The organism is Streptomyces sp. NPDC008238 (genome assembly GCF_042956445.1).
In the GTDB taxonomy this organism is placed as follows: Bacteria; Actinomycetota; Actinomycetes; order Streptomycetales; family Streptomycetaceae; genus Actinacidiphila.
This window is the reverse complement of the sequence record NZ_JBIBGK010000004.1, coordinates 133,901-248,485: the sequence shown is the minus strand read 5'-3', so window position 1 is coordinate 248,485 and position 114,585 is coordinate 133,901. Positions and strand designations below refer to the sequence as shown.

Below are 114,585 nucleotides of genomic sequence, written 5' to 3'. Positions count from 1 at the left end.
CACGCCCCTCGCCGAGATCGCCCACGACGACGTCCGCGCCACCGTCCTGGACCACTCCGACGGGGCGGAGAACGCCTGGACCGAGGTCGAGACCGAACTCCTAGACGGCGACACCGCCCTCCTCGACGCCGTCGAGAAGCGGCTCCGCGCCGCCGGGCTACGGCGCTCGAAGTCCCCCTCCAAGCTCGCCCACGCCCTCGGCGACCGCCTGACCGCCGCCCCCCGGCCGCCGCAGCCGCCCTCCCGGCCCCGCACCGCCGGGGACGTCGCCCTCGCCTACGTCCACGAGCAGATCACCGCCATCACCGGCTGGGACCCCGAGGTCCGCCGCGACGAGCCGGACTCCGTCCACCAGATGCGGGTCTCCACCCGCCGGCTGCGCAGCGCCTTCAAGTCCTTCCGCCGCGAACTCAACCGCGAGGTGACCGACCCCGTCGGCGACGAGCTGAAGTGGCTCGCCGGGGTCCTGGGCCTCGAACGCGACCGCGAGGTCCTCGCCGAACGCCTCGGCGACCGCCTCGCGGAGCTCCCCGAGGAACTCGTCACCGAGACCCTCAGCGCGCGCATCGGCGGCGACGCCCCCGTCCACGAGGGCGCCCGCAAGGAACTCCTGCGCGAACTCGGCAGCGGACGCTACTTCCGCCTCCTGGACACCCTGGAGTCCCTGCTCACCGACCCACCCCTGCTCAAGGGAGCCAAGGCCCCCGCCACCGCCGTCGCCAAGGCCGTCAGCCGCGACCACCGGCGGCTGCGCCGGCGCGTCGAGCCCGCCCTGGAGCGGGAACCCGGCCACGAACGCGACCTCGCCCTCCACGACGCCCGCAAGGCCGCCAAACGGGCCCGCTACAGCAGCGAGGCCGCCCGGGTCGTCCCCGCCCTGCGCAAGCCCGCCAAGAAGCACACCAAGCGCATGAAGGCCGTCCAGCAACTGCTCGGCGAGCACCAGGACAGCGTCATCTGCCGCGACGCCGTCCTGCGCCTCACCTCCGACGCCCGCGAGGCGGGCGAGGACACCTTCGCGTACGGCGTGCTCTACCAGCTGGAACGCGACCTCGCCGCCACGGCCGAACGGCAGCTGCCCGAGGAATGGCCCAAGGCGGACCGCGGCAAGCTGTCCGGCTGAACCGGCCCCCGGCGACCGTCACCAGGCGCCCCGCGCCGCGCCGAGCGCGGCCGGGGAGCCCTCTGTGACGCGTTACGCTGAATGGTCACCCTTGCCAGCTCACGAAAGACACCTCTGATGCCTGTCGAGTCGGTCTTCCCCCAGCTCGAGGCCCTGCTGCCGCACGTGCAGAAGCCGATCCAGTACGTCGGCGGGGAACTGAACTCCACCGTCAAGCCGTGGGACGAGTGCGACGTCCGCTGGGCCCTGATGTACCCGGACGCCTACGAGGTCGGACTGCCCAACCAGGGCGTCATGATCCTCTACGAGGTGCTCAACGAGCGCGAGGGGGTCCTCGCCGAGCGCACGTACAGCGTGTGGCCGGACCTCGAGGCCCTGATGCGCGAGCACGACGTGCCGCAGTTCACCGTGGACGCCCACCGGCCGGTCAAGGCCTTCGACGTCTTCGGCCTCAGCTTCTCCACGGAGCTCGGCTACACGAACATGCTCACGGCCCTGGACCTCGCGGGCATCCCGCTGGAGGCCCGGGACCGCACCGAGGACCACCCGGTCGTGCTCGCCGGAGGCCACGCGGCCTTCAACCCCGAGCCCATCGCGGACTTCCTCGACGCCGCGGTGATCGGCGACGGCGAACAGGCCGTCCTGGAGATCACCGACGTGATCCGCGCCTGGAAGGCCGAGGGCCGCCCCGGCGGCCGCGACGAGCTGCTGTTCCGGCTGGCCCGCACCGGCGGGGTGTACGTGCCCAAGTTCTACGACGTGGAGTACCTGGCCGACGGCCGGATCGCCCGCGTCGTCCCCAACCGCTCCGGCGTGCCGTGGCGGGTGTCCAAGCACACCGTCATGGACCTCGACGAGTGGCCCTACCCCAAGCAGCCGCTGGTCCCGCTCGCGGAGACCGTCCACGAGCGGATGTCCGTGGAGATCTTCCGCGGCTGCACCCGCGGCTGCCGCTTCTGTCAGGCCGGCATGATCACCCGCCCGGTGCGCGAACGCAGCATCACCGGCATCGGCGAGATGGTCGACAAGGGCCTGAAGGCCACCGGGTTCGAGGAGGTCGGCCTGCTGTCGCTGTCCTCCGCCGACCACTCCGAGATCGCCGACGTCGCCAAGGGCCTCGCCGACCGGTACACGGAGGACAAGATCGGCCTGTCCCTGCCCTCCACCCGCGTCGACGCCTTCAACATCGACCTGGCCAACGAGCTGACCCGCAACGGCCGCCGCTCGGGTCTGACCTTCGCCCCGGAGGGCGGCTCCGAGCGCATCCGCAAGGTCATCAACAAGATGGTCTCGGAGGAGGACCTGATCCGCACCGTCGCCACCGCCTACGGCAACGGCTGGCGCCAGGTGAAGCTGTATTTCATGTGCGGTCTGCCCACCGAGACCGACGAGGACGTGCTGCAGATCGCCGACATGGCGAAGAACGTCATCCAGAAGGGCCGCGAGGTCACCGGCCAGAACGACATCCGCGCCACGGTGTCGATCGGCGGGTTCGTGCCCAAGCCGCACACCCCGTTCCAGTGGGCCCCGCAGCTCGGCGTCGAGGAGACCGACGCCCGCCTGGAGAAGCTGCGCGACGCCATCCGCGGCGACCGGAAGTACGGCCGCAACATCGGCTTCCGCTACCACGACGGCAAGCCCGGCATCATCGAGGGCCTGCTCTCCCGCGGCGACCGCCGCGTGGGCGCCGTCATTCGCGCCGTCTACGAGGACGGCGGCCGCTTCGACGGCTGGCGCGAGCACTTCTCGTACGACCGCTGGCTCCGCATGTGCGAGAAGGCGCTCCCGGAGCAGGGCGTCGACCTCGCCTGGTACACCACGCGGGAGCGTACGTACGAGGAGGTCCTGCCCTGGGACCACCTGGACTCGGGCCTCGACAAGGACTGGCTCTGGGAGGACTGGCAGGACGCCCTCGACGAGACCGAGGTCGAGGACTGCCGCTGGACGCCCTGCTTCGATTGTGGGGTGTGTCCTCAGATGGACACCCACATCCAGATCGGCCCCACCGGCAAGAAGCTGCTGCCGCTGACCGTGGTGAAGTAGTGCTGAAGTAGCGGTTCGCCGAGCACTCGAAGGCCCCCGCCGGCACGGCGGGGGCCTTCGTGCGTCCGGGGCGGGACGACGCGTCAGGCCGGCTCCGCGGCACGGCCGTTGACCCGGGAGGTCCGTGCCGGGAGGGGGGAGGTGAACGCGGGGTTCCGGGCGTACCGTTCGGGGATGGAGGAGCGGGGGAGCGCCGGCGGGTACGGCGGGAGCGGGGACGGGGACGGGTGCCTGACGGTGGCGGTCAGGATGCCGGCGCGGATCGTGGCGCTGGTGGTCGTGCTGCCGCTGCGCATCGCGTGGGACGCCCTGGCGGCGTCGGGGCGGGCGTCGGGGCGGTTGGGGCGGTGGCTGGTCGGGGTGTGCGTGGTCGCCCCCGCGGCGGCGCTGTGGCGGTACGTGCTGGCTCCGGTGGGACGGGCCGCGGAGGCGGCCGTGGTCTGGGTGGTCCGGCTGCTGGTCGTGGTGCCGGTGGTGGGGCTGTGGCGGTACGTGCTGGTGCCGGTGGGCGTGGCGGTGGTGTGGGCGGTCCGGACGTTGGTGGTGGTGCCCTTGGCGGCGCTGTACGGGCGCGTGCTGGTGCCGCTGGCCACCGGGGCGGTCCGGCTGCTGGTCGTGCTGCCCTCGGTGGGGCTGTGGCGGTACGTGCTGGTGCCGGTGGGCGTGGCGGTGGTGTGGGCGGTCCGGACGTTGGTGGTGGTGCCCCTGGCGGCGCTGTACGGGCGCGTGCTGGTGCCGTTGGCCGCCGGGGCGGTGTGGCTGCTCCGGTGGGCGGTACGGCTGCTGGTCGTGCTGCCGGCGGTGGGGCTGTGGCGGTACGTGCTCGTGCCGGTGGGCGTGGGGGTGGTGTGGGCGGTCCGGACGTTGGTGGTGGTGCCCCTGGCGGCGCTGTACGGGCGTGTGCTGGTGCCGTTGGCCGCCGGGGCCGTGTGGCTGCTCCGGTGGGCGGTACGGCTGCTGGTCGTGCTGCCGGCGGTGGGGCTGTGGCGGTACGTGCTCGTGCCGGTGGGCGCGGCCGTGGCGTGGCTGGCGCGGTGGGCGGTCGTGGTTCCGCTGCTGTTCCTGTGGCGGCGGGTGCTCGTGCCGGTCGCCAGGGAGGTCCGGGACGCCCTTCTGGTGGCCTGGCGGGTGGCGGGGTACGTCTCGCGTGCCCTGGGCCGGGCCCTGAAGTGGCTGGTCACCGTGGTCGTGGTGGTCCCGGTGGCCTGGGTGTGGCACGCCGTCGTGCTGCCCGTGTGGCGGCCGGTGCGGCGGGCGGCGGCCGAGGCCCGGCGGGTGGTGCGCGACGCGCTGGCCGCGGTGCGGGAGACCGTGCGCGGGGTGCGGGCCGATCTGCGCGGTGCGCTGACGGGCGCGCCGCGACGGGTGGAGCGCGCTGCGGGCGCCGTGGGGAACCGGAAGGCCGGAACCCCCAGTAATCTGGAAGACGACAAGCAACCCCGTCCGGGGTGACCAGACGCACGAGGGACTGAACGACACTGGGCAAGCGACAGCCCGAAGGCCCGCCGCCCGCACCCGCGGTGCAGCGCATCCGACTGCGCTACACCAAGCGCGGCCGCCTCCGGTTCACCAGCCACCGCGACTTCCAGCGCGCATTCGAGCGGGCGCTGCGGCGCGCCGAGGTGCCCATGGCGTACTCGGCGGGTTTCACCCCGCACCCCAAGGTGTCGTACGCCAACGCCGCACCCACCGGCGTCGCGAGCGAGGCCGAGTACCTGGAGATCGCGCTCAGCGAGGCCCGTGAGCCGGAGAAGCTGCGCCTGCTGCTGGACGAGTCGCTGCCGGCCGGACTCGACGTGGTCGACGCCGTCGAGGCCCGTACCTCGGGGCTCGCCGAGCGGCTGGCGGCGTCGGTGTGGCAGCTGCGGCTGGACGGTGTCGAGCGGGACGAGGCCGAGCGGGCCGTGGCGGCGTTCCTCGCCGCCGGGACCGTCGAGGTCCAGCGCATGACGAAGAACGGCGTGCGGACTTTCGACGCGCGCGAGGCCGTCACCCGGCTCGAAGCGGTGGATCCGCAGGTGGCCGGGGCCCAGGACGGTGTTTTCGAACAGGGTGCCGATAGGCCGACGCCAGGAGCTTGTGCGATACTGCGGCTGGTTGTTCGGCATGTGACACCTGCCGTACGACCCGACGACGTCCTGTCCGGCCTCCGTGCGGTGGCCGACCTCGCGCCGCCGGTCCCCGCAGCGGTGACCAGGCTGGCGCAGGGGCCGCTCGACGAGGAGACCGGTACGGTGACCGATCCGCTCGCGCCCGACCGCGATGCCGCGACGGTGCCGGAGGGTTCCGCCTAGGACCGTCGTCGTTGTGCGGCCGATGCATCTGGGGAAACCCGGGTCCGGCAGCACGCATCAGACGAGACTTTCGTCGGCCCGTCACTGCGGTGCCGACGAGCTATACGACAGCTCCCGTGTGGCGCCCGCGCCCCCCGGGCGGCGGAACGCGATGACGCGGACCGCCGCGAACCGGACCAGGACGCGGCGCCCGGGAGCGTGACGGGAGATATGCCCGCATGCTCGAGCACAACGAGCCGAACGAGGCGCCCGAGAACGGCGCCACCGAAGCCGCCTCCGGCGGCACCGACACCGAGGCGACGGCCGCACCGCGCCGTCGACGCCGGGCGGCGAGCCGCCCCGCAGGACCGCCCGCGGCCGGCGAGGCCGCGCAGGACGTGACCCCGGGGGCAGCGGCCGCCGGGTCGCCGGCCATACCGGCCGAAGCTGCTTCCGCGGAGCCGGAGGCCGAGGCCGCGCCGGCGCGTACCCGCCGCCGGGCGACCCGCAAGGCCTCCGCCCCGGAGCCGCAGGCGGCCGGGTCGGGCGAGGAGACGGCCGAGGCCGCTCCCGCCCCTACCCGCCGCCGTGCGACACGGAAGGCCACCGCCGCGGCCCCGGCCCCCGAGGCCGTCGTGGCGGAGACGCCTGCCGAGCCGGCCCCTGCCCCCGAGACGACCTCCGAGACCTCTGGGGCGGAGCAGGCCGGGCAGCCGGCGGCTCCGGCCCGTTCGCGGCGCCGTGCCACGCGCAAGGTGACCAGCCCCGAGGCGGCCCCGGCCGCCGAGGAGACGAGCGGCCCCGCGGCCGCCGCCGACACGCAGGCCAAGGAGCTCCAGGCCGGCCTGCCGCTGCACGCCGAGACCGCCCCCGCGGCGGAGCAGGCCGAGCAGCCGGCGGCCCCGGCCCGTACCCGGCGCCGTGCCACGCGCAAGGTGGCCACCCCCGAGGCGGCTCCCGCCGAGGACGTCGCCGTGGCCGCCGCGGACGCGCCGGCTAAGGCGCTGCAGGAGGAGCCCGCGGAGCCGCCCGCCACGCAGCCGCGGCGCGGCAGGGCCGAGAAGCCCCAGGCCGAGAAGTCCCGGGCGGCCCGTTCGCGTCGGCGTACCGCCCCGGCGGCTTCCTTCCTCGCCGCCGACGACGGCTCGCGCCGTCTGAAGCCGGGTGCGCTCGCGCCTCGTGAGGAGGCGGCGGCGGAGGCCGCCGCCGAGACCGTCGTGGCCGCCGCCCCGGAGCGGCGCACCTACACCGCCAAGGCCGTCCCGGACGGTTCCGGCTGGGCCGTCGAGGTCGAGGACGCGTACGAGATCCGCGGCTACGGCGACACGGTCGACGAGGCGCACGCCGCGGCGGTCGTGGCGGTCGCGGAGGCGTTCGGTGTCCCCGCGGACACGATCGTCATCCAGGTCCACGAGGCGCAGGGCGCCGAGGCCGAGCCCGCGGCGGAGCCCGAGGCCGAGCCCGAGCCCGAGGCGGCTCCCGCGCGGGGACGGCGCCGGGTCGTGCGCCCGCCGGTGGCGGTCTTCCAGGCACCGGTGTTCCAGGCTCCCGCCCCGGCGCAGGCCGGGCAGGCCGCGCCGGCCGCGGAGCAGGAGGACCACGAGGAGCCCGAGGCCGAGGCGGAGGCCGAGGAGTACGCCGGCGGACGCCGCCGTCGCCGTCGTCGTCGCGGTGAGCCCGCGGAGGCCGTGGAGACCGCGCAGAGCGCCGTGGCCGAGCACGCCGACGAGGAGCCCGAGGCCGTCCACGAGGACGAGGCTGAGGCCGAGGCCGACGAGCACGAGGGCGACGAGCACGAGGGCGAGGGCGGCGAGCGCATCTCCCGCCGTCGCCGTCGCGGTGGCCGCCGCCGTCGTCGTGGTGAGGCCGCCGACGGCGAGGAGGCCGCCGGCGAGGACGAGGAGACCGAGGGCGAGGGCGCCGCGGACGAGTCCGATGAGGACGACGAGCAGGACGGCGAGAGCAGCAGCACCAGCCGTCGCCGTCGCCGTCGTCGCCGCCGTGGCGGCGAGGGCCCGGCCGAGGAGAGCCTGGGCGAGGACGCCCCGGAGCGCACGGTCGTCAAGATCCGCGAGCCGCGCAAGCCGTCCGAGCCGGCCGACGAGGTGCAGTCCATCAAGGGCTCCACCCGTCTGGAGGCCAAGAAGCAGCGCCGCCGCGAGGGCCGTGAGCAGGGCCGCCGGCGTGTGCCGATCATCACCGAGGCCGAGTTCCTGGCCCGCCGTGAGGCGGTCGAGCGCGTCATGGTCGTCCGTGAGAACGGCGACCGCACGCAGATCGGTGTGCTGGAGGACGACGTCCTCGTCGAGCACTACGTCAACAAGGAGCAGGCCACCTCCTACGTCGGCAACGTCTACCTGGGCAAGGTCCAGAACGTGCTGCCGTCCATGGAGGCCGCGTTCGTCGACATCGGCAAGGGCCGCAACGCCGTCCTGTACGCCGGTGAGGTCAACTTCGAGGCGCTGGGCATGGGCAACGGCCCGCGGCGCATCGAGGCGGCCCTGAGGTCCGGCCAGTCGGTGCTGGTCCAGGTCACCAAGGACCCGATCGGCCACAAGGGCGCCCGCCTGACCAGTCAGGTGTCGCTGCCCGGCCGCTACCTGGTCTACGTGCCCGAGGGCTCGATGACCGGCATCAGCCGCAAGCTGCCCGACACCGAGCGCGCCCGGCTGAAGCAGATCCTCAAGAAGATCGTCCCCGAGGACGCGGGCGTCATCGTGCGCACCGCGGCCGAGGGCGCGAGCGAGGACGAGCTGCGCCGCGACGTCGAGCGGCTGCAGTCGCAGTGGGAGGAGATCCAGAAGAAGGCCAAGAGCGGCAACGCCCCGTCGCTGCTCTACGGCGAGCCGGACATGACCGTCCGCGTCGTCCGCGACATCTTCAACGAGGACTTCAGCAAGGTCATCGTCAGCGGCGACACCGCCTGGGAGACCATCCACGGCTACGTCTCGCACGTCGCGCCGGACCTGGCCGAGCGGCTGAGCCGCTGGACCTCCGAGGTCGACGTCTTCGCCACCTACCGGATCGACGAGCAGCTGCTGAAGGCGCTGGACCGCAAGGTCTGGCTGCCGAGCGGCGGTTCGCTGGTGATCGACCGGACCGAGGCGATGGTCGTCATCGACGTCAACACCGGCAAGTTCACCGGCCAGGGCGGCAACCTGGAGGAGACGGTCACCAGGAACAACCTGGAGGCGGCCGAGGAGATCGTGCGCCAGCTGCGGCTGCGCGACCTGGGCGGCATCATCGTGATCGACTTCATCGACATGGTGCTGGAGTCCAACCGCGACCTCGTGATGCGCCGTCTGCTGGAGTGCCTGGGCCGTGACCGGACCAAGCACCAGGTGGCCGAGGTCACCTCGCTGGGGCTGGTGCAGATGACCCGCAAGCGGGTCGGCCAGGGTCTGCTGGAGTCCTTCTCCGAGACCTGCGTGCACTGCAACGGCCGCGGCGTCATCGTCCACATGGACCAGCCCACGACGGCCGGTGGCGGCGGCAAGCGCAAGCGCCGTCGTGGCGGTGCGGCGGAGGAGCCGGCGGTCGCCGGGACCGCCGTCGCCGAGGCCGAGGAGGCCGTGGAGGAGGCGTTCGAGCTGGAGCCGGTCGCCGTGGCGGAGGCCGAGCTGGTCCCCGCCGTCGGCGGGGACGAGGAGTGGTTCAGCAGCCCGGCGGAGGCCGAGGCCGCGGCCGGCCGCCGTTCCCGGCGGCGTGCCTCGCGGCGGGTCACCGCTCCGGTGGGCTCGCCGGACGCGACGGCCGAGATCGTCACCGTCGTCCCGTCGGTCGCCCCGGTCACCGAGCCCCAGGCGGCGGAGGCCGCGACGGCCACCGCCACCCAGGCGCCCGCGGTCGTGGACACTGCCGAGGTCGTGGAGGAGCCCGTCGCCCCGGTCCGCGGCCGGCGCCGGGCGACCCGCAAGGCCACCGCGCCGAGCGCCCCCGCGGGTGAGGCGGCCACGGTGGTCGTCCCCGCGGCGGAGACGGCCGTCCCGGCCCCGGCTCCCGAGCCGGAGCCCGTGGCGGAGGTCCAGGAGCCGGCCGCGCCGGTCCGTCGCCGGGCCACGCGCCGGGCGTCCGCCCCCGCGGGCGCGCCGTCCTCGGGCGAGGAGGCCGCGGTCGTGGTCGTCCCCGGCACCGAGGCGCAGCCGCAGAGCGACGCCGCCGAGACCGACACCGCCGAGGCGGAGCCGAAGAAGCGGGCCGCGCGCAAGACGGCCGCGAAGAAGGCGCCGGCGAAGAAGGCCGCCGCCAAGAAGACGGCCGCCAAGAAGACCGTGGCGAAGAAGACCACCGCGAAGAAGACGACGGCGAAGAAGGCCGCGAAGGCCACGGCCGAGGCGCCCACCGAGGCGTCCTGACCCGGGGTCACCGTCCGAGGGCCGTCCCCCACCGGGGGGACGGCCCTCGGCGTGTCCGGCCGGGGAGGCGCCGGTTTGACCCGGTCGAGGGTGCCCCGTAACCTTAACCTTCGGCGTTTTGACGTTTGACGCCCATTCCTGAGCACCTTCCTACCGGCCCCGGCCGGCAGAGGCCCCCCACGCACCGCAGGGACGGCTGGCGTCAGGAGTGACGATCCGAGCGAGAGAGTGAGTTCCGCGTGTACGCAATCGTGCGCAGCGGTGGCCGCCAGCACAAGGTGGCCGTCGGCGACATCGTCGAGGTTGACAAGATTTCCACTGGCAAGGTTGGCGACGCGGTCGAGCTCTCGACGCTGCTCGTCGTGGACGGCGACGCCGTCACCAGCGACCCGTGGGTGCTGGCCGGGATCAAGGTCGAGGCCGAGATCGTGGACCACCACAAGGGCCAGAAGATCGACATCCTGCGGTACAAGAACAAGACCGGCTACCGCCGTCGTCAGGGTCACCGCCAGCAGTACACGGCGCTGAAGATCACCGGCATCCCCGCCGCTGCGAAGTAAGGGACTGAACAGAGATGGCACACAAGAAGGGCGCATCGTCCACCCGGAACGGTCGCGACTCCAACGCCCAGCGGCTCGGCGTCAAGCGCTTCGGCGGCCAGGTCGTGAACGCCGGTGAGATCATCGTCCGCCAGCGCGGCACCCACTTCCACCCCGGCGCGGGCGTCGGCCGTGGCAAGGACGACACGCTGTTCGCCCTCGCCGCCGGTGCGGTCGAGTTCGGCAGCAGCCGTGGTCGCAAGGTCGTGAACATCGTCCCGGTCGCCTGATCGGCCGCGATACGACTTCACCGAGGGCGGACGCTGCTTCCCGGGCGGGAAGCAGGTCCGCCCTCGGTGCGTTGAACAACAAGACATCCCGTACGTACCAGGAGGAACATCCGCATGACCACCTTCGTGGACCGCGTCGAGCTGCACGTCGCCGCGGGTAACGGAGGCCATGGCTGCGCCTCCGTGCACCGGGAGAAGTTCAAGCCGCTGGGCGGCCCGGACGGCGGCAACGGCGGCCGTGGCGGTGACGTGACGCTGGTCGTCGACCAGTCGGTCACCACGCTCATCGACTACCACCACCACCCGCACCGCAAGGCCACCAACGGCAAGCCCGGCGAGGGCGGCAACCGTTCCGGCAAGGAGGGCACGGACCTGGTCCTGCTCGTGCCGGACGGCACCGTGGTCATGGACGAGCGCGGCAACGTGCTCGCGGACCTCGTCGGCCACGGCACCACCTTCGTCGCCGGCCAGGGCGGCCGCGGCGGCCTCGGCAACGCGGCGCTGGCCTCCGCGCGCCGCAAGGCGCCGGGCTTCGCGCTGCTGGGCGAGCCGGGCCAGAGCCGGGACCTCGTCCTGGAGCTGAAGACGGTCGCCGACGTGGCGCTGGTCGGCTACCCGAGCGCGGGCAAGTCCTCGCTCATCTCCGTGCTCTCGGCCGCCAAGCCGAAGATCGCGGACTACCCCTTCACCACCCTCGTCCCCAACCTCGGTGTGGTGACGGCCGGTTCGACGGTCTTCACCGTCGCCGACGTCCCCGGGCTGATCCCGGGCGCCAGTGAGGGACGGGGCCTGGGACTGGAGTTCCTGCGGCACGTGGAGCGCTGCAGCGTCCTGGTGCACGTCCTGGACACCGCCACCCTGGAGTCCGAGCGCGACCCGCTGAGCGACCTGGACGTCATCGAGGCGGAACTGCGGGCGTACGGGGGCCTTGAAGGCCGTCCGCGGGTGGTCGTCCTCAACAAGGTCGACATCCCCGACGGCCAGGACCTCGCCGACATGGTCCGCCCCGACCTGGAGGCGCGCGGCTACCGGGTCTTCGAGGTGTCCGCGGTGGCCCACAAGGGCCTCAACGAGCTGGCGTACGCCCTGGCCGGCATCGTGGCCGAGGCCCGCGCCGCCCAGCCGGTCCAGGAGGCCACCCGCATCGTCATCCGGCCCAAGGCCGTGGACGACTCCGGCTTCACCGTCACCGCCGAGGACGGCTTCTACCGCGTCCGCGGTGAGAAGCCCGAACGCTGGGTGCGCCAGACCGACTTCGCCAACGACGAGGCCGTCGGCTACCTCGCCGACCGGCTCGCCCGCCTCGGTGTCGAGGAGCAACTGGTCAAGGCCGGCGCCCGCGAGGGCGACGAGGTCGTCATCGGTGACGAGGACGACGCCGTGGTCTTCGACTGGGAGCCGACGGTGGCGGCCGGCGCGGAGATGCTGGGACGCCGCGGTGAGGACCACCGCTTCGACGCGCCCCGCCCCGCCGCCCAGCGCCGCAAGGACCGCGACGCCGAGCGGGACGACGCACAGGAGCAGTTCGAGGGCTTCGACCCCTTCGAGTCCTGAGCCGCGGCCGGATGTGACGAGGGCCGGTTCCCCCGCGGTCAGCGGGGGAACCGGCCCTCGTCGTCGTGCCGTTCGTTCAGCTCACGGACGCGCGGAGCGCCGGGTCCTGGGTGTCCTCGGTGTCCTCGGCCTGCTCCTGCTCCTGGACCTCCGCCTGGAGCTGCGCCATGACGCCCTCGAAGTCGCGGGTGGAGAGCAGCAGCTTGTAGATGATGGCGAGTTCGAAGGTCAGCAGCAGCACGGCCGCGCCGATCGTGACACCGACGATGGCACCGGTGAGCGGGGCGATGATGAAGACCGCCATCTGGAACTCGATGCCGCTGATCAGGTGCGGCCGTACGCGGTGCTTGACCAGGAAGTCACGGAACTTCTCGTAGGGGCCGAAGCGCTTCTTGAAGGTCTGCTGGAGGTCGATGACCCGCTGCGGGCCGTCCTCCTCCTCGGACGCCGGGGCGTCCTCGGCCGCGTCGGTCCCGTCGTCCGTCGTGGCCGTCACGTCCGCCGCGGAGGCGCCGGGGCCGTTCCACTGCGCGGGGACGGACCGCGGGCCGGGCTCGACGGAGCCGAGCACCTTGGCCGCGGCCTGGGCGTCCGCGTCGGCCTGCGTCTCGTCGTCCTCGGCCCGCTCGCGCAGCAGGTCCTCCATGAAGGCGGTCGGCTTGGCCGCCTCGACCTGCTGCAGGCGCTTGCGGATCTTCTTGCGCATCCCGGCCCGCACCTTGAAGATCTGCAGCGCGTCGAGGTAGCGCAGGGCGTCGAGGAAGATCACCGCGAGGGCGAGCCACATGTAGACCGGCTTGTCGGTGCGGTAGAACTGGCCGCCCATCAGGGCCGCGGCGCAGCACACCACGCGGATGCGGTCGAAGATGTAGTCGAGCCAGCCGCCGAACTCCGATCCCTGGCCGGTGAGCCGGGCCAGCTTCCCGTCCATGCAGTCGAGGATGAAGCTGAAGTGGTACAGCACGGCGCCGACGATCAGCCACTTCCAGTCGGCCATCGCGAAGCACGCTGCCGCGCCGAGGCCGAGGAACAGCGCGCCCCAGGTGATCTGGTTGGGGGTGACGCGGGTCCACCTGGCCGTCCAGCGCACCAGCGGGGTCGCCACCGGATCGACGAGGAAGACGGTCCACCAGGCGTCCCGCTTCTTCTCGGTGAGGCGCCGTACTTCCGCGAGCGGCGGTATTTCCATGGACCAGGAACCTTTCGGGGCGAGAAGGGACGCAGGACCGGCTTCCGGTCCGGCGTGGGCGGGAGGGTGGCGCGGCCGTCACGGACGGCTCCCGCATCCACCGCACGTACGACACCCGGCGACTGCCAATGGTTGCACGGGTTAAGGGCGAGTAAACAAAAAGTTGTCGAATGGTGTCTCGGGGCCCGGTGGCGTGATCCGGGTCACCCGGCGCGCGGGCACACAAAAGGAGGAGGCCTCCGGCGGGAACGTTCCGTTCCCGCCGGAGGCCTCCTCCGTCGTCCTGTGTGCCGGTGTCAGACGGCTCCGGCGCGCTGCCGGGGGAGCGCCTGGGGGGCGGCTCCCGCCGCCTTGGCCCGCCGTTCGTCGACGCGGGCCGCGAGGGCGTGCACGGCCTCCTGGAAGCGTTCCGCGGAGGTCGGCTCGGCCGGGCCCAGCAGGTGCACCCGCAGTTCCTCGCGGGCCGTCGCCAGGGTGTCGTCCTGACTGCCGCGGGCGACGCCCAGCAGTTCGTCGAGGCCCTTGGCCGTCGGGGTCAGCACGGTCCCGGCGCGGACGGTGGGGAACGTCTCGCGGAAGGCCCCCTCGGCCAGGTCCGTGGTGTTGGTGACCGCGTAGGGCTTGCCGCTCACGATGAACTCGGAGATGACGCTGGAGACGTCCGTGATCAGCACGTCCGAGTGGTTGAAGCAGGAGTAGAGGCCGGGCCTCTCCCCGGTGAGCACCTGGTGCTCGGTGGCGGGCAGCGCCGTCCAGTAGACGGCCTCCCACTCCTCGGCCGCGCGCCGCGTCGCCTCGGCGACGGTGACGTCCCCGGACACGCCCTTGTCGGCCATCCGCTCCAGGTCGTCCGCGGACATCAGCGTCCAGGCGGCGGTGAGCCGGTCCAGCTCGCGCTCGGTCCGCTCCAGCACCTCGCGCTGCGCGGGCGTCGCGACGGACTGCCGGCCGGCGGCGCGGGCCTCCTCGATGAGCTGGATGATGCGGTGGTTGGCCGCACCGGCACGGGGGTCGACGGAGCCGGTCAGCGGGTGCGGGCGGTAGAGCAGCCGCACCCCGGGGTCGGCGAGCAGCCGGCGGACGATCGTCTCGCCCGCCAGGACGATGGAGGTGTTGCCCGGGTCGTCGGTCCACCCTTCCCAGGTGGGCGCGTACAGCACGGTGACCGGGGACCCGGCCGGAACCGGACCGGAGCCGCGCTCGACGCCGGCCAGCTGGGGGCGGCCGACCTCCACGACGTCGTCGTCGGCCACGCCGACCGAGGCGAGGGCGTAGCGCTCGCGGGCGGCGGGGCCCGCCACCCAGACCTCGTCGTAGGCCTTCGCGTACGGGTTGCAGCTGGACAGCTTGTCGCTCTCGCCGTGGTTGACGAAGGTGTGCATGATCGACGGGATGCGCAGCACCTGGGAGGTCTTCGGCGCGTTGGCCGGGTGCAGCAGCACCTTGAGGCTGGAGTCGCCGAGGCGCATGAGGTCGGCGACCCTCGGCAGGCACACGATGGGCAGGTCGGTGGCGCCGATGCGCGGCACCATCGCCCGCTCGCGCAGCACGATCACGGGCCGGCCCTCGAGCTTCTCCAGCGCGGACAGCCACATGTTCGCCTGGTACGCGGAGCTGCGGCCGCCGGAGAAGTACATGCCGACGGTCGGCCGGTAGTCGCGCAGCCACGCGTCGAACCACTCCATGACCTCCTCCTGCCGCGGGGCGCGGCGCCCGGGCAGGAAGGCCAGCGCGAGCACCGCGAGGGCGGCGAGCGACAGGACGGCGGCCAGGCCGACCCCGGCGAGGGCCCAGCCGGTGGGCCCGCCCGCCGCGGTGAGCGAGAGCCCCGCGACGGCGGGGAGCTCGGCCAGCAGCAGCCGCAGCCCCGGGCGGCGGGTGATCACGGCCGGGGGAGCGGAGGGAAGCCTGAGGCCGGAGGTGTCGATGTTCCGGGTGACGACCGGCAGCTTGCGCGCGCGCTGCACCAGGATCGTGCCGGCCTGCAGGGCGACGTGCCCGCCGTGCACGACGAGCAGACCGCCGAGGCAGACCAGCCAGAACCCGGTCGACGGCCCGACCTCCAGGCGGAGCAGGCCGGTCACCAGCAGCAGGTCGCGCAGCGCCTGCCGGGTGACCGCTTCCGCGTGGAGCTGGCCGAGGATCCTGGGCGGGGGCGTCCTGCCGGCGTGCATGACGAGATCGGCCGCGTAGCCGAGCGCCGCCGCACCGACGAGGAGTGCCATGCCGGGGAGCGCCACCCCCACGATCTGGGCGATCAACGCGCAGGCCTGCAGCAGCAGCAACGCGAAGTGGAATGTCTCCGGCCTGGTTCCAATGGTGCGTTTCACAGCGGGCAACCTACCATCCAAAACCGTGGGGGCACTTGACTCGAACGGGCGTCCAAACTCCCTGCACAGCAAGCCCGGTGGTCAGGAAGCGGAAGGCCGAGCGCCGGCTCTCCCGTGTGAGATGTCACAGGCGGATCTTCCTCTGGGCTGCTCGGGCGGCGCACGCGCGGCCCGACGGCTTCGAACGCAAGGTCCCATGGTACGCGCGTTCCCGGTGCGGGCCTGCGGGTCCTTGGTCCCGTCGCCGCGGTCCCTCCGGCCCGTCCGCTGGGTGGAAGCCGGCGGCACCGGACCGCCCCTCTGCCGTAGATTGCGAAGCCGGGAGAGGAAAGGGACGGACGTGGCGAGCGCGAGGCAGGACGTGGCGGAGGCCCGGCGGGTCGTGGTCAAGGTCGGGTCGAGTTCGCTGACGACCGCGGCCGGCGGCCTGGACGCGGACCGGGTGGACGCCCTCGTGGACGTGCTGGCCAAGGCGTGCGGCAGCCAGGACGGCCCGGCGCAGGAGGGCACGGCCGCCAGGGAGGTCGTCCTGGTCTCCTCCGGTGCCATCGCCGCGGGCCTGGCGCCGCTCGGGCTCACCCGGCGGCCTCGGGACCTGGCCCGGCAGCAGGCCGCCGCCAGCGTCGGCCAGGGCCTGCTCGTCGCCCGCTACACGGCCTCCTTCGCCCGGTACGGCGTACGGGTCGGCCAGGTGCTGCTCACCTCCGACGACATGAGCCGCCGGGCGCACTACCGCAACGCCTACCGGACGCTGGACCAGCTGCTCGCCATGGGCGCCCTGCCGGTCGTCAACGAGAACGACACGGTGGCCACCGACGAGATCCGCTTCGGCGACAACGACCGCCTCGCCGCCCTCGTCGCCCACCTCGTCCGGGCCGACCTGCTCGTCCTGCTCTCCGACGTCGACGGCCTCTACGACGGCGACCCCGCGCTCCCGGGCACCTCGCGCATCGAGGAGGTCCACGGGCCGCAGGACCTGGAGGGCGTCTCCATCGGCAGCGCGGGCAAGGCCGGCGTCGGCACCGGGGGCATGGTCACCAAGGTCGAGGCCGCCCGGATCGCCGCCGGCGCCGGCGTCCCGGTCGTGCTGACCTCCGCCTCGCAGGCCGCGGACGCCCTGGCCGGACGGCGTACGGGCACCCTCTTCCACGCCACGGGAAAGCGCTCCGCCGACCGGCTGCTGTGGCTGGCCCACGCCTCCACCCCGCTCGGCGCGCTCGTCCTGGACGACGGCGCCGTGCAGGCGGTCGTCAAGCGCCGCACCTCGCTGCTGCCGGCCGGCATCGCGGCGGTCGAGGGCGACTTCACCGCCGGCGACCCGGTCGAACTGCGCGACACCTCCGGCCACGCCGTCGCACGCGGCCTGGTGAACTTCGACGCCAGGGAACTGCCGCGGCTGCTCGGGCGCTCGACCCGTGAACTGGCACGGGAACTGGGCCCCGCCTACGAGCGCGAGGTCGTGCACCGGGACGACCTCGTACTGCTGCACCACTGAGGCGGACCTCCTTCGTGGTTACTTCGTGAAAACCGCCCCGCGGCCGCTTCCGGGCTGCTGGACTTTGTGGGCGGAGCACGGAATCCGGCCAGGGACGCGACGACAGGGACGACAGGGAGGCGACCGGTGAGACGAGGGCGCCCGGGGGCATCGTCGTCCCGAGGGACGGCGGAGCGGACACTGGTGAGCGTGACGAGCGACGACACCGCCCCGCCCGTGACCCGGGAGCGCCCCGTGTCCCGGCTCTGGCACGTGACGCTCAGCGTCTCCGGGCCCGAGGCCCCGCTCGCCGAGGTGCGGCGCGCGCTGGAACAGCTCGCGAACGACCACCCCTTCCTGCTCACCAGCAGGTACGCGGCCGACCACGCCGAGATCCGGTACTGGGAGGAGGCCCGCGACCTGCACGACGCCGCCGCCATCGCGCTGCGCCTGTGGGGCGAGCACCGCTCCTCCGCCAACCTGCCGCCGTGGGAGACCGTGGGCCTGGAGGTCATCGACCGCGACACCTACCACCAGCGCCTCGCGGAGGGCTACGGGCCGCCGCCGGCGGCGCCCGTCGGGGTGCACCCCTACTGACCCGCGCCGGCCCTGCGGCCGTGCTCCGCACGGGTCTCACCGGCTGGAAAGCCGCCCCGTCACGAGGCGCCCACGCCGTACCCTGGCCGCTATGAGCAGCCGCAGCCACAGCAACGACGACCTCGCCGCCTCCCTGCCCTCGCCGTGGCCGAAGAGCCCGGTGCTGCAGGCCGCCTACCGCGCCCGTGCGGCCGCCGACGACCTCGCCCCGCTGCCGCGCTCGGTGAAGGACGACGCGCTGCTCGCGGTCGCCGACGCCCTGGTCGTCCGCACCCGGGAGATCGTCGAGGCCAACGCCGAGGACGTCGCCCGTGCCCGCGAGGCCGGGACCGGCGAGGCGATCGTGGACCGGCTGACCCTGACCCCCGAGCGAGTCCGGGCCATCGCCTCCGACGTGCGGGACGTGGCCGGACTGCCCGACCCGGTCGGCGAGGTGGTGCGCGGCTCGACGCTGCCCAACGGGCTGGACCTGCGTCAGATCCGGGTGCCGCTGGGCGTGGTCGGCATCATCTACGAGGCCCGGCCCAACGTCACCGTGGACGCGGCCTCGCTGTGCCTGAAGTCCGGCAACGCGGTGCTGCTGCGCGGCTCCTCCTCCGCCCAGCACTCCAACTCCGCCCTGGTGACGGTGGTGCGCGACGCGGTCGGCGGAGCCGGACTGCCCGCCGACGCCGTGCAGTTGGTGCCGGGGGAGAGCCGCGAGTCGGTGCGCGAGCTGATGCGCGCCCGCGGCATGGTCGACGTGCTCATCCCGCGCGGCGGCGCCTCCCTCATCAAGACGGTGGTCGAGGAGTCGATCGTCCCGGTGATCGAGACCGGCACCGGCAACTGCCACGTGTACGTGGACGCGCAGGCCGACCTCGACGTCGCCGTCGCGGTCCTGCTCAACTCCAAGGCGCAGCGCCCGAGCGTGTGCAACGCCGCCGAGACCCTGCTGGTGCACCGGGACATCGCCGCCGACTTCCTGCCGCGGGCCCTGGACGCGCTGGCGGAGGCCGGGGTCACCGTGCACGCCGACGAACGGGTGCGGGAACTGGCCGCGAAGAGCGGCACCACGGCCACCGTCGTCCCGGCCACCGCGGAGGACTGGGAGACCGAGTACCTCAGCCACGACATCGCCGCCGCCGTGGTGGACTCGCTGGACGCGGCCGTGCAGCACATCCGGCTGTGGTCCTCCGGGCACACCGAGGCCATCGTCACCACCTCGCAGCCCGCGGCCCGGCGGTTCACCCAGTTGGTGGATTCCGCCGCGGTCGCCGTCAACGCCTCGACCCGGTTCACCGACGGCGGCCAGTTCGGCTTCGGCGCGGAGATCGGCATCTCCACCCAGAAGCTGCACGCCCGCGGCCCGATGGGCCTGCCGGAGCTGACCTCCACCAAGTACGTCTTCACCGGGGACGGGCACGTGCGCGGCTGAAACGCCGCGCGCCTGACGGACGGACTTCACGAGCGGCCTGCCCAATCCGCGTCATCGGCCCTATTCTGGACGGGTGCCGGACGAACTGGGGGGCAAGCCGTTCCCGGACGGCGAGGACCACGGTGGCGCGGATGACGAATTCGCGTCCGTGGTGCTCGACGAGGCCTTCATACGGGCGGCCGCCTTCCACGAACCCAGCGCCCACGAGCGCATGCTCGCCGCCGCCACGGCCCAGGCCGAGGCCGAGGCGTCCCGCCCGCGCGTCCTGGGCGGCGAGGACGGCTCCGCTCCGTACGAGGAGAAGGACGCCGCGCGCTCCGACGAGGACGAGGAGTACGAGGACCTCTACTCCCAGCGCAGCCCCTACCGGGGGCACGGGCGCTGGCACCGGACCGTGGCGTGGGTGCTCGCCGTGGTGATGGGCATCGGCGTGGTGGCACTGACGTTCGCGGCGGTCTACCGGGGCGCCGGGGGCGCCCGCCAGCCCTCCGTCCCGCCCTCCCCGACCGGCAGGATCGGAGCCCCCTCGCTCCCCCCGGTGGCGGTCAGCCACAGCCCCTGAGCACCGCCCGAACTTGTCTCGTACCAGGACGTTTTAAAGGGCCCTGACAGACCTACGCTTGTTGTATGAGAGGGCCTGGTGACCCACCGGAGGGGAACCCCGAGGGCTCCCCCGGCGGAGGCGAGGACGAGTACCGATCCGTCGTCTTCGACGAATCCTTCGTGCGTGCTGCCCGGATACAGGAGTTCTCCGCGCGCGAGCGGCTGGACGGCTCGGCCCGTTCGGTGCGCACCCGCCGCCCCTGGGTCCGCGGCGGCGCCCCGCGGCAGGCCCTGGTCCTCGTCCTGCTGATCGCGGTGGCCTTCGGCACCGCCGTCTACCTGGGCATACGCAACCCCTACGACGCACCCGCCCCTCCCGTGGCGGAGCCGCTGCGGATCACCCTGCTGCCGCTCGTCCCCACGGCCGCGGTGGCCGCCGTGGACCGCTCCCGGCCCTTCGCCGGGCAGCGCGCCGAGCACTACCGGGCCGGCGGCAAGGGGTACGCGCTGCCGCCGGCGCGCCGTACCGCGCACTTCAGCGAGAGCCAGGTGATGCAGGCCCTGGTCTCCGCGAAGGAGTACCTGGTCGCCTCCTCCGCCGACCCCGGCGCCCTGACCGGCGGGGACGTCCGTACGGTGCGCCTCATGCTCGACCCCGGCCAGCTCGACCAGTTCGACCGCAGCCTGGAACGTCCGGCGGACGACGGGCGCCACGCGGCGACCGGCTGGCTGGTGCGCTTCGACCCGACGCGCGTCGCGCTCGCCGACGACGAGGTCAAGGTGCGCGGCACCATGAGCGTGGCCGAGGCGGGGGAGGAAACCCTGGAGGTCGTCACCGACCACACCCTGGTCTACGCCGTGCGGGCCGCCACCGGGGGCAGCGGCCAGGCCTCGCTGTTCACCGTGCGGCGCGAGCTGCGGCTGCGCTTCGACCGCGCGGACCTGCGCGACCGGCACGTGGAACTGCTGCAGGCCGCCGTCGAGGCCGGGCCGCTGTCCTGCGCGGGCGCCCCGGTGGCGCACTTCCTGCCGCTGCTGGCCGGGCAGCGGCCGCCGGCGCAGCCCGGCGTGGACCCCCACGACCGGCGCCACGCGATCAGCTCGGTGTGCGGGGTGCTCGCCCCGGCCCCGGCGGCCGGACCGGGGATCAGCCCTCCGACGGCGGGTCCTGCGCGTCCTTCGGCGGGCGGCCCGACGGGCCGGAGTCCGGGCCCGGCGTCCCGGTGAAGCGGTCGCGCAGCCGGCCGCCGATGTCGCCGGCGCCCGAGCCGAGGTCGGACAGCAGCTTCATCAGCGGGTCCTTGCTCGTCCTCACCGTGTCGGCGTAGTGGCTCGCGGATTCCCTGAACGAGTCGTAGACCGAGGTGTCCTTGTCCTCGCTGCGCCGCGGGTAGTGGCCGTCCATGATGCGCTGGTAGTCGCGGCTCGCGGCCCACTTCTTCAGCTCCGCGGCCCGCACCGTCGTGAACGGGTGGCTGCGCGGCAGGACGTTGAGGATCTTCAGGACGGAGTCGCGCAGGTCGCCGGACTCCTCGTACTCCTCGGCCTGCTTCAGGAACGCGTCCACGTTCATCTCGTGCAGGTGGTTGCCCCCGGCGATCTTCATCAGACCCCGCATCGAGGCCTGCAGATCCTGGCCGACCAGGAGCCCGGCCCGGTCGGCGGACAGCTCCGACTTGCGGAACCACTCGCGCAGCGCGGTGACGATCGCCATGATCGCGAGGTTGCCCAGCGGTATCCACGCGACCCGCAGCGCCAGGTTGGTCAGGAAGAGCAGGATCGTGCGGTAGACGGAGTGGCCCGACAGCGCGTGGCCGACCTCGTGGCCCACGACGGCCCGCATCTCCTCCTCGTCCAGCAGTTCCACCAGCCCGGTGGTGACGACGATGATCGGCTCGTCCAGGCCGATGCACATCGCGTTGGGCTGCGGATCCTGGGTGACGTACATCGGCGGGACCTTGGGCAGGTCGAGGATGTAGCAGGCGTCCCGCAGCATGTCGTTGAGATGCGCGAACTGCTGGTCGCCGACGCGTACCGAGTCCGAGAGGAACAGCAGCCGCAGGGAGCGCTCCGGCAGCAGCCCGCTGAGCGCCTTGAAGACGGTGTCGAAGCCGCTCAGCTTGCGCAGCGCGACCAGGGCCGAGCGGTCGGCCGGGTGTTCGTAGGCGCGCGAGGAGATGCCCTCGAAGCGCCGCCGGTTGCGTCCGGGCAGCTTCCCTCCGCCGCTCGCGCCGCCGTTCGCACCGCTCGAATCGTTCGGACCGGACATATGTCCTCGCCCCCCTGCTCGCCCGTCGGGTACGTAGTGAGGACGCGTGGAGCCACCGCGAAGTTCCACCCGCACCGCCCGTACGATGTTGCCGAGCCTTCCGCCCGTCGACAGACCCGAAGCCACCAGGGGAACGCCGAGATGACCTCCTACGCGACCGCCGCCGTCCTGACCACGCTCGCCGAGGGCGAGGGCGGCGGCAACCACGAGAGCCTGAGCCCCTACCTCACCGGCGGCGGCGCGCTGTTCGCGCTGCTGCTCCTGCTCTTCATCACCACGCGCTTCAACCGCGACCGCTGAGCCCGACGAGGTGATGCGGGTAGGGTCTATCCGCATGAAGAAGCGAATCGGTGTGATGGGTGGGACGTTCGATCCCGTCCACCACGGCCACCTCGTGGCGGCCAGCGAGGTGGCGCACCTTTTCCAGCTGGACGAGGTCGTCTTCGTGCCCACCGGCCAGCCCTGGCAGAAGAGCGACCAGAAGGTGTCCGCGGCCGAGGACCGCTACCTGATGACGGTGATCGCCACCGCGTCGAACCCGCAGTTCTCGGTCAGCCGCAGCGACATCGAACGCGGTGGTCGCACGTACACCATCGACACGCTCCGCGACCTGCGGGCCGAGCACCCCGAGGCGGAGCTGTTCTTCATCACCGGGGCGGACGCGCTGGCCCAGATCTTCTCCTGGCGCAAGGCCGAGGAGCTGTTCTCGCTGGCGCACTTCATCGGTGTCACCCGCCCCGGGCACACGCTGTCCGACCCCGGCTTCCCGGCCGGCGGGGTCTCCCTCGTGGAGGTGCCCGCCCTGGCGATCTCCTCCACCGACTGCCGGCAGCGGGTGGCCAAGGGGGAGCCGGTCTGGTACCTCGTGCCCGACGGCGTCGTGCGCTACATCGACAAACGCAGGCTGTACCGGTAAGTGATCAGCGGCTGATCGGCAACTGGAGGGGTCCCCAGTGAACGACTACCCCCGATGGCAATACGCCGAGGGAACACCCGAGCAGGGCGGTCAGGACCCTTACGGAGAGGACCCCTACGCACAGCAGCGGGCCGACTACGCAAACGGTTACGGCGAGGAGTACGGGAGTTACGACCCGTACGCCCAGCAGACCGGCCAGCAGCAGGCCTACCAGGGCCAGCAGGGACAGCAGGGACAGCAGGGCTACTCCGGGCAGCAGCCGTACTACCCGCAGGAGCAGCAGCAGTACGGGCAGCAGCCGCAGCACCCCCAGCAGTCCCAACAGCAGCCGCAGCACCCCCAGCAGACGCAGCAGTACCAGGGGTGGATCCCGCAGCAGCCGCAGTACCAGGAGCCGTACTACCCGCAGGAGCAGCAGCAGTACGGGCAGCAGCCCCCGGCGCCGGTGGCCCCGCAGACGCCCCCGCAGGCCCCTCCCGCCCAGCGGCAGCCCGGGTACGAGGAGCAGCAGCCTGCGGCCCGGCCCGCCGCGGGCCGCGACCCCTCCGGCGAAGCCGACTTCCACACCGGCCAGTTCTCCTTCGTCGACGAGGAGACCGAGGAGTCGGAAGAGGTCATCGACTGGCTGAAGTTCACCGAGTCCCGCACCGAGCGCCGCGAGGAGGCCAGGCGCCGCGGCCGCAACCGCGTGGTCGCCGCCGTCGTGGTCCTGGCGCTGGCCGCCGTCGGCGGCGTCGGCTACCTGTGGAAGGCCGGCAAGATCCCCGGCCTCGGCGGGGACACGGGGACCGCGCAGCAGGCCGCGGGCGGCCAGAAGCGCGACGTGATCGTGCTGCACCTGCGCCCGGTCGGCAGCGAGGAGACCTCCACCGCGCTGCTGGTCAGCAACTCGACCACCAAGAAGGGCACCACCGTCCTGCTGCCGAACTCGCTCGCCGTCGGCAGCGACGACGGGGGCAGCACCACGCTCGGCAAGTCCGTCGTGGAGGGCGGTTCCGCCCCCACGCGGGAGGCGCTGGAGGGCCTGCTCGGCACGAAGATCAGCGGCACCTGGCGGCTGGACACCCCGTACCTGGACAACCTCGTCGAGTCCCTCGGCGGCATCCTGGTCGACACCGACGTCACGGTGAAGGCCGGAAAGAAGAAGGGCGACAAGACCCTCGTCAAGCCCGGCAAGCAGCAGGAGCTGGGCGGCCAGGCCGCGGTCGCGTACGCCGTCCACCGGGAACCGGGCGAGGGGCCCGACAAGCAGCTAGCCCGCTTCGGCCAGGTCGTGCAGGCCATGCTGAAGAAGATGTACAGCGACCCGGACCTGGCGACCAAGACCGTCGAGGGGCTCAACCAGGTCATCGAGCCCCCGCTGACCGAGAAGGACCTCGGCAGCAGCCTCGCGGCGCTGTCGGAGGAGGCCAAGGGCGGCGACTACACCACCGAGACGCTGCCCGTGGAGCCGGACGGCACGCTGAGCGAGAAGTCCACCGAGGACGTCGTCAAGAAGGTGCTCGGCGGCACGGTCACCAACACCGACTCCGACGGCATCCCCCGGGTCACCCTGCGCAACGCCACCGGCGTGGCCACCAACACCGGCGAGGCCCAGGTCCAGATCGTCGGCGGCGGCTACACCTTCGTCTCGGGTGCCTCCGCGGGCACCCAGGCGACCTCGCAGGTCCTGTACGCCGATGCCGCCAAGAAGGCGGACGCGGAGGAGCTGGCCAAGACGCTGGGCCTGCCCGCCAAGGCCGCCAAGAAGGGTGAGGTGGCCTCCAACGCCGACATCACGGTCGTCCTGGGGCAGGACTACAGCCCGCCGGAGAAGAGCTGACCGGGGCGGCGCATAACCGGTCGGGGACCGAGGACGGTCCGTGAGACCCTGGACGTACGACGTCCCCGACCGGAAAGCCGCACCTGTGACCGCCACGGACCGCTCCATCGAGCTCATCAAGACCGCCGCCCAGGCGGCCGCCGACAAGCTCGCGCACGACATCATCGCCTACGACGTCAGCGACGTCCTCTCCATCACCGACGCGTTCCTCTTGGCCTCCGCGCCCAACGACCGCCAGGTGAAGGCCATCGTCGACGAGGTCGAGGAGCGGCTGCAGGCGGAGCTCGGCGTCAAGCCGGTGCGCCGTGAGGGCGAGCGAGACGGCCGCTGGGTCCTGCTCGACTACATCGACATCGTGGTGCACGTCCAGCACTCGGAGGAGCGGGTCTTCTACGCGCTGGAGCGGCTGTGGAAGGACTGCCCCGAGCTCGAGCTGCCCAAGGACGCCGTCGCCACCCGCGGCAAGGCCGAGGAGCACGCCCGTGCCGGCGCGGCAGCCGACGAGGACGGAGACCTGATCTGAACGGGCACGCGCGGGGCCGCGGCCGCCGTGTCGTCTTCTGGCGGCACGGTCAGACCTCGTGGAACGTCGAGGGCCGCTTCCAGGGCTCCACGGACATCCCGCTGACCTCCACCGGCGTCGCCCAGGCCAAGCGGGCCGCACGGCTGCTGGCCGCACTGCAGCCGGACGCGATCGTCTCCTCCGACCTGCAGCGCGCCGCCGACACGGCCACCGAGCTGGCCGCCGTCACGGGCCTGGACATCTCGTACGACGAGGGGCTGCGGGAGACCTATGCGGGCGTCTGGCAGGGCCTGACGCACGAGGAGATCACCGAGCGCCACGGCGACGAGTACGCCGCCTGGAAGCGCGGCGAGCCCGTGCGGCGCGGCGGCGGCGAGCTGGAGACCGAGGTGGCGGAACGGGCCGCCCCGGTGGTGCTCGCGGCGGCCGACAAGCTGCCCGACGGCGGTGTGCTGGTGGTCGTCAGCCACGGCGGCGCCATCCGCACCACCATCGGCCGGCTGCTCGGGCTGGACCCGCGCAGCTGGGAGGCGCTCGGCGGGCTGTCCAACACCTGCTGGTCGGTCCTCGGCGAGGGCGCCCGCGGCTGGCGGCTGCTGGAGCACAATGCCGGGACGCTGCCCGAGCCGGTGCTCGGCGACGACGACTGACGGGCGCGGCCGACGGGTCCGTCGGCGGGGGTGGGGCCGGGCCGGAGCCGATTTCAGGAATCCGGCCCCGACCGGCTAAGCTTCTTCTCGTTCGCCGGGCCGAAAGCCCGAGGACAGCGGGGCTATAGCTCAGTTGGTAGAGCGCTTGCATGGCATGCAAGAGGTCCGGGGTTCGAATCCCCGTAGCTCCACAGCGGCACCGGATCCCGTCTCCCCTCAGGGGAGGCGGGATCCTCGCGTTTCACCCGGTCCGTCCGGGCGCCGGTTCGCGGCGAGCGCCGTCGGGCGACGCCGCGGTCCCGGCCCGCCGCCGTGCGGCGGACGGGTACGAAACGGCCCTCCCGGCCGCGCTGTTCGGTGGCGGCTCAGCCCGGCCCGGCCGCGGGGACGCCGCGCCGGGCCCGCAGGGCGACGGCGGCCGACAGGCACAGGAAGGCGGCACCGACGGCCGGGTAGACCGCGGAGAGGGCCATCTGCCCGGCGGACTGGTGGAGTTCGGGCCGCGAGACGCCGTCGCCGTGCGGGGTGAGCCAGAGCGCGTACGAGCAGAAGACCAGGGCGGACACGGCGGCGCAGGCCCACCGGCGTGCGGGGCGGCTCCGCCGTGCGGCCTCGGCGGCCAGGAGGACGACCAGGGGGACCGCCCACACCCAGTGGTGCGACCAGGAGACGGGACTGACCAGCAGTGCCGTGACGGCGCACGACAGGACCGCCCAGGCGGTCTCCCCGGCCGCCAGGTGGGCTGCGGCGACGGCCAGGCCCGCGGCGGCCACCAGGACGGCCACGAGCAGCCACCAGGCGCCGGGGTCGCCGGTGTGCAGCGCACGGGCCAGGACGCCGCGCAGCGACTGGTTGGCGGTGTCCTCGCCGTGGCCGGCGCGGTCGGCGGAGACCACGACCTCCGTCCAGAAGCGCCGGGAGTCCCGCGGCAGGACGAGCGCGGAGAGCCCCGCGGTCGCGGCGAAGGTGACGGACGCCACGACCGCCGCCCGCAGCCACGCGTTCCAGCGCTCGCGCCGGCGCCGGGCGAGCACCGCCCCGCCGACCGCGAGGAAGGCCACGAACAGCAGAGGCGTCAGCTTGATCCCGGCCGCGATGCCGATGCCGATGCCGGCGACGATGCCCGCCCCCGCTCCTGCGCTTCGGGCCCGGCCCGCGTCCCGGATCCTCGTGAGGTCCCCCAGGACGAGCACCGCGAGCAGCAGGTTGATCTGCCCGTACCTCGACGTCGTCCAGACCGGCTCGCACCACACCGCGCCCGCCGCGACGCCCAGCGCGGCCGCCGCCGGGGGCAGCCGCCGCGGCAACCCGGCCAGCCGGAGCGACAGGTGGCACAGGACGACCAGCAGGCCCAGGTTGGCCGCGGTCGCCGCGATCCGCGCGGCACCCGGCCCGAGCAGCGTCAGGGAGGTGAAGAGCAGGGCCGCGAAGGGCGGATAGGTGTTGGGCAGCTGCGCGTGGGTGACCCGCATCGCGTACAGGTCGTCCCCGTTGCGCACCGACCAGCCCTCGGCCCGGTAGACGGTGAGGTCGATCATCGAGACGTGGGCGGCGCGTTGGGCCGCCCAGAACGCCGCGAAGGACACCAGGCACACCAGCGCCGCGACCAGGGTGGCCCGCGGGACCAGGGGGCCGGGCGCCACGGTGTCGGCGATCGGCTGCGTCGCGGTCACTGCGGCCTTCTCCAGGTTCGTCCGGGGAGCGGGTCAGCCGACAGTACCGGGTGCCCTGCCCAGGGGCCAGGAATGGATTTGGCGAACCGGCCCCGGGGCCGTGTAATGTATCCCAGGTCGCCGGGGGAACCCGGAGGAACGGCACCGCGGGGCTATAGCTCAGTTGGTAGAGCGCTTGCATGGCATGCAAGAGGTCCGGGGTTCGAATCCCCGTAGCTCCACTTCCGCAGTGCGATGAGAGCCCGTCCGATCGGACGGGCTCTTCGCGTTGGCCGTCCGTGCGCGGCGGCTCCCCACCGCCGTCGGTGCACGCCGCGTGGCCCGGACGTGACAGGGGCCCGGCACCGAAGCGGTGCCGGGCCCCTGCGCCGTGCGGCCGCGGTCAGCGGCGGCCGCCCTCGTCCATGCGCAGCGCCAGCGCGGGGCAGCGGGCCACCGCGCGCTGCGCCGCCGCGTCCAGGTGCGGCGGTACGGGCGTGCCCGCGATGTCGGGGTAGCCGTCCCGGTCCAGCCGTACGATCTCGGGCAGCACGCCGGCGCACAGGCCGTGGCCCTTGCACAGCGTCCAGTCGACGTTCAGCCGCTTGTTGCTGGTCGCCGCGGCCGCCGATCCGGCGGAGCCGCCGCGCGGCGCGGGCGGGTCGGACTTCAGCAGCGGCAGCACACCCACCGTGGGGCGGCCGCAGCCGCCGCCGAGGACGTGGGCGGCCAGGTCGTCGGTGAAGGCGTTGATGGTGGACATCACGAAGCGCATCGAGCCGTCGGGGTGCTTGCACACCCCGCGTCCCTTCACCGCGACCGCGGTCTGCCGCAGTTGCTCCAGCGCGGCCTGCCCGCCGCCGTTGAGCACGTCCTGCAGCAGCCCGGCCATCCGGGGCAGCCCGAGGCGGCACGGCCCGCACTGCCCGGCCGTCTCCGCGGCCAGCCACTGCGCGACCCGCAGCGACTCGCCCAGCGGGCACAGGCCGGGGTCGAGGGGGAGCAGGGCACCCGCGCCGAGGGTGGCCTTGTGGGCCTCCAGGCTCTCGCGGGCGATGGTCACCATCGAGGCGACGCTGGGGTCGATCCAGTTGCCGTGGTAGCCGCCGACGAGCACGCCCTGCCCGGGGTTCCCGCCGCACATCTGCAGGATGTACGACATCGGCACGCCCGTCGGGGTCTCCACGACGGTCTGCCGGGGCACCGAGCCGGAGACGGTCAGCATGGCGGTGCCGGGCTCGCCCGGGGCACCCGCGGAGCCGAAGCGGATCGCTCCCATGCGGGCGCCGATGGCCAGTTGGGTGAAGGTCTCGGTGTTCGAGAAGAGCGTCGGCATCCCGCCGAGGCCGGACTCGCTCGCGCTCACCTTCTTGCCGGGCGGCAGGGGCAGCCCGCCGTTGGCCGCCGAGATGATGCCCGAGGACTCGCCCGACACGAAGCGCTCCGGCATCCGCACGATCCGGGCCCTGAGCTGGCGGCCGCGCTTGCTGCCGAGGCCGCGCTCGGCCAGGGCGTCGCGCACGGACTGCTCGTTGGTGTCGCGGGTGACGCTGATGACCAGTTCGCGGGCGCCGAGGACCTCGGCGCACAGCAGGGCGCCGTCCAGCATCAGGTGCGGGGCGCGGCGCAGGATGACCGCGTCCTTGCGGCAGGCCGGTTCGCCCTCGCAGCCGTTGACCATCACGGCGGTCGGGGTGCCGCGGCGGCGCGCCGCCTCACCGACGGCCTTGAGCTTCTTGTAGAAGGGGAAGCCCGCGCCGCCCCGGCCGCGCAGGCCCATCAGCTCGGCGAGGTCGAGCAGTTCGCCCTCGGTCATGGTCGGCATGGAGCCGTGCACGTTCAGGTGGGTCACCCGGTCCAGGCGCTCCACCTCGTCGAAACCCGCGGTGATCCGGGGCAGCCCGACGGTCCGTACGTCGGGCAGCACATCACCCGCCCCCGAGCGAGGGGCGGGTGACCGGTCCGGTATGGCGGGAACGCTCATCGTTGTCCTTCATAGGGTCCGGGCGTGGACTGCTGCCAGGCGATCGGCTGGAGCCGGTCGGCCCCGAGCGGGTCCGCGTCCTGTGCGCCGCCCGGCATCGGCGTGCCCCATGCGGGGGTGCCGTCCCAGCCGGTCTGCTGGGGTTGCTGCTGGTACGGCACCTGGGGTTGCTGCCGGTACGTCGCCTGGGGTTGGGCGGGTACCTGCGGCATCTGCATCGTGGCGGCCGCGGGATCCATGCCGAGGGTACGGTCCGGGGCCTGGGGAGGGACAGCCGTGTACTGCTGGGCGGTGGGGAAGTTGGGCAGCGGCGGCAGCGGTTCGCTGTAGGCGCTCGCCAGGCTGGGCCCGGTCTCCTCGCGCGGCACGGCACGCCGGCGGCCGCCCGAGCCGCCCCGGGACGCGGCCCGTTCGCCGCCGAGCTTGCGGAAGGAGGCGGAGCGCTCACGGGTCTCGGGGAAGAGCGCCTCGCCGCGCGTCCTGCGGAGCCGGTAGACGAGGCCGATGGCGACGCCCACCAGGCAGATCCCGTAGGCCACGACGATCCACGACTTGGCGGAACGGCCGGACTGCAGGCCGTGGATGAGCGCCATGCACCACGAGGCGTACGCGGTGCTGTGCAGGATGCGCCACCGCACCGGGTGCCGGTTGGCGGCGAAGACGCTGCGCATGGCGCCCGTGGCGGCGGCGAGGATCATCAGGTAGGCGGCGAGCACGCCGAGGGCGATCAGCCCGTCCCGGCCGGTCACGCCGAGGGGGAGGAAGGCGCCGGCGGTGGTGACCCGTACCTCGACGACCTTCGTCGTCACGTGCAGGATCAGGAACCCGATCGCGGCGACGCCGAGACCGCGGTGGATGCCCTGGGTGAGCAGGCGTTCGCGGGGCCCGAGGAAGAAGGTGTCGGTGGACACCAGGCCCCAGATGACGGTGCAGCTCAGGGAGACGAGGGTGAGGACGCCGGCGCCGAAGTCCAGGAACGCCCGCAGGTACGGACCCGCGGTGACGGCGAGGACGAGCAGGGCGGCGGCGGTGCCGGCGATCGCCCAGGCGCGGGGCGACCGTGCGGCGCGAAGGGCCCCGGACAGGATGTCGCTCGCCGGTATCGGGGGGGTCCGGCGACCGTCCGGGGACTGTCGGTTGGTGCGCATGCGGCAGACGCTAACCCGTACGGGTGGCCGGAACGATCGTCTTTCGACAACCCGGGATGAGGATCATTACGAACTGCTAACGTTGGTTTGTTCGGGCTCCGTTCGGCAAGGATGATCGGTCCTTCATCGGAGTGTCCGGTCCGCGGCGCCGAATGTCCGGATTCCGGAGCGATTTTCCGTCCCAATTGCCCTTTCGTGGGCCTTCCTTGAGATCTTCTTGGCGAACACATGTCCCTGGCATGAGCTGTTCACGTGAAGAGTGGCGTGGCGGTCCACGCGCGTCACGGTTCCGGCGCGCCGCCGTTCCGCGAGAACTTCACACAGCAGGGGGTTACATGAGTTCCACCCGCTCGAGAAGGCGGGCCGGCCTGGCCCTGGCGGCGACACTGCCGCTGGTCGCCGGTGCGCTGGCGATGGGCATACCCAGCGCCCAGGCCGACGCCCCGCACGGACGGCACGGCCTCGCCGGCAGCAAGCCGGCCTGGGCCACCGCCAAGGCCGACAAGGGCGCCACGGCAGACTCGGCCTCGGTCACCCTCCGGGTGTACCTCGCCGGCCGCGACGCCCAGGGCCTGGCGGCCTACGCCAAGGCGGTGTCCGACCCCGGTTCCGCCTCGTACGGCAAGTACCTCTCGGCGCAGCAGGCCAAGGCCCGTTTCGGCGCCACCGCGCAGCAGGTCGCCCAGACCCGGCAGTGGCTCGAGCCCTCCGGCCTGAAGGTCACCGGTGCGAACGACCACTACCTGACCGTCACCGGTGACGTCGCCGACGCGGAGAGGGCGTTCGGCACCCAGCTCCACAACTACGCCAAGGGCGCCCGGACTTACCACGCCCCGACCGGGACCGCCTCCGTCCCCGCCGCCCTGGGCGGCGCGGTCCTCACCGTCACCGGCCTGGACAACTCCCCGCGGCGCGCGCGGCACCAGGACACGCTGCCGCCGCCCGGCGCCGTCTTCAAGAACGCCGGCCCCTTCTCCACGTACTACGGGTCGAACACCGACAAGAAGCTGCCGGTCGCCTACGGCACGCACGCCCCGTACGCCGTCAAGGGCTACACGGGCAAGCAGCTGCGCGCCGCCTACGGCGCGGGCTCGTACAACGGCAAGGGCGTCACCGTCGCCATCACCGACGCCTTCGCCTCCCCGACGATCGTCGCCGACGCCAAGAAGTACGCGGCCCGCAACGGCGACGCGGCGTACAAGCGCGGCCAGCTCTCCCAGGTGCTGCCGCGCGACTACCGCTACACCAGCCCCGAGGAGTGCGACGCCTCCGGCTGGTACGGCGAGGAGACCCTCGACGTCGAGGCGGTGCACGCGGTCGCCCCGGCCGCCGACATCACCTACGTCGGCGCCTCCTCCTGCACGGACGACGACCTGCTCGACGCCCTCGCCAAGATCGTCGACCACCGGCTCGCCGACATCGTCTCCAACTCGTGGGGCGACCTCGAGTCCAACGAGACGCCGGACATCGCCGCCGCCTACGACCAGATCTTCCAGACCGGCGCGGTCGAGGGCATCGGCTTCTACTTCTCCTCCGGCGACGCGGGCGACAACGTCGCGAACCCGCTGGGCACCGGTGCCAAGCAGGTCGACACCCCGGCGAACTCCCCCTGGGTCACCTCTGTCGGCGGCACCTCGCTCGCCGTCGGCAAGGGCGACAAGTACCAGTGGGAGACCGGCTGGGGCACGCTGAAGGCCTCCCTCTCCGCGGACGGCTCCGCCTGGACGGCCTTCCCCGGCGCCTACACCTCCGGCGCGGGCGGCGGCACCAGCAAGCTCTACGCGCAGCCCTTCTACCAGCGCGGCGTCGTCCCCAACGCGCTCGCCCTGGCCAACGGCGGCACGGTCAAGCAGCGCGTCGAGCCGGACATCTCGGCCGTCGCCGACCCGAACACCGGGTTCCTGGTCGGCCAGACCCAGGCCTTCCCGGACGGGTCCTTCCAGTACAGCGAGTACCGGATCGGCGGCACCTCGCTCGCCGCTCCGGTCATCGCGGGCGTCCAGGCGCTGGCGCAGCAGGCCCGGCACGGCGTGCCGATCGGCTTCGCCAACCCGCTGATCTACGACCGCTACGGCACCGGCGCGTACCACGACGTGACCGACCACCCGCTGGGCCGCGGCAAGGACCTCGCGGTGGTCCGCGTGGACTACGCCAACGGCTTCGACGCGGCGGACGGCCTGCTCACCTCCCTCCGCAGCCTCGGCAAGGACAGCTCGCTGTCCGCGGTCGTCGGCTACGACGACGTGACCGGCGTCGGCACCCCGGCGCGCGGCTACCTCGACTCGTACAAGCCGCACCACCGCTGAGCACGGCCAGGAACGGCACGGAAGGGCCCGCACCGGGGGGAACCTCGGTGCGGGCCCTTCCCGCTCTGGGGTACCCTGACCGCATGCGTGCCGTACGCCTTCTGCTTAGTAAGCCGTGCTGACCAGGTTCGATGTCAGCGCGGCGCCCCTCCTGTGCGAGGGGCTTTTTCGTTTCCGCAGTTCCGCGGTTCCGCAGGCAGATGTCCGTACGGCGGCCGGGCCGCAGGCCGTCATGACAGCGATGGAGTACCAAGGACGATGAGCGAGACCACCCCCGCCGCGGAGGCGGCTGCGCCCCACCGCTACACGGCCGCCCTGGCCGCCGACATCGAGGGCCGCTGGCAGGACTTCTGGGACGAGCACCAGACCTTCGCGGCCCCGAACCCCACCGGTGACCTGGCCGGGGACGGCGAGCTGGCCAAGCCCAAGAAGTTCATCATGGACATGTTCCCGTACCCCTCGGGCGCGGGGCTGCACGTCGGCCACCCCCTGGGCTACATCGCCACCGACGTCTTCGCCCGCTTCCAGCGGATGACCGGCCACAACGTGCTGCACACCCTGGGCTTCGACGCCTTCGGCCTGCCCGCCGAGCAGCACGCCGTGCAGACCGGCGAGCACCCCCGGGTCACCACCGAGGCGGCCATGAACAACATGAAGTCCCAGCTGCGCCGGCTGGGCCTGGGCCACGACAAGCGCCGGTCGTTCGCCACGATCGACCCGGACTACTACAAGTGGACCCAGTGGATCTTCCTGCAGATCTTCAACTCCTGGTACGACCCCCAGGCCGACCGCGCCCGCCCGATCGCGGAGCTGGTCGAGCAGTTCGAGAAGGGCGAGCGCGCCACGCCCGACGGCCGCGCCTGGACGGAGCTGACCCCCGCCGAGCGCGACACCGTCCTGGGTGAGTACCGGCTGGCCTACGCCTCGGAGTCCCCGGTCAACTGGTGCCCCGGCCTGGGCACCGTGCTGGCCAACGAGGAGGTCACCGCCGACGGCCGCTCCGAGCGCGGGAACTTCCCCGTCTTCAAGGCCAAGCTGCGCCAGTGGATGATGCGCATCACCTCCTACGCGGACCGCCTGCTGTCCGACCTGGACGCGCTGGACTGGCCCGAGGCGATCAAGCTGCAGCAGCGCAACTGGATCGGCCGCTCCGAGGGCGCCAAGGTCGACTTCGCGGTGGAGGGCCACAGCGAGACCCCGGTCACCGTCTTCACCACCCGCCCGGACACCCTGTTCGGCGCCACCTACATGGTGCTGGCCCCCGAGCACCCGCTGGTCGACACGGTGGTGCCGGCCGCCTGGCCGGAGGGCACCAAGGACGCCTGGACCGGCGGCGCGGCCACCCCGGCCGAGGCCGTCGCGGAGTACCGCAGGCAGGCCCAGGCCAAGTCGGACGTCGAGCGGCAGACCGAGGGCAAGAACAAGACCGGCGTCTTCAGCGGCGCCTACGCCGTGAACCCGCTGACTGGCGCCCGCATCCCCGTCTTCGTCGCCGACTACGTCCTGATGGGCTACGGCACCGGCGCGATCATGGCCGTCCCCGGTCAGGACGAGCGCGACTGGGAGTTCGCCACCGTCTTCGACCTGCCGATCGTCCGCACCGTCCGGCCGCCGGAGGGCTGGGAGGGCGAGGCGTACACCGGCCAGGGCCCGGCGATCAACTCCGCCAACGACGAGATCGACCTGAACGGCTTGGAGGTCGCCGACGCCAAGCGCAAGGTCATCGCGTACCTGGAGCAGCGCGGTATCGGCGAGGGCACCATCAACTTCCGCCTGCGCGACTGGCTGTTCAGCCGCCAGCGGTACTGGGGCGAGCCCTTCCCGATCGTCTACGACGAGGACGGGGTCGCCCACGCGCTGCCCGAGTCGATGCTGCCGCTGGAGCTGCCCGAGGTCGAGGACTACTCGCCGCGCACCTTCGAACCGGACGACGCGGACACCGAGCCCGAGACCCCGCTGTCCCGCAACGCGGAGTGGGTTCACGTCGAGCTGGACCTGGGCGACGGCCGCGGCGTGCGCCCGTACCGCCGCGAGACCAACACCATGCCCAACTGGGCCGGTTCCTGCTGGTACGAGCTGCGCTACCTGGACCCGCACAACGACCGCGCGCTGGTCGACCCCGAGATCGAGCGGTACTGGATGGGCCCGCGCGAGGGGCAGCCGCACGGCGGCGTCGACCTGTACGTCGGCGGCGCCGAGCACGCGGTGCTGCACCTGCTGTACGCGCGCTTCTGGTCCAAGGTGCTGTTCGACCTGGGCCACGTGTCGTCGGTGGAGCCGTTCCACAAGCTGTTCAACCAGGGCATGATCCAGGCCTACGTCTACCGCGACGGCCGCGGCTTCCCCGTCCCGGCGGCCGAGGTCGAGGAGCGCGACGGCGGCTGGTGGTACGGCGGCGAGCAGGTCAAGCGCGAGCTGGGCAAGATGGGCAAGTCCCTGAAGAACGCCGTCACCCCGGACGAGATCGCCGCCGAGTACGGCGCGGACACCCTGCGCCTGTACGAGATGGCGATGGGCCCGCTGGACGTCTCCCGCCCCTGGGACACCCGCGCCGTCGTCGGCCAGTACCGGCTGCTGCAGCGGCTGTGGCGCAACGTCGTGGACGAGGCGACCGGCGAGGTGACGGTCACGGACGCCGAGCCGGACGAGGACACCCTGCGCGCCCTGCACAAGGCGATCGACGGCGTCCGCCAGGACCTGGAGGGCCTGCGCTTCAACACCGCCATCGCCAAGATCACCGAGCTGAACAACCACCTGACCAAGGCGGGCGGCCCCGTGCCGCGCTCGGTGGCCGAGCCCCTGGTGCTGCTGATCGCGCCGCTGGCCCCGCACATCGCCGAGGAGCTGTGGCGGCGGCTGGGGCACGACGGGTCCCTGGCGCACGAGGACCTGCCCGTGGCCGACCCGGCGTACGTGGTGGACGAGTCCGTCACCTGCGTCGTCCAGATCAAGGGCAAGATCAAGGCCCGTCTGGAGGTGCCGCCGACGATCTCCGACGCGGACCTGGAGACCCAGGCCCTGGCCGACCCCGCGGTCGTCGCCGCGCTGGACGGCGCGGGGGTCCGCAAGGTGATCGTGCGGGCGCCGAAGCTGGTGAACATCGTTCCGGCGTGACGCGTGACGGTGTGACGGCTGGGGTCGTCGGCGTGATGCCGGGCTGATCGTTCAGCCGGTTGGCCGGTCGGCCGGTCGGCTGATAGGCCCAGGTCGGTGTAAGGGGCGGGTAAGGGTTCTCCCGGAACCCTCGCCCGCCCCCGTCCGTTTACGGTGGACGAACAGCCGACCGAGCAGACCGGGCCGGTCAGACGACCGGGCCGACCGGGCAGAGGAGCCGCCGTGGATGTCGCCATCGCCCTGATCCTGCTGCTCTTCGCCTCCTTCGTGGTGCTCGGCGTCGTCGCCACGGTCAAGACCGCGCGGGCGGTCAAGCGCGGGGTGGAGCGCACCGGCATCGAGGCCCGCCGGGTGGTCGAGGAGACCGGCCTGAAGGCCCGCCGCTACAGCCGGCCCGGGCCCGCCGGGAAACTCGCCGAGCTGCGCCTGGCGCTGCGCACGTCCGTCACGAGCACGGGGGAGGCCCTGGAGGGACAGGCCGCCGCCGACCCGTCGCTGAGCGAGGCCGTCGCCCTGCTCGGCCGGCTGCGCTCCCACGCCCAGGAGCTCGACGCGGAGCTGAGGCTGCTGGAGCGCGAACCCGACCGCTCCCGCATCGCCGCCCGGATCGGCGAGCTCGAGGAGCGCACGCGGCGCATCACCCACTCCGCGGACTCGCTGCGCTGGGCCGCCCAGGACCGCGCCCGGCGCTTCGCCGACGACGACCTCGCGGCGCTGGGCCGCGACATCGACCTGGAGGCCGGGGCGTTGCGCCACTGGGCGCCCGCGGCGCTCCCGGAGCCGGAGCCGGAGCCGGCACCGGGGTCGGAATCGCACATTCAGCCGGGGACGCGGCGCGAGCGGGCGTCCGAACCCGGCGCCGGGCAGCCGCCCAAGGCACTGTGACGGGTCCGGCGCGGCCGGGACGGGAACCGGGGACGTTCACCCGGGTTCACCTCGGCGGAGCCGTACTGTCGCCGGGCCTTCCGCGCGGGTAACCTCCCGCACATGTCGTCCCATGTCGCTATCGTCACCGATTCCACGGCCTACCTGCCGCAGGAGGCCCTGACCCGGCACCGGATCACCGTGGTGCCGCTGGCGGTGGTGATCGGCGACGAAGCGCTGGAAGAGGGCACCGAGGTGTCGGCGCCCGCGGTCGCCCGCGCACTGCAGCGGCGCAAGCCCGTCACCACGTCGCGGCCGAGCCCGGAGGAATTCGCCGCCGCCTACCGCGCGGTGGCGGAGTCGGGCGCGACCGAGATCGTCTCCCTGCACCTGTCGGCCGAGTTCTCCGGCACCTACGACGCGGCGCTGCTCGCGGGGGCGCAGGCGCCGGTGCCGGTGCGCGTGGTGGACACCGCCATGGTCGCGATGGCCCTGGGGTTCCCGGTGCTGAGCGCCGCCGAGGCGGCGGAGGCGGGGGGTTCCGCCGACGAGATCGTGGCGGCCGCGGAGAAGCGGGCCTCGGACACTTCGGCGTACTTCTACGTGGACACCCTGGACTACCTGCGCCGGGGCGGCCGCATCGGCGCGGCGCAGGCGCTGCTCGGGTCGGCGCTCGCCGTGAAGCCGCTCCTGCAACTGGACGAGGGCCGTATCCAGCTACTGGAGAAGGTCCGTACGGCCTCCAAGGCCCTCGCGCGGCTCGAGGAGATCGTGGTGGAGCGGGCGGGCACCCGGCAGGTGGACATCGCCGTCCAGCACCTGGCCGCCGCGGACCGCGCGTCCGCCCTGGCGGAGCGGCTGCGGGCGCGGGTCCCCGGGCTCAACAGCCTCGTCCTCAGCGAGGTCGGCGCGGTGATCGGCGCCCACACGGGACCCGGGCTGCTGGGGGCGGTCGTCTCCCCGCTGTGACGTCTTTCGGGTGACGGGGTTATCCACAACTTGTGGATTGTCCACAGGATTTGAGCAAGATCATCTTGTGGGCGGTGTTCCGCCTACCGTCCCTGACATGGGATCGACCACCGCAACTCCTCGCCATCGCAGGCATCCGTCCGCATCCGCGGTCACCGCGGCGTCCGCGGCGCCCCCGCATCGGGCCGCGACCGCAGCCGCCCCCACCGCGGTCCTGGAACGGGCCGCCGCGCTCTTCGAGCGTTCTCCCGCACCTGCCGCGCGGCGGGGTGTGCCGGAGCCGCGGGAGCGACCGGACCCACCGGAACGGCCTGAGCCGCGGGAGCGATCGGGGCCACGAGAACGACCGGGGCCGCCAGGGCGTGGGGCCGTGCCGGACCCACCGGGGCGCCGGGTCGGGGGTGCCTGGCGCCTGGCCCTCACCGAACGCCTCCCCACCTGGTTCTCCGTCCGCTGCGGCATCGAGGCCAGGACCGCGGCCGCTCTCGCCGTCGTGCTCCTGGTCGCCCTGGCCTTCGCGGTGCACCACTTCTGGACCGGCCGGCCGCGTACCGTTGCGGTGCCCCCCGTCGCGTTGGCGCTGCCCGCCGCCGAGGCCCCCGTCGCCGCCCGCCCGTCCGCCGCGGCCGGGCCACGGGCACCGGACCCCACGCCGGGGGCGAAACCGGTGCTGGTCGTGGACGTCGCCGGCAAGGTCAGGGCGCCGGGGCTGCGGCGGCTGCCCGCGGGTTCCCGTGTGGCGGACGCCGTGGCGGCCGCCGGGGGAGCGCTGCGCGGCACGGACACCAGCGCCCTGAACCTGGCCCGCCTGCTGGCCGACGGGGAGCAGATCGTCGTCGGCCGCCCCGCCCCGCCGCCGGGCGCCGCCGCTCCCGGGGTGGCCGTCGCGAGCGGTCCCGTCAGCCTCAACACCGCCACCGCCGAGCAGTTGGACGCCCTGCCGGGAGTGGGCCCCGTGCTCGCCCGGCACATCATCGACTACCGCGGTCAGCACGGCGGTTTCACCTCCGTCGAGCAACTGCGCGACGTCAACGGCATCGGCGACCGCCGGTTCTCCGACCTCAAGCCGCTGGTCACCCCATGAGCGCGCCCGCGTCCCGCCCTGCGGTGCACGCGGCGGCCGCCTCACCGCGCGGCGCGTCGAACCCGCGTCAGGAGGGCCCGGCGGACCTGCGTCTGGTGGTGCCGGCCCTCGCCGCCTGGCTTGCCGCGGGCCTCGCCCTCGCCGTTCCGGGGCGAGCCGTGGTGGGGGCGTGCGCGATGGCCGTCCTGGCGGCGTCGGCGTCCCTCGTCCGCCGGTGGACGACGGCGGCCACCGTGGTGCTCTGCGCGGCGGTGTCCGCGGCCGTGGCGGGGCTGCACGCCGCGGACCTGCACCGCGGCCCGCTGCCCGCCCTGGCGGCCGAACACGCGCACGCCAGGGTCGAGTTACGGCTGACCTCGGATCCCCGGCTGATCCGCCCGCAGGTGCGCGGGGCCGTCCGGGCCCCGGACGCGGTGGTGGTGGAGGCCGAGGCCGTGCGTGTGGTGGCCCGGGGCGCGACGACGGCCGTCCGCACACCGGTCCTGCTGATCGCCCGGCAACCGGCCCGCACATGGCTGACGTTGCTGCCGGGGACGCGCGTCGACGCGCAGGCCCGGCTCGCCCCGGCGGCCGGCCCGGGCGACCGGGTCGCCGCGGTGCTGTCGGTCCGCGGGCCGCCCCGTGTCGTCGCGCCGCCGGGCCGTGCGCAACGGGTGGCCGGCGGACTCCGGGCGGGGCTGCGCGAGGCCACCGAGTCGCTGCCGCCCGACGCGCGGGCCCTGCTTCCCGGGCTGGTCGTCGGGGACACGTCCCGAATCCCGGTGGAACTGCACGAGGCGTTCGAGGACACCGACCTGACCCATCTGACCGCGGTCAGCGGTTCCAACCTCTCCCTGGTGCTGATCCTGCTGATCGGTCCGCCCGGCCTCGCCCTGCGCGCCGAGCGCGGCGGCCTGGCGCCCCGGCTGGCCCTCCCGCTCCGCGTGACGGCCGTGCTCGGGGGCGCCCTCACCGCGGCCTTCGTCGTCGTGTGCCGGCCGGACCCGAGCGTGCTGCGCGCCGCCGCCTGCGGACTGATCACACTGCTGGCCATCGGCACGGGCCGTCGCCGCAGCCTGCTGCCCGCGTTGTGCGGAGCCGCCCTGCTCCTGCTCCTCCTCGACCCCTGGCTCGCCCGCTCCTACGGCTTCGCGCTGTCCGTGCTGGCCACCGGTGCGCTCCTGCTCCTCGCGCCGCGCTGGAGCGCCGCCCTGCGGAGGAGGCGGGTGCCGCCGCGCCTCGCGGAGGTCCTGGCCGCTTCAGCGGCGGCGCAGGCGGTGTGCGCGCCGGTGGTGGCGGTGCTGGCCGCCCACGTCAGCCTGGTCGCCGTGCCGTGCAACCTGCTGGCCGAACTCGCGGTGGGCCCGGCCACCGTCCTCGGTTTCGCCGCCCTGGCGTCGGCGCCGTTCGCCATGCCCGTCGCCAAGGCCCTCGCCTGGGTCGCCGGCTGGCCGGCCGGCTGGATCGCGGCGGTGGCCCGGCGCGGTGCCGCGCTGCCCGGGGCGACGGTCGACTGGCCCGGGACCTGGGCGGGCGCCCTGCTGCTGGCCGCCGTCACCGTGGTGGTGGTGGCGGCCGGGCGCCGGCTCCTGCGCCGCCCCTGGCTGTGCACCGCCGCCGCGCTGCTGCTCGTGGCCGCCCTCGTGCGCCCGGTGCCGCTGCCCCGCTCGGTGACGGGCTGGCCGCCGCCGGCCTGGCGGCTGGTGGCCTGCGACGTCGGACAGGGCGACGCGCTGGTGCTCTCGGCGGGGGACGGCACCGCCGTCGTGGTCGACACCGGCCCGGAGCCCCGGCTCGTCGACCGCTGTCTGCGCTCCCTCGGGGTCACCGCCGTCCCGCTGCTCGTCCTCACCCACTTCCACGCCGACCACGTCGCCGGCCTGCCCGGGGTCCTGCGGGGTCGCTCCGTGGGCGCCATCGAGACCACCACCCTCGACGAACCGGCCGACCAGGCCGCCTTCGTCCGCCGCCAGGCGGCCGCCGCCCGGGTCCCCGTGCTGCGCGCGGCGCCAGGGGAGCGCCGCCGCCTGGGCCCCCTGGACTGGCGTGTGCTGTGGCCGGCCGCGCCCACCCTCCCCGCGGCCGCCGACGGTACCGCCGACGACGCCAACCCCAACGACGCCAGCGTCACCCTGCTGGTCCGCACGGCGGGGCTCAGCGTGCTCCTCCTCGGCGACCTGGAACCCGCCGCCCAGCGCGCGCTCCTGAGTGCCGTCCCCGACCTCCCGCCCGTCGACGTCCTCAAGGTCGCCCACCACGGCTCCGCCTACCAGGACCCGGCGCTCCTGGCCCGGCTCCGGCCCCGTCTGGCCCTGGTGAGCTGCGGCGCCGGCAACCCGTACGGGCATCCGTCGCCCCGCACCCTCGCCGCGCTGCGCGCCCAGGGCACCACCGTCCTGCGCACCGACCGGGACGGCCCGGTCGCCGTCCTGGGCGACCGGGAGGACCTGCGGGCGGCCGCGGGCGGTCCGTCGCCCGCCGCAGAGCGGGCCGTCCGGGGACGGCGAAGGGCCCGCACCGGTGCGCGACCGGTACGGGCCCCAGGGGTGCCGGGGACGGGCGGCGGCTCAGACGCTCCCGAGGCCCATCTCCTCCTCGGGCACGGAGATCACCCACCGGGTGCTCTGCCGCGGTCGGAGGTAGCAGAGCCAGTAGGCGAGGGAGGCGGCGACGATCACCCCGGTGATCACCAGGTCCTTGGTGGTCTGCTGGGTCAGCACGTACGCCAGCACGACGACCAGCAGCAGCGGCACCGCGGGCCACAGGGGCATGCGCCAGGCCGCGCGCTTCCCGTGCCCGCCGCGGCGCGAACCGAGGGCCGCGAGGGCGACGACGACGTACATCGCGGCGACCGCGACACCGGTGACGCCGCTCAGCGTCTCCACCGGCACGAAGCACAGCACCGCACCGGGCACGCCCACCGCGAGCGTCGCGATCCACGGGGCGCCGAACCGCTTGCTCAGCGTGCCGAAGGCCCTGTTGACCGGGGCCGGCCAGGCGCGGTCCCGCGCGGAGGCGTAGAGCACCCGGGAGTTCTGGATGACCATCACGATGCCCGCGTTGACGATGGCCAGCGCGATGCAGAGGCTGATGAAGGTGCCGACCGCCGAGTTGCTCCAGCCCTGCACGAGGGCGGAAAGGTCCCCGGCCGTCAGGGAGTTCATGTCGGGCGCGCCCAACGTGATCGCGATGGTCGGCACGATCACCACCAGCGCGCCGATGCCGAGCGTCCACAGCACCGTCCGCGAGACCGTGCGCCGCGGGTTCTCCATCTCCTCGGACAGGTACACGGCGGTGCTGAAGCCCTGCAGCACGAAGAGCGCGATCGCCAGCCCCGCGATGATCGTGCCCGCCGTGACGGCCGTGCCCACCCCGTGCCCGGCCTCCGTCACCGGGTGGACCAGCACCGAGGCCGGCCGGGAGGTGTGGGAGAAGCCGAGGAAGGCCACGACCCCCGCCGCGACGACCTCCAGCACCAGGAAGATGCCCGTGATCCAGGCGTTGGCCCGCAGGTCCAGCAGGCCCATGACGGTGGCGAGCAGCATGACGGCGGCGCCCGCGATCTTCGGGTCGATCTGCATGATCGGCGCGAGGTACTCGCCCGTGCCGAGCGCGATGATCGGCGGCACGATCATCACGACGATCAGGGAGAGCACGAACACGATCCATCCGGCCAGCCGGCCGATGAGCGTGCCGACCATCGCGTACTCGCCGCCCGCGCTCGGTATCAGCGTGCCGAGTTCCGAATAGCAGAAGGCCACCGCGATGCAGAGGACGGCCGCGACCACGATCGTCAGCGCCGTCCCGGTTCCCAGGTCGGCGAAGAGCGGGGGCACGATGACGAACAGCGAGGAGGCCGGGGTCAGGCACGACAGCGTCAGAAGCGTTCCGCCGACCACGCCGATCGACCGCTTGAGCGACTTCGGGGCCTCGATGGGCGGAGCGAGCGGCGAGTGCGGGGCCGTCGGCGGGTGGAGCGTGTCGGTCATGCGCGCATCCGATCGGGTCGGGCTTGAGGGGGCTACCGCCTCCGGTCCAGGGAACACGAAGCGGAATGTTCATTTCCGCTTCCGAGGATGAAACCGCGCCCGTCAAGCCCGCGTCAAGAGTCTCCGGACAACGAAATCCGAAGATCAACTGCCCCATGTCCGACGTAAAACCGGCAACTTCAGATCCAGTGCTGTGGATATCGACGCTCGCAGATCAGAATAGCCACACCCCTTCCTTCATCAGGTCCCGGTCCCGCATCTCGGTCGCCGTCCCCCAGGCCTGCACCCATTGCGGCCGGATCGCGTAGAACGCGTACGAAGGCCCGTCACCACGGGGATCCCAGGCGGCCTTCGCCGCGAAGGCGTCGCCGACGCCCTCCGGCAGCCCCGCGAACTCCACGACCCGTGCCGTGCCGTCGACGAGCACCAGATCCCGGGTCTGTCCCAGGCTCAGCCGCACCCGCCCGGAGGCCGCCAGGTTCCGCCCGGTGGGATTCGTCCTCCGGGTGGCGAGCCACAGCTCCGTCCCGTCCCACCAGAAGGACAGCGGCACCAGGCACGGCACCCCCTGCCCGTCCGCCGTCGCCACCCATACGTCCTCGTCGTCCCTGAGCCGGGCCATCGCCCCGGCGTGCCGCTCGCGCAGTGTTCGAGTCATGCGGGCGAAGCTATCCGGGTCTGGCGCGGCCGTCGCGGATTCCCCAAGACTGCCGCCATGGACGCTTCCCAGGCCGACGCCTACCTCCGTCGCATCGGCGCCGCGCGCCCCCGGCGCCCCGACGCGGCGGCCCTCCACGAGCTGCAGGTGCGCCATCTCGTCGCCGTCCCCTTCGAGAACCTCTCCGTCCATCGGGGCGAGGGCGTCTCCCTGGACCCCAAGGCCCTCTACGACAAGCTCGTGACCGCCCGCCGGGGCGGCTTCTGCTACGAGGTCAACGGCGCCTTCGGCGCCCTCCTCACCGCCCTCGGCTACGAGGTCACGCCCTACGCCGCCCGCACCTTCGACGGCCGGCGCCTCGGCATCCCCTTCGACCACATGGCGCTGCACGTCCGCACCTGCGACGGCGCCACCCTCCTCGCGGACGTCGGCTTCGGCCGCCACGCCCACCACCCGCTCACCCTCACCCCCGACGTCGAACAGACCGACCCCGGCGGCGTCTTCCGCTTCACCGCCGCCGCCCACGGCGACCTCGACCTGCACCACGACGGCGAACCGGTCTTCCGCCTCGAGACCCGGCCGCGCGAGATCGCCGACTTCGAGGTCGGCTCCTGGTACCAGCAGACCTCCCCGCACTCCCACTTCACACGGTCCCTGACCTGCTCCCGCCTCACCGAGGACGGCGGCCGGCTGACCCTCTCCGGCCGTACGCTCATCACCACGGCCCCCGACGGCACCCGCCGGGAGGAGGCCCTCGGCACCGACGCCGCCGTCCTCGCCGCCTACCGTGACCGCTTCGGCCTCGCCCTGGACGAGGTCCCCGAGGTCCGCGCCCGGCCCGCGTGAACCGCCTGCCTCGGTTCAGGGGACCACCGCCGTGGCGGTGACCTCCACCAACTGGCCGGTGTACCCGAGGCAGCCGACCCCGAGCAGCGTCGACGTGTGGGGCCCCTCGCTCAGCCCCGAGTCCCGCACGACCTCCCAGACCCGCGACAGTTCGGCGGGGTCGGTGCCCACCACGTACACCGTGCTGGCGACGACGTGTCGCAGGGCGCTCCCCACGGCGCGCAGGGCCTCGTCGAGGTTGGCGACGACCTGACGCGCCTGGGCGACCGGATCGCCCGGGCCCACCAGGGCGCCCTGCGCGTCGAGCGGTACGGAACCGGCCATGAAGGCGAGCCGCTGTCCGGCCTCGACGACCGCGGCGTGCGCGTACCCGGGCGGCGGGAACAGGGTCGGGACGATCGTGCGCTGCACCACGGGGGCCTCCTGGCTCGTACCGGCTGACCCCGCGATCCTGCAGAGCCGCCGGCGCGGACGCCACCGGGTTTCCGCCGCCCGCGCCCCGCGCCCCGCGCCGCCCGCTGCCTGGGGGCCGGGAGCCCGCCGTGAAGTGCAACCACCGTGTCACGGCTTGTCCATGGCTCCGTCTCGGCACGCATGAAGGGCCGGGGGCCGTGGCAGGTTGACGGCATGACCATCATCGGCTGGATCGTACTGGGCCTGATCGCGGGCGCCATCGCGAAGATACTGCTCCCCGGGAAGGACCCGGGCGGCGTGGTCGGGACGACGCTGATCGGCATCGCGGGCGCGGTGGTCGGTGGCTGGCTCTCGGCGAAGTTCCTCGACCACCCCATCACCAAGGACTTCTACGACCTGCCCACGTGGGGCGCGGCCATAGGGGGCGCGCTCGTCCTCCTGATCATCTACCGCATCCTGTTCGGCGACTCCCGCCGCTGACCGCGGACGCGGCCGGCGCGGGCAGCAGTTGCACGTCCTCCCGGCGCACGGACAGGGCCTGCGAGCGGCGCGGGTCCCACAGCCAGATCCAGTCCCCGGAGGCACCGAAGGACAGCACGGGGTGGTCGGCCGGCACCGGGCCGTTCTCCACCGGGAGGGGACCGTCACCGACGGGCACCACGCACATCAGGGTGCCGCGCACCCCGAAGTACGCCACCGGTGCGTGCCCCCGCCGCGCGGCGGACGCCGCCTCCCCGGCGGCGCGGTCCGCGTCGCGGGCCCCGGCGAGGAGCGCGACGGCCGCGAAGGACGCCGAGAGCAGCACCGTGACGGCGACCAGGGCGAGGCGGTTGTCGCCCTTGGCGATGTGCACGTGCCGGAGCCAGCCCGCGACCGTCGTGAAGACCAGCACGAACCCCAGCGCCAGGCCCAGCGGTTCCGCGGCGGCCGCGTACGGCCACAGGTCCCCGGCGGAGCGCACGGAACCCGAGGGGACGCCGAACCGGTCGAGGTAGGACGCCTGCATCAGCCGGCCGAGCCAGGTCGCCATCGACCACCCCACGGGCAGGGCGAGCGGCACCAGCCAGACCGCGTTGCGCGAGAACCACGAGTCGCGCAGGGCGAAGTACACCCCCGGCGCGCAGAAGGGGGCCACCACCGCGGGCCACCACAGCGGTCCCGCACCCGCCTCGGCGGCCGCCCAGCCCAGCAGCGCCGCCGCCGCGACGGCGACGGCCGCACGAGGCACCGCCCGTGACGCGCCACGGCCCGCCCGCGCGGCCGCACCGGCCGCCGCCCTGGCCGCCGCCTCCTCCGTCTCGGGCGGCGCCGGCCGCAGTTCGAAGGCCTCGGTGGTGAAGGCGGCGCCGCCCAGGGGCCGTTCGGCGACCTCCCGCTCGACCGCCTCGCGGGTCAGCCCGGCCGGCAGCCGCAGCAGCCGGTGCGCGCCGCGCCCGCCGAGGGCGGCCCGCCACCGGCCGAGCCGGTCACGCGGTCCGGTGCCCGTCCCGGGACGGCGGACGACGTGGTACTCGGTCCGCGGGTCGTCGGGCCGGAGCAGCAACGCCACGTCCCGGACCCACAGTCCGAGCTGATGGGTCCTCGCCAGCCGCTCCACGGCCCCGCACGCGGCCCTCTCGGCCCGCCAGCGGGAGCCGCCCAGCCGTACCTCGACGACGAGCGCGACCCGGCCGCCGCCCGCCGTGGCCGGGGCGTCCTCACGGGCGGCCCGGCGTACCGTCCAGCCCCGCGCCTCCATCAGCCCCTGCGCGAGGGCGAGCTCGTCGGGATGGTCGACGGCCTCGACCAGGAGGCGTACGCGCTGGTTGAACGGGACGGCCGGGAGCGGCCCGGCCGTCCCCGGGGGCTCCGCCCCCGGCTCCTGTGAGCGGCGGCGCTGGGCGGGGACGCGCAGCGGCACGGCCTAGTCCTCCTCCTCGAGCCAGCCCTCGAACTCCTCCGCCAGGTCGTTCAGGGCGGCGGGGTCCAGTTCCTCGTCCTCGTCGTTGATGACGACGAGCCACTGGGCGTCCTCGGCGTCGTCCTCGCCGGCGAGCGCGTCGCGGACGAGTTGGGGACGGTGGGGCAGGTCGAAGCGCTCGCTGGCTTCGTCGGCGGCCTCCTCCGCGGCATCGCGGTCGGGGAGGACGAGCACATGTCTGACGTCGGTCACCGGGACATTGTGTCGGACCCGCGTGGGATGCTGGACCGCGATGGCCAGGAACAGTACGACAGACAGCCCGCTCGCCCCCGTGACGCTCGCGGTGGGGCAGGAGGACCTGCTCCTCGACCGCGCCGTACGGGAGGTCGTGCAGGCGGCGCGGGCCGCCGACGCCGACACCGATGTGCGCGACCTCACCCCGGAGGCGCTCCAGCCGGGCACCCTGGCGGAGCTCACCAGCCCCTCGCTCTTCTCCGAGCGCAAGGTCGTGGTCGTACGGAACGCGCAGGACCTGTCCGCGGACACCGTCAAGGACGTCAAGGCCTACCTGGAGGCCCCGGCCGAGGAGATCACCCTCGTCCTGCTGCACGCGGGCGGCGCCAAGGGCAAGGCCCTGCTGGACGCGGCGCGCAAGGCCGGTGCGCGCGAGGTGGCCTGCCCGAAGATGACCAAGCCGGCCGACCGGCTGGCCTTCGCCCGGCAGGAGTTCCGCACCCTGGGCCGGTCCGCGACCCCCGAGGCGTGCCAGTCCCTGGTGGACGCCATCGGCAGCGACCTGCGGGAGCTGGCGAGCGCCTGCGCCCAGCTCGCCGCCGACGTGGAGGGCGCGATCGACGCGGCGGTGGTCGCCCGTTACTACACCGGCCGGGCCGAGGCGACCGGCTTCGAGGTCGCCGACCTCGCGGTGACCGGCCGTACCGCCGAGGCGCTGGAGCGGCTGCGGTGGGCGATCGCGGTCGGGCAGCCGCTGCCCGGCATCACCTTCGCGCTGGCGTCGGGCGTCCGGGCCATCGGCAAGCTGGCCTCGGCCCCGCGCGGCGCCCGTCCCGGGGACCTGGCCCGCGAGCTGGGGATGCCGCCGTGGAAGATCGACCGGGTCCGCCAGCAGATGCGCGGCTGGTCCGGTGACGGCGTCTCCGCGGCCCTGCGCGCGGTCGCCGAGGCCGACGCCGCGGTCAAGGGCGGCGGCGCGGACCCGGCCTACGCCCTGGAGAAGGCGGTCGTCGCCGTCGCGCGGGCCGCACGGTCGCGCTGAGCTCCGCCCGGCCACGCACGCCCATGCCGAAGGGCCCCGTACCGGGGAGGTACGGGGCCCTTCGGAGGCCGCACCCGCGTGGCGAACGCAGGCCGCGTGCGGCCGGTGGATCGGGGGTGCCGGTGCAGGAGCGGGTGAGAGGGACCGCTGTGTCCTCGCCGGCGGGTACCGCTACGGGAAGGTTCAGCCCTGGAGGGCCGCCACCTTGAGGGCCAGCGCCGACTTCTTGTTGGCGGCCTGGTTCTTGTGGATGACGCCCTTGCTCACAGCCTTGTCGAGCTTCTTGGAGGCGAGGCGCGCGGCCTCGGTCGCCTTCTCGACGTCGCCGGTGGCCACGGCCTCACGGGTGCGACGGATGGCGGTCTTGAGCTCGGACTTGACGGCCTTGTTGCGCAGGCGCGCCTTCTCGTTGGTCTTGTTGCGCTTGATCTGGGACTTGATGTTCGCCACGAAAGAGCCTTCTCAGGTGTGATCTGATGGGGTTCGCGCCTCGGGTAGAGGGCACGAGACGCGACTGCCCAGGTTAGCAGTCGGCCGCCGCGCCGCCCAAACCGGTGGCCGGCGGCGGGTCCCGCGGCCCTTCCCGCACTGCCCGGCACGGCCGTGGGCCCCGGCCATGGGACTATGGGAGCCATACGTATCGATCCGACCAGAGGCGACAGGCGCCTCAAGAGACAGGACCCTGCGTGCCCGCGACCCCTTCGAACGTGCCGGAGCCGAGCCGTACCGACCCGGCGCTGATCCGCAATTTCTGCATCATCGCGCACATCGACCACGGCAAGTCGACCCTTGCCGACCGGATGCTCCAGCTGACCGGTGTGGTGGATCAGCGGCAGATGCGCGCCCAATACCTCGACCGGATGGACATCGAGCGCGAGCGCGGCATCACGATCAAGTCCCAGGCGGTCCGTCTGCCCTGGGCGCCCACCGAGGGCGCCGGTCAGGGGAGGACGCACATCCTGAACATGATCGACACCCCGGGGCACGTGGACTTCACCTACGAGGTCTCCCGGTCGCTCGCGGCCTGTGAGGGCACGGTCCTGCTGGTCGACGCCGCCCAGGGCATCGAGGCGCAGACGCTGGCCAACCTCTACCTGGCGATGGAGAACGACCTCACCATCGTCCCGGTGCTGAACAAGATCGATCTGCCGGCCGCGCAGCCCGAGAAGTTCTCCGAGGAACTGGCCAACCTCATCGGCTGCGACCCCTCCGACGTGCTGAAGGTCTCGGCCAAGACCGGCCTCGGCGTCGAGGCGTTGCTGGACCGCGTGGTGGAGACCGTTCCGGCCCCGGTCGGCGTCGCCGACGCGCCCGCCCGCGCGATGATCTTCGACTCGGTCTACGACTCCTACCGCGGTGTCGTCACCTATGTCCGGGTCGTCGACGGCCAGCTCAGCAAGCGCGAGCGCATCAGGATGATGTCGACCGGCGCCACCCACGAGCTGCTGGAGATCGGCACCAACTCGCCCGAGATGCTGTCGGCCGACGGCCTCGGCGTCGGCGAGGTGGGCTACCTGATCACCGGCGTGAAGGACGTCCGCCAGTCCAAGGTGGGTGACACGATCACCCAGCAGAACAAGGGCGCCACCGAGGCCCTGGGCGGCTACAAGGACCCCAAGCCGATGGTGTTCTCGGGCCTCTACCCGCTGGACGGCTCCGACTACCCGGAGCTGCGCGACGCGCTGGACAAGTTGCAGCTCAACGACGCCGCGCTGGTCTACGAGCCGGAGACCTCCGCCGCCCTCGGCTTCGGGTTCCGCGTCGGCTTCCTCGGCCTGCTGCACCTGGACGTGATCCGCGAGCGGCTGGAGCGCGAGTTCGGGCTGGACCTGATCGCGACCGCCCCCAACGTGGTCTACCGCGTGGTGATGGAGGACGGCGCCGAGCACGTCGTCACCAACCCCAGCGAGTTTCCCGAGGGCAAGATCTCCGAGGTGTACGAGCCGGTGGTGCGGGCCACGATCCTGGCGCCCACCGAGTTCATCGGCGCGATCATGGAGCTCTGCCAGACCCGGCGCGGCTCGCTGCTCGGCATGGACTACCTCTCCGAGGACCGGGTGGAGATCCGCTACACCCTGCCGCTCGCCGAGATCGTCTTCGACTTCTTCGACCAGCTGAAGTCCAAGACCCGCGGGTACGCCTCCCTGGACTACGAGCCCACCGGCGAGCAGACCTCCAGCCTGGTCAAGGTCGACATCCTGCTGCACGGCGACAAGGTGGACGCCTTCTCGGCGATCACGCACAAGGACGCGGCGTACGCCTACGGCGTGCGGCTCGTCGCAAAGCTGCGCGAGCTGATCCCGCGGCAGGCCTTCGAGGTGCCCATCCAGGCGGCCATCGGCTCCCGGGTCATCGCTCGCGAGACCATCCGCGCCATCCGCAAGGACGTCCTCGCCAAGTGCTACGGCGGTGACATCTCCCGCAAGCGGAAGCTGCTGGAGAAGCAGAAGGAGGGCAAGAAGCGGATGAAGATGGTCGGTTCCGTGGAGGTGCCGCAGGAGGCCTTCATCGCGGTGCTCTCCAGCGACGAGAGCGCGGCCAAGAAGAAGTAGCCGGCGTGGGCCGGCCGACGCGGCCCAACCGGGCGCACAGGAAGGGCGCTTGTCCGATTACCGGGCAGGCGCCCTTTCGTATGAGCGGTCCGGCATTCGGGTGATTGGCAAAAACCCCGGCCCGCGCGGTTTCTGCCGGGAGTCCCCGACGTTACTCATCGTGACAGCGGCGAAAGGCGTCGCTGTGGAAGGGGAATGTGAAGTGAAGTACTCGAAGGCCGCGGCCGTCGTCGCCGGTTCCGTGATCGCGCTGGGCGCCGCCGGTGCCGCCGCGTCCCCCGCCTTCGCCGGGGAGGCCCTCCCGCTCGGCAACGGGCCGATGAAGATCCTGGACGCCAAGGACGAGGTCGCCAAGACCGGTCTGAAGGCGGTCACCGGCAAGACGGGCGAGCTGCTCGGCGGCGCGGGCAAGACCGGGGGCACCAAGGGCATGATCGGCGGTCTGCCGATCGGCGGCTGAGCGCTGCGTTCCCCGCGGTGCCGCCGGTGGGTGGCCGGAGCGGTGGCCGGAAGGCGGGCTCCCCGGATTCCGGGAGGGCCCGCCGTTATGTGTAGGTGCCATCCACTGGTCGTCACGGTTGCATCGCGGTGGCCGCGGCCTCTTACCAAGCGGGCGCCGATTCCCTACTCTGATCACCACTCGGTAGTTACTCACGAGTCACCCAGCTAAGAGGCGGGCCCCCGGAGGTTGTCGTGACCGACACGCAGACTTTGATCGAGAACCGGCCGCCCTCCGTGGCGAACCTGTTCCTGGAGCGCGTCGAGGCGACGCCGGACGCCGAGGCCTACCGCTTCCCGGTGGCGTCGGACGGCGGTGCCGAGTCCTGGAGGTCGCTCACCTGGAAGCAGGCCGCGGACCGCGTCCACGCCGTCGCCGCGGGTTTGATGGACCTGGGTGTCCGCCCCGAGGAGCGGGTGGCCATCGCCTCCGCCACCCGGGTCGAGTGGATCCTGGCCGACCTCGGCGTGCTCTGCGCCGGCGCGGCGACCACCACCGTCTACCCGACCACCAACGCCGACGAGACGGCCTTCATCCTGGCCGACTCCGGCAGCCGGGTGCTGATCGCCGAGAACGCCGTGCAGCTGGCCAAGGCCGTCGAGCGCCGCGCCGAGCTACCCGAGCTGGCGCACGTCGTGGTCGTCGACGCCGAGGGCGCCGACCTCGGGGACGACGGATGGGCGCTGTCGCTGACGGAGCTGGAGCAGCGCGGCAAGGTCTACCTGGAGAAGAACCCCGAGGCCGTCCGCAAGACCGTGGGCGAGATCACCAAGGACCAGCTGGCCACCCTCATCTACACCTCCGGCACGACCGGCCGCCCCAAGGGCGTACGGCTGCCGCACGACTGCTGGGCGTACATGGCCCGCGCGATCCAGGCGAACGGGCTGCTGGAGGCGGACGACGTCCAGTACCTCTGGCTGCCGCTGGCGCACGTCTTCGGCAAGGTGCTCACCGCCGGGCACATCACCATCGGCCACGTGACCGCCGTCGACGGCCGGGTCGACAAGATCATCGAGAACCTGCCGGTGGTGCAGCCCACCTACATGGCGGCCGTCCCGCGCATCTTCGAGAAGGTCTACAACGGCGTCGCCGCCAAGGCCCGGGCCGGCGGCGCGGCCAAGTACCGGATCTTCAAGTGGGCCGCCGAGGTCGCCCGCGAGTACGCCAAGGCCACCCAGGACAACCGCCGCCGCACCGGCAACGCGAGCGCGCCCTTCGGCCTCGCCGCCAAGCACGCCGTCGCCGACCGCCTGGTGTACGCCAAGCTCCGCGACGCCTTCGGCGGCAAGCTGCGCGCCTGCGTCTCCGGCTCCGCCGCCCTCTCCCCGGAGATCGGCTACTTCTTCTCCGGCGCCGGCATCCACATCCTGGAGGGCTACGGCCTGACCGAGTCCAGCGCCGCCAGCTTCGTCAACCCCGGCGAGGCCTACCGGACCGGCACGGTCGGCAAGCCGCTGCCCGGCACCGAGGTCCGCATCGCCGAGGACGGCGAGATCCTGCTGCGCGGCCCCGGCATCATGCAGGGCTACCACGGGCTGGCCGAGAAGACGGCCGAAGTGCTGGAGTCGGACGGCTGGTTCCACACCGGTGACATCGGGGAGCTCTCCGCGGACGGGTACCTCACCATCACCGACCGCAAGAAGGACATCATCAAGAACTCGAACGGCAAGTACATCGCGCCGGCCGCGGTGGAGGGCCAGTTCAAGGCGGCCTGCCCGTTCATCAGCAACATCCTGGTGATCGGCGCCGACCGCAACTTCTGCACCGCCCTGTTCGCCCTGGACGAGCCCACCATCCTCGGCTGGGCGAAGGAGAACGGGCTGGAGGGCAGGGGCTACGCGGAGGTCGTCGGCTCCGAGCAGGTGCGGGCCCTGATGGACGGCTACGTGCGGCGGGTCAACGAGGAGCTGCAGCGCTGGCAGCAGATCAAGACCTTCCGCATCCTGCCGCGCGACCTGGACGTCGAGCACGGCGACCTCACGCCCAGCCTGAAGCTCAAGCGGCCCGTCGTGGAGCGGGAGTTCAAGGACCTGATCGACGACATGTACGCCGGCACGCGGGAGGACTGAGCGGGCCGACCGGCGGGCGGCAGGACCCGGGCGGCCCCGGCCCCCTCAGTCGCCCGTCCGGGGGCCCGGCAGGTCCACGCCGTGCAGCGCGCGTTCCAGCCGGGCCACGCGCCGGGCCAGCGCGGCGACGTCCGGGCGGCCGTCGGCGGCGAGTTGCCGTTCGACGGCCGCGAGGCGCTGCTCGATCGCCTCCAGCCGGTCCCGGTCGCGCGCCAGCAGCGCCCGCAACTGGCGGGTCTTGTGGTGCAGTTCGAGGAAGACGGTCACCTTCGCCCGCAGCACCCACGGGTCGAAGGGCTTGGTCAGGTAGTCCGCCGCGCCGGTGGCGTAGCCGCGGAAGGCGAAGGTGGTGTCCAGGTCGTTCCCGGTCAGGAAGATGATCGGGATGTCCTTGGTCTGGTCGAGGCGCTTGATGTTCGCCGCGGTCTCGAAGCCGTCCATGCCGGGCATCAGGACGTCCAGCAGCACCACCGCGAACTCCTGGCGCAGCAGCGCCTTCATCGCCTCCTCCCCGGAACGGGCCCGGACCAGGGGCTGGTCGAGGATGCCGAGGACGGCCTCCAGAGCGACCAGGTTGTCCTCCATGTCGTCGACGAGGAGGATGCCCGCCTTCCCCGTGACCGTGCCGGTGCGGCCCGTCGTCACCACGCGGGCCTCGCGGGGTCGTCGGAGCCGCCCGGGCCGCCGGGACCGGGGCGGGCCCGTCCGTCGTCCCGTCCCGCCCCGGGGTCGAGCAGCAGGTGCGCCACGTGCAGCAGCCGGTCCACGTCCACCGGTTTGGGTACGTAGTCGCCGGCGCCGCAGGCGATGGAGCGTTCGCGGTCGCCCGGCATCGCCTTCGCCGTCAGGGCGATGATCGGCAGCGCGGCGAAGCGCGGGGTGCGCTTGAGCTCCAGGATCTCGCCCTTGGCCTCCACGGTGATGGTCTTGCCGAGGTCGCCCTGGGCGACGGCGGTGGCGGCCTGGGCGATGTTGCGGACCTGGGAGGTCAGGTTGTCGGCCATGAAGTTGACGTTGTCGGTGAGGTCCTTCCGGACCCCGGAGACGCCGCGGACCTGGGTGCGGCCGCCCAGTTGGCCCTCGGTGCCGACCTCGCGGGCGACCCGGGTCACCTCGTCCGCGAAGGCCGAGAGCTGGTCCACCATGGTGTTCACGGTGAGCTTGAGCTCCAGCAGCTCACCGGTCGCCTCGACCGTCACCTGGCGGGTCAGGTCGCCCCGCGCCACCGCCGTCGTCACCAGCGCGATGTCGCGCACCTGGGCGGTCAGCCGGGCGGCCATCGTGTTGACCGCCTCGGTCACGTCCCGCCAACTGCCGGACGGTCCCCGCACCTTGGCCTGGCCGCCGAGCCGGCCGTCGGTGCCGACCTCGCGGGCCACCCGGGTCACCTCGCCGGTGAACAGTGACAGCTGGTCCACCATGCGGTTGACCGCCCGGCCGAGCCTGCGCACGTCCCCGCGCAGCGGCCGGTTGCCGTCGTGCAGGTCCACCCGCTGGGTCAAGTCGCCGCCCGCCACGGCGTCCAGCACACGGGTGGCGTTCGCCGCCGGGATGACCAGCGCGTCGATCAGGGAGTTCGCCGCCTGCACGCTCACCGCCCAGGAGCCCTGCCCCGGGCTCTCCGCGAGCCGCTCGTCCAGCCGGCCCCGGCGTACGACCTCCCGCTTGACCCGGGCGACGATCCGGTTGAACGTTCCGGCGAGTTCCGCCAGCACCCCTTCCGTCCCGTCGGCCAGCCGCACCCGGAAGTCGCCGTCGCACAGCGAGCGCATCGCCGTGAGCAGCGGCCGCAGTTCCGCCGCGCGTATCCACTCACCGTCCGGCGGCGGGTCGACGACACGCGGACGCGCGGGAGCCGTGGTTTTCGGGGCGGGAACAGCCGATTTAAGAGCCATGACGGCCTTCTTCGGTGACTCGGCGCTTATGAGCGCGCTCAGTCTGTCACGCTGTCCGTGCCGTTAAGGGCGCAATGCCGGATCTGCTCGGGAGCCGCACAGTGGGGCCAGAGTCCATGCCACGGGAGTTCGTCTCCCGTACCAGCCTGCCCGGCAACCAGCTGGCGGCCTCCGCGGCACGGAGGTTCGTCCGCGCCGCGCTGGCCGAGTGGACCGCGGAGGAACCCTGGCCGGCCGAGAGCGTCGGGGACCACCTCGTGGACGACGCGGTGCTGCTCGTGAGCGAGCTCGTCACGAACGCGGTCATCCACGCCGGCACCACCGTCGAGCTGCTCTGCCGGCTGGAGGGCGCGGCGTCCGGCGGCCGCGAGGAGGACGGCCTCGTCGTCGAGGTCTCCGACCACCACCCCGCCCGGGTCGTCCGCGACCGCGCGGAACTCGCCCGCGAGGGCCGCGACGGCGGGCGCGGGCTGCAGCTCGTCTCCGCGCTCTCCGAGGAGTGGGGCATCACCTACCGGCGCGACCTCAAGACCATCTGGTGCCGCCTGGCCACCGACCGCGCACCCGGGCAGACGCCCCCGCCGGCGCCCGAGGCCGACCGCGCCCTGCTGTGCGGGCTGCGCGCCACCGAGATCCTCGCGCCGACGGCCTCCCGCCTGCCGCGGCGGCACGAGAGCGAGTGGATCAACCGCGGCTCGCTCTCCTTCCTCGCCGAGGCCTCCGACCTGCTCGCCGGGCAGCTCGACGAGGACATGGTCGCCTCCCTCGCCGGGCAGCTGCTCGTGCCCCGGCTCGCCGACTGGTGCGCCGTCTGGCTCTCGGGGGACGGGCCCGAGGGCGCCGAGCCGCGTCTGGCGCGCGTCTGGCACGCGGCGGAGAGCCGCATCGACGGGCTGCGCATGGTGCTGGAGAAGGAACCCCCGCCGCCCGGCGGCCGCGCCGGCGCCGTGCCCTGGCCGTGGCCCGCCACGGGCCAGGGCACGGACGCGTTCGGCGCGGCGCTGGCGTGCCCCCTGGTCACCGGCGGCCGCAGCCACGGCACGCTGCTGCTCGGGCGCACCGGGCTGACGCGCTTCCCCGACGAGGTCGTCGGCCTCGTCGAGGACTTCGCGCGCCGCGTCGCGCTCGCGGTGGGCACCGCCCGCCAGTACGCGCGGCAGGCCATGATCAGCCGGGTCCTGCAGCGCGGCCTGCTGCCCGCGGGGCTGGGCGCGGTGCCGGGCATCGACACGGCCGTCGTCTACGAGCCCACGCGTGCGGACGTCGTCGGCGGCGACTTCTACGACCTCTTCCCGGCGGGCGGCGGCCGCTGGTGCTTCGCCCTCGGCGACGTCCAAGGGAACGGCCCCGAGGCGGCAGCGGTCACCGGGCTCGCCCGGCCCGTCATGCGGCTCCTCGCGCGCGAGGGCTACGGCGTCGCGGAGGTCCTCGACCGGCTCAACCGGGCCCTCGCGGACGAGGCCGCGGCGGTCACGCTCGGCGACGCGCTCGGGCCGGGGTGGGACGTGGGGCCGCGCTTCCTGTCCCTGCTGTACGGGGAGATCGTGCCGGAAGGGGCCGGACCGGGGGTGGGCGGCCCGGGTGGCCCGGGTGGTGCCCTGTGCACGCTGGCCAGCGCCGGGCACCCCCTTCCGCTGCTCCTCACCGGCGGCGGCGCGGTACGGCCCGCGGCGGTGCCGCAGATACTGCTGGGGATCACGGACGACGCGCGGTACCGCAGCGAATCGTTCCGGCTGGCTCCCGGGGACACGCTGCTGTGCGTCACGGACGGGGTGACCGAGCGGCGCAACGGGAGCCGGCAGTTCGACGACGACGACGGGCTCGCGGCCGTGCTCGCGGCTTGCGCCGGGCTGGGGGCGGCGGGGGTGGCGGAGCGGATCCGGCGGGCGGTGCACGAATACGATGTGGCGCCGCCGGACGACGATCTTGCGGTGCTCGTGCTTCAGGCCCAGTGAGGGGCGCTACGCGGTGCCGGGTCGTTGGTTGCGGCCTGTTGTCGTGTGCGGCGCCGTTGTGGTTTCTGTTGGGGGTTCGCCCGCCCTCCCTCCCGATTGCCCGGCGCGGTTGGTGCGGGCGTGCGCTCTGTGGGTTGGTGGGCCGGGGGCGGGGCCTCCGGGGTGGGCATTCTGTACCGCATATTTATGTGCATGGCGGGCAGCACTCGTCGGTGCCGTCGCTGCTGCACATCAAATACACGTCAGCGTCCAGAACGCCCACCCCTACGACCCCTCCCCCTCCGTATCCGTCGCGGCCAACGGCCGGTGGGTGGTCAGAAGGCGGTCCGGGGGCACCGCACCTGTCCGGCGCACCCCCAACGGGACACCCTGCCCCCGCGCAACAGGGAGGGGGTGTGGCGGGGTGCTCCCCCTGGCCGAAGGCCCGCTGGAAACGAGCGGCGGACCCGGTGCCGAATGGTGCGGGGCTGGAACCGCGGGGCCGTGGGGCAAGTGAGCGGTCCGGGGCACCCCCGGACCGCCTCCTCACCCCCGACCGGCCGTTGTGCGCCATACGACGGGAGGGGGTGTGTCGGGGTGCGCCCGGAAACGACGAGCGGCGGACGCGGTGCCGAATGATGTTGGGGTAAACCGCGAGCGTTGAGGACGTGCGCCGGCGCGGCGCCGACCCCAGACGAACTTGCGCAGGCTCGCACCAATCGCGCCGGGTAATCGGGCGGGAGGGCGGGAGACAGCCCGCCGCAGGCGCACACAACGTGCACGCAAACAGCCAGGTGGCCCGGCGCAGCCGCCCGCAGGCGCACACAGCGTGCACGCGAACAACCAGGTGGCCCGGCGCAGCCGCCCGCAGCCGCCCCCGGAACCGCACCCGGAGGGGATGGCGGACAATGGGGGCATGCCATCCGTACTGCCCGACGGGGAGCCGATGCCCGAGGACGGCGCGCTCCCGCCGACCGCCCTGCGCGACGCGCAGTCCCGCCCGCTGGGGTTCTACCTCCACGTCCCGTACTGCGCCACCCGCTGCGGCTACTGCGACTTCAACACGTACACCGCCGCCGAGCTGCGCGGCACCGGCGGCGTGCTCGCCTCCCGGGAGAACTACGCCGACACCCTGGTCGACGAGATCCGGCTGGCCCGCAAGGTGCTGGGCGACGACCCCCGGCGCGTGGAGACCGTGTTCGTCGGCGGCGGGACGCCGACGCTCCTGCCGGCGGCGGACCTGACGCGGATGCTGGGGGCGATCCGGGACGAGTTCGGCCTGGCGGAGGGCGCGGAGGTCACGACGGAGGCGAACCCGGAGTCCGTGGACCCGGCGTACCTGGAGGAGCTGCGGGCCGGGGGGTACACGCGGGTCTCGTTCGGGATGCAGAGCGCCCGGCCGCACGTGCTGCAGGTGCTGGACCGGCGGCACACGCCCGGGCGCCCGGAGGAGTGCGTGGCGGAGGCGCGGGCGGCGGGGTTCGAGCACGTCAACCTGGACCTGATCTACGGCACGCCCGGGGAGTCGGACGACGACTGGCGGGCGTCGCTGGACGCCGCGATCGCCGCGGGCCCGGACCATGTGTCGGCGTACGCGCTGATCGTGGAGGAGGGCACGCAGCTGGCGCGCAGGATCCGGCGCGGCGAGGTGCCGATGACGGACGACGACGTGCACGCGGACCGCTACCTGATCGCGGAGGAGCGCCTGGCGGCGGCCGGGTACGGCTGGTACGAGGTGTCGAACTGGGCGACCTCGCCGGAGGCCCGGTGCCGTCACAACGAGCTGTACTGGACCGGCGCGGACTGGTGGGGCGCCGGGCCGGGGGCGCACAGCCACGTGGGCGGGGTGCGCTGGTGGAACGTGAAGCACCCGGCGGCGTACGCGGCGGCGCTCGCCGAGGGGCGCAGTCCCGGGGCGGGCCGTGAGGTGCTGGCGGCGGAGGACCGCCGGGTGGAGCGGATCCTGCTGGAGCTGAGGCTGTCCGACGGCTGCCCCCTCGACGTGCTGGCCCCGGCGGGGGCCGGGGCCGCGGAGCGCGCCGTAAGGGACGGTCTCCTGGAGACCGGTCCTTACCGCGAGGGCCGCGCCGTCCTCACGCTGCGCGGCCGGCTGCTGGCCGACGCCGTCGTCAGGGACCTGGTCGACTGAGCCTCCCGGGCCGGCCCGATCACTCGCCGGAGTGAAGCACTGCACATACCGGTAGTGCCTCCTTACGCATGCTCGCCGAATGACCGACTTCTTCGAGAACCTCCAGGTTCCCGAGGGGGCCAAGGTCGAGCTCCTCAGAGGCGAAATCGTGATGACGTCCGGGCCGGACCTGGTCCACAACGACATCATCGACGCGATGACCGACCGGTTCCCCCGCACGCGCTGGAGGCGCTCGCAGACGCAGGACATCGCGATTCCGGAGGAGGCGAGCGAACCCCAGCTGGACCTCGTGATCCTCGAGCGCGGTGCGGGCCCCGCATCGGGGCGCCTGCTGCCGTCGGAGGCGGTCACCCTGGTCGCCGAGGTCCTCTCCCGGACCAGCGCCCACCGGGACCACGTCGTCAAGCGGTCGCTGTACGCCGCCGGGAAGGTCCCCGTCCACGTGTTCGTCGACCCCCTGGCCGCCAAGTGCGTCGTCCTCACCGAGCCCGCCGGCACGGGCGAGCAGGCCGACTACCGGGCCGAGCGGACCTGGAAGTTCGGGGAGTCGGTGCGGTTGCCCGTGGTCGGCGTCGTGCTGGACACGTCAAAGTTCGGGGTCCTGCCGGGGCTCACCCCGGGGCCGTGACGAAGTCGATCAGCTCCTCCACGCGGCCCAGCAGTTCCGGCTGCAGGTCCCGGTAGGAGCGGACGGCGCCCAGGATGCGCTGCCAGGCGGCGCCGGTGTTCTCGGGCCAGCCCAGGGCGCGGCACACGCCGGTCTTCCAGTCCTGGCCGCGGGGGACGGCCGGCCAGGCGGGGATGCCGAGGGAGGAGGGCTTCACGGCCTCCCAGACGTCGATGTAGGGGTGGCCGACGACCAGGACGTGCTCGCCGGTGACCTGCGCGGCGATGCGGGACTCCTTGCTGCCGGGCACGAGGTGGTCGACGAGCACGCCGAGGCGGGCGTCCGGGCCGGGCTCGAAGGAGGCGACGATGGCGGGGAGGTCGTCGACGCCGTCCAGGTACTCGACGACGACGCCCTCGACGCGGAGGTCGTCGCCCCAGACACGTTCGACCAGTTCCGCGTCGTGGCGGCCCTCGACGTAGATCCGGCCCGCCCGGGCGATCCGGGCCCGGGCGCCGGGGACGGCGATCGAGCCGGAGGCGGTCAGCCGCGGCCCGGCCGCGGGGGCGGCGGTGGAGGGCCGCACGAGGGTGACCACGCGGCCCTCCAGGAGGAAGCCGCGCGGGGCCATCGGGAACACGCGGTGCTTGCCGAAGCGGTCCTCGAGGGTGACCGTGGGGCCCTCGGCGGTCTTCTCGCAGCGCACGACCGCGCCGCAGAAGCCGGTGGACACCTCCTCCACCACCAGGTCGCGCTCGGCCGCGACCTCGGGCGCGGGGGTCGCGGGCCGTTTCCACGGCGGGGTGAGGTCGGGGTCGTAGCTGCGGCTGCGCATGCCAGGGATCGTATCCGCGCGGTGCGCGGCTCAAGCGGATCCGAACCGGGCGGCGAGCGCGTCCCGTTGGGCGCGGACGAAGCGGGCGTCGACGACGGCGCCGTGGCCCGGCACGTACAGCGCGGTCTCGCCGCCCAGCAGGAGCAGCCGGTCCAGGGCGGCGGGCCAGGCGTGCGGGGCGGCGTCGGGCCCGGCCTGGGGCTCGCCGGACTCCTCGACGAGGTCGCCGCAGAAGACCACGGGCGGCGTGCCCGGTACGACCACCACCAGGTCGTGCGTGGTGTGTCCCTCACCCGGGTGGACCAGCAGGACCTGCCGGTCGCCGCCGAGGTCGAGTTCGTACGAGCCGTCCACGAGCCGGCCGGGGCGCACGAGTGCCTCCACCGCCTGTGCGGACTCGGCCTCCGCGGCGCCGTGCCCGACGGCGTCCCGGCCCAGGGAGAAGCGCTCGCGGTCGAGGTAGGTGTCGAGGGTCATCTCGCCGAAGACCTCGGCGCCCTCGAAGGCGGCGGTGCCGAAGACGTGGTCGAAGTGGCCGTGGGTGAGTGCGATGTGCGTCACGTCCCGCCCGGTCAGTTCGCGGACCTCCCGGCGCAGTCCGGCGCCCTCGGGGACGGAGGAACCGGTGTCGACCAGCAGCACGCCTCCGTCGCCGACCACGACCCCGACGGTGACGTCGAGGAACGGCAGCCGCCGCCGCGCGACCCCCGGTGCGAGCTGTTCCCAGCCGCCGGGGGAGCCCGGCGGGGTCGGTGTGGTCTCCACAACGCGACGGTATCCCCGCGACCGGCCCGGCGCCCGCTACGGTGGCCGGTCAAGGACGTCCCGGGGCCGGACCCGTGGACGGGCCCTTGCCGAGGTCTTGCCACCCCGCCGTACACTGACTTGGGGAAAACTGGCACTCAGGGAAGAGGAGTGCCAGGCCACGGGGGCGACACGACCCGCACGGTGACCGAGCGACTGGAGGTGCGCGATGCTCAGTGAACGACGGCTGGAAGTACTGCGTGCCATCGTCCAGGACTACGTGGGCACCGAGGAGCCGGTCGGCTCGAAGGCGCTCACCGAACGGCACGCCCTCGGCGTGTCCCCGGCGACCGTCCGCAACGACATGGCCGTGCTGGAGGAGGAGGGCTACATCCAGCAGCCCCACACCAGCGCCGGCCGCGTGCCGACCGACAAGGGCTACCGGCTCTTCGTCGACCGGCTCACCAGCGTCAAGCCGCTCTCCGGCGCCGAGCGCCGGGCCATCGGGAACTTCCTGGACGGCGCCGTCGACCTCGACGACGTGGTGGCTCGTACGGTGCGGCTGCTGGCGCAGCTGACCCGGCAGGTCGCGATCGTCCAGTACCCGTCGCTCACCCGCTCGACGGTGCGCCACGTGGAGCTGCTCGCGCTCGCCCCGGCCCGGATCATGCTGGTGCTGATCACGGACACCGGACGGGTGGAGCAGCGGCTGGTGGACGTCCCCTCACCGGTCGGCGAGACCGTGCTGGCCGACCTGCGCGCCCGGCTGAACAGCCGGGTGGTGGGGCGCCGGTTCAGCGACGTCCCGCCGCTGGTGCAGGAACTCCCCGAGGGCTTCGAGCCCGACGAACGGCCCTCCGTCCAGGTGGTCCTCGCCACACTCCTGGAGACCCTGGTCGAGGAGACCGAGGAGCGGATCATGCTCGGCGGCACGGCCAACCTGACCCGCTTCGGGCACGACTTCCCGCTGACGATCCGCCCGGTGCTGGAGGCGCTCGAGGAGCAGGTGGTGCTCCTCAAGCTGCTGGGCGAGGCCAAGGACTCGGGCGTGACGGTGAGAATCGGTCACGAGAACTTCCATGAGGGCCTGAACTCCACATCGGTCGTCTCCGTCGGCTACGGTTCGGGCGACGAGGCGGTGGCGAAACTCGGCGTGGTCGGACCGACCCGCATGGACTACCCCGGAACGATGGGAGCGGTACGCGCAGTGGCACGTTACGTCGGACAGATCCTGGCGGAGTCGTAGTGGCCACGGACTATTACGCCGTGCTCGGCGTGCGCCGCGACGCAGGCCCGGACGAGATCAAGAAGGCCTTCCGCCGTCTCGCGCGAGAGCTGCACCCGGACGTCAATCCGGACCCGAAGACCCAGGAGCGGTTCAAGGAGATCAACGCCGCTTACGAGGTGCTCTCGGACCCGCAGAAGAAGCAGGTCTACGACCTCGGCGGCGACCCGCTGTCCGCCAACGGCGGCGGTGCCGGCGCGGGTGCGGGCTTCGGCCAGGGCTTCGGCAACTTCAGCGACATCATGGACGCCTTCTTCGGCACGGCGTCGCAGCGCGGCCCGCGCTCGCGCACCCGGCGCGGCCAGGACGCCATGATCCGGCTGGAGATCGAGCTGGACGAGGCGGCCTTCGGCACGACCAAGGACATCCAGGTCGACACGGCCGTGGTATGCAACACCTGCCACGGCGAGGGCGCAGCCCCGGGTACGACCGCGCAGACCTGTGACATGTGCCGCGGCCGCGGCGAGGTCTCGCAGGTCACGCGGTCCTTCCTCGGCCAGGTCATGACCTCCCGGCCGTGCCCGCAGTGCCAGGGCTTCGGCACCGTCGTGCCGACCCCGTGCCCGGAGTGCGCCGGCGACGGCCGGATCCGGTCGCGGCGCACGCTGACGGTCAAGATCCCGGCCGGTGTCGACAACGGCACCCGCATCCAGCTGGCGGGCGAGGGCGAGGTCGGCCCCGGCGGCGGCCCCGCCGGCGACCTGTACGTCGAGATCCGCGAGTTGCCGCACCCGATGTTCCAGCGGCGCGGCGACGACCTGCACTGCACCGTCACGATCCCGATGACGGCCGCGGCGCTGGGCACCAAGGTCCCGCTGGAGACCCTGGACGGGATGGAGGAGATCGACATCCGGCCCGGGACGCAGTCCGGCCAGTCGATCCCGCTCCACCAGCGCGGCATCACGCACCTGCGGGGCGGCGGCCGGGGCGACCTCATCGTGCACGTCGAGGTCCAGACCCCGGGCAAGCTCGACCCGGAGCAGGAGGAACTGCTGCGCCGCCTGGCGAAGCTGCGCGGCGAGGAGCGCCCCCTGGGGCAGTTCCAGCCGGGCCAGCAGGGGCTGTTCTCCCGCTTGAAGGACGCGTTCAACGGGCGCTGACCGCCCAGCGGCCCGCGGTCCGGGGTGTCGTCCACCCCGGACCGCGGGCCGTCGTCCGCCGTGGCACGATGGGCGCATGGCCGCCCTGACCCACCGCTTCCCGAGGACCGCCGCGTGACCGCACCCGTCTTCGTTGTCGAACCCGGCGTGCTGGACCGGGCCCGCATCACGCTCTCCGGCCCCGAGGGACGGCACGCGGTCTCCGTGCGCCGGCTGCGGGCCGGGGAGGAGATCGTGCTCACCGACGGCCTGGGACGCGGCGCGTATGGCACGGTGGCGGCCGTCGACGGCAAGGACACGCTCGAGGTCGCCGTCGCCGAGGTCCGCGAGGAGGCCCCGCCCCGCCCGCGGATCACGGTCGTCCAGGCGCTGCCCAAGGGCGACCGCGGTGAACTCGCCGTCGAGACCATGACCGAGGTCGGGGTGGACGCCGTCGTGCCGTGGGCCGCGGCGCGCTGCATCACCCAGTGGAAGGGCGAGCGCGGCGCCAAGTCGCTGGCCAAGTGGCGTTCCACCGCCCGTGAGGCCGCCAAGCAGGCCCGGCGGCTGCGGTTCCCCGAGGTCCCCGACCTGCTGACGACCCGGCAGCTCCTTGAGCTGCTGTCCGGCGCCGCGTTCGCCGCGGTCCTCCACGAGGAGGGCTCCGAGCCGCTCGCCACCGCCCCGTTGCCGCCCGAGGGCGACATCGTGCTCGTCGTGGGCCCCGAGGGCGGGGTGTCCCCCGAGGAGCTCGACGCCTTCGCCGCGGCCGGGGCCGAGCCGTACCGCCTCGGTGGGAGCGTGCTGCGCACCTCCACCGCCGGCGTCGCCGCGACGGCCCTCCTGCTGGGCCGCACCGGCCGCTGGGGCTGAGGCGGCCGCCGGGGCCGAACGCCCCTGGCGGGCAATGAGATCGAAAACCCCCGACCAGCGTGGCCCCGGGTGGTTAGTGTGACGACGTGACGCAGCAGCCTTCGCACCCCGCGTACCTCCGCTTCCCGCACCTGCACGGTGACCTGGTCACCTTCACCGCCGAGGACGACGTCTGGGCCGCCCCGCTGGACGGCACCGGCCGGGCCTGGCGGGTGAGCGCCGACAACATGCCCGTCAACCACCCGCGGTTCTCGCCCGACGGGACGCTCATCGCGTGGACCTCGACCCGGGACGGCGCACCCGAGGTGCACGTCGCGCCGGCCGACGGCGGGCCGTCGAAGCGGCTCACGTACTGGGGCAGCGGCCGCACCTCGGTGCGGGGCTGGACGCCCGGCGGCGACGTGCTGGCCATCAGCACCTACGGTCAGGCCTCGCTGCGCCGCAGTTGGGCGCGGGCGATCCCGGTCGACGGCGGTCCCGCCACGACGCTGCCGTACGGACCGGTCGGGGCCGTCGCCCACGGCCCGGACGGGGCCGTGCTGCTGCTGTCGGCCACCATGGGCCGCGAGGCGGCGGCCTGGAAACGCTACCGGGGCGGCACCGCGGGCAAGTTGTGGATCGACCGTACCGGCGACGGGGAGTTCGAGCGCGTCCACGCCGACCTGGACGGCAACCTGGAGTACCCGATGTGGGTGGGCGACCGGATCGCCTTCCTCTCCGACCACGAGGGCGTCGGCGCCCTCTACTCCAGCCTTCCCGACGGCGGCGACCTGCGCCGGCACACCGCCGTCGGGGACGGCGGCTTCTACGCGCGCCAGGCCGCCACCGACGGCACCCGCGTCGTCTGGACCAGCACCGGACGGCTGTTCCTGCTGGACGACCTCGACGGCGCGCAGGCCCGCCCGGTCGAGGTGCGCCTCGGCGGCCAGCGCGCCGACCTGCAGCCGCACCCGGTCCACGCGGCCCACCACCTCGGCGACGCACGGCCCGACCACACCGGCCGCGGCAGCGCGGTGGAGATCCGCGGCACCACGCACTGGGTCACCCACCGGGGCGGCCCGGCACGGGCGTTGTCCGCCGAGCCGGGGGTGCGCACACGGCTGCCGCGGGTGTTCGGCGGCGAGGGCGACCAGCAGGTCGTCTGGGTCACCGACGCCGAGGGCGAGGACGCGCTGGAGATCGCCCCCGCGGCGGGCACCGGCCCGGCCGCGCCCCGCCGGCTGGCCGCCGGGCGGCTCGGCCGGGTGCTGGCGATGACCGTCTCCCCGGACGGCCACCGGATCGCCGTCGCCTCGCACGACGGCCGGGTGCTGCTCGTCGAGGCCCAGACCGGCGAGGTCCGCACCGTCGTGGAGGGCGAGCACGGCCACGCCACCGGCCTCGCCTTCTCGCCCGACTCGGCCTGGCTCGCCTGGTCGCACGCCGGACCCGACCCGCTGCGCCGGCTCAAGCTGGCCTCGACCGCCGACCTCACCGTCGTCGACGCGACCCCGCTGCGCTTCCGGGACTCCTCGCCCGCCTTCACCGCCGACGGCAAGCACCTGGCGTTCCTCTCCGAGCGCTCCTTCGACCCGGCCTACGACGACCACGTCTTCGACATGGCCTTCCTCGGCGCCTGCCGCCCCCACCTGATCACCCTCGCCGCCACCACGCCCTCGCCCTTCGGCCCGCAGCGCCACGGGCGCCCGGTCGACTCCTCCGCCGAGGACAAGGACGGCGACGACCGCGCCCAGGACGACGGCAAGAAGGACTCCCGTACGGAGGACGGCGAGGACCGGCCCCGCACCCCCGTCACCAAGGTGGACGCCGAGGGCCTGGCCGACCGCATCGTGCCCTTCCCGGTCGAGGCGGCCCGCTACTCCACGCTGCGCGCGGCCAAGGACGGCGTCCTGTGGCTGCGGCACCCCGTGCGCGGGGTCCTGGGCGCGAGCCTGGCCTCGCCCGAGGCCGAGCCGCCGTCCACCGCGCTGGAGCGCTACGACCTCAAGCAGCTGCGCGTGGAGGACATCGCCGACGACGCCGACGACTTCGCCGTCAGCGGCGACGGCAACAAGGTCCTGGTGACGTCCGGTCACCGGCTGCGGGTGGCCTCGGCCGACCACCAGTCGGCCCCGTCCGACGACGAGACCGACAGCAACGTCACCGTCGACCTCTCCCGGGTCCGCGTCACCGTGGACCCGCAGGCCGAGTGGCGCCAGATGTACGACGAGTCGCACCGCCTGATGCGGGACAACTTCTGGCGCGCCGACATGGGCGGCGTCGACTGGGACGGCGTACGCGAGCGCTACCGGCCCGTCCTGGACCGGGTCGCCACCCACGACGACCTCGTCGACCTGCTCTGGGAGGTGGCCGGCGAGCTCGGCACCTCGCACGCCTACGTCATGCCGGCCGGCGGCCGTGGCGACGGGCTGCACCGCCAGGGCCTGCTGGGCGCGGACCTCGCCCGCGACGCCGACGGCGTGTGGCGCGTGCAGCGGGTGCTGCCCTCGGAGACCTCCGACCCGCTGGCCGGCTCCCCGCTGGCCGCGCCGGGCGTCGCGGTCCGGGCCGGCGACGCGATCCTCGCGGTCGACGGACGGCCCGTGGACCCGCTGACCGGCCCCGGCCCGCTGCTGATCGGCACCGTGCGCAAGCCGGTCGAGCTCACCGTCGGCCCGGCCGACGGCGGGGCGGCGCGCCACGTCGTCGTCGTGCCCATCGCGGACGAGGAGCCGCTGCGCTACCACGACTGGGTCGCCGGACGCCGGGCGTACGTGCGCGAGCTGTCCGGCGGCCGGCTGGGGTACCTGCACGTCCCCGACATGGTCGGCTCCGGCTGGGCCCAGCTCCACCGCGACCTGCGCGTGGAGGTCGTCCGGGAGGGACTGGTCGTGGACGTGCGGGAGAACCGCGGCGGCCACACCTCGCAACTGGTCGTGGAGAAGCTGGCGCGGCGCATCGTCGGCTGGGACCTGCCGCGCGGGCTGCCGGCCTTCAGCTACCCGCTGGACGCGCCGCGCGGGCCCGTCGTGGCCGTCGCCAACGAGTTCTCCGGCTCGGACGGCGACATCGTCAACGCGGCGATCAAGGCTCTGGGGATCGGGCCCGTGGTGGGCACCAGGACGTGGGGCGGCGTCATCGGCATCGACTCCCGCTACCACCTGGTCGACGGGACGCTGGTCACCCAGCCGAAGTACGCCACGTGGCTGGAGGGCGTGGGCTGGGACGTGGAGAACCACGGCGTCGACCCGGACGTCGAGGTCGTCCACACCCCGCAGGACCACGCCGCCGGGCGCGACCCGCAGCTCGACGAGGCCGTCCGCCTCGCCCTGGAGGCGCTGGAGGCCGACCCGGCGCGCACCGCGCCGCCGTTGCCGTAGCGGCGGGGCGCGGGGCCCGGCGCGACCCGGGCCCCGTGGCGGCGCGCCGCCGCGTGGGGCACCGGTAGCATGCGGGACGTACTGGTCAACCCCTGGACGGAGGCGTCAGGTGGCGGGAGAGCCGCAGGCGGACTGCCTGTTCTGCAAGATCGTCGCGGGGAGCGTCCCCGCGACCGTCGTGCGGGAGACCGCGACGACCGTCGCGTTCCGCGACATAAACCCCCAAGCGCCCACGCACGTCCTGGTCATTCCCAAGGCGCACTACCCGGACGCCGCCTCGCTGGCCGCCCAGGCGCCGCAGCTCGCCGCGGACGTGCTGCGGGAGGCGGGCGAGGTCGCCACCGAGGACAAGGTGGACGGCAGCGGCTACCGGATCGTCTTCAACACCGGCGCGGGAGCGGGCCAGACCGTCTTCCACGCGCACGCCCACGTGCTGGGCGGCCGTGGCCTCGAGTGGCCGCCCGGGTAACCGACGGTGTCCGCACGTGAATTGGTCGTGCTCGGCACGGCCAGCCAGGTCCCGACACGGCACCGCAACCACAACGGCTACTTCCTGCGCTGGGACGCCGAGGGCATCCTCTTCGACCCGGGGGAGGGCACGCAGCGCCAGATGCTGCGGGCCGGGGTGGCGGCGCACGACCTGACCAGGCTGTGCGTGACCCACTTCCACGGGGACCACAGCCTGGGCCTGGCCGGGGTGATCCAGCGGATCAACCTCGACCGGGTGCCGCACCCCGTCACGGCCCACTACCCCGAGTCCGGCCGCCGCTTCTTCGACCGGCTGCGGTACGCCACCGCCTACCGTGAGACCGTGCGGCTGCGCGAGGAACCGGTGGCCGGCGAGGCGGCCGTGCTGGTCGACTCCGACGCGTTCCGGCTGGAGGCGCGCCGGCTGTCGCACCCGGTGGAGGCCTACGGCTACCGGCTGGTGGAGCCCGACGGGCGCCGCATGCTGCGCGAGCGGCTCGCGGCGCACGGCGTCACCGGCCCCGCGGTGGGCCGGCTGCAGCGCGAGGGCGAGGTGGACGGGGTGACCCTCGCCGACGTGAGCGAGCCGCGCCCCGGGCAGCGCTTCGCCTTCGTGATGGACACCCGGCTCTGCGACGCGGTGTACGCCCTCGCCGACGGCTGCGACATGCTGGTCATCGAGTCGACCTTCCTGGACGAGGACGTCGCGCTCGCGGAGGAGCACGGGCACCTGACGGCAGGTCAGTCCGCCCGGGTGGCGGCGGAGTCCGGCGTCCGGCACCTGGTGCTCACGCACTTCTCGCAGCGCTACACCGACCCCGCGCAGTTCGAGCGCCAGGCGCGGGACGCGGGCTTCGACGGCGAGCTGACCGTCGCCCAGGACCTCGGCCGGGTCACGGTCCCGAAGCGCCGCCAGGACTGACTTCCGACCTCGAACTCCCCCTTCCCGGCGTTCTCTTCCGCGCCGGCGTGGGCGCGCCCGCCCGCGGCATCCGCGTTGCGGGGTGGCGGGGGTGGTGGTGGGGTGCGCGTCACGGTGACCGTGCCGGGGGATTTCCGGCGGAGCGGGGGACCTTCAGGACCCGGCTTGCGGGGAGCCGTTGAGGCGCCGCTCCGCCCGCCCGGGGTCTCCGGAGGGACTTCTGGCGGAGCGGGGGATCTTCGGGGCCCGCCTTCCGGGCGGTCGTTGAGGCGCCGGGCCGCCGTGCGCCGCGCCGGCGTGGGCGCGCTCGCCGGGGCATCAGCGTTGCGGGGTAACGGGGGTGGTGTGCGCGTCACCGTGACCGTGCCGGGTGACTTCCGGCAAAGTTGGTGGGCCTTCAAGGCCCGCCTTCCGGCGAGCCGTTGGGGCGCCGCTCCGCCCGCCCGGGGTATCCGCCTTGCGGGGTGGCAGGGGTGGGTCACCGTGCCGCGGCTGGAGACTCCCGGCGGCCGTTGAGCCGCCGCTCCGGCGTGCGCCGCGCCGCCTGGCCCTCACGGGGTCCTCTTCCGCGCCGCCGTGGGCGCGCCCGCCCGGGGTATTCGCGTTGTGGGGTGGCGGTGCTGGGGGTGGGGTGCGCGTCACCGTGCCGCGGCGGGACACTCCCGGCGCCAGTCGAGGCGCCGCTCCGCCCGACCGGGGATCCGCGTTGCGCGGTGGCCGTGCCGGGGGATGATCCGCCGCAGCGCTCCGGGCGGGCGGAGCCGTCCGTATGCCTCTGACCTGTACGGTTGCCGGGTGAGCATTCCGAAGGCCGAACTGCACCTGCACATCGAGGGCACCCTCGAACCCGAACTCGCCTTCGCCCTGGCCGAGCGCAACGGGGTCGACCTGCCGTACGCCTCGGCCGAGGAGCTGCGGCAGGCGTACTCCTTCAGCGACCTGCAGTCCTTCCTGGACCTGTACTACGCGCTCATGGCGGTGCTCCGCACCGAGCAGGACTTCACCGACCTCGCCGACGCCTACCTGACCCGCGCCGCCTCGCAGGGCGTGCGGCACGCCGAGGTCTTCTTCGACCCGCAGGCCCACACCGCGCGCGGCGTCCCGCTCGGCACGGTGGTGGAGGGCCTGGCGAATGCGCTGGACCGCGCCCCGGAGCGGCACGGCGTCAGCACGCGGCTGATCATGTGCTTCCTACGGGACGAGTCCGCCGAGTCCGCGCTGGAGACCTTCGAGGCGGCCCGGCCGCACCTGCACCGGATCAGCGCCGTCGGCCTGGACTCCGCCGAGGTCGGCCACCCGCCGTCGAAGTTCCGCGCGGTGTACGAGGCGGCCGCGGCGGCGGGCCTGCGCCGGGTCGCGCACGCGGGCGAGGAGGGCCCGCCGGAGTACGTGCGGGAGGCGCTGGACGTGCTCGGGGTCGACCGGATCGACCACGGCATCCGCAGCATGGAGGACCCGGACCTGGTGGCCCGGCTGGTCCGCGACCAGGTGCCGTTGACCGTCTGCCCGCTGTCCAACGTGCGGCTGCGCTGCGTGGACACCCTCGCCGACTACCCGCTGCCCGCCATGCTCGACGCGGGGCTGCTGGTCACCCTGAACTCGGACGACCCCGCCTACTTCGGCGGCTACGCGGGCGACACCTTCGACGCCGTGGCCGGCGCGCTCCCGCTCGGCGAGGACGACCTGCGCAAGCTCGCCCGCAACTCCTTCCTGGCCGCCTTCCTCGACGACGAGGAGGAGTTGCGGGCCCGGTACCTCGCCGAGGTGGACGCCCACACGTTCTGAGTGCGGCCGCGCGCCCCGTCTGAGTACGCGCACTCATGCGGGCCGTGCCGCACGGGCGGAGCATGGAGGCATGCGAAAGCACCTGATACGGACCGCGGCGGCCGCCGCGCTAATCGTGACCGCGCCCGTCGCCACCTGGGGGCTCATGGGCCGGCAGGACGCCGCGGGCTTCGAGCCCTCCGAACTGGACTACATGGTCCGGCCCTTCGGCATCCCGGAAGGCGCGGAGACCGCGATCGGCGCGGCCGCGGCCGTGCTGGCCACCGCCGCGGCGGTGCTGCTGGGCCGGGCCTCCCGCCCCGGGCCCGACCGTTTCGACGGCCGGTGGTGGGCGGTGATAGGGCCGTTGGCCGCGGCCGGGGTGCTGACCGGGGCGATCTGGCGGACGGTGACGGCCGGGGTCATCGGCGCCAACATCGGGGCGGGGCTGGCGATCCTGCTGGGCGGGCCCGTCGTCGCCGGGCTGGTCCTGTGGTCCCTGGGCCGGGGCCTGTGGCTGGCCCGTTCGCACCGCCGCGGCCCGCGCCCGCCGCGCGGGGGGACCGGCACCGCGGGCTGGCGGCGCGCCGCCGGCCAGGGCGCGTAGGACGCCGGGCCGGGAGCCCGGACGGTGCGTGGGCGTGACCGCCCCTCAGATCGCCTGCCGTACCCCGGTGTCGGGCCCGGCGCCGGCTCAGTGGCGGTGCCGGCCGGGGCGCCGCCGTCCCGGCGCGGCGCTCCTCCCGCGCGCGTGCCGGGACAGGGCCGCGCCGCCCGCGCAGAGCACGGCGCCCGCCGCGAACGCGGTGAAGCCCAGCGGTGCCTTCGGCACCCCCCACAGGGTCTCCGTGAAGGGGTCCGGCGGGGCCTGCGCGCTGCCCGCGCCGCCCAGCAGGCTGAGGATCAGGGACACCCACAGGGCGAACCCTGCCAGCGCCACCAGTACCCCCGCGGCCATGAGCACCCGCCCCGGTCCCGGCACCCGGAACAGCCCGGTCCAGGCATCCTCGGCGGCTCCGGGGTCCGCCTCGGGCACCTCGTCGCCGCCCCCGTAGCGCCGGCGCCCGGCGAGGTACTGCGCGCGCCCCGACGGGTGCCGGTGGGTGCGGCCCGGCCCGGACGGGGCGCGGGTGTCCCCGAGGTCGTGCAGGACGGTCAGCGGCGGGGGAGCGCCGCCCGCGAGCTCCCCGGGCTCCGCGACCTCCCCGGGCTCCGCGGCCTCCGCGACCTCCCCGGCCTCCCCCGCCTCCCTGCCCTCCCCGGCCTCCGCCTCCTCACCGGTGTCCACGGGACCGACCGGCTCCCCGGGGTCCGCCAGCCCCTGCCGGGCCGACTCCACCGACAGCCGCAGTTCGACGTGGCCGATGCGCAGCAGGTCCCCGTCGTGGAGGGGCCGCGGGGCGTCGAGCAGGGCCCCGTTGAGGTAGGTGCCGTTGGTCGAGCCGAGGTCGCTGAGCACGACGTGGCTGCCGGCGCGGTTCATCGCGGCGTGCCGCCGGCTCACGCCCTCCTCGTCCAGCCGGATCCCGCTGCCGGCGAGCCTGCCGATCTCCGAGTAGCCGGCCGGCACGGGGTAGGCGCGTCCGGAGTCGGGCCCCGTGGTCACGATCAGTTGTGGCGGTGCGGCCGAGTGTCCGGGCATCTCCAGCCCCTGGGGGTCATCCGCTTTCCCTCAGCATCCGTCCGCGTCCCCGCGCGGACAAACGCTGGTCACGGCCCCGGGCGCGCGTACGATCGGTCGGAACGACACCAGGTCGGGAGGAGCCCGGGTGGAAGACCAGCCCGTCCTCGACCCGCTCGCGGCGGTGCGCGGGCCGGACGACCCGGAGACCGATGTGTACCTGACCGGCACGGTCTTCCTGGACATCATCTTCACCGGTCTCGACAGCGCGCCCGTGCGCGGCACCGAGTCCTGGGCGCGCGGCATGGGGTCGAGCCCCGGCGGGGTGGCCAACATGGCCACCGCCCTCGCCCGGCTGGGGCTGCGCACCTCGCTCGCGGCCGCCTTCGGCGACGACGTGTACGGCGAGTACTGCTGGGACTCCCTCGCAGACGGGGAGGGCATCGAGCTGGGGCTGTCCCGCAAGATCCCCGGCTGGCACTCCCCGGTCACGGTCTCCATGGCGTACGAGGGCGAGCGCACCATGGTCAGCCACGGCCACGAGGCCCCGCCGCCCGAGGAGCCCGCGCCGCCGTGCCCGCCGCCGAGCCGGGCGTGCGTGGCCTCCCTGGTGCCCGGGGTCCCGCAGCAGGAGTGGATCGGCACCGCCGCGGACCGGGGCAGCCGGATCTTCGCCGACGTCGGCTGGGACGACAGCGGCCGCTGGGACATCGCCGACCTCGCCGACCTGGCGCACTGCGAGGCCTTCCTGCCGAACGCCGCCGAGGCCATGCGCTACACCCGCACCGACTGCCCCCGGGCCGCCGCCCGCAAGCTGGCCGAGCTGGTCCCGCTGGCGGTGGTGACGCTCGGTCCCGAGGGCGCGTACGCGGTCGACTCCGCCGGCAGCCGGGCCGCCGAGGTCCCGGCGCTCTCCGTGGAGGCCCTGGACCCCACCGGCGCCGGGGACGTCTTCGTCGCGGGCTTCATGACCGGCACGCTGGCCGGCTGGCCGCTCCCCGACCGGCTGGCCTTCGCGTGCCTCACGGCCGCGCTGTCGGTGCAGGAGTTCGGCGGTTCGCTGTCTGCGCCCGGCTGGATCGAGATCGCGGCCTGGTGGCAGCACGCGAAGGCCTACGACGACCAGGACCGCTCCGCACTCCGCCGCTACGCCTTCCTGGACGACCTGCTGCCCACCGGCACCCGCCGCTGGCCCCTGCGCCGCGCCGTACCGACGATCGGTTTCCGCCCGCCACCGATGCGCTGACGCGGTGAGCGGGCCGTGGCGGGTCAGGCGTCAGGCGATCACGTCGACGAGGCAGCGGGCCGCCTTGGCGCGCTCGGTCCGGGCGTCCCCCGCCGGCTGCTCACGCGTCGACGACGATCACCCGCGGCGCTCCTCGTCGACGGGTCCCAGCAGGTCCTCGACGGTGTGGCCGGCAGTCGCGGATTTCCGGGCCGCGCGGGCCAGGATGTCGTCGACCGTCGGTGTTCTCGCCTGCTCGATCAGCCTCCGGAGCAGGTACTCGTCCAGGGACTGGTGTGCCGCGATCGCGCGGCGCTCGAGGGTGCGGTGCACGTCGTCGGGGACGTCCTCGATCCGGATGTTCGCCATGTCGTCACGCCGGCATGCGAAACGCGTGCACGCATGCCTTTCGCGGGCGCATCACACCCGGCGCTCCAGGATCTGGCCCGGCCAGGGGTCGTCCTCGGCGCGGGAGACGGCGAAGGGCTGGGCGCGGGTGAAGCCCAGGGCCTCGTACTGCCGGACGAGCCGGCCCTCGCCGCCCGCGTAGCAGTCGACCCGCAGCAGCCCGAAGCCGCGCCGCCGCGTCTCGGCGACGGCGTCCTCCACCAGGGCGGCGCCGATGCCGCTGCCGGACAGCGACCGGTCGGTGACCAGCAGCCGCAGGTACAGCTCGGGCTCGTCCACGGGCGGGGCGTAGTCGGGCCGCTCCTCGGCCAGCACGCACACGCCGACCACCCGGCCGTCCACCTCGGCGGCGCGCAGCAGGTACTCCTCGGCGTAGCGGGTCACCCGTTCCACCGCCGGGGGCCGGGAGGACCAGGGGCGGGTGCCCCACTGGCCGCCGCGGCCGTGCGCGGTCAGCCACGCGATCGCCCCGTCCAGCAGGGCGAGCGTCGCGGGCAGGTCCTCGGGTCCTCCGGTGCGGATCTCCATTCCGTGCTCCTACCCGTCGCGTGACGCAGCGTAAAACCTCTCGGCACCCCAGCCGTACCGACGTACCCTTGAACCCCAAGTCCAGTGGCATGTCGAACAGCAGAAGGCGGGATGAGCAGGCCGTCGAGCCTGGCCCATGACTCAGACACCGACAACGCAGCAACCGCGGGCGAGCGCCCACTTCGTCGTACCGGCCAAGCACCCCATGGTGACGGTCCTGGGGTCCGGCGACTCGCTCCTGCGCGTGATAGAGCAGGCGTTCCCGGCCGTCGACATCCATGTACGAGGCAATGAGATCAGCGCGAGCGGTGAACCCGCGGACGTCGCGCTGGTCCAGCGCCTCTTCGACGAGATGATGCTGGTACTGCGCACAGGCCAGCCGATGACGGAGGACGCAGTGGAGCGGTCGATCGCCATGCTCCGCAAGGACAGCGGAGCCGACGGCCTGGAGGAGACCCCCTCCCAGGTGCTCACCCAGAACATCCTGTCCAGCCGGGGCCGCACGATCCGCCCCAAGACCCTCAACCAGAAGCGCTACGTCGACGCGATCGACAAGCACACGATCGTCTTCGGCATCGGCCCGGCCGGTACCGGCAAGACCTACCTGGCCATGGCCAAGGCCGTCCAGGCCCTGCAGTCCAAGCAGGTCAACCGGATCATCCTGACCCGTCCCGCCGTCGAGGCCGGCGAGCGGCTCGGCTTCCTGCCGGGCACGCTCTACGAGAAGATCGACCCTTACCTGCGCCCGCTGTACGACGCGCTGCACGACATGATCGACCCCGACTCGATCCCCCGCCTCATGGCGAGCGGGACGATCGAGGTCGCTCCTCTGGCGTACATGCGCGGACGCACGCTCAACGACGCGTTCATCATCCTCGACGAGGCGCAGAACACCAGCGCCGAGCAGATGAAGATGTTCCTCACCCGGCTCGGCTTCGACTCCAAGATCGTCATCACCGGCGACGTCACGCAGGTCGACCTGCCCGGTGGCACGAAGAGCGGGCTGCGCCAGGTCGTGGACATCCTGGACGGCGTCGAGGACGTGCACTTCTCGCGGCTGACGAGCACCGATGTCGTACGCCATAAGCTGGTGGGGCGCATCGTGGACGCCTACGAGCGCTACGACGACCTCAACGGCAACCGAAAGTAGCCACCGAAGCACTATGGCGATCGACGTCAACAACGAATCCGGCTGGGACTTCGACGAGGCGGCGGTACTCGACATCAGCCGCTACGCCCTGCAGCACATGCGCATCCACCCGCTGTCCGAGCTCTCCGTCATCGCGGTCGACGCCGACGCCATGGAGCAGCTCCACGTCCAGTGGATGGACGAACCGGGCCCCACCGACGTGATGTCCTTCCCGATGGACGAGCTGCGTCCCGGGAAGGACGACGAGGAGCCCCCGCAGGGCCTGCTCGGGGACATCGTGCTCTGCCCCGAGGTGGCCAAGAAGCAGGGCGACGCGGCCGTGACCAAGCACTCCATGGACGAGGAGCTGCAGCTGCTCACCGTCCACGGGGTGCTGCACCTGCTCGGTTACGACCACGAGGAGGCCGACGAGAAGGCCGAGATGTTCGGCCTGCAGAAGGCCATCCTCGACGGCTGGCGCGCCGAGCGCGGCATCCAGGGGCCGTCGCCGGCCCCGACGACCACCCACTGATCGCGATGGTGGTCTTCGCCGTCCTGCTGGTGGTCGTCGCCTGGCTGGCCGCATGCGCCGAGGCCGGTCTCGCCCGCACCTCCCGCTTCCGCGCGGAGGCCGCGGTGCGGGCCGGCCGGCGGGGCGCGGACAAGCTGCTGGCGGTCTCCTCGGACCCGACCCGCTACCTCAATGTCGCGCTGCTGGTCCGGGTGGCCTGCGAGATGGCGGCGGCGGTGCTGGTGACCGTGGTGTGCGTCCGGCACTTCGAACGGACCTGGCAGGCGGTCCTGGTGGCGGTCGCCGTCATGATCGTTGTCTCGTACGTCGCGGTGGGCGTCTCGCCGCGCACCATCGGCCGCCAGCACCCGATGAACACCGCCACCGCGGCGGCGTACGTGCTGCTGCCGCTGGCCCGGGTCATGGGCCCGGTCCCGGCGCTGCTGATCCTCCTCGGCAACGCGCTCACCCCCGGCAAGGGCTTCCGCCAGGGCCCGTTCGCCTCCGAGGCGGAGCTGCGGGCGCTGGTGGACCTCGCCGAGAGCGAGTCCCTCATCGAGGACGAGGAGCGCCGCATGGTGCACTCCGTCTTCGAGCTCGGCGACACCCTGGTGCGCGAGGTGATGGTGCCGCGCACCGAGCTCGTCGCCATCGAGCGCTTCAAGACGATCCGCCAGGCCATGACCCTCGCCCTGCGCAGCGGCTTCTCGCGCATCCCGGTCACGGGCGAGAGCGAGGACGACATCGTCGGCATCGTCTACCTCAAGGACCTCGCGCGCCGGGTGCACATCAACCGGGACGCCGAGGCCGACCCGGTCTCCTCGCTGATGCGCCCGGCCTTCTTCGTCCCCGACACCAAGAACGCCGGCGACCTGCTGCGCGAGATGCAGCGCGAGCGCAACCACGTCGCCGTCGTCATCGACGAGTACGGCGGCACGGCCGGCATCGTCACGATCGAGGACATCCTGGAGGAGATCGTCGGCGAGATCACCGACGAGTACGACCGGGAGCTGCCGCCCGTCGTGGAGCTCGGCGGGGGACGCCACCGCGTCACCTCCCGCCTCGACCTCGGCGACCTGGGCGAGCTCTACGGAGTGGACCTGGACGACGAGGACGTCGAGACCGTCGGCGGCCTGCTCGCCAAGACGCTCGGCCGGGTGCCGATCCCCGGTGCCTCCGCCGTCGTGGCGCTCCCCGAGACCGCCTCGGCACCGCAGGCGCCGGCCGCGCTGCGGCTCACCGCGGAGGCCCCGTCGGGCCGCCGCAACCGCATCGGCGCGGTCCTCGTCGAGCCGGTCGCGGCCGTCGTGGACGAGGACCCGGCGGGCCCGGAGCCGGACGGGGCGGTGCACGGCGGGTAGCGCCCGTCCGGCCGCGGCCGGAGGCGGCGGGGGCCGCGGGGACGGGACGGCTACGCTGACCGCCATGAGTGACGAGCTGCACCCGGAAGACCGCAAGATCATCACCCTGGCCCGCTCGGCCCGGGCGCGCAACGGCGTCGCCGAGGGCGCGGCGGTCCGCGACGAGACGGGCCGCACCTACGTGGCGGGCACCGTTGCCCTGGAGTCGCTGTCGCTCAGCGCCCTGCGGACCGCGGTCGCCATGGCCGTGGCGAGCGGCGCCACGTCGCTGGAGGCGGCGGCCGTGGTGTCCGAGGCGGACGCGGTGCCGGAGGCGGACCGTGCGGCCGTGCGCGACCTCGGCGGAGCCGGCACCCCCGTGCTGCTGGCCGGGCCCGACGGCGCCGTCCGGGCGACGGTCACCGCGGGCTGACCCGGCCGCGGCAGACCGGGTCGGGCCCGCGGTCAGCGCGGGGCCGGCCCCGCCGAGCGGGCCGTCTGCAGGGCGTGCGCCCAGTCGCCGACCAGGGCGCGCGCGGCGGGCAGCAGTGCCGCGCCCTGCGCGGTGAGCGCGACGCCGCGCGGCCCGCGGTCGAAGAGGCTGAAGCCGAGTTGCCGTTCGAGGGCCCGGATCTGCTTGGAGAGCGCGGGCTGGGAGATGCGGAGCCGCTCGGCGGCGCGCGTGAAGTGCAGCTCGTCCGCGACCGCGGCGAAGTAGCGGAGGTCACGCAGGTGGACGTCCATAGCCATCGGTCATAGCAGCGCTTCCTGGACGGTTCCGTGCCCGCGGCGGAACACCGGTCGACGGCCGGGGAAACGCCGTCCGAGCGCCGCGACCCGGCCGGAACGCACAGGTCAGCGGGGAGGACGCGGCCCCGAGGACCGCCCCTGCGCGCGGCGGGCGGTCCCCGTACCGGGCACGCGGGGCCCGGGCCGCGGCCCGGGGGCGTCAGCCGGGCCCGGTGGATCAGGGACAATGGTCGCCATGAGCGTTCGCACCGAGACGACCCCCACCCCCGCCCACCGGGCCGGCTTCGCCTGCTTCGTGGGCCGCCCCAACGCGGGCAAGTCCACCCTGACCAACGCTCTGGTCGGCACGAAGGTGGCCATCACCTCCAACCGGCCGCAGACCACCCGGCACACCGTGCGGGGCATCGTGCACCGTCCGGACGCGCAGCTGGTCCTCGTCGACACGCCCGGTCTGCACAAGCCGCGCACCCTGCTCGGCGAGCGGCTCAACGACGTCGTCCGCACCACCTGGGCCGAGGTCGACGTGATCGGCTTCTGCCTGCCCGCCGACCAGAAGCTCGGCCCCGGCGACCGCTACATCGCCAAGGAGCTGGCCGAGGTCCGCAAGACCCCCAAGGTGGCCATCGTCACCAAGACCGACCTGGTGGACTCCAAGCGGCTCGCCGAGCAGCTGCTGGACGTCAGCCGGCTCGGCGCCGAACTGGGCATCGAGTGGGCCGAGATCGTCCCGGTCTCCGCGGTCGGCGACCGGCAGGTCTCCCTCCTCGCCGACCTCCTCGTCCCGCTGCTGCCGGAGGGCCCGGCCCTCTACCCGGAGGGCGACCTCACCGACGAGCCGGAGCAGGTGATGGTGGCCGAGCTGATCCGCGAGGCCGCGCTCGAGGGCGTGCGGGACGAGCTGCCGCACTCCATCGCCGTCGTGGTCGAGGAGATGCTGCCGCGCGAGGACCGCCCGGCGGAGAAGCCGCTGCTGGACGTGCACGCCAACATCTACATCGAGCGCCCCAGCCAGAAGGGCATCATCATCGGCCCCAAGGGCGCCCGGCTGAAGGAGGTCGGGACCAAGTCCCGCCGCCACATCGAGGCGCTGCTCGGGACCCCGGTCTTCCTCGACCTGCACGTGAAGGTCGCCAAGGACTGGCAGCGCGACCCCAAGCAGCTGCGCAAGCTCGGCTTCTAGGCCGTGCCGGCGGGGGCACCCCCGGCGGCTTCCGTGCCGCTGAAGACCCCGTGGAAGCCGAAGGGCACCGCGTGCGGGACCTCGGCGCGGGCCAGTTCGCGGAACGAGGCGGCGTCCAGCACCAGCAGGAAGGACGAGCCGGCCGCGGCGTCGAGGACGACGGAGAGCACCACGCCCTCGCCCTCCGCCGGGGCCTGCGGGTCCGCGACGAAGACCGGCTCCCCGGGGTGGCAGTCCTCCTCCCACCAGGTGAGCGTGCCGCCGTCGGCCGTGTCGAGCCGCACCAGCTGGTCGGCGAAGTTCCCGCCCCGCCCGTCGCGGCTGCCGACGCCGTACGCGAAGCGGTGGGGGCGGCCGTTGCACCGCCCGTAGTCGATCCGGGGGAGCTCCATCGGCTCCTCGCCGAGCCGTTCGGCGGTCACCGCGCCGTCGGCGCCGATCCGGTACCGCGTCGGACGGGCCTGCGGGACGCCGCCGCCCTCGCGCAGCCGGTCGAGGTAGAGGGCGTCGATGACGGACGGGTCCTCGTAGGCGCACAGGTCCAGCACCAGCGCGTCGCCGTCCTCGAAGGCGTTGACATGGTGGAACGCGAAGAAGGCCGGGCCCTTGGCGACCCGGCGGACGGTGCCGTCCCGGCGGTCCATGACGATGAAGCGGGTCCCGCGCTCCGGGCGCCAGCGGTAGTTCTCGATGAAGGGCCGGCCGCTGAGCAGCAGCGCCGGCGGGTTGACGACGAGCGGGAACTCCACCAGCACCACGTGGCGGTCGGTGATCGCGAAGCTGTGCATGTAGCCGGGCCGGGACACGGGCAGGCTGCCCAGCAGCCTGCGGCGGGCCGTGCCGTCGGAGGACTGGCGGTAGACGCGGTACTCGCTGCGCCGCGCGAAGCGCGCGACGAAGTTGACCAGTTCGCCGGTGACCGGGTCCTGGTGCGGGTGGGCGGTGGTCCACTGCCCGGCGAGCGCGTCCTCGTAGCCGACGACGCCGACCGTCTCCAGCGTTCTCGGGTCGAACTCCACGGGCAGCGGGGTCTCGGTCAGCGCGACGAAGCGCTCGCCGAAGCGGGCGACGCTGACGTTGGCGTTCCCGGACGGCCTGCGCAGGAAGGGGGTGAAGAACCGGGCGAAGAGGGAGCGGCAGGGGTCGGTGGCGAACTCCTGGTAGGCGATGCGGCCCTCGTGCCGGGCGGTGCGGCTGCTCGGCACGTCCAGGAAGCGGTTGGCGTAGGAGACCCGGCCGTCCTCGATCGCGAACCGGTGGAGCATCGCCTGGCCGTCGAACCAGTGCCGGTAGCGGTGTCCGCCGGCCTCGAAGAGGGCGGGTCCGTTGCGCAGCAGGACCCCCTCCAGCCACCGCGGCAGCCGTCCGCGTACCGGCAGCGAGGGGACGGTCACCTCGTCGGTCAGGCTGCGCAGCCCGGTCGGGTACCCGCTCATCGGTTACGCGCCCTCCTTCAGCACCAGCCGGACCAGTTCGCGCTGTTCCTCCGTCAGCCACGGGTCGGCGCACCGCACCGTGCGGCCGTCGAGCGTGATCTCGTAGTGGAAGCCGTCCGGCACGCCCTGCGGAGGCTCGTCCGGGGCCGCGGCGAGGACGTCGCGGGCCAGGGCGTGCAGGCGGAAGGCGTCGGGCCGGCCGGCGGTGTCCAGCACGGCCCGGCGCTCGATCCCCGCGAAACCGCCGGAGCGGATCACCTGTATGCGCATGGCGGACGTCTACCCCTGCGCGGGCGGTCGCGCACCTTCCGGGGCGGGGGACTGCCGCGGCACGTCGCTGCCGTTGACGGCGGCCGGGACGCCGACCTCCGACCACGCCTTCACCACCGCCGTGTGCTCCTCGCCCTCGCCGAAGCGCCCGGCGGCCGCGGCGACCGTCGCCTGGGCGAACTCGGCGAACGTCGCCCGCGGCGACAGGGCGCCACCGGTGAGCACGTCGTACCAGACCAGGCCGGCCCGCTCCCACGCGTTGCCGCCCAGGGCGGTGGCGCACAGGTGGAACGCCCGGTTGGGGATGCCGGAGTTGATGTGCACGCCGCCGTTGTCCCGCGAGGTGCGGACGTAGGCGTCCATGTGACCGGGCTGCGGGTCCTTGCCGAGGACGTCGTCGTCGTACGCCGTGCCGGGGGCCTTCATGGAGCGCAGCGCCACCCCCGTGACACGCGGGGCGAGCAGCCCGGCGCCGATCAGCCAGTCGGCCTCGTCGGCGGACTGGCCGAGCGCGTACTGCTTGATGAGGGAGCCGAACACGTCGGACATCGACTCGTTGAGGGCGCCGGACTGGCCGAAGTAGTCCAGGTTGGCGGTGTACTGGGTGACGCCGTGGGTGAGTTCGTGGCCGATGACGTCGAGGGGGAGGGTGAAGTCGAGGAAGAGCTCCCCGTCGCCGTCCCCGAAGACCATCTGTTGGCCGTTCCAGAAGGCGTTGTTGTAGTCGCGGTCGTAGTGGACGGTGGCGTCCAGCGGCAGCCCGGCGTCGTCGATGGAGTGGCGGCCGTACGCCGTCAGGTAGAGCTCGAACGTCGCCCCCAGCCCGTCGTAGGCCCGGTTGACGGTGTCGTCGGCGGGGGCCGGGTCGCCCTCGCCGCGGACCGTGCGGCCCGGCAGGTCCGTGCCGTGCTCAGCGTCGCCGATCGTGCGGCGCGGCCGGTCCGAGGGCTCCGCCCCGGTCACCGGGAGGGCGCCGATGACGGTGGTCAGCCGGCGGCGGGTGCGCTCGGCGGCGTCGCGTTCCAGGGTGCGGCGGGCGGGTGCGGCCAGCGCGCGGTCCTCGTTGCGGGCGACCTCGTCGAGGATGTGCGGCGGCACGATCGTGCAGAAAACAGGTGTCTGCTCCATCAGGGCAATGTGGCACGGTGCTCACTGTCTGTCACTAGGTGTCACCATGATCCACGAAAAGGGGGGAAGTTCTGTGTTTTTCATGCCATCACGGGCGGTCTTGCATACTGAGAAGAACGCCGCAGCGGCTGCAGGGTCCCCGGGGGCTCGGCTATGGTCGATCGCATCATGCGTTTCGGGCTGCTTCTTCTTAGCTGCCGCGGCGAGGGCCTGTAGTCCAGGTCGACTCCCTCCCCGCGGGGTTTGGCGTTGCACCAGCGCCGGTCGGCCGCCTCACAGCCGCAACCGAGGAGCACCCCCGCAGATGTCCACCCCGAACGCCGTCGGCCGCCCCACGCCCATCACCGCCGCGACCGTGCGTCAGCGTCCGACCGCGATGCCGGTGCACAAGTACAAGCCGTACGAGGCCGTGGAGATCCCCGACCGCACCTGGCCCGACCGGCGCGTCACCAAGGCCCCCCGCTGGCTGTCCACCGACCTGCGCGACGGCAACCAGGCCCTGATCGACCCGATGTCGCCGGCCCGCAAGCGCGCGATGTTCGACCTGCTGGTGTCGATGGGCTACAAGGAGATCGAGGTCGGCTTCCCCGCCTCCGGCGAGACCGACTTCGCCTTCGTGCGCTCCATCATCGAAGAGGGCGCGATCCCCGACGACGTCACGATCTCCGTGCTGACCCAGGCCCGCGAGGAGCTGATCGAGCGGACCGTGGAGTCGCTGCGCGGCGCGGCGCGCGCGACCGTGCACCTGTACAACGCGACCGCCCCGACCTTCCGCCGGGTGGTCTTCCGCGGCTCCAAGGAGCAGATCCGGCAGATCGCCGTGGACGGCACCCGGCTGGTCATGGAGTACGCCGACAAGGTCCTGGGCGACGAGACCGTCTTCGGCTACCAGTACAGCCCGGAGATCTTCACCGACACCGAGCTGGACTTCGCGCTGGAGGTCTGCGAGTCGGTCATGGACGTCTGGCAGCCCGAGGAGGGCCGCGAGATCATCCTGAACCTGCCGGCGACCGTGGAGCGCTCCACGCCCTCCACGCACGCGGACCGCTTCGAGTGGATGTCGCGGAACCTGTCGCGCCGCGAGCACGTGTGCCTGTCGGTCCACCCGCACAACGACCGCGGCACGGCCGTCGCCGCCGCGGAACTGGCCCTGATGGCGGGCGCGGACCGCATCGAGGGCTGCCTGTTCGGCCAGGGCGAGCGCACCGGCAACGTCGACCTGGTCACGCTGGGCATGAACCTGTTCAGCCAGGGCGTGGACCCGATGATCGACTTCTCGCAGATCGACGAGATCCGCCGCACCGCCGAGTACTGCAACCAGATGGAGGTCCACCCGCGCCACCCGTACGTGGGCGACCTGGTCTACACGTCCTTCTCCGGCTCCCACCAGGACGCCATCAAGAAGGGCTTCGACGCCATGGAGGCCGACGCGGCGGCCCAGGGGAAGACGGTCGACGACATCGAGTGGGCGGTCCCGTACCTGCCGATCGACCCCAAGGACGTCGGCCGCTCCTACGAGGCCGTGATCCGCGTGAACTCGCAGTCCGGCAAGGGCGGCGTCGCGTACGTCCTGAAGAACGACCACAAGCTGGACCTGCCGCGCCGCATGCAGATCGAGTTCTCGAAGATCATCCAGGCGAAGACCGACGCCGAGGGCGGCGAGGTCACGCCGAAGGAGATCTGGGCGATCTTCGAGGACGAGTACCTGCCCACCCCGGCCAACACCTGGGGCCGCATCGTCCTGCGCTCGGCGCAGACCTCGACCAGCAGCGACGGCACCGACACCCTGACCGTCGAGGCGGTCGTGGACGGTGCCGCGACGGCCCTGACCGGTACCGGCAACGGCCCGATCTCCGCGTTCTTCGACGCGCTGGCCTCGGTCGGGGTCGACGCCCGACTGCTGGACTACACCGAGCACACCATGAGCGAGGGCGCCAGCGCCCAGGCCGCCTCGTACATCGAGTGCGCCATCGACGGCAAGGTCCTGTGGGGCATCGGGATCGACGCCAACACCACCCGCGCCTCGCTGAAGGCGGTCGTCTCCGCCGTCAACCGCGCGGCGCGCTAGGCCGTGTCGTCACATGCGCGCCTGCCCCACGGCGCCTGGCACGGCACTCCCCCAGCTCCGCTGGGAGGTGCCCCCACGCTGCGTTGTCGAATCGTCCGAGTAGCCCACTACGAGGACGATCCTCCGCCTTGCGATGCACCGCACCAGGGGGCACCTCCCAGCGCAAGCTGGGGGAGCCGTGGGGCCCGCCCTGCGGGCGGTGGGGGCACCTCCCAGCGGTAGCTGGGGGAGCTCATCTGACGACACGGCCTGGCCACCGCGGACGGTGAACCGGCCACGGCGCCCGCCCGGGCGCCGTGGCCGATTCTTGTATTCGGCCCTCCCGTGGTACTGACTGCGCGTCGCTCATGTGGCTAACATCACGTCATTGCGGCGCCGTTGCCGGAGCGTTACCCACGCCTACGGCGCGTAATGGGACGAACCGGTGTAATCGGGATGCTGGCCGGAGGGTGCGAAGTGCTCCAGATCAAGGGCTTGTGCATCTTGGGCGTGCGAACGGTCTGGCACACCGAAGGTGACGGGGAGTTCTTCTGCGCGGGCTGCGGCGGGGACCGCGGCTACCGACGGCGCACGGGCACCCGGCGGCTGACCGTGCTGGGCCTGCCCCTGCTGCCGCGCGGCTCGGCCGGCACGGTCGTGGAGTGCGTGGTGTGCCGTACGCACCACGGCCCGGAGGTCCTGGAACAGCCCACCACCACCGTCTTCTCCGCCATGCTCCGCGACGCCGTCCACACCGTCGCCCTCGCCGTGCTCACCGCCGGCGGCGCGATGGGGCGGGGCGCCCGCGAGGCGGCCGTCGGCGCGGTCCGCTCGGCCGGGTTCACCGACTGCACCGAGGACCAGTTGCTCGGTCTGCTCGCCGCGATCGTCGCCGACGAGGGCCGGTTCCCCGGCGCCTCCGACGCCCTGGACGCCGACGGGCTCGCGGACGCCCTCGACGGCTGCGGCAGCTGGCTGTCCATCGAGCTCCACGAGGCCCTGGAACCCCTCTCCCGCCACCTCGCCCCCCAGGGCCGCGAGCACATCCTGCTCCAGGGCGCCCTCATCGCCCTCGCCGACGGTCCCTACCTGCCCGCCGAGCGCGAGGTGCTCGGTGCCGTCGGCCGCTGCCTGGGCCTCGTCGGCGCGGACACCGAGCGCATCCTGGAAGCCGCGGCCCGCACGCCGTCCTGACCCGCCCGCCCCCGCCGCCCGGCGGTGCCGAACCGCCGCCGGGCGTACTCCCCGGGGAGTAACGGGAGCCGTCCCGCACCCCGGGCAGTAACGCGCGGCTCGCCCTCGGGCCCGACGAAACGGCGCTCCGCGGCCGGGAGTCTGGAAGCGACCAGACCACCGGCCCGGAGGGAGGCCCGAGATGGGGGCCACGAGCACGAGGAGCACGGCGGACGCGCCGGAGCAGGCGCCGGCGCGGCGCGGACGGGACGGAGGGCGCGCGGCACGCCTGGTGCCCTGGGGGGTGCTCGTGCTGTGGCTCGCGGTGCTCGCGTTCGCCGGGCCCATGGCCGGTGGCCTCGCCGGGGACCAGCAGAACCGGGCCGTCGACTACCTCCCGGCGAACGCCGGTTCGACGCGGGTGGCCGAACTGCAGGAGGCGCTGCCCGGCGGCGAGGCCACCGAACTGTTCGTCGTCTACCACCGCGACGGCGGTCTGACCGCCGCCGACCGGGCCACGGCCGCGGAGCAGGTCGCCGCCGTCGCGGCGGCGCACCGGCTCACCGGCCAGGGAACGCCGCGCGGCGTTCCCTCCCAGGACGGCAGCACGCTGACGTACCCGGTCGCCAGTACCGAGCCCGGCCGGGACGACGCGGCCGCGGCGGCCTTCGTCGAGGACGTACGCGCGCTGGCGAACGGCGGCGGAGGACTGACCGTCCAGGTCGGCGGGCCCGGCGCGGTCGCCACCGACATGAAGGAGGTCTACTCCTCGCTGGACGGGCCGCTGCTGTACACCACGGTGGCCGTCGTCGCCGTCCTGCTGATCCTCATCTACCGCAGCCCCCTGCTGTGGTTGCTGCCGCTGCTGGTCGCGGGCGTCGCCGACGCCACCGCCATGGCCGCGGTGCACGGCCTCCACGGGGCCTTCGGCATCACCGTCACCGGCCAGAGCCAGGGCGTGATGACCATCCTCGTCTTCGGCGCCGGAACGGACTACGCGCTGCTGCTCGTCTCCCGCTACCGCGAGGAACTGCGGCGCGTACCGCGCCCGTACGACGCCATGCGCGCCGCGCTGCGCGGCTGCGGCCCCGCGGTGCTGGCCTCCTCCGCGACGGTGGCCGCGGGCCTGCTGTGCCTGCTCGCGGCCGACCTCAACAGCAGCCGGGGCATGGGCCCGATCGCCGCGGTCGGGGTGCTGTGCGCGCTGGCGGCCATGACGACCCTGCTGCCCGCGCTGCTGGTGCTGCTGGGCCGCCGGGTCTTCTGGCCGCTGGTCCCGGCGTACGGGAGCCGGCCGCCCACGCGGCGCGGGCTGTTCACCGCGATGGGCGGCTCCGCCGCCCGCCGGCCGCTCGCGGTGCTCGCGGGCGGGGCGGTCCTGCTGGGCGCGCTGGCGCTCGGCGCGGTCAACCTGCCCGGGAGCCTGGGGAACGACGACGCCTTCACCAGCGCCCCCGAGTCGGTCGCGGCCATGCGCACCCTCGCCCGCGCGGACGGCGACGGCGGCGCCCAGCCGATCACCGTCATGGCGCCCGCCGGCCGGGCCGGCGAGGTCGCGGCCGCCGCCCGGACGACCGAGGGCGTCACCGCGGTGGAACGCGGCCGCAGCGGCGGCGGCTGGACCGAACTGTCGGTCACCGCACGGGCCCTGCCGGACTCGGCGGCCGAGGCGGCCACCGTCAAGGCGCTGCGCGCGGAGCTGGGCGGCCGCCACGGGGCGTACGTCGGCGGGCCGGGCGCCCAGCAACTGGACCTCGCCGACACCAGTGCGCGGGACCGCCTGCTCGTGGTGCCGCTCGTCCTGCTCTCCGTGCTGCTGGTCCTCGTCGTGCTGCTGCGCAGCCTCGTCGCGCCGCTGCTGCTCGTCGCGGCGGTGGTCGCCGTGTGGGGGGCGGCGCTGGGCATCGGCGGACTGGTCTTCGGCCCGCTCTTCGGCTTCGGCGGGACGGACCCCGGGCTGCCGCTGCTCTCCTTCGTCTTCCTCGTCGCGCTCGGCGTCGACTACGGCATCTTCCTGATGCACCGGATGCGCGAGGAGTCCCGCGCCGGTGCCGATCCGGCCGCCGCGGCCCTCGCCGCGCTGCGCACGACGGGCGGGGTCATCGCCTCCGCCGGGCTGGTGCTGGCGGCGACCTTCTCGGTGCTGCTGGCCATGCCCCTGGTGTCGCTGGTCGAAATGGGCTTCGTCATCGCGGTCGGGGTGCTGCTGGACACCTTCCTGGTGCGGACCTACCTCGTCACGTCGGCGAGCCTGCTGCTGGGACGGCGGGTGTGGTGGCCGGGCGGGCTCGGCCGGCCGTCGCAGCACCCTGGGAACGCCCCGACCCCGTGACGGAAGATGGAGCCGTGCCGAAGCAGCCACGTATCGTCCTCGCCTCCCACGGCGACGTCCTCCTGGCCGTCGCCGTGCTGGCGGCGCAGTGCGCGCTCGCCCTGTTCTTCCCCGACCGCAACGGGCACCGGCCGGACGCGCTGGGGTGGACGCTGCTCGTCGCCGGCGCGCTGGTGCTGACGGCGCGGCGGCGGGTGCCGATGGCCGTGATGATCGCGACCGTCCTGATCGTCGGCCCCTACCACGCCCTGGACAACCTCCACGTGGCCGTCGTGCCGGCGAGCATGGTGGCGGTGTACTCGCTGGCCGTGGCGGGGCCGCCGCTGCGGACCTTCCCGACGGTGACGGTGGTCGTCGGGATCATGGCGTCGGTGATGGCGGCGACCCCCAACCGGCACGCCGTCTCCGACATGCTCCGCAGCGGCGGCTGGGTGCTGGCGATGGCCCTGGTCGGCGAGGCGGTGCGGATCCAGCGCAAGTACGTGGCGGCGGTCGTGGAGCGCGCCGAGCGGGCGATCCGCACCCGTGGGGAGGAGGCGGCCCGCCGGGTCGCCGAGGAGCGCCTGCGGATCGCCCGGGACCTGCACGACCTGCTGGCCCACAGCATCACCGTGATCGGCGTGCAGACCTCGGTCGCCGCCCATGTGCTGCTCGCCGACCCGGACCGGCTGGACCGCACGGCCGTCGCCGGGGCCCTGGACAACATCGCGGAGACCTGCCGCGACGCCCGTACGGAACTGCGCGCCACGCTGCAGGTGCTGCGCGGCGACGACGAGCGCGGCCCGCTGCCGGGCCTGGCCGGGGTGACCGACCTGGCCCGGTCCGCGGAGGCCGCCGGGGCCCGGGTGGAGCTGGCGGTGGCGCCGGAGGCCGACGGGGTGCCCCCGGCCATCGGTGCGGCGGCGTACCGGATCGTGCAGGAGGCCCTGACCAACGCGGTCCGGCACGCGGGCGGCGGCACCCGGGTGCGGGTGGGCGTCCTCCTGGACGCCGAGGCGGCCGCCCTGCGCGTCGCGGTCACCGACGACGGCCCCGGGTGCGCGGAGGCGGAGGCGTCCGTCCCGCGGCAGCAGGACGGCAGGTGGCGTCCCTGGCGGGCCGTGGTGCCGGCCACGCCGCCGCAGGAGGAACCCGCCCCGGCCGGCTACGGCCTCATCGGCATGCGCGAGCGGGCCCGCAGCGTCGGCGGCACCCTGACGGCCGGTCCCTGCCCGGAGGGCGGCTTCACCGTGGCGGCCGTCCTGCCGCTCGGCGGGGGCGGCGCGCTCGTGGGGGACCCGGCGTGATCCGCGTCCTGCTCGCCGACGACCAGACCCTGGTCCGCGAGGCCTTCGCGATGCTCGTGGACTCCGCACCCGACATGCGGGTCGTCGGGCACGCGGCCACCGGGCGGGAGGCCGTGGCGGCGGCCCGCGCCGGCCGCGCCGACGTGGTGATCATGGACATCCGGATGCCGGACCTCGACGGCATCGAGGCCACCCGGCTGATCGCCGCGGACGAGGACCTGGCCGGTGTCCGGGTCCTGGTACTCACCACGTACGACACCGACGACCACGTCCTGCCCGCGCTGCGCGCCGGGGCCAGCGGCTTCCTCGTCAAGGACACCCGCCCCGCCGACCTCCTCGACGCCATCCGCACGGTCGCCGCGGGCGACGCGCTGCTCTCGCCGGGACCGACGGCGCGGCTCATCGCCCGGGTGCTGCGCCTGCCCGAGGGCCCGCCGTCGGGCGGCCCGGCCCCGGAACGGCTCGCCGTGCTGTCGGAACGGGAACGGCAGGTGCTCACCCTCGTCGCACGGGGCCTGAACAACACGGAGGTCGCCGAGGCGCTGGGACTGAGCCCGCTCACCGCCAAGACGCACGTCAGCCGGATCATGGGCAAGCTCGCCGCCCGCGACCGCGCCCAGTTGGTGATCGCGGCCTACGAGTCGGGCCTGGTCGCCCCCGGCGGGACGGCGGGGCCCGGCGGTTGACCGCCCCCCGGCGGAGGACCGCGGGTCCCGGTGCCCCAGCTCCGGGCGGTCCGCTCGCACCACGCGCGGGTGACACCCGTGCGTGACGGAGTGCCTCAGCGGGCCGCCAGCACCAGGGCCAGGGCGACGAGCGCCGGGACGGTCTGCACGAAGAGGATCCGGCGGCTCGCGGTCGCGGCCCCGTACAGGCCGGCGACCGCCACGCAGACGAGGAAGAACACCTTCGCCTGGAAGCCCACCGGGTCGGACGCCACCGCGCCCCACACCAGGCCGGCGGCCAGGAATCCGTTGTAGAGCCCCTGGTTGGCGGCGAGCGCCTTGCTCTCCTGCGCGAACTCCTCGGTGGTGCCGAAGGCGGCCCGGGCGCGCGGGGTGGTCCACAGGAACATCTCCAGGACCAGGATGTAGATGTGCAGGGCCGCTATCAGCAGCACGGCGACGGTTGCGGTGATCGACATGGGCCGTAGCGTACGACCCGGGCCGGACCGGTCGCTCCGTACGGGAGAATGGGCGCATGAGTCTGTTCCGCGACGACGGCATCGTGCTGCGCACCCAGAAGCTGGGCGAGGCGGACCGGATCATCACCCTGCTCACGCGCCGGCACGGCCGGGTGCGGGCGGTGGCCCGCGGAGTGCGGCGGACGAAGTCCAAGTTCGGGGCGCGGCTGGAGCCCTTCTCCCACGTGGACGTGCAGTTCTTCGCACGCGGCGGGGAACTCGTCGGCCGGGGCCTGCCGCTGTGCACCCAGGGCGAGATCATCGCCCCCTACGGCAGTCGGATCGTCACCGACTACGCCCGCTACACCGCGGGCACGGCGATGCTGGAGACCGCCGAGCGCTTCACCGACCACGAGGGCGAACCGGCGGTGCAGCAGTACCTGCTGCTGGTCGGCGGACTGCGCACCCTCGCCGCCGGTGAGCACGACCCACGCCTGGTGCTCGACGCCTTCCTGCTGCGCTCGCTGGCGGTCAACGGCTACGCGCCCAGCTTCGGGGACTGCGCGAAGTGCGGGATGCCCGGCCCGAACCGGTTCTTTTCGGTCGCCGCGGGAGGAGTCGTATGCGGCGAGTGCCGCCCGGCCGGAAGCGTCGTACCCTCACTGGAGTCACTGGAACTCCTCGGCGCGTTGCTCGGAGGGGACTGGGAGACCGCCGACGCGTGCGAACCGCGCCACTGCCGGGAGGGCAGCGGACTGGTCGCCGCGTATCTGCAGTGGCACCTGGAGCGCGGCCTGCGCAGTCTGCGTTTCATCGAGAAGTAGCGGTACCCGGCGGCCCCGGCAGCACCAAGTCGTGAGGCACAGGAAGTGGAGAGCAAGGTCATGGCAGTACGCGGGATTCTGAGCCGTCCCCGGCGCGAGTACCGGGCTCCCGACCCGCACCCGTCCGGCGCGCAGCCCCCCAAGATCCCGGGCGAGCTGGTCCCCCAGCACGTGGCCATCGTGATGGACGGCAACGGCCGCTGGGCCAAGGAGCGCGGTCTGCCCCGCACCGAGGGGCACAAGGTCGGCGAGTCCGTCGTGCTGGACGTCCTGAAGGGCTGCCTGGAGCTGGGGGTCAAGAACCTCTCGCTGTACGCCTTCTCGACCGAGAACTGGAAGCGTTCGCCCGACGAGGTCCGCTTCCTGATGAACTTCAACCGGGACGTCATCCACCGCCGCCGCGACGAGATGCACGAGATGGGCATCCGCATCCGCTGGGCGGGCCGCATGCCCCGGCTGTGGAAGTCGGTCGTCAAGGAGCTCCAGGTCGCGGAGGAGATGACCCGCGACAACGACGCGATGACGCTGTACATGTGCGTCAACTACGGTGGCCGCGCGGAGATCGCCGACGCGGCGGCGCGCCTGGGCGAGGACATAAAGGCGGGTCGTCTCGACCCCTCCAAGGTCAACGAGAAGACCCTCGCCAAGTACATGTACCACCCGGACATGCCGGACGTGGACCTGTTCGTCCGCCCCTCCGGCGAGCAGCGCACCTCCAACTTCCTGATCTGGCAGTCCGCCTACGCCGAGATGGTCTTCCAGGACGTCCTCTGGCCGGACTTCGACCGCCGCGACCTGTGGCGCGCGTGCCTGGAGTACGCCTCCCGCGACCGCCGCTTCGGCGGCGCGATCCCCAACGAGCAGCAGCCGGGCGAGGAGAGCGGCGCGGACGGCGCGTAGTCACCCCGCGGTCGCCCACCGGGCGACCGCGGTCACGGGGGAGGGGCATGGACGGCAGGCGCGGTGGCGCGGCGCGAGCGGTGGCCGCCGGGCGCGGCTGCGGCGCGGCGGTGCTCTTCGCGGCCGGCGCCTGCCTGGTGATGCTCGGTTTCCTCGCCGCGATGGACATGGAGTCGGGTCTGGGCCTGCGCGACAACACCGCTCCGCTGGTCGTCTACCTGTGCGCGCTCGCGGCCCTGCTCGCCGCGGGCGGGGTCGCGGTGGCGGTCCGGCGTTCAAGGGCGGCGCGCGGCGCGGCCCTGTGCCTGGCCGCGCTCCTCGCGTGGCGGATGTACACCGTCGGGCCCGTCCTGCACTGCTGGTCGTACGACGCGGTCTCCCGGGCCGACGACGGTTCGTACCTCTGCTACGACCGCTGACCGGCGCGGGATCAGGCCCGCACGGGCCCGCCGCAGCCGGCGCAGTCGGCGCAGGTGCCGAAGATCTCCACGGTGTGGGCGACGTCGACGAAGCCGTGCTCCTCGGCGATGGTGTCGGCCCACTTCTCGACCGCCGGGCCCTCGACCTCGACGGCCTTGCCGCAGACCCGGCAGACCAGGTGGTGGTGGTGACCGCTGCTGCAGCGCCGGTAGACGGACTCGCCGTCCCCGGTGCGGAGCACGTCGATCTCGCCGGCGTCGGCGAGGGACTGCAGCGTGCGGTAGACCGTGGTGAGGCCGACCGAGTCGCCCCGGTGCTTCAGGAGGTCGTGCAGCTCCTGGGCGCTGCGGAACTCGTCGACCTCGGCGAGGGCCGCGGCGACGGCGGCACGCTGCCGGGTCGATCGTCCGCGGACGGGGGGCTTGGCGGTCGTCACCGGTGGCCTCCTACTCGGTCGGGTTCGGTCGGTCATTCTGCCAGGCCGGGCGCTCATACCCGGACGTCGTCCTCGGTCGGACGCGCCGCGGGTACCTCCAGGGTGCACCGTGTCGCGTCCCCTGCGGCACGGCGTGCACGCTTTTTCGCCAGCGGTACCGCCAGCAGCGTCAGCACGACGAACACGCCGATGGCCAGCAGCACGATGGTCGCCCCGGAGGGCACGTCGGCGTAGTACGAGGTCACCGTCCCGGAGAAGGCGACCACCACGCCGATCACGACCGACAGCGCGAACGCCGTGGCGAAACTGCGGGCGATCTGCTGCGAGGCGGCGACCGGGATCACCATCAGCGCGCTGACCAGCAGCAGCCCGACGACCCGCATCGCGACCGTGACCGTGACCGCGGCGGTGACGGCGACCAGCAGGTTGAGCAGCCGTACCGGAAGGCCGGTCACCCGGGCGAACTCCTCGTCCTGGGAGACCGCGAACAGCTGCCGCCGCAGGCCCACGGTGACCAGCACCACGAAGCCGGCCAGCAGGCAGATCGTGGTGATGTCCTGCGGGGAGACGGTGGTGATGGAGCCGAACAGGTAGGTGAGGAGGTTGGCGTTGGAGCCGTTCGGCGCGAGCGAGGTGAACATCACGCCGGCCGCCATGCCGCCGTAGAAGAGCATGGCGAGCGCGATGTCGCCGCGCGTCCTGCCGTACCAGCGGATGAGTTCCATGACGACCGCGCCGGCGACCGACACGGCCGTCGCCATCCACACCGGGTTGGCGCTGAGCAGGAAGCCGAGGCCGACGCCGGTGAGGGCGACGTGGCCGATGCCGTCGCCCAGCAGCGCCTGCCGGCGCTGGACGAGGTAGATGCCGATCGCGGGGGCGGTGATGCCGACGAGGACGGCGGCGATCAGCGCCCGCTGCATGAAGGCGTAGGAGAACAGCTCCATCAGAACAGCCCCGTCCGGATCGGTTCGGCCGCGTGGCCCGCGTGCGGGTGGACGTGGTCGTGGCCCGGCAGCGCGTGCTGCCCCTGGGCCTTCGGCGGGGGCCCGTCGTGGACGACGCAGCCGTCGCGCAGCACCACCGCGCGGTCGATCAGCGGCTCCAGCGGTCCGAGTTCGTGCAGCACCAGCAGCACGGTGGTGCCCACCGCGACCTGTTCGCGCAGCGTCCCGGCGAGCACCTCCTGGCTGGCCAGGTCGACGCCGGCCATCGGCTCGTCCATGATCAGCAGCTCGGGCTCGACGGACAGCGCACGGGCGATCAGCACCCGCTGGTGCTGGCCGCCGGAGAGCGCCTCGACCGGGTCGCCGGCCCGGTCGGCCATCCCGACCAGCTCCAGGGCGTGCTCCACGGCCCTGCGGTCCGCCTTGCGGGGCAGGCCCAGCCTGGTCCGGGCCAGCCGCCCGGCGGAGACGACCTCGCGGACGGTGGCGGGGACGCCGGAGGCCGCGGTGGTGCGCTGCGGCACGTAGCCGATCCGGGCCCAGTCGCGGAAACGGTTCAGCGGGGTGCCGAACAGCTCCAGGGCGCCCGAGGTGAGCGGCACCTGGCCGACCACGGCGCGGATCGCGGTGGACTTGCCCGAGCCGTTGGCGCCGAGCAACGCGACGACCTCGCCGCGCCGCACGGTCAGGTCGACGCCGCGCAGCACCGGCCGTGAGCCGAGCGCGGCGGCCGCACCCCGCATCGATATGACCGTGTCCATTCCAGCCTCCGTACCGGGCTCCGTCATCATGGCCTCACTTCGCGCCCAGCGCCGTGCGCAGGGCCTGGAGGTTGCTCCGCTGGACCTCGAAGTAGTCGCGGCCCGCGGACTTGTCGGTGATGCCCTCGATCGGGTCGAGCACCGCGGTCTTCAGGCCGAGGTCGCCGGCGAGGGTCCTGGCGGTCCGGTCGCTGGCCAGCGTCTCGAAGAATACGGTGCTGACGCCCTTGTCCTCGGCGAGGGTGTGCAGCGTCTTCATCCGGGCCGCGCTGGGCTCGGACTCCGGGTCGATGCCGCTGATCGCCTCCTCGACCAGCCCGTAGCGCTCGGCGAGATAGCCGAAGGCGGCGTGGGTGGTGATGAAGGTGTCCGAGGTGCGGTCCTTCAGCCCGTCCTCGAACCCGGTGTTCAGCGCGTCCAGCTTCTTCACCAGCGCGGCGGTGTTCTTCCCGTACGTTGCGGCGTGGTCCGGGTCGGCCTCGGCGAGGGCCTTGCCGACGCCCTCGGCGACCTGGGCGTAGCGGACCGGGTCGAGCCAGATGTGCGGGTCGGCGCCCGCGTCCTCGTCCTCGCCCTCGTGCCCGGTGTCGTTGTCCCCGGTGGTGTGGTGATGGCCGTCGACCTCGGTGCCGTGGTCCTCCAGCGGGGTCAGTGCGGCGGCGTCGACGACGGTCCTCACGCCGGACTGGGCTATCGCGTCGTCGACGGCGGGCTGCAGGCCCTTGAGGTAGACGATGACGTCGGACTCGCCCAGCTCGCCGGTCTGCCGGGGGGTGAGTTCCAGGTCGTGCGGCTCGGTCCCCGGCTTGGTCAGTCCCGTCACGTGGACGTGCCCGCCGCCGATCTGCTCGGCGAGGAACTCCATCGGGTAGAAGGACGCCGTGACCGCCAGCTTGCCGTCCTGCGCGGTCCCGCCCGCGGTGGAGCAGGCGGAGAGGGCGACCAGCCCGGCGACGGCGGCGAGGGGGACGAGAGCACGACCTATGTTCATGACACCCATTTTCAACAAAACTGGAAACGATTGTCAATTGACTCCGTGGCCGGACCCGGCGGCCCGCCCGACGCTCCCGGACCGTGGAACCGATTTGATACAGGCCCCGCACCCGCCGGTAATCTGAGGTATTCGCCGGACCGCACGCGATCCGGCGGACCTCACCGACCGCTTCGTCGTCTGAAGAGAGCACCGTGGCCGCCGACAAGATCGACACCATCGTCAGCCTGAGCAAGCGCCGTGGCTTCGTTTTCCCCTGCAGCGAGATCTACGGCGGTCAGAAGGCCGCCTGGGACTACGGACCGCTGGGCGTCGAACTGAAGGAGAACATCAAGCGTCAGTGGTGGCGCGCGATGGTCACCTCCCGGGAGGACGTGGTCGGCCTCGACTCCTCGGTGATCCTGGCCCGCGAGGTCTGGGAGGCCTCGGGCCACGTCGCCACGTTCACCGACCCGCTCACCGAGTGCACCTCCTGCCACAAGCGTTACCGCGCCGACCACCTGGAGGAGGCGTACGAGGCCAAGCACGGGCACCTGCCGGCCAACGGCCTCTCCGACCTCAACTGCCCCAACTGCGGCAACAAGGGCACCTTCACCGAGCCCAAGCAGTTCTCGGGCCTGCTCTCCACCCACCTGGGCCCGACCCAGGACTCCGGCGCGGTCGCCTACCTGCGCCCCGAGACCGCGCAGGGCATCTTCACCAACTTCGCCCAGGTGCAGCAGACCTCGCGCCGCAAGCCGCCGTTCGGCATCGCCCAGACCGGCAAGTCCTTCCGCAACGAGATCACGCCCGGCAACTTCATCTTCCGGACCCGCGAGTTCGAGCAGATGGAGATGGAGTTCTTCGTCAAGCCGGGCGAGGACGAGACCTGGCACGAGTACTGGATGCAGCAGCGCTGGGACTGGTACCGGGGCCTCGGCCTGCGCGAGGAGAACATGCGCTGGTTCGAGCACGCCAAGGAGAAGCTCTCCCACTACTCGAAGCGCACCACCGACATCGAGTACCGCTTCAACTTCGGCGGCACCGAGTTCTCCGAGCTCGAGGGCATCGCCAACCGCACGGACTACGACCTCAAGGCCCACAGCCAGGCCAGCGGCCAGGACCTGTCGTACTTCGACCAGGAGGCCGGCGAGCGCTACTTCCCGTTCGTCATCGAGCCCGCGGCGGGTCTCAACCGCGCCATGCTCGCCTTCATGCTCGACGCGTACAACGAGGACGAGGCCCCCAACGCCAAGGGCGTGATGGAGAAGCGCACCGTCATGCGCCTCGACCCGCGTCTGGCGCCGGTCAAGGTCGCCGTCCTACCGCTGTCGCGCAACCCGCAGCTCTCGCCGAAGGCCAAGGGCCTCGCGGCCGACCTGCGCCGCCACTGGAACATCGAGTTCGACGACGCCGGCGCCATCGGCCGCCGCTACCGTCGCCAGGACGAGATCGGCACCCCGTTCTGCGTGACCGTCGACTTCGACACCCTCGAGGACAACGCGGTCACCGTGCGCGAGCGCGACACGATGAAGCAGGAGCGCGTCTCGCTGGACCAGGTCGAGGCCTACCTCGGCGGCCGGCTGCTCGGCTGCTAGGGACCGTCCCGGACGCACGCACGAAGGCGCCCGGCCGACCCCGAGAGGGGTGGCCGGGCGCCTTCGTGCGTGAACGGGCCCGTACGGGCGGCGCTCAGGGCCGCAGACCGCGCAGGACCAGGTCGATGACCGCGGAGAACGCCGCGTCGATGCCCGGGGCGAACCAGTCGCCGGCGTACGCCGGGTCGTGGAAGCGCACGGTGGCGTCCCACACCGCCTGCGCGGCGGCCTCCGGGTCGCCGGCGGCGAACTCCCCGCCGGCCACGCCGTCCCGGACGATCCGGGTGAGCAGCCCGACCATGATGGCGACGTGCTCGGCGACCACGGAGCTGTGCTCGTCGGTCAGCGCCATGTAGGTGGCGAACAGCTCGGGGTCGCCGCCCGCCTTGCGCTTCTTGGCCGCGAACAGCGCCTCCAGCCAGGCGTGCAGCCGTGCGGGCGCCGGGCGGCCGCCGTCCTCCGCGATCGCCGACAACTGCGCGTGGGCCTGGTCCAGCCACCGCTGGGTGACCGCCTCGCGCAGTGCGGCCTTGGTGCGGAAGTGCCGGTAGACGCTGCCGTGGCTGACCCCGAGGGCGCGGGCCACGTCGACCACGGTCGCCTTCGCGGGACCGTAGCGGCGCAGCACCTCTTCCGTGGTCTCGAGGATGCGTTCGGCGGTCAGCGTCTCGGGTGGCATGCTCGCCATTGTCCCAGTACCGGGCCGGTGCCCGTCAGTGCCGCCGCTCACTGTCCAGGTGCGCCATCTGCGCGTGCGGGTAGCGCTCGCCGGCGGCCGCGCCGGCCGGGACCGCCTCCTCGATCGCCGCCAGGTCGGCGGCGTCCAGGGTGACCTCCAGCGCGCCCAGCGCCTCGGCCAGCCGCTCGCGGGTGCGGGCGCCGATCAGCGGCACGATGTCCTCGCCCCGGGACAGCACCCAGGCGATGGCGGTCTGCGCCACGGTGACGCCCCGCTGCTCGGCGATCTTGCGCAGCGCCTCGACGAGCCCGAGGTTGTGCTCCAGGTTCTCGCCCTGGAAGCGGGGGCTCATGGCGCGGAAGTCGTTGCCCGCCAGCTGCCGGTCGCGGGTGAAGTGCCCGCTGATCAGGCCGCGGGACAGCACGCCGTACGCCGTGACGCCGATGCCCAGTTCGCGGGCGGTGGGCAGGATCTCGTCCTCGATGCCGCGGGAGATCAGCGAGTACTCGATCTGCAGGTCGCTGATCGGCGCCACGGCGGCCGCGCGACGCAGTGTGGCGGCGCTGACCTCGGACAGGCCGATGTGGCGCACGTAGCCGGCCTCGACGAGCTCGGCGATGGCGCCGACGGTCTCCTCGATCGGGACGGTGGGGTCGACCCGGGCGATCCGGTAGACGTCGATGTGGTCGGTGCCGAGGCGCTGCAGCGAGTACGAGGCGAAGTTCTTCACGGCGGCCGGGCGCCCGTCGTAGCCCAGCCAGGTGCCGGCGGGGTCGCGCAGCGCGCCGAACTTGACGCTGACCAGGGCGTTGTCGCGGCGGGCGCCGGCGGAGCGCAGAGCCTCGCCGACGAGCATCTCGTTGTGGCCCATGGCGTAGAAGTCGCCGGTGTCGATCAGGGTGATGCCCGCGTCGAGGGCGGCGTGGACGGTGGCGACGGCCTCGCCGCGGTCGGTCTCGCCGTAGAGGGCGGACATGCCCATGGCGCCGAGGCCGAGGGCGGAGACGGTGGGGCCGGTGGAACCGAGGGTGCGGTTCTGCAAGGGGGCTCCTTGGTGGGGAGGGGGAGGTCGGGTGGGGACGCTGACAACAGTGACACATGCACTGACAGATTTCAATATCTGTCAGCACATGTTCCGCCCGTCGCATTCCCGCGGGACCGATCCGCAGGGCCGGCTCGCGGGTCCCGGTCCCCGCCCCGCGGTCCCTCAGGCCACTTCGCCCGGCAGCCGCAGGCTGGCCAGCGCCGTCACCGCAACCGCCGCGAGCTGCACGAGCAGCACCACGACCAGCGCCTGCCGGGTCCCGTGCGAGGGGACGAGGGAGAGGAAGAGGGTGCCGAGGGTGGCCACGCCCAGGGCCAGCGCCGACTGCTGGGTGGTCACCATGACGCCGCTGCCGACACCGGCCCGCTCGCCGGGTACGTCCGCGAGCACCAGCCGGAACAGCACGGGCAGTTGCAGCCCCTGGCCGAGGCCGGCGACCGCGACACCCGGCAGCAGGGCCCACGCCGTCATCCCGGGCTGCCAGCTGCGGGCCACGGTCAGCGCCAGCACGGCGACGCCGACACCCTGCAGCACGCCGCCCGCCGTGACCACGCGCCCGCCGTACCGGCCCACCAGGCGCGGCCCGGCCAGCGAGGCCAGGAAGAACGCCACGGCCATCGGCACCAGCGTGGCGCCCGCCTCCACCGGCCCGTACCGCAGGCCCTGCTGCAGTGCGACCGCGATCACGAACATGAAGCCGCCGAAGCCGATGGAGAACGGCACCAGCAGCGGCAGCGCCCGCCGCATCCCGGCCAGCGCGAAGAGGCTCGGCGGCACGAGCGGGATCCGCCCGGCCCGGTCGGCCCGCCGCTCGACCAGGAAGAACGCCAGGGCCGCGAACGGGAAGACGGTCAGCGACACCCACGTCCACACCGGCCAGCCGGCCGCCCGGCCCTCGGTCAGCGGAGCCAGCAGGGTCACCAGGGACACCGCCAGCAGCAGGGTGCCGGGGCGGTCGACCGGAGTGGGCCGGTCGGAACGGGTCTCCGGCACCGAACGCACCGCGAGCAGCAGACCGGCCGCCGCGACCGGCACGTTGACCAGGAACACCGCGCGCCAGCCGGTGCCCGCGATGTCCGCGGCGACCAGGATGCCGCCCAGGATCTGGCCCGCCACCATGGACAGGCCCGCGGTCGCGCCGTACAGGCTGAGCGCCTTGGCCCTGCGGTGGCCGGAGGTCGCGGAGTGGATGGTGGCCAGCACCTGGGGCAGCATCAGCGCGGCCGCCGCGCCCTGTGCGACGCGGGCGCCCACCAGCACCCACGCGTTCGGGGCCAGGCCGCAGGCGAGCGAGGTCAGGCCGAAGGCCGCCATGCCGGCGAGGAAGAGCCGGCGGCGGCCGAAGGAGTCGCCGAGCCGGCCGCCGAGCACCAGCAGCACGGCGTACGCCACGCCGTAGCCGGCCACGACCAGCTCCAGGACGGCGGCACCGGCGTGCAGGTCGGTCTCGATGGCGGGCAGGGCGACGTTGACGATGAAGAAGTCGATGAGCGGGAGCGCCGCACCCAGCAGCACGGTGAACAGGCCCAGCGGGCCGAGCGCCGGTGCGGCGTGGCCGGGCGGCGCCTCGGCGGCCGGTGGCGTGATTCTCGCGGCCGGCGCCGGGCCGGTGGCGCCGACCCGGATGACCCGGGGCCGCACCTGGGCGCGGGAACCGAGGCCGGCGGAGAGGGATGCTTCGTTGTGATCGGTCACGTATGCCACGATGACCTTGTTCCCAGGGGGGTACCAGAGACCGTTTATCCGGGTATCGCGACCACCTGGAAATGGCCTGGGGAGTCAGGCACCCTGGAGGTATGACGTCTCCCAGCGCCGCCGCGCGGAGCGAGCTCGCTTCCTTCCTCCGCAGCCGCCGTGAACGGATCTCCCCGGAGCAGGTCGGACTCCCGCCCGGCCGCCGACGGCGCACCCCCGGGCTGCGCCGTGAGGAGGTGGCGCAGCTGGCCGCGGTCGGGGTCACCTGGTACACGTGGCTCGAACAGGCCCGCGAGATCCAGATCTCCGCGCAGGTCGCCGACTCCATCGCCCGGGCCCTGATGCTGGACCCGAACGAGCGCACCCACCTCTTCCTGCTCGCCGGGGTCCCGGACCCCAATCCGCGTGCCCAGTGCCCGGGGATGTCGGACCAGATCCGGGAGATGCTGGCGAAGCTGGAGCCGCTGCCGGCCGCGGTCCTCAACAGCCGCACCGACGTCATAGCCCACAACCGCACCTACGGGCGGCTGGTCGACGACCTCGACCGGCTCCCCTTCGAGGACCGCAACATCATGTGGCTGGCCTTCACCGACCCCGCCTGGCGCGAGGGCCTGCCCGACTGGCACGAGACCAGCCGGCAACTGGTCGCCAAGTACCGTGCGGCGATGGCCGAGCACCTGGCGGAGCCCGCGTGGAAGTCCCTGGTCAAGCGGCTGGAGCAGGCCTCCCCTGAGTTCTGCGAGCTGTGGGAGCGGCACGAGGTGCAGGAACCGGAGAACCGCACCAAGCGCTTCCTCAACCCCCGGGTCGGCCTGCTGACCTTCCACTTCACGCACCTGTGGCTCGGCCCCGGCCAGGGCCCGCGGCTGGTCACCTACTCCCCGGCGGACGCCGCGACCCGCGAACGTCTGGACCGGCTCTACGAGATGGCCGTGTCCGCGCCGAGCGCTATGCCGATGCCGGTGTGAGCAGCCGCTGCCGCGCCTCCATGAGGGCGAAGCCCAGCAGGTTCAGGCCGCGCCACCGCGCGGGGTCGTCGGCGCCGTCCTCGTCGGCCGCCAGGCCGATGCCCCATATGCGGTCCACCGGGCTGGCCTCGACCAGCACGCGCGAGCCGGTGCCCAGCAGGTAGTCGCGCAGCGCCGGGTCCTGGCCGAACTTGGCGAGGTTGCCCTCGACGACTAGTTCCTCGCGGTGCCGTTCCCAGGTCGCGTTGTCGAAGCCGCGCACCTGGCGTCCGAGCTTCTTCGCGGCGTGCGGGTGCGGGGCGGCGAGGATGCGGGCGAGGGTCTCCTCGTCCCCGAAGAGGCGGGCCTTGCCGGCCATCATCCAGTGCTCCGCCGTGGCGTAGCCGACACCGTCGACGGTGAACTCCGAGGGCCACCACTGGCTCAGGCAGCCCGCGCCCACGCCGCCGTCGCGCTGCGGCCGGTGGCCCCAGAAGAACAGGTACCTGGCCCGGACGCCGCGCGCGGTCAGCTTCGTCAGCGCCGCCCGGGAACGGGCGTCGCGGGGCTCGGTGATCTGCGTCGTCATGTGCGTGACGCTACCGCCGGGCACCGACAACGGCCCCCGGTTTTCCCCGCCCACCCCCGCGCGGCCTCCGGCGTCGCCACCGCGGACGCCGGACGCCGGCCGCCGGCCGCCGGCGCCGCAGTACCGTGGAGGCCTGCCCCGCAACGCAGGCTCCGCGACCGTTTCAGGGGAGGCCCGCATGGCAGATCGACTCGACGTGGCGTCGCTGGCCCCCGGCGACCGGGCGGACGCGATCCGTGCGTTCTCGTGGTCCGTCAACGGCCGCATAGGGGTGGACCTTCCGGCGGACCCGGATCACCTGCGGGCCGATGTCACCACCAACGCGGTGGGGCCGGTGAAGGTCTCCGAGATCCGCTGGAACGTGGCCGGCCTCCGCCGTGCCGCCGCCCCGGTGGACGAGGACCTGGTGCCGCACGTGCTCGTCCACCTCCAGACGGCGGGGGTCTCCCGCTTCCTCCAGGGGGGCAGGCAGGAGGTGGTGCGGGCGGGGGAGTTCGTGGTGCTGGAGAACGCGAAGCCCTACGAGGTCCTCTTCGACGGCGCGATGCACTCGGTCCTCGTACGCGTCCCCACGGACGTCCTGGGGCTGCGGCCGTCCCTGCTCGAACAGGTCACCGCCGTGCGACTCGGTGCGGAACGCCCGGTCGTGGCTGCCGCGGCGGCGTTCTTCACCCGGCTGGCCCGTGACCGGGCCGCTGCCGGCGAGGCCGAGACCGCCCTGTTCGCGGAGCCCTGCGTCGGCCTGGTCAGGGGCGTGGTGGGCATCCTCCTGGGCCGTGACGACCTGACCGGGGCACCGGTGAACAGCACGCTCCTCCGGCAGGTCCAGGAGTACGTCCGCCTCCACCTGGCGGAACCCGATCTGACGGCCGCACGCATCGCCGCCGAGCACCACGTCTCCGTACGGCAGCTCTACCTGACCCTGTCCCGGGCGGGCATCTCCCTCGGCGAGTGGATGCGCACACAGCGCCTCGAGGAGTGCGGGAGGGAACTGGCCTCGCCGGCACATCAGTTCATGACGATCGAGGCGATCGCCCACCGGTGGGGGTTCGCCAGCGCGCCCCACTTCAGCCGCGTGTTCAAGACGGCGTACGGCGTGAGCCCGAGCGAGTGGCGGTCGCGGCACGCGCCGGGGAGCGCGGACCCCCACCGGCGGTAGTGCCGCGCCGCGGGGCCGCCCACGGCCCCCGGGCCTCAGCCCTGCGCGGGCCCCAGCAGCTTGGTCACCACCCGGTCCAGTACCGCGAGTTCCTCCGGGTCCAGTTCCACCAGGCCGGGCGGGGGAGTGCCCAGGATGCGGTCGGCCTCCCCCGCGGCCGCGGCGCCCGCCGGGGTGACGCTCAGGAGCTTGCGGCGCCGGTCCCGCGGGTGCGGCGTGCGTTCCACCAGACCCCGCCGGGCGAGGTCGTCGACGACGAGCGTGACGTAGGGGCGGTCCGTCATGAGGTCGGCGGCGAGGTCCCCGGGGGTCACGGGGGCCGCCGCGATCCGGCGCAGCGCCTTGACCCGGAAGAAGCTCATCCCGAGGGCGTCGGCGACCTCGCGGCGGCGCTCGTTGCGTTCCAGGACGAGGGTGCGCAGGCCCCGCCACACCCGGGTGGCCATGGCCTCGTCCGGTCGGGACCCGTCCGGTCGGGCCCCGTCCGGTCGGGCCCCGGTCACCGGGCAGCCACCGGCTCGCGGGCGGCGTCCGCGCTGAGCCGCTCGGCGGCGCGCTCGGCGGTGCCCGCGGCCCAGCGGCCCGAGGTCAGCCAGCCGAGCGCCAGGATCGCCACACCGCAGCCGGTGATGATCCACCAGGCCGTGAGGTCGAGCCCGGCGGCGAGCGCGGCACCCATGACCGCCACGCCCAGGGACTGGCCGACCTGCCGGCTGGTCGAGGCCACCGCGGCCGCGACGCCCGCCTGGGTGCGCGGCATGCCGGAGACGGCGGTGTTGGTGATCGGCGCGTTGACGAAGCCGAAGCCGATGCCGAACAGGACGTACGCCGTGAACAGCTTCGCGTCCGAGGCGGTCGCGTCCAGCGCGGCGAACATCACGCCGCTCGCCGTGGTGGCCACGCCCGCCAGCAGCAGCGGCAGCCGCGGGCCGCGGCTGCCGACGATGCGCCCGGACAGCGGGGCGCAGACCAGGGCCATGGCCGCCATCGGCAGCAGGTGCAGACCGGCGTCCAGGGCGGACAGCCCGCGCACGTCCTGGAGATACAGGGTGTTGAGGAACAGGAAGCCGGCGAGGGCGGCGAAGGCGCTGACCGCTATCACCGTCGCCCCGCTGAAGGGGGCGCTGCGGAAGAAGCGCGGGTCGATCAGCGGTTCCCTGCGCCGTCGCTCGTAGAGGACCAGGCCCATCGCGGAGCACAGGGCGAGCACGAGGCAGCCGACGATGACCGGGGAGCCCCAGCCCGCCGCGGGCGCCTCGATGATGGCGTACGTCAGCGAGCCGAGCAGCGCGACGACCAGCAACTGGCCGACCGGGTCGATGCGGCGCGGCCGGGGCGCCCTGGACTCGGGCACGTACAGCGCGGTCAGCACCAGGGCCAGCACGCCGATGGGCAGGTTGATCCAGAACACCGAGCGCCAGCCGACCGTCTCCACGAGCGCGCCGCCGATGATCGGCCCGGCGGCCATGCTGATGCCGACGACGCCGCCCCACGCCCCGATCGCCCGCGCGCGTTCGCGCGGGTCGGTGAAGACGTTGGTGATGATCGACATGGCGACGGGGTTGAGCATCGAACCGCCGACCGCCTGCAGCATGCGGAAGACCACCAGCCACTCCAGGCTGGGGGCGATGCTGCACAGCGCGGAGGCCACGGTGAAGATCACCAGGCCGGTGCGGAAGATCCGGCGCCGGCCGATGCGGTCGGCGGTGGAGCCGGAGAGCATGAGCAGCGAGGCCAGCACGAGCGTGTAGGCGTCGATGGTCCACTGCAGTCCGGAGATGGACGTGTGGAGGTCCCGCCGCATGGCGGGCAGTGCGACATTGAGGATGGTGTTGTCGAGGCTGACGATCAGCAGGCTCATGCAGCAGATCGCCAGCACCAGCAGACGTCGGCCCCGGCTCAGCTCGGGCATCGGCTGTTCGGTCTCCCTTGATCCGGATTGATTGTATGTGTGTAACCATTTCACGCTACACCCAGTGTCCCCCCGGCGATACGCGAGAATGGTCCGCATGACTGCTGACGCCACCGCTCCCGCACTCCGCATCGGCCCGCACACCGTGTGGCCGCCGGTGGTGCTGGCGCCGATGGCCGGGATCACCAACGCGCCGTTCCGCACGCTGTGCCGCGGGTTCTCCGGCGGCAAGGGGCTCTTCGTCTCGGAGATGATCACGACCCGGGCCCTCGTCGAGCGCAACGACAAGACCATGCAGCTGATCCACTTCGACGACGGCGAGAAGCCGCGCTCGATCCAGTTGTACGGGGTCGACCCGGTCACCGTCGGCAAGGCGGTCCGGATGATCGTCGACGAGGACCTCGCCGACCACATCGACCTCAACTTCGGCTGCCCGGTCCCCAAGGTGACCCGCAAGGGCGGCGGCTCGGCCCTGCCCTACAAGCGCAACCTGCTCCGCTCGATCCTGCGCGAGGCGGTCGGCAACGCGGGCGACCTGCCGGTCACGATCAAGATGCGCAAGGGCATCGACGACGACCACACCACCTACCTGGACGCCGGCCGGATCGCCGTCGAGGAGGGCGTGACCGCCGTCGCGCTGCACGGCAGGACCGCCGCCCAGCACTACGGCGGCACGGCCGACTGGGAGGCGATCGCCCGCCTCAAGGAGCACGTCCCGGAGATCCCGGTGCTGGGCAACGGGGACGTCTGGAGCGCCGTGGACGCGGTCCGGATGATGCGGGAGACCGGCTGCGACGGCGTCGTCGTCGGCCGCGGCTGCCTCGGCCGCCCCTGGCTCTTCGGAGACCTCGTGGCCGCCTTCGAGGGCGGCGGCGCCCCGGCCGCCCCGACGCTGCGCGAGGTCGCGGGCGTCATGCGGCGCCACGCCGGGCTGCTGGGGGAGTGGCTGGGCGACGAGGAGCGCGGCGTCATCGACTTCCGCAAGCACGTCGCCTGGTACACCAAGGGCTTCTCGGTCGGCTCGGAGATGCGCCGCAGGCTGGCGATGACCTCCTCCCTCGCCGAGCTCGACGCCCACCTCGCCGACCTCGACCTGGACCAGGAATGGCCGGATGGCGCCGAGGGGCCGCGCGGCCGGACGGCGGGGAGCAAGCGCGTGGTGCTCCCGGACGGCTGGCTGGCGGACCCGTACGACTGCTCGGTGGTCGTCGGTGCCGACGCCGAGCTGGACACTTCGGGCGGCTGAGGACGTTCCGCCGGTCCGGGCCGGGGTCCGGGCCGGGTCCGGACCGCGGGACGAAGGGCGTACGGGCGAGTGATTCTCGCCACGCCTGATAGGGGTGTCGCTCAGATGAGCGGGTGGAGTGTCACCACACCTCTCCAATGACTGGCACTGGGTGCCATCGTTGTCGTGGACACATGGTCAAGCCATCCCTCACGTGGAGTGACCGGTTCCGAGTGTGCCGATCACGTGGCGAGAGCATGTGTTCGACGGTTGAACGCAGCATCCGGTCACCCGGAGGGGCGCCATGACTTTCGATCTCTCGGCGGATGGGTGGTTACGACCGTGTGACCTGGTGATTGACGTACTGCAGCGCCTTCGGGATGGGTACGCTCCCCGCCGTCAGGGCATCCCGGCCGCGAGGAGCGAGTCCCGTGTCGGAAGAACAAGTAATCCAGAAGTTCGTCTACGACTTCACTGAGGGCAACAAGGACCTCAAGGACCTGCTCGGCGGCAAGGGCGCGAACCTCGCCGAGATGACCAACCTCGGTCTGCCCGTCCCCCCGGGCTTCACCATCACCACCGAGGCGTGCAAGGTCTACCTGGAGTCGGGCGCAGAACCCGCGGCGCTGCGCGACGAGGTGAGTGCGCACCTCGACGCGCTGGAGCAGCGGATGGGCAAGAGGCTCGGGCAGGCGGACGACCCGCTGCTGGTCTCCGTCCGCTCCGGGGCGAAGTTCAGCATGCCGGGCATGATGGACACGGTCCTCAACATCGGCCTCTCCGACGCCTCCGTCGTGGGCCTGGCCGCGCAGGCCGGCAACGAGCGCTTCGCCTGGGACTCCTACCGGCGCCTCATCCAGATGTTCGGCAAAACCGTGCTGGGCGTCGACGGCGAGCTCTTCGAGGACGCCCTGGAGGACGCCAAACGCGCCAAGGGCACCCACGACGACCTCGACCTGGACGCCGCCGACCTGCGGGCCCTGGTCGACCGGTTCAAGGCCGTCGTCTCCAAGGAGACCGGGCGGGACTTCCCGCAGGACCCGCGCGAGCAGATGGACCTGGCCGTCCGCGCCGTCTTCGACTCGTGGAACGGCGAGCGCGCCAAGCTCTACCGCCGCCAGGAGCGCATCCCCGGCGACCTCGGCACGGCCGTCAACGTCTGCTCCATGGTCTTCGGCAACCTCGGCTCCGACTCCGGCACCGGCGTCGCCTTCACCCGCGACCCCGCCACCGGCCACCAGGGCGTGTACGGCGACTACCTGTGCAACGCGCAGGGCGAGGACGTCGTGGCGGGCATCCGCAACACCGTGCCGCTCGCCGAACTGGAGCAGCTGGACAAGACGTCCTACGACCGGCTGATGCAGATCATGGAGACCCTCGAGACGCACTACAAGGACCTGTGCGACATCGAGTTCACCATCGAGCGCGGCAAACTGTGGATGCTGCAGACCCGCGTCGGCAAGCGCACCGCGGCCGCCGCCTTCCGCATCGCCACCCAGCTGGTCGACCAGGGCCTGATCGACGAGGCCGAGGCGCTGCAGCGGGTCAACGGCGCGCAGCTGGCGCAGTTGATGTTCCCGCGCTTCGACGAGAAGGCCAAGGCCGAGCGGATCGGCTGGGGCATCGCCGCATCGCCGGGCGCCGCGGTCGGCAAGGCCGTCTTCGACTCGTACACCGCCGTGAAGTGGTCGCGCTCGGGCGAGCAGGTCATCCTCATCCGCCGCGAGACCAACCCCGACGACCTCAACGGCATGATCGCCGCCGAGGGCATCCTCACCTCCCGGGGCGGCAAGACCTCGCACGCCGCCGTCGTCGCCCGCGGCATGGGCAAGACCTGCGTGTGCGGCGCGGAGGAGCTCGAGGTCGACACCAAGCGCCGCCGGATGACGGCCCCGGGCGGGGTGGTCATCGAGGAGGGCGACGTCATCTCCATCGACGGCTCCTCGGGCAAGGTCTACCTCGGCAAGGTGCCGGTCGTGCCGTCCCCGGTCGTGGAGTACTTCGAGGGCCGCATGCACGCCGGCGCCGACGACGCCGACGAGCTGGTGCGGGCCGTGCACCGGATCATGGCGTACGCGGACCGGGTCCGCCGGCTGCGGGTGCGCGCCAACGCCGACAACGCCGAGGACGCCTCGCGCGCCCGGCGCTTCGGCGCCCAGGGCATCGGCCTGTGCCGCACCGAGCACATGTTCCTCGGCGAGCGCCGCGAACTGGTGGAGCGGCTGATCCTCGCCGACACCGAATCCGAGCGCGACAAGGCGCTCTCCGCGCTGCTGCCGCTGCAGAGGTCCGACTTCGTCGAGCTGTTCGAGGCGATGGACGGGCTGCCGGTCACCGTGCGCCTGCTGGACCCGCCGCTGCACGAGTTCCTGCCCGACATCACCGAGCTGTCGGTGCGCGTGGCCCTCGCCGAGGCGCGCAAGGACGCCAACGAGAACGACCTGCGGCTGCTGCAGGCCGTCCACAAGCTCCACGAGCAGAACCCGATGCTGGGTCTGCGCGGCGTGCGCCTCGGGCTGGTCGTCCCCGGGCTGTTCGCCATGCAGGTGCGGGCCATCGCCGAGGCCGCCGCCGAACGCAGGAACGCCAAGGGCGACCCGCGGGCCGAGATCATGATCCCGCTGGTGGGCACCGTCCAGGAGCTGGAGATCGTCCGCGAGGAGGCCGGGACCGTCATCGCCGAGGTCGAGACCGCCACGGGCACCGAACTCGGCCTCACCCTCGGCACGATGATCGAGCTGCCCCGCGCCGCCCTGACCGCCGCCCAGATCGCCGAGGCCGCCGAGTTCTTCTCCTTCGGCACCAACGACCTGACGCAGACGGTCTGGGGCTTCAGCCGCGACGACGTCGAGGCGAGCTTCTTCACCGCCTACCTGGAGAAGGGCATCTTCGGCGTCTCCCCGTTCGAGACCATCGACAAGGACGGCGTCGGCTCCCTCGTCCGCTCCGCCGCCGAGGCCGGCCGCGCCACCCGGCCCGGCCTCAAGCTCGGCGTGTGCGGCGAGCACGGCGGCGACCCCGAGTCCGTCCACTTCTTCCACGAGGTGGGCCTGGACTACGTCTCCTGCTCCCCGTTCCGCATCCCCGTCGCCCGCCTGGAGGCGGGCCGGGCCGCGGCGCAGGGCAGGCGCGGCGACAGCCGGTAACCCCGGCCCGGAAGACCATCTCCCACCCTCACCGGGGGCGGCACCTTTGTGCGAAGGTGCCGCCCCCGCTTCCGTTCCGCCCGGTCACGACCGGAACGGGCCGCGGACCTCGTAGGTGATGCCGCCGGACGAACTGCCGCTCGTGCCGCGCTGGGAGGAGAAGTACAGCCGGGTGCCGTCGGGGGAGAAGGCGGGGCCGGTGACCTCGGAGGCGGACTGGCCGCTGACCCGCAGGAACGGCGAGACGACGTCGGCCGGGGTGATCAGGCAGATCTCCATGGAGCCGCCGTCCTCGGCGACGTAGAGGTCGCCGGAGGAGCTGCCGGTGATGTTGTCCACGCCGGTCAGCGGGGCGGTGCCGGAGACCAGGGAGTCGTCGTACGCCAGCGCGTAGGTGCCGGCGGCCAGGTCGAGCCGCCAGACGCGGTTGTCGCCCTTGGTGGTGAACCAGACGGCGTCGTCGGCGTAGTGGCAGCCCTCGCCGCCGTTGAACCGCTTCGCGCCGGAGACCTGGCTGCGGGTGGCGGTCGGGGAGCCGTCGGGGTCGGGCACGTTCGCCCAGCCGAAGGAGCCCGACGCGGCGCTGCCGGCCACCAGCACATGCAGGGTCCCGGCGGACAGGTCGCCCCAGGTGGCCGGGACGAAGCGGTAGAAGCAGCCGTTGGTCTCGTCCTCGGTCAGGTAGACCACCCTGCGCACGGGGTCGGCGGCGGCCGCCTCGTGCTTGAACCGGCCCATGGCGTCGCGGCGGACGGCCGCCTGCACGCCGCGGGGGTCGGTCTCGTAGACGTAGCCGAGGCTGACCTCCTCGCAGGACAGCCAGCTGTTCCACGGCGTGCGGCCGCCGGCGCAGTTCTGCCGGGTGCCGGACAGGACGCGGTAGGCGCCCGTGACGTTGCCGGAGGAGTTGAAACGGACCGCGCTCGCACCGCCGTTCGGGTTGACCTCCGAGTTGGACACGTAGATCCAGCCGGTGCCGTCGGCGAAGCACGCGCCGCCGTCGGGCGCGCTGTGCCAGGTGTACGAGGTGCCCGAGACGGTCTGGCCGGAGCGGGCGATCACACGGCTGCTGAAACCACCGGGCAGGGCGATGCCGTTGGCGTCGGGCGCCAGCAGCGCGCCGTAGGGGCCGGTACCGGGCTGGGCGGGTGCGGCGTAGACCGCCCCGCGCATCAGGGTGCCGCCGAAGGCGGCCGCCGAGCTGCCGACCACCGCTCCGCGCAAGAAGGTTCGACGTTCCACGATCACTCCAGGGACGACGGGTGGCCCGCCCGGACCCAACGCCGCGGGCGGGTCGCGCACCGGAAGGCTAGGGCGCGCCCCTTGACGGCGGTGCCAACGCAGTGTGAACCCTCTGCTACGGTCTGTCGGATTCACCGTCATGGCAGAGGCACGCGGACGCCCGGCTCACCCTGCCGCGGGCAGCCCGTAGCGGACACCCGTGAGCTGCTCGGAGGCCGCCCACAACAGCTCGCCCGACCGGTCGTCGCGGGTCCACGGGGCGCGCCAGGAGGGAACGGGGGAGCCGCGCCACCCCTGGAATCGGGGGCCGGTGAAGGAGTCGGGGCGTACGCCGGGGGCCGTGGCGGCGTACAGCAGCGGGAGCGCGCCGGCATCCGCGGACTGGGCGATCACCCGGTTCCCGAGGTCGATCACACGCTCGACGGTCCGGCGGTTCTCCATGCGGGCGGCACGGGTCTGCAACGCCGTGCGCGCGTAACCCGGGTGCGCCGCCGCGGCGACGGTGCCCGCGCCGGCGGCGGCCAGCCGCCGGGACAACTCGTGGACGAAGAGCAGGTTGGCGCTCTTGGAACGGGCGTACGCGATCCAACGGCGGTAGTGGCGCTCGCTGTTGAGGTCGCCGGGGTCGATGGTGGCGACCACGTGGACGACGCTGGAGACGGAGACGACCCGGGCGCCCGGGGCGGCCAGCAGGCGCGGCAGCAGCAGCCCGGTGAGGGCGAAGTGGCCGAGGTGGTTCACGCCCATCTGGGTCTCGAAGCCGTCGGCGGTGGTGCCGTACGGCAGGGCCATCACACCGGCGTTGTTGACCAGCAGGTCGAGGCCGGCGCCGTCGTACCCGGCGGCGAAGGCGCGCACCGAGGACAGGTCCCCCAGGTCGAGGTGGCGGTACCCGGCGCGGGCGCCCCGCACCTCGGCCTTCAGCCGTTCGACGGCCTCCTTGCCGCGCCTCTCGCTGCGGCAGGCGAGCAGCACCCGCGCTCCCCTGCGGGCGAGTTCGCGGGCGGTGCAGTAGCCGATGCCACTGTTCGCGCCGGTGACGACGGCCGTGCGGCCGCTCTGGTCCGGGATGTCGTTCGCGGTCCACACCATGCGCGCCAGCGTAGGGCCGCCGCGCCGCCCTTCACACGGGTGCGCGACGGCCCTTCGGCGTCAGGAGTGCGGGGGACGGTCCCCGCCGGTGCCGCCCGAGCCGAACTCGTCGCCCAGCTTGTCCTGAGCGGTGTCGACCTGGCGCTGGTACTTCCCGCCGGTCTTGTCGTCCAGCATGTCGCCGCCCTTGTCGATGCCCTTCTGGGCCTGGCTCTCGTGGCCCCTCAGCTTGGCCTTGATCTTGTCGAACATGGACATCGCTGTCCTCCTCGCCGTCAGTGGCACTGCTTTCAGCATCACCGCCCCGACGAAGATCCGCATCTGGAACCCGCGGGGTCGGGAATCCGCAGGTCAGAGGGCCCGCGCCAACCGCGACCGCGGTGGCCGGCTCGTATGGCGGCCGCCCGCCGGACGGTGTACGCGCATCCCGGGGCGCCCCGCGCGGCGGCGTACCCCTCGCACCCGCCCCGCCGCGTCCGGCCGCCGTTGCCGGACCGTCGTCGCGGGTGCCCGAAGGGCGCCGGGCCGCGGCCGCCACGGGTTCGTGCCGTGACCCGGCAACGACCTGTTCGGCGATCGGGATGGAGAAGGGCGTGCGATGTGCGGCCGCGGGCGAGGGCGGCCGGCCGGCGGGTCAGGGGGCGGGGACGACCCGGCCGCCGATGTCGACGGTGCCGTCGGGGTGGGGGCGGGTCAGGATCTGGGAGGCGACGCCCTGGCGGACGTCCAGCGGGCGTCCCAGTTCGGCGGTGAGCACCAGCGCGGCGGCCCCCGTCGCCTCGTCCTCGACGATCGCGTCGCCGCGTCGCGGGAAGCCCCGCGCGCGGACCCGCCCGGCGGCCTCGTCCGCCCAGGCCCACGCGTAGAGCCAGCCCTCGCCCGGCGGCGGCGCGGGCAGCGCGTCCACCTCCGCGGGCGAGCCGAACCGCTGGGTACGGCGCCCGGCCGCCCACTCCGCGCGGCCGCGCACCCAGGTGAAGTCGCCGTCCGCCCAGGCCCTCACCTCGCCGGCCGGCGTCCGGAGCACCTCGGCCCCGAGCAACCACGCCGTGCCCACCGTCGGATGACCCGCGAAGGGCAGCCGCACGCTCGGCGTCCAGATGTCGACGACGCCGCGTGCGGCGTCGTCGACGAAGACGGTCTCGCTGTAACCGAGCTCCGCGGCCAGCCGCTGCCGCGCCTGCGCCCCGGGCACGGACGCGCCGTCCCGCACCACTGCGAGCAGGTTCCCGCCCCGTCCGTCGGGACCCGTGAACACCCGCAGCACCTCGATGTCGGCCATGGGCCGATTCAAGCAGGTGCCGCGCCCGTCACCGCATCCGCACGGGGAAGGCCGGGACCGAGACCGCCTCGTCGTCGAGGCAGCGGCCGCTCTCGAGGTCGAAGCGCTGCTTGAGCAGCGGCGAGGCGACGAAGGCCCGGCCCTCGGCGGTCGAGCCGAGCAGGCCGCGGGACAGGACGTAGGCGCCGGTGAAGGGGTCGCGGTTGTCGATGGCGTACGCACGCCCGTGCCGGTCGGTGAAGAGGGCCGCCTGCCGGCCGTCGGGGAGGAGCGCGGCGACGCCGCGGCCGGGGGTGAGGGCGTCGTGCCCGCAGACGGCGAACCAGTCGGCGGTGCCGGGCAGGAGGACTTCTACGTTCATGCGGTGGTGGTCCCTTCGAGGGTGCGGACGGGGAGCACGGGGCCGGCCAGCAGGCCGAGGTCGGGCTTGACCTGGTCCCGCTCGGGGACGAAGCGGACGGAGGGGTCGGGCACGCCGGGCGCGTTGACGAAGGAGACGAAGCGCCGCAGCCGCTCCGGGTCGTCCAGCGTCTGCGCCCACTCGTCGCGGTAGTTGGCGACATGGCCGGCCATCTGGCGCTCCAGCTCCGCGCAGATGCCGAGCGAGTCGTGGACGACGACGTCCCGTACGTGGCCGAGCCCGCCCTCGATCCGCTCCAGCCAGGCGGAGGTGCGCTCCAGGCGGTCGGCGGTGCGGATGTAGAACATCAGGAAGCGGTCGACCAGTCGGACGAGTCCGGCGTCGTCCAGGTCCTGGGCGAGCAGGTCCGCGTGGCGCGGGGTGGCACCGCCGTTGCCGCCGACGTAGAGGTTCCAGCCGCCCACCGTGGCGATGACGCCGAAGTCCTTGCTCCGCGCCTCCGCGCACTCGCGCTGGCAGCCGGAGACGGCGGACTTGAGCTTGTGCGGGGAGCGCAGGCCCCGGTAGCGCAGCTCCAGGTCGATGGCCATGCGGACGCTGTCCTGCACGCCGTAGCGGCACCAGGTCTGCCCGACGCAGGACTTCACGGTGCGCAGCGCCTTGCCGTAGGCGTGCCCGGACTCGAAGCCGGCGTCCACCAGCCGGGTCCAGATCGCCGGGAGCTGGTCGACCCGGGCGCCGAAC

General features: G+C 73.3%; 97 protein-coding genes, 2 tRNA genes and 3 pseudogenes (2 of these 102 only partly in view). 62 read left to right on the top strand and 40 right to left on the bottom strand.

Annotation, left to right across the window (positions count from 1 at the left end):
• The 8 genes from ACFZAU_RS13450 to obgE all read left to right on the top strand — a co-directional run.
• Positions 1-1,123 carry the 3' portion of a CYTH and CHAD domain-containing protein gene (locus tag ACFZAU_RS13450; RefSeq protein WP_500552237.1) on the top strand. 410 nt of this gene lie to the left of the window's left edge, so only the last 1,123 of its 1,533 coding nucleotides appear in the window; its start codon lies off the left edge, out of view; it ends in the stop codon at positions 1,121-1,123.
• Between the two features lie 117 nt (positions 1,124-1,240).
• Complete coding sequence (locus tag ACFZAU_RS13445; protein WP_500552236.1) at positions 1,241-3,166, top strand: TIGR03960 family B12-binding radical SAM protein; 1,926 nt, start codon at positions 1,241-1,243, stop codon at positions 3,164-3,166.
• Positions 3,167-3,340: 174 nt separating this feature from the next.
• The gene (locus ACFZAU_RS13440) at positions 3,341-4,618 is read left to right on the top strand and encodes a hypothetical protein (protein ID WP_500552235.1); all 1,278 of its coding nucleotides are present in this window, start codon (positions 3,341-3,343) and stop codon (positions 4,616-4,618) included.
• A gap of 68 nt (positions 4,619-4,686) precedes the next feature.
• Positions 4,687-5,460, top strand: coding sequence for a TIGR03936 family radical SAM-associated protein (locus ACFZAU_RS13435; protein ID WP_500552234.1), 774 nt, complete (start codon positions 4,687-4,689; stop codon positions 5,458-5,460).
• Between the two features lie 218 nt (positions 5,461-5,678).
• Positions 5,679-9,794: an Rne/Rng family ribonuclease gene (locus ACFZAU_RS13430; RefSeq protein ID WP_500552233.1), complete on the top strand. Its 4,116-nt coding sequence runs from the start codon at positions 5,679-5,681 to the stop codon at positions 9,792-9,794.
• A gap of 239 nt (positions 9,795-10,033) precedes the next feature.
• Positions 10,034-10,354 carry a 50S ribosomal protein L21 gene (gene rplU, locus ACFZAU_RS13425; protein ID WP_500461615.1) on the top strand — a complete coding sequence of 107 codons (321 nt, stop codon included), beginning with the start codon at positions 10,034-10,036 and terminating at the stop codon, positions 10,352-10,354.
• A gap of 14 nt (positions 10,355-10,368) precedes the next feature.
• Positions 10,369-10,623 carry a 50S ribosomal protein L27 gene (gene rpmA / locus ACFZAU_RS13420; RefSeq protein ID WP_499598926.1) on the top strand — a complete coding sequence of 85 codons (255 nt, stop codon included), beginning with the start codon at positions 10,369-10,371 and terminating at the stop codon, positions 10,621-10,623.
• A gap of 114 nt (positions 10,624-10,737) precedes the next feature.
• On the top strand, positions 10,738-12,177 hold the full coding sequence (gene obgE / locus ACFZAU_RS13415) for a GTPase ObgE (RefSeq protein WP_500552232.1): 1,440 nt from the start codon (positions 10,738-10,740) through the stop codon (positions 12,175-12,177).
• Between the two features lie 76 nt (positions 12,178-12,253).
• Here obgE and ACFZAU_RS13410 read toward each other — a convergent pair whose 3' ends face one another.
• Positions 12,254-13,366, bottom strand: coding sequence for a CDP-alcohol phosphatidyltransferase family protein (locus tag ACFZAU_RS13410; protein WP_500552231.1), 1,113 nt, complete (start codon positions 13,364-13,366; stop codon positions 12,254-12,256).
• Positions 13,367-13,662: 296 nt separating this feature from the next.
• Positions 13,663-15,696, bottom strand: a complete 2,034-nt coding sequence (locus tag ACFZAU_RS13405) for a hypothetical protein (RefSeq protein WP_500552230.1) — start codon at positions 15,694-15,696, stop codon at positions 13,663-13,665.
• Positions 15,697-16,036: 340 nt separating this feature from the next.
• On the opposite strand from ACFZAU_RS13405, the gene proB reads away from it, so the two are divergent.
• From proB to ACFZAU_RS13380, 5 genes are all read left to right on the top strand, one after another.
• Complete coding sequence (gene proB, locus ACFZAU_RS13400; RefSeq protein WP_500552229.1) at positions 16,037-17,191, top strand: glutamate 5-kinase; 1,155 nt, start codon at positions 16,037-16,039, stop codon at positions 17,189-17,191.
• Between the two features lie 126 nt (positions 17,192-17,317).
• Complete coding sequence (locus ACFZAU_RS13395; RefSeq protein ID WP_499598920.1) at positions 17,318-17,767, top strand: DUF8830 family protein; 450 nt, start codon at positions 17,318-17,320, stop codon at positions 17,765-17,767.
• A gap of 91 nt (positions 17,768-17,858) precedes the next feature.
• On the top strand, positions 17,859-19,184 hold the full coding sequence (locus tag ACFZAU_RS13390; protein WP_500552228.1) for a glutamate-5-semialdehyde dehydrogenase: 1,326 nt from the start codon (positions 17,859-17,861) through the stop codon (positions 19,182-19,184).
• A gap of 73 nt (positions 19,185-19,257) precedes the next feature.
• The gene (locus ACFZAU_RS13385) at positions 19,258-19,746 is read left to right on the top strand and encodes an SCO2584 family spore wall biosynthesis protein (RefSeq protein WP_499598918.1); all 489 of its coding nucleotides are present in this window, start codon (positions 19,258-19,260) and stop codon (positions 19,744-19,746) included.
• Between the two features lie 65 nt (positions 19,747-19,811).
• The gene (locus ACFZAU_RS13380) at positions 19,812-20,954 is read left to right on the top strand and encodes an SCO2583 family membrane protein (RefSeq protein WP_500552227.1); all 1,143 of its coding nucleotides are present in this window, start codon (positions 19,812-19,814) and stop codon (positions 20,952-20,954) included.
• On the opposite strand, the gene ACFZAU_RS13375 is transcribed toward ACFZAU_RS13380, so the two are convergent.
• Positions 20,875-21,996 carry a M48 family metallopeptidase gene (locus ACFZAU_RS13375; protein WP_500552226.1) on the bottom strand — a complete coding sequence of 374 codons (1,122 nt, stop codon included), beginning with the start codon at positions 21,994-21,996 and terminating at the stop codon, positions 20,875-20,877. The two genes, ACFZAU_RS13380 and ACFZAU_RS13375, sit on opposite strands and share 80 nt — an antisense overlap.
• A gap of 141 nt (positions 21,997-22,137) precedes the next feature.
• Here ACFZAU_RS13375 and ACFZAU_RS13370 point away from each other — a divergent pair, with 141 nt between their 5' ends.
• From ACFZAU_RS13370 to ACFZAU_RS13345, 6 genes are all read left to right on the top strand, one after another.
• Positions 22,138-22,296, top strand: coding sequence for a hypothetical protein (locus ACFZAU_RS13370; RefSeq protein ID WP_018556595.1), 159 nt, complete (start codon positions 22,138-22,140; stop codon positions 22,294-22,296).
• A gap of 34 nt (positions 22,297-22,330) precedes the next feature.
• Positions 22,331-22,912 carry a nicotinate-nucleotide adenylyltransferase gene (gene nadD / locus ACFZAU_RS13365; protein WP_499598912.1) on the top strand — a complete coding sequence of 194 codons (582 nt, stop codon included), beginning with the start codon at positions 22,331-22,333 and terminating at the stop codon, positions 22,910-22,912.
• Between the two features lie 37 nt (positions 22,913-22,949).
• Entirely contained in the window at positions 22,950-24,734 is a 1,785-nt protein-coding gene (locus tag ACFZAU_RS13360; protein WP_500552225.1) for an LCP family protein, read from the top strand.
• Between the two features lie 85 nt (positions 24,735-24,819).
• On the top strand, positions 24,820-25,257 hold the full coding sequence (gene rsfS, locus ACFZAU_RS13355) for a ribosome silencing factor (protein ID WP_500552324.1): 438 nt from the start codon (positions 24,820-24,822) through the stop codon (positions 25,255-25,257).
• A complete protein-coding gene (locus tag ACFZAU_RS13350; RefSeq protein WP_500461691.1) occupies positions 25,254-25,907 on the top strand; it encodes a histidine phosphatase family protein in 654 nt (217 codons plus the stop codon). The genes rsfS and ACFZAU_RS13350 overlap by 4 nt, the downstream gene beginning before the upstream one ends.
• Before the next feature lie 118 nt (positions 25,908-26,025).
• A tRNA-Ala gene (locus ACFZAU_RS13345) sits at positions 26,026-26,098 on the top strand.
• A gap of 174 nt (positions 26,099-26,272) precedes the next feature.
• On the opposite strand, the gene ACFZAU_RS13340 is transcribed toward ACFZAU_RS13345, so the two are convergent.
• Entirely contained in the window at positions 26,273-27,580 is a 1,308-nt protein-coding gene (locus tag ACFZAU_RS13340; RefSeq protein WP_500552224.1) for a glycosyltransferase 87 family protein, read from the bottom strand.
• Between the two features lie 148 nt (positions 27,581-27,728).
• Here ACFZAU_RS13340 and ACFZAU_RS13335 point away from each other — a divergent pair.
• Positions 27,729-27,801 (top strand) — tRNA-Ala (locus ACFZAU_RS13335).
• 161 nt (positions 27,802-27,962) lie between these two features.
• Here ACFZAU_RS13335 and ACFZAU_RS13330 read toward each other — a convergent pair.
• Together ACFZAU_RS13330 and ACFZAU_RS13325 are read right to left on the bottom strand one after the other, a co-directional pair.
• Complete coding sequence (locus tag ACFZAU_RS13330; protein WP_499598907.1) at positions 27,963-29,543, bottom strand: NADH-ubiquinone oxidoreductase-F iron-sulfur binding region domain-containing protein; 1,581 nt, start codon at positions 29,541-29,543, stop codon at positions 27,963-27,965.
• A complete protein-coding gene (locus tag ACFZAU_RS13325) occupies positions 29,540-30,691 on the bottom strand; it encodes a hypothetical protein (RefSeq protein WP_500552223.1) in 1,152 nt (383 codons plus the stop codon). Before ACFZAU_RS13325 ends, ACFZAU_RS13330 begins: the two co-directional genes overlap by 4 nt.
• Positions 30,692-31,026: 335 nt before the next feature.
• On the opposite strand from ACFZAU_RS13325, the gene ACFZAU_RS13320 reads away from it, so the two are divergent.
• From ACFZAU_RS13320 to ACFZAU_RS13295, 6 genes and pseudogenes are all read left to right on the top strand, one after another.
• Positions 31,027-32,997, top strand: coding sequence for a S53 family peptidase (locus ACFZAU_RS13320; protein WP_500552222.1), 1,971 nt, complete (start codon positions 31,027-31,029; stop codon positions 32,995-32,997).
• Between the two features lie 258 nt (positions 32,998-33,255).
• Positions 33,256-36,111: a leucine--tRNA ligase gene (gene leuS / locus ACFZAU_RS13315; protein WP_500552221.1), complete on the top strand. Its 2,856-nt coding sequence runs from the start codon at positions 33,256-33,258 to the stop codon at positions 36,109-36,111.
• 222 nt (positions 36,112-36,333) lie between these two features.
• Positions 36,334-36,996 carry a hypothetical protein gene (locus tag ACFZAU_RS13310; RefSeq protein WP_500552220.1) on the top strand — a complete coding sequence of 221 codons (663 nt, stop codon included), beginning with the start codon at positions 36,334-36,336 and terminating at the stop codon, positions 36,994-36,996.
• A 102-nt stretch (positions 36,997-37,098) separates the two neighbouring features.
• The gene (locus ACFZAU_RS13305; protein ID WP_500552219.1) at positions 37,099-37,944 is read left to right on the top strand and encodes a DegV family protein; all 846 of its coding nucleotides are present in this window, start codon (positions 37,099-37,101) and stop codon (positions 37,942-37,944) included.
• Between the two features lie 370 nt (positions 37,945-38,314).
• A complete protein-coding gene (locus ACFZAU_RS13300; RefSeq protein WP_500552218.1) occupies positions 38,315-39,028 on the top strand; it encodes a ComEA family DNA-binding protein in 714 nt (237 codons plus the stop codon).
• Positions 39,025-41,472, top strand: a pseudogene (locus ACFZAU_RS13295) (ComEC/Rec2 family competence protein); the annotation flags it as partial. The gene ACFZAU_RS13300 and the pseudogene ACFZAU_RS13295, both read left to right, overlap by 4 nt.
• Positions 41,473-41,574: 102 nt before the next feature.
• Here ACFZAU_RS13295 and ACFZAU_RS13290 read toward each other — a convergent pair.
• Together ACFZAU_RS13290 and ACFZAU_RS13285 are read right to left on the bottom strand one after the other, a co-directional pair.
• A complete protein-coding gene (locus ACFZAU_RS13290; RefSeq protein WP_500552217.1) occupies positions 41,575-42,996 on the bottom strand; it encodes an APC family permease in 1,422 nt (473 codons plus the stop codon).
• A 214-nt stretch (positions 42,997-43,210) separates the two neighbouring features.
• On the bottom strand, positions 43,211-43,654 hold the full coding sequence (locus ACFZAU_RS13285; protein ID WP_500552216.1) for a pyridoxamine 5'-phosphate oxidase family protein: 444 nt from the start codon (positions 43,652-43,654) through the stop codon (positions 43,211-43,213).
• A gap of 57 nt (positions 43,655-43,711) precedes the next feature.
• On the opposite strand from ACFZAU_RS13285, the gene ACFZAU_RS13280 reads away from it, so the two are divergent.
• On the top strand, positions 43,712-44,500 hold the full coding sequence (locus ACFZAU_RS13280) for an arylamine N-acetyltransferase family protein (protein ID WP_500552215.1): 789 nt from the start codon (positions 43,712-43,714) through the stop codon (positions 44,498-44,500).
• A gap of 15 nt (positions 44,501-44,515) precedes the next feature.
• On the opposite strand, the gene ACFZAU_RS13275 is transcribed toward ACFZAU_RS13280, so the two are convergent.
• Complete coding sequence (locus ACFZAU_RS13275) at positions 44,516-44,914, bottom strand: RidA family protein (protein WP_499598893.1); 399 nt, start codon at positions 44,912-44,914, stop codon at positions 44,516-44,518.
• Between the two features lie 213 nt (positions 44,915-45,127).
• Here ACFZAU_RS13275 and ACFZAU_RS13270 point away from each other — a divergent pair, with 213 nt between their 5' ends.
• A complete protein-coding gene (locus ACFZAU_RS13270; RefSeq protein ID WP_499598892.1) occupies positions 45,128-45,394 on the top strand; it encodes a GlsB/YeaQ/YmgE family stress response membrane protein in 267 nt (88 codons plus the stop codon).
• Here ACFZAU_RS13270 and ACFZAU_RS13265 read toward each other — a convergent pair.
• Both ACFZAU_RS13265 and ACFZAU_RS13260 read right to left on the bottom strand, forming a co-directional pair.
• A complete protein-coding gene (locus tag ACFZAU_RS13265; RefSeq protein ID WP_500552214.1) occupies positions 45,357-46,814 on the bottom strand; it encodes a hypothetical protein in 1,458 nt (485 codons plus the stop codon). The two genes, ACFZAU_RS13270 and ACFZAU_RS13265, sit on opposite strands and share 38 nt — an antisense overlap.
• A 3-nt stretch (positions 46,815-46,817) precedes the next feature.
• Positions 46,818-47,066, bottom strand: coding sequence for a hypothetical protein (locus tag ACFZAU_RS13260; RefSeq protein ID WP_499598889.1), 249 nt, complete (start codon positions 47,064-47,066; stop codon positions 46,818-46,820).
• Between the two features lie 40 nt (positions 47,067-47,106).
• Here ACFZAU_RS13260 and holA point away from each other — a divergent pair, with 40 nt between their 5' ends.
• Positions 47,107-48,090, top strand: a complete 984-nt coding sequence (gene holA, locus ACFZAU_RS13255; protein WP_500552213.1) for a DNA polymerase III subunit delta — start codon at positions 47,107-47,109, stop codon at positions 48,088-48,090.
• Between the two features lie 183 nt (positions 48,091-48,273).
• Here the strand turns inward: holA and rpsT are convergent, their stop codons facing one another.
• The gene (gene rpsT, locus ACFZAU_RS13250) at positions 48,274-48,540 is read right to left on the bottom strand and encodes a 30S ribosomal protein S20 (protein ID WP_499598887.1); all 267 of its coding nucleotides are present in this window, start codon (positions 48,538-48,540) and stop codon (positions 48,274-48,276) included.
• A 236-nt stretch (positions 48,541-48,776) separates the two neighbouring features.
• Between rpsT and lepA the strand changes: the two genes are divergently transcribed.
• The 3 genes from lepA (at position 48,777) to ACFZAU_RS13235 (ending at position 53,210) form a co-directional block, all read left to right on the top strand.
• The gene (gene lepA, locus ACFZAU_RS13245; RefSeq protein WP_500552212.1) at positions 48,777-50,642 is read left to right on the top strand and encodes a translation elongation factor 4; all 1,866 of its coding nucleotides are present in this window, start codon (positions 48,777-48,779) and stop codon (positions 50,640-50,642) included.
• Between the two features lie 202 nt (positions 50,643-50,844).
• Positions 50,845-51,102, top strand: a complete 258-nt coding sequence (locus ACFZAU_RS13240; RefSeq protein WP_018556619.1) for a hypothetical protein — start codon at positions 50,845-50,847, stop codon at positions 51,100-51,102.
• A 233-nt stretch (positions 51,103-51,335) separates the two neighbouring features.
• Positions 51,336-53,210: an AMP-dependent synthetase/ligase gene (locus ACFZAU_RS13235; RefSeq protein ID WP_500552211.1), complete on the top strand. Its 1,875-nt coding sequence runs from the start codon at positions 51,336-51,338 to the stop codon at positions 53,208-53,210.
• Between the two features lie 45 nt (positions 53,211-53,255).
• Here ACFZAU_RS13235 and ACFZAU_RS13230 read toward each other — a convergent pair whose 3' ends face one another.
• Together ACFZAU_RS13230 and ACFZAU_RS13225 are read right to left on the bottom strand one after the other, a co-directional pair.
• Positions 53,256-53,795 (bottom strand): response regulator, encoded by a 540-nt coding sequence (locus tag ACFZAU_RS13230; protein ID WP_499599345.1) that lies wholly within the window; start codon positions 53,793-53,795, stop codon positions 53,256-53,258.
• A gap of 293 nt (positions 53,796-54,088) precedes the next feature.
• Positions 54,089-54,982 (bottom strand): annotated as a pseudogene (locus ACFZAU_RS13225) (HAMP domain-containing protein); the annotation flags it as partial.
• Between the two features lie 239 nt (positions 54,983-55,221).
• Between ACFZAU_RS13225 and ACFZAU_RS13220 the strand changes: the two are divergent.
• The 3 genes from ACFZAU_RS13220 to ACFZAU_RS13210 all read left to right on the top strand — a co-directional run bounded on the left by ACFZAU_RS13220 (position 55,222) and on the right by ACFZAU_RS13210 (position 59,816).
• Complete coding sequence (locus tag ACFZAU_RS13220; protein ID WP_500552210.1) at positions 55,222-57,060, top strand: SpoIIE family protein phosphatase; 1,839 nt, start codon at positions 55,222-55,224, stop codon at positions 57,058-57,060.
• Between the two features lie 895 nt (positions 57,061-57,955).
• Positions 57,956-59,188: a radical SAM family heme chaperone HemW gene (gene hemW / locus ACFZAU_RS13215; protein WP_500552209.1), complete on the top strand. Its 1,233-nt coding sequence runs from the start codon at positions 57,956-57,958 to the stop codon at positions 59,186-59,188.
• A gap of 79 nt (positions 59,189-59,267) precedes the next feature.
• On the top strand, positions 59,268-59,816 hold the full coding sequence (locus ACFZAU_RS13210; RefSeq protein WP_500552208.1) for a Uma2 family endonuclease: 549 nt from the start codon (positions 59,268-59,270) through the stop codon (positions 59,814-59,816).
• On the opposite strand, the gene ACFZAU_RS13205 is transcribed toward ACFZAU_RS13210, so the two are convergent.
• Both ACFZAU_RS13205 and ACFZAU_RS13200 read right to left on the bottom strand, forming a co-directional pair.
• Positions 59,800-60,630 carry a DUF3097 domain-containing protein gene (locus ACFZAU_RS13205; RefSeq protein ID WP_499598881.1) on the bottom strand — a complete coding sequence of 277 codons (831 nt, stop codon included), beginning with the start codon at positions 60,628-60,630 and terminating at the stop codon, positions 59,800-59,802. The genes ACFZAU_RS13210 and ACFZAU_RS13205 overlap by 17 nt on opposite strands.
• A gap of 30 nt (positions 60,631-60,660) precedes the next feature.
• The gene (locus ACFZAU_RS13200) at positions 60,661-61,395 is read right to left on the bottom strand and encodes an MBL fold metallo-hydrolase (protein ID WP_500461589.1); all 735 of its coding nucleotides are present in this window, start codon (positions 61,393-61,395) and stop codon (positions 60,661-60,663) included.
• Positions 61,396-61,603: 208 nt separating this feature from the next.
• Between ACFZAU_RS13200 and hrcA the strand changes: the two genes are divergently transcribed.
• The 8 genes from hrcA (at position 61,604) to ACFZAU_RS13160 (ending at position 71,731) form a co-directional block, all read left to right on the top strand.
• Positions 61,604-62,620 carry a heat-inducible transcriptional repressor HrcA gene (gene hrcA, locus ACFZAU_RS13195; RefSeq protein WP_500552207.1) on the top strand — a complete coding sequence of 339 codons (1,017 nt, stop codon included), beginning with the start codon at positions 61,604-61,606 and terminating at the stop codon, positions 62,618-62,620.
• The gene (dnaJ, locus tag ACFZAU_RS13190; RefSeq protein ID WP_500552206.1) at positions 62,620-63,759 is read left to right on the top strand and encodes a molecular chaperone DnaJ; all 1,140 of its coding nucleotides are present in this window, start codon (positions 62,620-62,622) and stop codon (positions 63,757-63,759) included. Before hrcA ends, dnaJ begins: the two co-directional genes overlap by 1 nt.
• Positions 63,760-63,873: 114 nt before the next feature.
• Positions 63,874-64,611, top strand: coding sequence for a 16S rRNA (uracil(1498)-N(3))-methyltransferase (locus tag ACFZAU_RS13185; RefSeq protein ID WP_500552205.1), 738 nt, complete (start codon positions 63,874-63,876; stop codon positions 64,609-64,611).
• Positions 64,612-64,697: 86 nt separating this feature from the next.
• Positions 64,698-67,970, top strand: a complete 3,273-nt coding sequence (locus tag ACFZAU_RS13180; RefSeq protein ID WP_500552204.1) for a S41 family peptidase — start codon at positions 64,698-64,700, stop codon at positions 67,968-67,970.
• 109 nt (positions 67,971-68,079) lie between these two features.
• Positions 68,080-68,439 (top strand): histidine triad nucleotide-binding protein, encoded by a 360-nt coding sequence (locus tag ACFZAU_RS13175; protein WP_499598871.1) that lies wholly within the window; start codon positions 68,080-68,082, stop codon positions 68,437-68,439.
• Positions 68,440-68,445: 6 nt separating this feature from the next.
• Positions 68,446-69,360, top strand: a complete 915-nt coding sequence (locus ACFZAU_RS13170; protein ID WP_500552203.1) for a ribonuclease Z — start codon at positions 68,446-68,448, stop codon at positions 69,358-69,360.
• Between the two features lie 795 nt (positions 69,361-70,155).
• Complete coding sequence (locus ACFZAU_RS13165; protein WP_500552202.1) at positions 70,156-71,145, top strand: adenosine deaminase; 990 nt, start codon at positions 70,156-70,158, stop codon at positions 71,143-71,145.
• 70 nt (positions 71,146-71,215) lie between these two features.
• Positions 71,216-71,731 carry a hypothetical protein gene (locus ACFZAU_RS13160; RefSeq protein ID WP_500552201.1) on the top strand — a complete coding sequence of 172 codons (516 nt, stop codon included), beginning with the start codon at positions 71,216-71,218 and terminating at the stop codon, positions 71,729-71,731.
• Positions 71,732-71,818: 87 nt separating this feature from the next.
• On the opposite strand, the gene ACFZAU_RS13155 is transcribed toward ACFZAU_RS13160, so the two are convergent.
• On the bottom strand, positions 71,819-72,766 hold the full coding sequence (locus ACFZAU_RS13155; protein WP_500552200.1) for an FHA domain-containing protein: 948 nt from the start codon (positions 72,764-72,766) through the stop codon (positions 71,819-71,821).
• Positions 72,767-72,893: 127 nt separating this feature from the next.
• Here ACFZAU_RS13155 and ACFZAU_RS13150 point away from each other — a divergent pair, with 127 nt between their 5' ends.
• On the top strand, positions 72,894-73,991 hold the full coding sequence (locus ACFZAU_RS13150) for a carbohydrate kinase family protein (RefSeq protein WP_500552199.1): 1,098 nt from the start codon (positions 72,894-72,896) through the stop codon (positions 73,989-73,991).
• A gap of 117 nt (positions 73,992-74,108) precedes the next feature.
• Here the strand turns inward: ACFZAU_RS13150 and ACFZAU_RS13145 are convergent, their stop codons facing one another.
• Together ACFZAU_RS13145 and ACFZAU_RS13140 are read right to left on the bottom strand one after the other, a co-directional pair.
• Positions 74,109-74,339: a hypothetical protein gene (locus ACFZAU_RS13145; protein WP_500552198.1), complete on the bottom strand. Its 231-nt coding sequence runs from the start codon at positions 74,337-74,339 to the stop codon at positions 74,109-74,111.
• A gap of 51 nt (positions 74,340-74,390) precedes the next feature.
• Positions 74,391-74,906 (bottom strand): GNAT family N-acetyltransferase, encoded by a 516-nt coding sequence (locus tag ACFZAU_RS13140; protein WP_499598863.1) that lies wholly within the window; start codon positions 74,904-74,906, stop codon positions 74,391-74,393.
• Positions 74,907-75,042: 136 nt separating this feature from the next.
• On the opposite strand from ACFZAU_RS13140, the gene ACFZAU_RS13135 reads away from it, so the two are divergent.
• From ACFZAU_RS13135 to ACFZAU_RS13120, 4 genes are all read left to right on the top strand, one after another.
• The gene (locus ACFZAU_RS13135) at positions 75,043-76,056 is read left to right on the top strand and encodes a PhoH family protein (RefSeq protein WP_500500234.1); all 1,014 of its coding nucleotides are present in this window, start codon (positions 75,043-75,045) and stop codon (positions 76,054-76,056) included.
• Between the two features lie 13 nt (positions 76,057-76,069).
• Positions 76,070-76,567: an rRNA maturation RNase YbeY gene (ybeY, locus tag ACFZAU_RS13130; RefSeq protein ID WP_500552197.1), complete on the top strand. Its 498-nt coding sequence runs from the start codon at positions 76,070-76,072 to the stop codon at positions 76,565-76,567.
• A 5-nt stretch (positions 76,568-76,572) separates the two neighbouring features.
• Positions 76,573-77,907: a hemolysin family protein gene (locus ACFZAU_RS13125; RefSeq protein WP_500552196.1), complete on the top strand. Its 1,335-nt coding sequence runs from the start codon at positions 76,573-76,575 to the stop codon at positions 77,905-77,907.
• A 64-nt stretch (positions 77,908-77,971) separates the two neighbouring features.
• Positions 77,972-78,319: a cytidine deaminase-like protein gene (locus tag ACFZAU_RS13120; protein ID WP_499598859.1), complete on the top strand. Its 348-nt coding sequence runs from the start codon at positions 77,972-77,974 to the stop codon at positions 78,317-78,319.
• A 47-nt stretch (positions 78,320-78,366) separates the two neighbouring features.
• Here the strand turns inward: ACFZAU_RS13120 and ACFZAU_RS13115 are convergent.
• Positions 78,367-78,636 (bottom strand): annotated as a pseudogene (locus ACFZAU_RS13115) (helix-turn-helix domain-containing protein); the annotation flags it as partial.
• A gap of 226 nt (positions 78,637-78,862) precedes the next feature.
• Here ACFZAU_RS13115 and era point away from each other — a divergent pair.
• Positions 78,863-79,816: a GTPase Era gene (era, locus tag ACFZAU_RS13110; protein ID WP_500552195.1), complete on the top strand. Its 954-nt coding sequence runs from the start codon at positions 78,863-78,865 to the stop codon at positions 79,814-79,816.
• Here the strand turns inward: era and ACFZAU_RS13105 are convergent.
• From ACFZAU_RS13105 to ACFZAU_RS13095, 3 genes are read right to left on the bottom strand one after another with little or no spacing between them, the layout of a single operon-like run.
• On the bottom strand, positions 79,813-81,252 hold the full coding sequence (locus ACFZAU_RS13105) for a carotenoid oxygenase family protein (RefSeq protein WP_500552194.1): 1,440 nt from the start codon (positions 81,250-81,252) through the stop codon (positions 79,813-79,815). The two genes, era and ACFZAU_RS13105, sit on opposite strands and share 4 nt — an antisense overlap.
• Before the next feature lie 3 nt (positions 81,253-81,255).
• On the bottom strand, positions 81,256-81,522 hold the full coding sequence (locus ACFZAU_RS13100) for a protealysin inhibitor emfourin (protein ID WP_500552193.1): 267 nt from the start codon (positions 81,520-81,522) through the stop codon (positions 81,256-81,258).
• A gap of 9 nt (positions 81,523-81,531) precedes the next feature.
• Positions 81,532-82,650 carry a M4 family metallopeptidase gene (locus ACFZAU_RS13095; RefSeq protein WP_500552192.1) on the bottom strand — a complete coding sequence of 373 codons (1,119 nt, stop codon included), beginning with the start codon at positions 82,648-82,650 and terminating at the stop codon, positions 81,532-81,534.
• Between the two features lie 304 nt (positions 82,651-82,954).
• On the opposite strand from ACFZAU_RS13095, the gene leuA reads away from it, so the two are divergent.
• The 5 genes from leuA (at position 82,955) to ACFZAU_RS13070 (ending at position 90,174) form a co-directional block, all read left to right on the top strand.
• Positions 82,955-84,718 (top strand): 2-isopropylmalate synthase, encoded by a 1,764-nt coding sequence (gene leuA / locus ACFZAU_RS13090; RefSeq protein WP_500552191.1) that lies wholly within the window; start codon positions 82,955-82,957, stop codon positions 84,716-84,718.
• Between the two features lie 435 nt (positions 84,719-85,153).
• A complete protein-coding gene (locus ACFZAU_RS13085; RefSeq protein ID WP_499598850.1) occupies positions 85,154-85,891 on the top strand; it encodes a TerB family tellurite resistance protein in 738 nt (245 codons plus the stop codon).
• A gap of 181 nt (positions 85,892-86,072) precedes the next feature.
• Positions 86,073-88,202, top strand: a complete 2,130-nt coding sequence (locus ACFZAU_RS13080) for an MMPL family transporter (protein WP_500552190.1) — start codon at positions 86,073-86,075, stop codon at positions 88,200-88,202.
• A gap of 14 nt (positions 88,203-88,216) precedes the next feature.
• Entirely contained in the window at positions 88,217-89,488 is a 1,272-nt protein-coding gene (locus ACFZAU_RS13075; protein ID WP_500552189.1) for a sensor histidine kinase, read from the top strand.
• Positions 89,485-90,174, top strand: coding sequence for a response regulator transcription factor (locus ACFZAU_RS13070; RefSeq protein WP_500552188.1), 690 nt, complete (start codon positions 89,485-89,487; stop codon positions 90,172-90,174). Before ACFZAU_RS13075 ends, ACFZAU_RS13070 begins: the two co-directional genes overlap by 4 nt.
• Positions 90,175-90,269: 95 nt before the next feature.
• Here ACFZAU_RS13070 and ACFZAU_RS13065 read toward each other — a convergent pair whose 3' ends face one another.
• Positions 90,270-90,632 carry a DUF1304 domain-containing protein gene (locus ACFZAU_RS13065; RefSeq protein WP_500552187.1) on the bottom strand — a complete coding sequence of 121 codons (363 nt, stop codon included), beginning with the start codon at positions 90,630-90,632 and terminating at the stop codon, positions 90,270-90,272.
• Between the two features lie 56 nt (positions 90,633-90,688).
• On the opposite strand from ACFZAU_RS13065, the gene recO reads away from it, so the two are divergent.
• From recO to ACFZAU_RS13050, 3 genes are read left to right on the top strand one after another with little or no spacing between them, the layout of a single operon-like run.
• Positions 90,689-91,435 (top strand): DNA repair protein RecO, encoded by a 747-nt coding sequence (recO, locus tag ACFZAU_RS13060; protein ID WP_500552186.1) that lies wholly within the window; start codon positions 90,689-90,691, stop codon positions 91,433-91,435.
• 60 nt (positions 91,436-91,495) lie between these two features.
• Positions 91,496-92,335, top strand: a complete 840-nt coding sequence (locus ACFZAU_RS13055; protein ID WP_499598843.1) for an isoprenyl transferase — start codon at positions 91,496-91,498, stop codon at positions 92,333-92,335.
• 47 nt (positions 92,336-92,382) lie between these two features.
• Entirely contained in the window at positions 92,383-92,754 is a 372-nt protein-coding gene (locus tag ACFZAU_RS13050) for a hypothetical protein (protein ID WP_500552185.1), read from the top strand.
• Between the two features lie 11 nt (positions 92,755-92,765).
• Here the strand turns inward: ACFZAU_RS13050 and ACFZAU_RS13045 are convergent, their stop codons facing one another.
• Genes ACFZAU_RS13045 through ACFZAU_RS13030 form a run of 4 tightly spaced genes read right to left on the bottom strand, consistent with a single transcriptional unit; the run spans position 92,766 to position 95,890 of the window.
• Positions 92,766-93,191 (bottom strand): Fur family transcriptional regulator, encoded by a 426-nt coding sequence (locus ACFZAU_RS13045; protein WP_500552184.1) that lies wholly within the window; start codon positions 93,189-93,191, stop codon positions 92,766-92,768.
• A 53-nt stretch (positions 93,192-93,244) separates the two neighbouring features.
• A complete protein-coding gene (locus tag ACFZAU_RS13040) occupies positions 93,245-94,138 on the bottom strand; it encodes a metal ABC transporter permease (protein WP_500461565.1) in 894 nt (297 codons plus the stop codon).
• Complete coding sequence (locus ACFZAU_RS13035) at positions 94,138-94,929, bottom strand: metal ABC transporter ATP-binding protein (protein ID WP_499598839.1); 792 nt, start codon at positions 94,927-94,929, stop codon at positions 94,138-94,140. The genes ACFZAU_RS13040 and ACFZAU_RS13035 overlap by 1 nt, the downstream gene beginning before the upstream one ends.
• A 4-nt stretch (positions 94,930-94,933) precedes the next feature.
• Complete coding sequence (locus ACFZAU_RS13030; RefSeq protein WP_500552183.1) at positions 94,934-95,890, bottom strand: metal ABC transporter substrate-binding protein; 957 nt, start codon at positions 95,888-95,890, stop codon at positions 94,934-94,936.
• 194 nt (positions 95,891-96,084) lie between these two features.
• Here ACFZAU_RS13030 and ACFZAU_RS13025 point away from each other — a divergent pair, with 194 nt between their 5' ends.
• Positions 96,085-97,467: a glycine--tRNA ligase gene (locus ACFZAU_RS13025; protein WP_500552182.1), complete on the top strand. Its 1,383-nt coding sequence runs from the start codon at positions 96,085-96,087 to the stop codon at positions 97,465-97,467.
• Positions 97,468-97,561: 94 nt separating this feature from the next.
• On the opposite strand, the gene ACFZAU_RS13020 is transcribed toward ACFZAU_RS13025, so the two are convergent.
• The 3 genes from ACFZAU_RS13020 to ACFZAU_RS13010 form a co-directional block, all read right to left on the bottom strand.
• The gene (locus ACFZAU_RS13020) at positions 97,562-98,146 is read right to left on the bottom strand and encodes a TetR/AcrR family transcriptional regulator (RefSeq protein ID WP_499598833.1); all 585 of its coding nucleotides are present in this window, start codon (positions 98,144-98,146) and stop codon (positions 97,562-97,564) included.
• A 34-nt stretch (positions 98,147-98,180) separates the two neighbouring features.
• On the bottom strand, positions 98,181-99,188 hold the full coding sequence (locus tag ACFZAU_RS13015; protein ID WP_500552181.1) for an aldo/keto reductase: 1,008 nt from the start codon (positions 99,186-99,188) through the stop codon (positions 98,181-98,183).
• 165 nt (positions 99,189-99,353) lie between these two features.
• Positions 99,354-100,778, bottom strand: coding sequence for an MFS transporter (locus tag ACFZAU_RS13010; RefSeq protein ID WP_500552323.1), 1,425 nt, complete (start codon positions 100,776-100,778; stop codon positions 99,354-99,356).
• A gap of 209 nt (positions 100,779-100,987) precedes the next feature.
• On the opposite strand from ACFZAU_RS13010, the gene ACFZAU_RS13005 reads away from it, so the two are divergent.
• Entirely contained in the window at positions 100,988-101,854 is an 867-nt protein-coding gene (locus tag ACFZAU_RS13005; protein ID WP_500461561.1) for a helix-turn-helix transcriptional regulator, read from the top strand.
• Here the strand turns inward: ACFZAU_RS13005 and ybiA are convergent.
• Positions 101,835-102,422 carry a riboflavin biosynthesis intermediates N-glycosidase gene (ybiA, locus tag ACFZAU_RS13000; RefSeq protein ID WP_500552180.1) on the bottom strand — a complete coding sequence of 196 codons (588 nt, stop codon included), beginning with the start codon at positions 102,420-102,422 and terminating at the stop codon, positions 101,835-101,837. The genes ACFZAU_RS13005 and ybiA overlap by 20 nt on opposite strands.
• A gap of 178 nt (positions 102,423-102,600) precedes the next feature.
• Between ybiA and ACFZAU_RS12995 the strand changes: the two genes are divergently transcribed.
• Positions 102,601-103,581, top strand: coding sequence for a helix-turn-helix domain-containing protein (locus tag ACFZAU_RS12995; RefSeq protein WP_500552179.1), 981 nt, complete (start codon positions 102,601-102,603; stop codon positions 103,579-103,581).
• 35 nt (positions 103,582-103,616) lie between these two features.
• Here the strand turns inward: ACFZAU_RS12995 and ACFZAU_RS12990 are convergent, their stop codons facing one another.
• Positions 103,617-104,027, bottom strand: a complete 411-nt coding sequence (locus ACFZAU_RS12990) for a MarR family winged helix-turn-helix transcriptional regulator (protein ID WP_500552178.1) — start codon at positions 104,025-104,027, stop codon at positions 103,617-103,619.
• Between the two features lie 53 nt (positions 104,028-104,080).
• Positions 104,081-105,493, bottom strand: a complete 1,413-nt coding sequence (locus ACFZAU_RS12985; RefSeq protein WP_500461557.1) for an MFS transporter — start codon at positions 105,491-105,493, stop codon at positions 104,081-104,083.
• Positions 105,494-105,590: 97 nt separating this feature from the next.
• Between ACFZAU_RS12985 and dusB the strand changes: the two genes are divergently transcribed.
• Positions 105,591-106,739, top strand: coding sequence for a tRNA dihydrouridine synthase DusB (dusB, locus tag ACFZAU_RS12980; RefSeq protein ID WP_500552177.1), 1,149 nt, complete (start codon positions 105,591-105,593; stop codon positions 106,737-106,739).
• A 428-nt stretch (positions 106,740-107,167) separates the two neighbouring features.
• A complete protein-coding gene (ppdK, locus tag ACFZAU_RS12975; protein ID WP_500552322.1) occupies positions 107,168-109,864 on the top strand; it encodes a pyruvate, phosphate dikinase in 2,697 nt (898 codons plus the stop codon).
• 84 nt (positions 109,865-109,948) lie between these two features.
• Here ppdK and ACFZAU_RS12970 read toward each other — a convergent pair whose 3' ends face one another.
• From ACFZAU_RS12970 to nirB, 6 genes are all read right to left on the bottom strand, one after another.
• Positions 109,949-111,106 carry an alkaline phosphatase PhoX gene (locus ACFZAU_RS12970; RefSeq protein WP_500552176.1) on the bottom strand — a complete coding sequence of 386 codons (1,158 nt, stop codon included), beginning with the start codon at positions 111,104-111,106 and terminating at the stop codon, positions 109,949-109,951.
• Between the two features lie 165 nt (positions 111,107-111,271).
• A complete protein-coding gene (locus ACFZAU_RS12965; RefSeq protein ID WP_500552175.1) occupies positions 111,272-112,198 on the bottom strand; it encodes an oxidoreductase in 927 nt (308 codons plus the stop codon).
• A 60-nt stretch (positions 112,199-112,258) separates the two neighbouring features.
• Positions 112,259-112,456 (bottom strand): antitoxin, encoded by a 198-nt coding sequence (locus tag ACFZAU_RS12960; RefSeq protein ID WP_500552174.1) that lies wholly within the window; start codon positions 112,454-112,456, stop codon positions 112,259-112,261.
• Positions 112,457-112,832: 376 nt separating this feature from the next.
• Positions 112,833-113,480 (bottom strand): PhzF family phenazine biosynthesis protein, encoded by a 648-nt coding sequence (locus tag ACFZAU_RS12955; protein WP_500552173.1) that lies wholly within the window; start codon positions 113,478-113,480, stop codon positions 112,833-112,835.
• Positions 113,481-113,508: 28 nt separating this feature from the next.
• Entirely contained in the window at positions 113,509-113,841 is a 333-nt protein-coding gene (gene nirD, locus ACFZAU_RS12950) for a nitrite reductase small subunit NirD (protein WP_499598811.1), read from the bottom strand.
• Positions 113,838-114,585: the end of a nitrite reductase large subunit NirB gene (gene nirB, locus ACFZAU_RS12945; protein WP_500552172.1), read on the bottom strand. Its footprint extends 1,838 nt past the window's final position; the window shows 748 of its 2,586 coding nt (coding positions 1,839-2,586); the start codon falls outside the window, past its right edge; its stop codon occupies positions 113,838-113,840. Before nirB ends, nirD begins: the two co-directional genes overlap by 4 nt.

Coding starts and splice junctions, on each gene's coding strand:
- ACFZAU_RS13445 (WP_500552236.1), top strand. CDS start 1,241: ATGCCTGTCGAGTCGGTCTTCCCCCAGCTCGAGGCCCTGCTGCCGCAC.
- ACFZAU_RS13440 (WP_500552235.1), top strand. CDS start 3,341: ATGGAGGAGCGGGGGAGCGCCGGCGGGTACGGCGGGAGCGGGGACGGG.
- ACFZAU_RS13430 (WP_500552233.1), top strand. CDS start 5,679: ATGCTCGAGCACAACGAGCCGAACGAGGCGCCCGAGAACGGCGCCACC.
- rpmA (WP_499598926.1), top strand. CDS start 10,369: ATGGCACACAAGAAGGGCGCATCGTCCACCCGGAACGGTCGCGACTCC.
- obgE (WP_500552232.1), top strand. CDS start 10,738: ATGACCACCTTCGTGGACCGCGTCGAGCTGCACGTCGCCGCGGGTAAC.
- ACFZAU_RS13410 (WP_500552231.1), bottom strand. CDS start 13,366: ATGGAAATACCGCCGCTCGCGGAAGTACGGCGCCTCACCGAGAAGAAG.
- ACFZAU_RS13390 (WP_500552228.1), top strand. CDS start 17,859: ATGAGCAGCCGCAGCCACAGCAACGACGACCTCGCCGCCTCCCTGCCC.
- ACFZAU_RS13380 (WP_500552227.1), top strand. CDS start 19,812: ATGAGAGGGCCTGGTGACCCACCGGAGGGGAACCCCGAGGGCTCCCCC.
- ACFZAU_RS13375 (WP_500552226.1), bottom strand. CDS start 21,996: ATGTCCGGTCCGAACGATTCGAGCGGTGCGAACGGCGGCGCGAGCGGC.
- ACFZAU_RS13370 (WP_018556595.1), top strand. CDS start 22,138: ATGACCTCCTACGCGACCGCCGCCGTCCTGACCACGCTCGCCGAGGGC.
- nadD (WP_499598912.1), top strand. CDS start 22,331: ATGAAGAAGCGAATCGGTGTGATGGGTGGGACGTTCGATCCCGTCCAC.
- ACFZAU_RS13330 (WP_499598907.1), bottom strand. CDS start 29,543: ATGAGCGTTCCCGCCATACCGGACCGGTCACCCGCCCCTCGCTCGGGG.
- ACFZAU_RS13325 (WP_500552223.1), bottom strand. CDS start 30,691: ATGCGCACCAACCGACAGTCCCCGGACGGTCGCCGGACCCCCCCGATA.
- ACFZAU_RS13320 (WP_500552222.1), top strand. CDS start 31,027: ATGAGTTCCACCCGCTCGAGAAGGCGGGCCGGCCTGGCCCTGGCGGCG.
- leuS (WP_500552221.1), top strand. CDS start 33,256: ATGAGCGAGACCACCCCCGCCGCGGAGGCGGCTGCGCCCCACCGCTAC.
- ACFZAU_RS13305 (WP_500552219.1), top strand. CDS start 37,099: ATGTCGTCCCATGTCGCTATCGTCACCGATTCCACGGCCTACCTGCCG.
- ACFZAU_RS13290 (WP_500552217.1), bottom strand. CDS start 42,996: ATGACCGACACGCTCCACCCGCCGACGGCCCCGCACTCGCCGCTCGCT.
- ACFZAU_RS13285 (WP_500552216.1), bottom strand. CDS start 43,654: ATGACTCGAACACTGCGCGAGCGGCACGCCGGGGCGATGGCCCGGCTC.
- ACFZAU_RS13280 (WP_500552215.1), top strand. CDS start 43,712: ATGGACGCTTCCCAGGCCGACGCCTACCTCCGTCGCATCGGCGCCGCG.
- ACFZAU_RS13270 (WP_499598892.1), top strand. CDS start 45,128: ATGACCATCATCGGCTGGATCGTACTGGGCCTGATCGCGGGCGCCATC.
- holA (WP_500552213.1), top strand. CDS start 47,107: ATGGCCAGGAACAGTACGACAGACAGCCCGCTCGCCCCCGTGACGCTC.
- ACFZAU_RS13230 (WP_499599345.1), bottom strand. CDS start 53,795: ATGGAGGACAACCTGGTCGCTCTGGAGGCCGTCCTCGGCATCCTCGAC.
- ACFZAU_RS13220 (WP_500552210.1), top strand. CDS start 55,222: ATGCCACGGGAGTTCGTCTCCCGTACCAGCCTGCCCGGCAACCAGCTG.
- hemW (WP_500552209.1), top strand. CDS start 57,956: ATGCCATCCGTACTGCCCGACGGGGAGCCGATGCCCGAGGACGGCGCG.
- ACFZAU_RS13210 (WP_500552208.1), top strand. CDS start 59,268: ATGACCGACTTCTTCGAGAACCTCCAGGTTCCCGAGGGGGCCAAGGTC.
- ACFZAU_RS13205 (WP_499598881.1), bottom strand. CDS start 60,630: ATGCGCAGCCGCAGCTACGACCCCGACCTCACCCCGCCGTGGAAACGG.
- hrcA (WP_500552207.1), top strand. CDS start 61,604: ATGCTCAGTGAACGACGGCTGGAAGTACTGCGTGCCATCGTCCAGGAC.
- ACFZAU_RS13160 (WP_500552201.1), top strand. CDS start 71,216: ATGCGAAAGCACCTGATACGGACCGCGGCGGCCGCCGCGCTAATCGTG.
- ACFZAU_RS13155 (WP_500552200.1), bottom strand. CDS start 72,766: ATGCCCGGACACTCGGCCGCACCGCCACAACTGATCGTGACCACGGGG.
- ACFZAU_RS13145 (WP_500552198.1), bottom strand. CDS start 74,339: ATGGCGAACATCCGGATCGAGGACGTCCCCGACGACGTGCACCGCACC.
- ACFZAU_RS13140 (WP_499598863.1), bottom strand. CDS start 74,906: ATGGAGATCCGCACCGGAGGACCCGAGGACCTGCCCGCGACGCTCGCC.
- ACFZAU_RS13135 (WP_500500234.1), top strand. CDS start 75,043: ATGACTCAGACACCGACAACGCAGCAACCGCGGGCGAGCGCCCACTTC.
- ybeY (WP_500552197.1), top strand. CDS start 76,070: ATGGCGATCGACGTCAACAACGAATCCGGCTGGGACTTCGACGAGGCG.
- ACFZAU_RS13125 (WP_500552196.1), top strand. CDS start 76,573: ATGGTGGTCTTCGCCGTCCTGCTGGTGGTCGTCGCCTGGCTGGCCGCA.
- ACFZAU_RS13120 (WP_499598859.1), top strand. CDS start 77,972: ATGAGTGACGAGCTGCACCCGGAAGACCGCAAGATCATCACCCTGGCC.
- era (WP_500552195.1), top strand. CDS start 78,863: ATGGTCGCCATGAGCGTTCGCACCGAGACGACCCCCACCCCCGCCCAC.
- ACFZAU_RS13105 (WP_500552194.1), bottom strand. CDS start 81,252: ATGAGCGGGTACCCGACCGGGCTGCGCAGCCTGACCGACGAGGTGACC.
- ACFZAU_RS13100 (WP_500552193.1), bottom strand. CDS start 81,522: ATGCGCATACAGGTGATCCGCTCCGGCGGTTTCGCGGGGATCGAGCGC.
- ACFZAU_RS13095 (WP_500552192.1), bottom strand. CDS start 82,650: ATGGAGCAGACACCTGTTTTCTGCACGATCGTGCCGCCGCACATCCTC.
- leuA (WP_500552191.1), top strand. CDS start 82,955: ATGTCCACCCCGAACGCCGTCGGCCGCCCCACGCCCATCACCGCCGCG.
- ACFZAU_RS13085 (WP_499598850.1), top strand. CDS start 85,154: ATGCTGGCCGGAGGGTGCGAAGTGCTCCAGATCAAGGGCTTGTGCATC.
- ACFZAU_RS13080 (WP_500552190.1), top strand. CDS start 86,073: ATGGGGGCCACGAGCACGAGGAGCACGGCGGACGCGCCGGAGCAGGCG.
- ACFZAU_RS13065 (WP_500552187.1), bottom strand. CDS start 90,632: ATGTCGATCACCGCAACCGTCGCCGTGCTGCTGATAGCGGCCCTGCAC.
- recO (WP_500552186.1), top strand. CDS start 90,689: ATGAGTCTGTTCCGCGACGACGGCATCGTGCTGCGCACCCAGAAGCTG.
- ACFZAU_RS13055 (WP_499598843.1), top strand. CDS start 91,496: ATGGCAGTACGCGGGATTCTGAGCCGTCCCCGGCGCGAGTACCGGGCT.
- ACFZAU_RS13050 (WP_500552185.1), top strand. CDS start 92,383: ATGGACGGCAGGCGCGGTGGCGCGGCGCGAGCGGTGGCCGCCGGGCGC.
- ACFZAU_RS13040 (WP_500461565.1), bottom strand. CDS start 94,138: ATGGAGCTGTTCTCCTACGCCTTCATGCAGCGGGCGCTGATCGCCGCC.
- ACFZAU_RS13035 (WP_499598839.1), bottom strand. CDS start 94,929: ATGATGACGGAGCCCGGTACGGAGGCTGGAATGGACACGGTCATATCG.
- ACFZAU_RS13030 (WP_500552183.1), bottom strand. CDS start 95,890: ATGAACATAGGTCGTGCTCTCGTCCCCCTCGCCGCCGTCGCCGGGCTG.
- ACFZAU_RS13020 (WP_499598833.1), bottom strand. CDS start 98,146: ATGCCACCCGAGACGCTGACCGCCGAACGCATCCTCGAGACCACGGAA.
- ACFZAU_RS13005 (WP_500461561.1), top strand. CDS start 100,988: ATGACGTCTCCCAGCGCCGCCGCGCGGAGCGAGCTCGCTTCCTTCCTC.
- ybiA (WP_500552180.1), bottom strand. CDS start 102,422: ATGACGACGCAGATCACCGAGCCCCGCGACGCCCGTTCCCGGGCGGCG.
- ACFZAU_RS12995 (WP_500552179.1), top strand. CDS start 102,601: ATGGCAGATCGACTCGACGTGGCGTCGCTGGCCCCCGGCGACCGGGCG.
- ACFZAU_RS12990 (WP_500552178.1), bottom strand. CDS start 104,027: ATGGCCACCCGGGTGTGGCGGGGCCTGCGCACCCTCGTCCTGGAACGC.
- ACFZAU_RS12985 (WP_500461557.1), bottom strand. CDS start 105,493: ATGCCCGAGCTGAGCCGGGGCCGACGTCTGCTGGTGCTGGCGATCTGC.
- dusB (WP_500552177.1), top strand. CDS start 105,591: ATGACTGCTGACGCCACCGCTCCCGCACTCCGCATCGGCCCGCACACC.
- ACFZAU_RS12965 (WP_500552175.1), bottom strand. CDS start 112,198: ATGGTGTGGACCGCGAACGACATCCCGGACCAGAGCGGCCGCACGGCC.
- ACFZAU_RS12960 (WP_500552174.1), bottom strand. CDS start 112,456: ATGTCCATGTTCGACAAGATCAAGGCCAAGCTGAGGGGCCACGAGAGC.
- ACFZAU_RS12955 (WP_500552173.1), bottom strand. CDS start 113,480: ATGGCCGACATCGAGGTGCTGCGGGTGTTCACGGGTCCCGACGGACGG.
- nirD (WP_499598811.1), bottom strand. CDS start 113,841: ATGAACGTAGAAGTCCTCCTGCCCGGCACCGCCGACTGGTTCGCCGTC.